The sequence below is a fragment of the Corticicoccus populi genome (assembly GCF_042686195.1).
Taxonomy (GTDB): domain Bacteria; phylum Bacillota; class Bacilli; order Staphylococcales; family Salinicoccaceae; genus Corticicoccus; species Corticicoccus populi.
Genome location: NZ_JBHUOQ010000001.1, coordinates 921685 through 1037027 on the forward strand (window position 1 = coordinate 921685; position 115343 = coordinate 1037027).

Here is a 115343-nt window from a genome sequence, read left to right on the forward strand (position 1 = left end):
CCTTCAGTCTGGTTCATCACTTCAACTTCTGACGGCGAAACATCAAAAATTTCAGTAATTCTGTACTCTTTTGTCTCCTCACGGGTAACGATGGTAATGATGTCTCCAACGCCTGCACGGTCAAGGTAGTTAAATCGGATACCCGCGCCTTCAACACGATGTCCTGCAATCGGGATATTCTGCATATTTAAATGATCATCTGCATTTACAAAAGAGACACCGTTCCTCATCTTCTCTTCAGTCACCGGCCCGTAATACACCGGCTCACTGATGCCTGCTGCCTCAATATTAATGATTCCTGCCATATCACTGCCGATATTAATACCTGCAGCCTCTGCAGAATTCCCGCCGGAATTTCCGTCAGAACTGCTGTCAGAATCTCCAGTGGCATCAATACCTGTAATAAATGATTCCAGTCTGTTGATTTCAACATGGTCATCACCATCCTGATATGCCTCAATCAGACGCTCATTCACCTGATCTGTAAAATACTCTTTAATATCCTGCCAAAAAAACAATACGACTGCCGCCATAATTAAAAGAACACCGGTTATTCTGAATAAAATCCTCATTCTTTACCTCCCGAACTTTCAAGCACATTGACAGCTTCTTCCCTTGCTGCTTCAAGCATACGGTAATCTTCGGTGATATCCGCCACTTTGAACTGCGGCAGTCCGCTTTGTCTGACACCAAAATAATCACCCGGCCCGCGCATTTCAAGGTCACGCTCACTCAGCTCAAATCCATCTGTTGTACTTGTCATGATTTCCATTCGAAGTTTGGCATTTTCAGTGTGCGCATCACTCACAAGTACACAGTAGCTCTGAAGGTCACTCCGCCCGACACGTCCTCTTAACTGATGAAGTGTTGAGAGGCCGAATCGTTCTGCATTAAAAATAACCATGAACGTTGCATTCGGAACATTGACGCCGACTTCAATGACTGTCGTTGACACCAGTACTTTTTTCTCAAGTGATTCAAACCGTGACATACCAAAAACTTTCTCATTTGGTTTCATTTTACCATGAATGAGTTCTACTGTCTCTTCTCCAAAATATTCGGCAAAAATATGATAAATTTCCTGTACATTTTTTAAATCCAGCGTTTCCGATTCCTCAATCAATGGTGCAACAATGTAGGCACTCCTACCGCTGTCCACCTCTTTTTTCACCATTTCAAGCACCTTGTCTGTCTCATCAAACCGTCTCCAGTATGTCTCGACAGGTTTACGTCCTTTAGGCATCTCGCGGATGATTGACACATCCATATCACCAAAAGTGGTGATGGACAGTGTTCTCGGTATTGGTGTTGCCGTCATATAGAGTACATTTTTCCGGTATGCTTTCCTGCTCAGTTTCGAACGCTGATTCACACCGAATCGATGCTGCTCGTCTGTAATAATTAAAGACAATTTATTAAATACGACATCATCTTCTATCAATGCATGAGTTCCAATCAGTAAATCAATGTCGCCGTTTCTCAACCGTTCAAGTATTGCCGCTTTTTCTCTGCGGCTTGTGGTTCCGGTCAATTTTTCTACTGACAGCTCATCTTTAAATGTATCTGTAAACGACTCATAATGCTGGTTTGCGAGCACCTCTGTCGGAACCATGACCGCTGTCTGTTCACCAATTGTCTTCACTGCATACGTACAGATTCCAGCAACAATGGTTTTACCGCTTCCGACATCCCCCTGGAGCAGGCGGTGCATTGATATCTTCTGTTTAAAATCCCGGCATATTTCATTCACACTGCGTTTTTGATCACCCGTTAATTCAAACGGCAGTGTTGAAATAAAAGATTTCAATCTTTCGACATCATAATCAATAATATAGTGGTCGTTATATACGCGTTCCTGTTTTCTTTTTTCCATCAGTGACAACTGAAACTCATAAAGCTCATAAAATTTTATCGTTCTGCGGGCTTCATGCAGTACTTTGTCATTCAGAGGGAAATGAATATGCCATAATGCTTCACGAATATTCATCAGGCGGTATTTCTGTTTCAAATGTTCGGGCAGATCTTTATTGAAACGGCAGTTTTCAAATACAGCCTCAACAAATTTACGAAATGTCTTTGCATGCATCTGCTGATTCAGGCTGTACCGGACCTGGTAACCGCCGTCTGTATCAAAAATCAGACGCTGTCCATTAATTTCAAGTTTGTTTTTATTAAATTTCCCAAAGACTCTGGCGAATTCACCGTTGATGAGCTTCTCTTTTAAATACGGTTGATTAAAAAACGTCACTTTTACATAGATTCCGTCAACGTCCATAAAACATGTCAATCGGCTCTTTCCGCCGCGGAAAAAAGCAATTGAAGGTTCAGTTTTCACTGTACCTTCGACTGTAACATTATCGTTATGTTCTGCATCATTTAAATTGACAACCGATTGATTGACATAGCTTGACGGCAGGTGAAAAATAACATCATCCGCCTTATAAATTCCAATGGACTGAAGCTTTTCCGCCATCTTAGGACCGACACCTTTAATACGGCTGACATCAATATTCGGTGTAATGACCTCATACATTCCTGACATCTCTATTAATCCCCGAAGATTTCCTGTTTCAATCTGCTGCCTGTTGCAGTCGCGGCAAGCCCCCCGCGTCCTGTTTCACGAAGTGATGACGGCATAGTCAGACCAATTTTGTACATTGCTTCAACGACTTCATCAGGCGGAATTCTGGATTCAATTCCTGCAAGTGCCATATCCGCAGCTGTCAGTGCATTGGATGCACCGGCGGCATTTCTTTTAACACACGGCACTTCAACAAGGCCGGCCACTGGATCACATACAAGACCAAGCATGTTTTTCAGAGCGATTGCAAATGCATGCCCGCTCATTGCAGGTGTACCGCCGGCAAGCTCTACAAGTGCTGCAGCAGCCATTGCACTGGCACTGCCCACTTCGGCCTGGCAGCCCCCGGAAGCACCTGAAATACTTGCGTTATTCGCGACTACAAAACCAAATGCACCGGATGTAAATAAAAATCTGACCATATCTTCTCTTGAGATATCTCTTTTTTCCTGCATCGCAAATAAAACACCTGGAACAACACCTGCAGAACCTGCAGTCGGTGTCGCACATATTTTACCCATTGCGGCATTCACTTCATTGGTAGAAACTGCATGGGCAATCGCATATAGATTTAATTCCCCGCTTAAACCCTTGCCGCTGTCAATATATTTTTTCATCTTTACAGCATCCATGCCCGTCAGTCCGGTCGGACTTGTCACACCGTCAAATCCTTCTGCAACAGCATTTTCCATCACATAAAGATTTCGCTCCATATCACTGTATACCTCAAGAAATGACCGTTTTGAGACAGCAGTTTCCTGTTCAATCATCACTTCTGAAATCGCTTTATTTTCATTTTCAGCAATACTGATTAACTCTGAGATACTATTGAACACATCATCACCTCTTTAACTTTCTTTCATTTCAATTACACGTTCGACACCGTCTGCAGAATAAATTTCATCAATGATTGCCTCGGTAATAGTGTCATCGAGTTCAATTGTCATCAGTGCCACTTCCCCTTTTTCTTTTCGCGACACATTCATCTGGCTCACATTAATTTGATAATTGCCAAGTATCGTGGTGACACGGGCAATCGTTCCAAAACTGTCTCTGTGAAAAACAAGCAGTGAGTGATAATTTCCTGACAATGTAATTTTATAATCATTAATACTGACGAGTTCGATTTTCCCGCCGCCGATTGAGATTCCTTCAATTGTGAGCCTTTCACTACCTTTTGAAAGGTGAAGAACAGCTGTGTTCGGGTGAGAACGCTCCTCGGACATTTCTATAAAATTCACCTGCATCCCGTTCTCATCAGCATATTTTTTTGCTTCTATTATCCTGCTGTCATCCGTATCAAACCCAAGCAGACCGCCGATTAAAGCCACATCTGTTCCATGCCCCAGGTATGTGTCTTTAAATGAACCGTACAAATAAATATCAACATGGTCCGGCTGACCGCCGAATAAACTTCTCGCGAGAAGTCCAATCCGCGCCGCGCCTGCTGTATGGGATGAAGATGGACCGACCATTACAGGTCCGATAATATCAAATACACTTTTATACTTCATAATCCCCCTCCTTAAAAAGCCACACCGACACTGTCGATGTGGCTTGGTTTTATTCTACAGAGATTAAATAACTGTATACCGGCTGTTCACCGATATGCACTTCAAACTCTACGTCTTCATATTCACTTTCCACTGCTTCAACCACTCTTGAAGTTTCCTCTTCATCACCGGAATCACCAATTAATATAGTGACTATTTCCGCTTCATCATCAAGCATGGATAAAATAAGTCCTTTTAAAGCATCTTCCCTGGAATCATTCGAACTTGTGATGTTTCCGTCGCTGATACCCATATGTTGGCCTTTTTTGATTTCTACACCATCAATCTTAGTATCTCTGACAGCATAAGTCACCTGGCCTGTTTTCACAAATTCCAGTGATGACTCCATTGCCTTTTTGTTTTCCTCGAGTGACGCATCCGGAGAGAATGAAAGCATACTTGCAAGACCTTCCGGAATCGAACGTGTCGGTACGACAACTGCCGGAATATCAAGCAGTTCCTCCGCCTGTTCTGCTGCCATAATAATATTTTTATTATTTGGCAGAATGATCACATTCTTCACATCTTCATCTTTAATCGTATTCATAATGTCTTCTGTAGACGGGTTCATCGTCTGACCGCCGTTGATGACATGAGTCACACCGATAGATTTAAAGAGTTTGTTGATACCCTTTCCGGATGAAACAGTAATAATTGCTGTCTCATATGACTTTTTTTCTGATTTCTGTTCTTTTTTCTCCTGAATAGTACGGAACTGTTCACGCATGTTTTCGATTTTCATCTTAATCAGCTCACCGTACGACGCACCGTATGTCATTGCTTCACCCGGTGTTTCTGTATGAACATGCACCTTAACTATTTCATCATCTGAAATGACGAGCAGGGAGTCACCAAAACCACTCATTTCCTGTCTGAATGTCTCTTCATCAAAGTCGCGTTTTCCTTCTTCAAAACGGACCATAAACTCTGTACAGAAACCGAATTCGATATCATCCACTGTCATGAAATCATCAAATTCATGTTCATCTTCAACAAAATTCTCAGTATCAACTGCATCCGCTTTTACTTCAATTGTTTCACCCTTTAATGCTGCAAGGAAACCTTCATACACATACACAAGCCCCTGTCCGCCGGAATCTACAACACCGACTTCTTTCAGTACAGGAAGTAAATCCGGTGTACGTTTTAAAGATTCTTTTGACTCTTTAAGAACATCTTCCATGATTCTAATAATTGAATCATTTGCCTCTCCGGATTCCTGAGCTTTTGCAGCAGCATCCTTTGCTACTGTCAGAATAGTCCCTTCAACAGGTTTCATCACTGCTTTATACGCTGTTTTAACACCTGCGTTGAATGCTTCTACAAAATCTTTACTGTCAAGCACATCAATTTCTTCACATGCTTTTGAGAAACCTCTGAATAATTGAGATAAAATCACACCTGAGTTGCCTCTTGCACCCATCAGAAGACCTCGTGAAAAATATTTACCCATTTCACCGATATGTTCTGTGTCCTTATCTTTTACTTCATTTGCACCGGATGTCATAGACAAGTTCATATTTGTCCCTGTATCACCATCCGGCACAGGGAAGACATTCAGCGAGTCTACATAATCGGCATGCTGCTTTAAATTCTCCGACCCGCTGATTATCATATTTTTAAACATCTTACCATCTAAGTTTTTCATTTCCTTTAATACGTCCTCCCTGATTATTTTTCAGAATTGATGATTCTAACACCTTGTACATGTATGTTTACGGTATTCACATTCAATCCCAGTGTTTTTTCAAGTCTGTATTTTACAGTGGATTGGACGTTAGTCGCAACTTCCGAAATCTTCACACCATAACCCACAACAATGTATAAATCCACTTCCAGATTATCTTCATTATGATCAATGACTACGCCTTTGGCATAGTTTTCTTTACCAAGCAGTTCTGCAAAACCGTCACGCACCTGATGGCGTGATGCCATTCCAACTACACCGTAGCTTTCAACGACCGCACCACCGGCAATGTTTGCGATTACATCAGTCGCAATTTCAACAGAACCTAATTCATTTTTTATTTCGAGTGCCATTATAATCTGCCTCCTAAAATACATCAGTTTATTATAATCAAAATATAACATTAAATACAAGGTATAAATGGATTCTTCCATATCCCTCCTGTATATGAAGCACTGATTTTAATTATAACATGAATCGCTTCACTGTATAATCTTCCGGCAGTTCTGCCTGTTATAAGTATTTTCATATAAATGAAATTGCAAAATATATATAAATGAACACTTGAAAATGCTGTAAAAAACAAATTTTTTATTGCTATAATTTCACTGATGATATATTATAGTAAAGGTCATACCTTTACACCTTTCCAAGGTGGACACGTCATTAAAAATCGTGTATTATACAGAAGTATGTTAATAATCGATGCAGTCAAATAATCATTTGATGCTTGAAATTTATAAAGGGAGAGAATGACATGGCTAAAGAATGCTATTTCACAGGACGTCGCTCAGTGTCTGGTAACAACCGTTCCCACGCAATGAACGCAAGTAAAAGACGCTTTGGTGCGAACCTACAAAAAGTAAGAATCATGGTTGACGGTAAACCTAAAAAAGTCTGGGTTTCTACCCGTGCTTTAAAATCCGGAAAAGTTGAACGCGTATAATCGCTGAAACTAAAAAGACAGTCACTTAATCAGTGACTGTCTTTTTTTAACGCATTTCAGGCCGGAGTGACCCGGCGCTGTTTTAAAATAAGTTCATAACATATACCATAATCATCGCCGCAAAAATAGCCGGTATCATATTTCCGACTCTCATTTTAGTAATGTTCAGCATATTCATCGCAATCGCAAGCAGTATAACACCGCCCGTTGCACTTACCTGGGAAATCATATCGTTTAAAATAGGATCCGGAATCACCATCGCAATTCCCTGAGCTGAGAATATGATTAAGGCAATATATATAAAAGTAGGAATACCTGAAATGATAACGCCTAAACCATATGCCGTTGTCATAACAACAGCAATAAAAAAGTCCATAATCGCCTTCGTATATAATACAGCATTGGATCCTCTGAGACCTGCATCAAGCCCGCCGACAATTGCCATTGCCCCGACAATGAAAACAAGTGTACCGGAAACGAAGCCCTGAGATAAATTACCTGCGTGCTTGTCCCCGAGTTTATATTCCATCCAGTGGCCGAAACGATTCAACTGCGCTTCCAGTTTAATCAGTTCCCCGATGACAACACCAATGATTAAGCTCAGAAGTGTCACAATAATATCTTCTGCCGTAACAACCATCTGAATGCCGAGCGCCATAATAATCAAAGCCTGTATCTTCATAATTGAATCTTTAATATGCTCCGGGATAAACGTGAAGATAAGTCCCAGTGCACCGCCGACAATGATGGCAAGTCCGTTTGCTAAAGCACCTGCCAGAATCATTCCATCATCCTCCCGCTGTCTTTCGATTGAATCATAATAATCGGCTGATTTACAGAAACTTCTCCTTTTGAATCATCAAATTCATTACTGATCGTCAAAGTGGAACCGATATTAAGCAGCTGACTGCTCAAAGGATATTTCATTCCTTCCAAAGTCAGTTCAGTCCCTTCATACACCGGAATAAATGATACATACTTCATACCTGGATGTTTATATACGGTATGACGGCCCTCTGGAATGACTTCAACGATATTTGCCCCGTCAATCAACCGGATATTCAAATGTTTTAATTCATCACGAACCAGCAGCTGGACATTCCCGAATAAATGATCAATACGTCCGCCCGTCGCACCATACACATCTATTGATTGATAGCGTTTGTCCTTAATATCCAACAGTGCCAGTTCTAAATCTGTCTCATCTTTTTCAGGTTTCACGGGTGTGATTTCCAGTTTGGACTGAATAAAATCACGCTCTTCATCACTTACGGAATCAAAATCACCATAAGTCAGTACAGGATGTACGGACTGCTTTAAAAGCAGATAGACACCCCGGTCGACACCCGCCCAGTCTCCCCCGTCTGTTGGGAGCACTGTATTTGTTTCTCTAACCAACACATTTACATGCATAAACTAACCTCTCAATTTTGTGATTGTTCCTTTTTTATCATCTGCTTTAAATAAATAAGACCCGCTGACCAATAGATTCGCACCTTCTGCAGTACAAAGAGCAGCAGTTTCATCATTGATGCCGCCGTCCACTTCAATATCAAATGTATATCCTTTTGAATCTTTTAATGATTTTAAATCACTGATTTTATCCAGACATTCATTGATGAATCCTTGTCCGCCGAAACCTGGATTTACTGTCATAATCAACACAAAATCGAGTGAAGACAGTAAATGTTTGACCTGCTCGACAGGAGTCTGGGGATTCAGGGCAATTCCTGCTTTCATCCCGTAACTTTGAATCAACTGAATAGTACGATGGGCATGTGCAGTGGCTTCGATATGAAACGATACCATCTCTACTCCCATTTTACTGAATGTTTCAATAAACTGATCAGGGTTGTATGTCATAAGATGAACATCAAGCGGAATCGTTGATGCCTGGCTGATTGCCTCTGTCACAGGTATGCCGTATGAGATATTCGGAACAAACTGTCCGTCCATAATATCTAAATGGAAAATATCCGCACCCGCTTCCTCCATTATCTTTATCTCTTCTCCAAGCTTTGAAAAATCACTTGCAAGTAGTGACGGGAGTACTTTATTCATAAATTAATACCTCTCTTTTCGATTTTCAATTTCTTCATAAATCTGAACGTAGCTCTGATATCGTGTTTCAGACAGTGTTCCATCTTCAACTGCTTTTTTGACACCGCATTTCGGTTCATTGATATGCAGACATTCCCTGAATTTACAGCCCGCAATATAATCATTAAAATCCCTGAAGCAGTACATTAGATTATATTTATCTATCATTTCAAAATCAATCGTACTGAAACCTGGAGTATCTGCAATATACCCGCCGCCGATTTCTATCAATTCCACATGACGGGTGGTATGCTTCCCTCTGTTTAAGGCATTTGAAATCTTGTTTGTTATCAGTTCAGTCCCCGGTACGAGTGTATTAATCAATGTTGATTTACCGACACCGGACTGTCCTGCAAGTACACTCAGTTTATCTTTAAATATATGTTCTACAGCATCATTCACTTGGTCTTTTTCAGTAAAGAACACCTCATACATTCCACCGTAAACTTCTCTAATCCGGTCCTCTAAAGCTTTATCATCCGTAAGATCAATTTTGGTAACCACAATAACAGGCTCAATGTCATGTGCCTCTGCATAGGCAATAAACCGGTCCAGCAAATAAAAACTGAAGTCCGGAGACTTCATGCTCATGGTTAACAGTACCTGATCGATATTTGCGACCGGCGGTCTCACAAGAGAGTTATCACGGTCATCAATTGCTGTAATATAGCCTTGATCCTCATTCTCAATTTGAAATGTCACAATGTCTCCGACAAGTGGTGATTCCGCTGTTTTTCTAAATCTGCCTCTTGCACGTGTTTCATAAATTTCATTATCGTATTTCACATAATAAAAGCCGCTTAACGCCTTAATAATTATTCCTTTCGGCATAACCCACCCCTGTTGTTTTCTTTCATTATAACAAGAAAGAAGTTGTGTTAAAATATAGTATAGAAAATATTAGATTGGAGTTTTTACAAATGACAAAAGAAGTTCACATAAACGATATTCAGCCTCTGTTGGGTGATGACAGCATATTAATTGATGTACGGGAAACTGATGAACTGCTTGAAACAGGCTTTGTTCCAGGTGCGGTCCATGTCCCGATGTCTACACTGACTGTTGAAGATAATGCACTCACCGATAATAAAGACAAAACAATCTATGTAATGTGCCGCAGCGGCAAACGCAGTCTTAATGTCCAGACCTTCCTGCTGGAACATGACTTTGATGCAGTCAATGTCGCCGGCGGCATTATTGAATATGAAGGCGATGTTAACCGCCTTCAATAGTAATATTTAATTAAGCATTATAAAACCCACCGGAAGGTGGGTTTTATAATTATTTTCTATTTACTTTTTCACGAACATTCTCAATAATAAATCCGCTGTTAATGTAGCCCGGAATACTGTTTAAATTAACAGTTAAATCCTGTTCAGGTACATCAAATGAGATACGTGAAGCGAAATATTTCATCGTTTCTTCCATGATGATGATTGTAATCCATTCTCCTGCACAACGGTGGTTTGTCCAGTAGTCACCGCCGCCCTGAGGAATTAAATCAAATGGAGAACCATCCCAGTTCTCAAAACGTTCCGGACGGAATTCGTTTGGATTTTCCCATGCATTTTCATCATGTAGAGTACCGTATACATCCAGTACCAGACGTGTGCCTTTTTCAATATCATGGCCTTTAAATTGAATATCCTCTTTAGCCATACCCGGCAGGAATGGAACGAACGGATAGAAACGTCTGACTTCCTGTGCAAATTTATATGCATAATCCGGTTCTGTTTTAATCTTCTCAACAGTTGTAGGGTTCTCATACATTGCAAGCATACCGAATGCAACAAAACGGTTAATTGCGATTAACGGACGGAATGTATTCATCAAATCAATGGCACATGTACGTGAATCCATTGGATTTCCTTTGTAATCTTCCCAATGGGATAATTCATACAAAGCAGTACCTTCCGGCGGATGGATTTTACCTTTACGTGTCTGGATGATTTGATCTTCCAGCCAGTCTTCCACACGGCGGCGTGCATCTTTAGAGGATTTATACCCCTTAAATGCTGTACCAATTGCCTTGAAAGAGTCAATCATAATATCCATATCAGTTGCAATTCTTTCAATCTCTTCTTCCGGTGCCTGTACTCCCGCCCAACGTGTACCGACTCTTGTTAAGAGTACTACAGATTCACGGTAAATATTCACCTGATCCATGTTTTCCATGCGCTGTGTGTTGGCAAGCCAGTAATTTCTTGTCAGTTCACGTACGTACTGAAGATTGCCTTCAGTCATTAGTGACATGAACAAAGCTTTTCTGTCGATATGTTTTTTACCGTCAATTGTGTGGATTGCGCCTTTACCGAAAAGCGTGTTGACCAAACGTTTTGGCAGCATTCCTTCACGTTGGATTCTATCATTATCGTAAAATAATTCTGCGCCTTCTTTACCATTCAATACAACGAAACGATTGCCCCCGATCGCCCGTGTTTCAAACACATCAGTATTGAGACGTTTTCTTTGATTGGATGTGTAAAGGTATCCCTGTTTTAATACTTTTAAAGTATTATCAAGACCTTTATCCTTTTTAATAGTACTCATCTATATTCCTCCATTTTACGTATTCCTTCTTCATTATATAGAAACATGTTTTCTATTGCCAATATTTTAAGAATGAAGATTTACTCATTGCTGTATGGAACAGTCTCTTCCATAATTGTTTCCCCGTCTACCTCAATCTTAAACTCGCCTTCTTCATCTTCTTCTATAATCATACGGATTGTATAAGTACTGTCTTCCGTAATTTCAATCGTATCAAATACATCTCCAATGTTGTTATCACGGTCTTCAAGGAATATTTCCACTTCAACCGGTTCGTTCTCATCTTCTTCAGCTGCTTCTGAATCCGAGTCGGAATTAGACCCAGAGCCTGAATCTGAGCTGTCCTGGCTGTCTTCATCTTCGGGGTAGGAGATTGGTACGGTCTGGACATACTGCATTTCCCTTGCCGGTTCCTCACCGAGGGAAGAAATCAGATTGATTGTAGATCCCGGGAGAAAATCTCCATAGCTTGGGTCCTGACTGACTACGTTACCTTCTCCGATTGAGTCGTGATAAACTTCCTGTATCACAGAAACATTAAAACCGTCTGCCTCGAGCTCACTGACTGCAGTATCTACTGATTCTCCGGTAAAGTTTCTGATTTCCACCGGTTCAACACCCTGTGAAATTTCAAGTGTCAGGTTTTCATCTTCCGGATGAATCTCTGTGCCCGCATCAATCGACTGGGATAAAATTGTTCCAGGCTCACTCTCATCATACCGCTCTTCAACATTTACCGCATTAAAGCCGAAACTATTCACTTGATTTTGCACAGCATCATACATTTCACCAACATAATCCTGCATTTCTTCAGGTTCAATCCCCTGACTGACAAGAACATCAACAGTAGACTGAAATTCCAGTTCAGTACCGGAAGCTGGAGTTGTTTCAATAATCTGTCCCTCCGGGAAGGTATCATTATACTCTTCTGTAACTTCACCGAGTACAAGCTGATGCTCAGTCAGTGCAGCCTCTGCCTCATCGAGCGTCATTTCCTCTAAATCAGGCAGTACAGATGTTGTGATTTCTTCTTCTGTAAAGTAGAGCAGATAAATAATAATTCCGGCACCGGCAAGCAGCAGAATCAGCGGCAGCAGGAAAAGCATACCGCGTTTTTTCTTCTTTTCTTCTTTTTTAGGTGATTCCTGAGCATTGGGATTTTCTTTTATTTTATTTTCTTCGGAAGCCTTAACGGGCACAGGTGTCACGACTGTTGCTGATTCACCGGCCACATTATTCTTTGAAACATAAGGCGTATTGTTTTCTTTATATTCATCAATAGCAAGCACCACGTCGTCCACATGCCTGAAACGGTCCAGAGGGTTTTTCTCAGTACATTTCATCACGATGTTTTTAAGCCCCTGCGGTACATCTCTGTATTGATTAATATCCGGCATACTTTCTGAAATATGCTTCAAAGCTACAGAAACCGGTGTCTCACCTTCAAAAGGAAGCTTTCCGGTCAACAGTTCAAATAATAAAATTCCAAAAGAATAAATATCCGTTCTTTCATCTGTTGACTGCCCTTTCGCCTGTTCCGGGGAAATATACTGGACCGATCCCATCACCTGGTTTGTTTCTGTCATACGTGTTTCACTCAATGCTTTAGCAATACCGAAATCCGTAATCTTCACCTGATTTTTCTCATCAAGCAAAATATTCTGAGGTTTAATATCACGATGAATAATACCTGCACTGTGTGCGTGTTTCATACCGCTCAGCACCTGCACTGACAAGCGTATAATCTCATCAATATCAATGGGATGATTGTCCCGGATATACTCTTTTAACGTCGGTCCATTCACCACTTCGGTCACGAGGAGATGATACTCATATGTCTCATCAACATCAAGAACATTAACAATATTTGGATGCGATAATTGTATTGTACTCTGTACTTCCCGCTGAAAACGGAGCTTGGATCTGTCCAGATCGTGCTGGTCCACCTTAATCATTTTAACAACGACATTACGGCTCAGGATGATATCCTCTGCCAGATAGACAGAACTCATTCCCCCGCCAAGGTATTTCAGTATTTTGTATCGTTCTGAAACTATTTTTCCTATCACATCGCTTCACTCGCTTTCAGGGCCGCAATACACACACTGATATTATCTGTTGACCCGTTCTTTTGTGCACGTTCGATTAATTGTCCGGCCCTGACCTCGAGTGAATTACTTGTATTCAGCATAATACTATGAATCTCATTATTTCTTACTTCATCTGTTAAACCATCCGATGCAAGCAGAATATAATCATACTGCTTATTACGCAGTCTGAATATATCCGGCTGAATCAGTTTCTCAGTCCCCATCGCTTTTGTAATTACATTTCTTCTCGGATGTCGGACAGCTTCTTCTTCCGTAATTTCTCCTGCTTCCACCAGCAGATTTACAAATGAGTGATCTTTAGTTACCTGTTCGATGGAACGTCTGTTGACAGCATAACCTCTTGAGTCACCGACATTCAGCATGATGATGGTATCATCAAGAACTGCAGCCAGAACTAAAGTGGTCCCCATGCCTTGATATTTCGTGTGCGCTTCTTGATAATCGTATAATCTGCGGTTTGTCTTAATCACCAGCTGGCGTAAAAATCCTTCAGCCTCACCTGAAGCGAGAAAATTTTCTTTCTCCCAGGCTTCCTGAACCATTTCAACAGCCATGTTGGATGCCACATCCCCGTAATTATGACCACCCATACCATCAGCCATAACAAGAAGCAGCTGATCTGTCTGATTATAAAATACGCCGGTTTTATCTTCATTGGTGTCTCTGAATTCACCACAGATACTCTTATCAATAATCTCCAAATTTAACCCCTCGTTTCTTCTTTGGATTCTTTCGCTCTTAATTGTCCGCAGGCAGCATCTATATCTGTTCCCTGCTCGCGTCTGATTGTTGCATTGATTCCATTCTCATTCAACGTTTCCAAAAACTCGAAAATATCATCTTTCTTTGTTCTCACATAATTCCGTTCCGGTACATGGTTGACGGGTATCAGATTGACGTGACATTTAAGGTCTTTTATCAGTTCAGCAAGTGCCGTTGCATGTTCAGTCTGGTCATTAACCCCGCCGAATAGTCCATATTCAAAACTGATACGGCGGTTCGTAACCTGCTGATAATACTTTAAAGAATCCATCAGTTTATCAATGTCATATGCTCTGTTTACAGGCATTAACTGGCTTCTGATTTCATTGAACGGTGCGTGCAGGCTGACAGCAAAATTAATTTGAATGTCTTCCTCTGCGAAATCATAAATTCGCGGTACAATGCCGCTTGTTGAAACTGTAATATGTCTTGCACCGATATTCAAACCGTCATCATGATTAACAATACGGATGAATTTCATCATATGGTTGTAGTTCTCAAACGGTTCACCGATTCCCATGATGACAATACTTGACACACGCTCATCTGTCTCATCCAGTGCTTTTTGAATCTGCACGATTTGTGAAACAATTTCACCTGCTTCAAGGTTACGTTTCAAGCCGCCGAGTGTTGAAGCACAGAAGCTGCAGCCGATTCTGCAGCCGACCTGGGTCGTCACACATACAGAGTTGCCGTAATCATGGCGCATTAATACAGTTTCTATTGTGTACCCGTCCCGTAAACGGAATAAAAACTTCATCGTCCCGTCAACACTTTCCTGCTTAACCACTGTTTCAAGCGGTTCAATGCTGTAGTTCCGGGCAAGTTTTTCCCTTAAATTTTTGGATAAATTCATCATCTCATCAAAGGAGTCAACTCTGTGGATATACAGCCATTCAAAAATCTGTCTGCCCCGGTACTCATCTTCACCCCACTCTGTCATTAACGATGTCAGTTCTTCCTGTGACAGCGTATAAATTGACGGTGTGTCAAATTCCGGCTGGAACAAATCTTTTACTGGTTTTTTTTCTGGTCTTTTAATCATTTCTAAACTTCCTTTTTCTTAAATCTGGCAATGAAAAATCCGTCTGTGTCCATCTCAAACGGTAAAATCTGCCGATACGGTCCTGTAAAATCCAACGCAGGAATATGGAAATCATCAAATTCAAAATCCGCATTGTTTTTTTTGAATGTATAGGCAACATTCTCATTTTCCATCTGATGAATCGTACATGTAGAATAAATCAGTACGCCGCCAGGTTTTAAATATTTTTTTACGTGATTCAATATACTTAACTGCAGATCGACTAGAGTGTTTATGTCTTTTTCATGGCGTTCATAACGTATTTCCGGTTTTCTTCTCATTACGCCAAGTCCTGAACACGGCGCATCTACAATGATTTTATCGTACATTTCCGAATAATGATACTCTGTTGCATCTGCCTGATACGCTTTGAAATTCTCAAGCTGCAGCCTTTTTGCCTGCTGCTTCAATATTCCAATCTTATGATTATGCACATCAGCTAAATCTACAGACCCCCCCGGTGTTTTTTCAAGAGCATGAAGTCCTTTTCCTCCGGGCGCACTGCAGGCATCGAGTATTTTATCTTCTTTACCAGGAACAAGCGCATCGACTACAAACATCGAGCTGACGTCCTGTATACTGAAAAGTCCGTTTTGATATGCATTTGTATTTAGAATATCAGCACCCGTCGTTACAATTAAAGCATCCGGATGGACAGTAGATATCTCCACCTTGTGACCTTCCTCATTCAACACGGCAGTAAGCTCTTCTCTTGTGATACGGCGCGTATTCACACGGAGATACATATTTGGACGGCTTGTGAGACTCCGGGCAATTCTTTCTGCCCCGTCCATACCGTGATGCGTCTTCCACTGCTTTAAAATCCATAACGGAATACTGGTTTCAACTGACAGCCGCTTTAAATCATCTTTAATTTCATTAAGCGGACGGACATCTTCTTTAACAAAACTGCGAAGAATTGCATTGACTGTATTTGCAGTCTGTCTGCCGCCTTTTTCTTTGGCAATATTCACCGCATCATTAATCACGGCATAATCCGGAACACGTTCCAGATAAATAATTTGATAGATAGAAATAAACAACAGACGGCGCTGCCAGCGTTTTAGTCTCGTTTTAATAAAAGGATTCAAATAATAATCAATCGTCAGCTGATGACTGATGGTTCCATAGACGATTTCTGTAAACAGTCCTTTGTCCGCCTGAGATAAATGGTTCTCTTTCAAAAGGTCGTTTATGACAATGTTTGAATAGCCTTTATCGTCGACAATTCTTACGTATGCATCTAAAGCGAGAGCTCTGACATTCATACTATTCAGCCCCCAGCTGCGTGCCGTCGATATCCTGCCTGCTGCCTGCAAACTGATGGGCAGGCATCCGTTTTTTTCCTGAAGGCTGAACTTCTGTAATCCGCAGGACACCGGTACCGCAGGCGACATAAAAACCGTCACCGTCTTTTTTTATGATTGTTCCCGGCTGCTCTGTTGACTGTTCATCTGTGAGGTCGGCCGCATAAATTTTCAACCGTCTGCCGTCTAGGACTGTATATGCCCCCGGAAACGGTGAAAGACCACGGATGTGATTAAAAACATCTCTTTGAGAACGCGTGAAATCAAGCCGTTCATCTTCTTTTGAAATGTTCGGGCTGATTGTTTTTTCTTCATGATTTTGAGGTATTCTTTCGTTTGTGCCGTTAAAAATATCAGGCAGTGTCTTCATTAATAAATCACCGCCGAGAATACTCAGTCTGTCATGAAGCGTTCCAGTATTATCTTCATCAGTGATCTTTGTAGTCACCTGTGAAATGATATCTCCGGAATCGAGCCCTTCAGCCATATACATAATCGTCACGCCGCTCTCACTGTCACCGTTTAAAACAGCACGGTGAATCGGTGCACCCCCGCGGTGTTTTGGAAGCAGCGATGCATGGACGTTCACTGCACCGAACTTCGGCAGATCCAGTACCTGCTTCGGTAAAATCTGTCCGTATGCTGCCGTAATAATCAGGTCCGGTTGATAGGACTGTATTTTTTTAAACGCTTCTTCCGCTTTAATACGCTCCGGCTGATATAAATCAATTCCGAGTTCTTTTGCTTTTTCAGCGACCGGCGGTGCCGTATATACACGCTTCCTGCCGACCGGTTTATCAGGCTGTGTAACAACAAGTGACACACCATATTCTGAATGTACTTTTTCTAATATGGACACTGAAAAATCAGGTGTCCCCATAAATACTATTTTCGGCATGACAGCCTCCTACATTATATATTGAGGGTCAACATCAATTCTTAAACTGAGCCCCTCTTTTTTATATCTTTCATAATAAAATTCATCAAGTTCATGAAGCACAGCACTTAAGTCCGGTTCCCGTTTATATTTCAACAATATCTGGAAACGGTGCTGATTGTTAATTCTCTCTATAGGACTCGGTGAAGGTCCGACAATAATAGCTGTATCACTGACGGCTGCTGTCAGCTTCTCATGAACATGTGCAGCCGCCTCAAGACACTTCCTCACATCTTCTGAAGATACTGTAAACAGCACATGAAAATAAAATGGTGAATACCTTGCAAAACGTCTGAATTCCATTTCTTTTTCATAAAATGCCTGATAGTCATTGGACTCACTTAACGTAATCGCATAATGTTCACTGTTATATGTCTGAAAGATGACTTCACCCGACAATTCATGGCGGCCGGCACGCCCTGCCACCTGCGTCAACAGTTGAAATGTCTTTTCATTCGCCCGGAAATCCGGAAGATTGAGCATTGTATCTGCATTCAGCACACCAACTAAAGTTACTTTAGGGTAATCAAGCCCCTTGGCTATCATTTGTGTTCCGAGAAGAATCGGCACTTCCTCCTTCTCAAATCTGTTGAGAAGCTTTTCGTGCATGCCTTTTCTCCGGGTCGTATCATTATCCATTCTGACCACATCCACCTGAAACATATCACGCAGGATTTCCTCGATTTTCTCTGTCCCTGTCCCTCGGAATGTAACATCATCACTGCCGCACGCCGCACATTCACGCTTCACTTCTTCTTCATATCCGCAGTAATGACAGAGCAGCGTATGATTGCTTTTATGGTAAGTTAACGAAATATCACAATTTGGGCAGTTCGGTACATCGCCGCATGACTGGCATATTTGAAAATTGGCATATCCCCGCCTGTTCAAAAGAAGCACTGTCTGTTCCCCTCTGTCAATACGGTCCTGAATTGCTTCCTTTAATGCTGAGGATATTACGGACGTATTCCCTGTACGGTGTTCTTTCGCCATATCAACAATACGTGTGTCGGGGAGCGTATTTGAGGCTGCTCTCATATTAAGTTCCAGCCGCTCGTATACCGACTTGTCACTTCTTGCATAGGTTTCAAGAGAGGGGGTTGCTGTTCCGAGAATAAGCGGACATTTGTGAAAACTGCTGCGGTATTTTGCTACTTCAACTGCGTGATACATCGGTCTGTCTGTCTGTTTATAAGTGGTTTCATGCTCCTCATCCACAATAATGATACCGACATTTTCAAAGGGTGCAAAAATACTGCTCCTTGCACCGACAGACACTCTGGCACGACCTTCTTTTATCTTTCTCCATTCATCGTACTTTTCACCGTGGGAAAGACCGGAGTGAAGTACTGCAACCTCATCACCAAAACGTGATTTAAAACGATTGACCATCTGGGGTGTCAATGCGATTTCAGGAACCAGCATAATGGCTTCCTGCCCTTTATCGAGCACTGCTTTAATCGCCTGTAAATACACTTCTGTTTTACCGCTCCCGGTAATCCCGTGAAGGAGAAATGTCTTCGGGTCACTGCGGTCCATTGCATCCTGAATACGCCCGAACGCATAATCCTGATCCTGGTTTAAAATTTTCGGTTTGTCTTCAAAGAAAACTCTGTTCTCATAAGGATCACGTTCAATGACCACATCAATTTTTTCAGCATAGCCCTTTTTCACAAGTTCATTAATTGTGTGGCTGCTGTAGCCGTCTTCATGCAGGCGGCTGAGTTCAATATATTCATGGTTCTCGAGGTAATCAAGAAGTTCAAGCTGTTTGACTGCGCGGCCGAAATCTCTTCCCGGCTGAAACGTCGGCTTCAGCGCTCTCGCATATTTTTTATTTGTATGCTGCTTCAGCTCTGTTTCTTCTATAATATCCCCGCTGTCAATAAACGGCTTAATACCTTTTAATGCTTCTGCATCCAGTTTTTTTGTCAGCACTTTCCCGCCGGAATGACTGGCTTTAAAAAAGTCCGCCGCTTCTTTCGATGCATCGCTGTGAAGTGTTAAAACCTTCTCACTCTGTGACTTCAATGCTGCAGGGAGAATCGTTTCAATGACTGAAATATACGGGTCAATATAATAATCTGCGAGATGTTTCGCAAGCATAATCAATTCCCTGGTGAGTACCGGCTCTATATCAAGGGCCCTATTAATCGGTCTGATTTTTGATGCATCAAAATCAACGGAATCTTTAATATTGACCACATACCCCTGAATATTACGCGGACCGAAAGGGACCAGCACTCTGTGTCCGATTTTGATAATTCCAATAAGGGGATCCGGAATTTTATACTCAAAAATACGGTTCACTTCTTTTGAAGATACACTGACAATTACAGATGCAAACTTCACTTCTGCCACCTGCTTATGATCACTTCTGCAATATCAGCAGCAAGTTTTTCTTTATCATTCTTTTCAAAATGAACATCTTCACCCGATTTGAAAATCATCGTCACTTCATTTTCGTCACTGTTCATACCAATCGACGAATCCGACACATCATTCATAATGATACAGTCGGCATTTTTCTTTTTAAGTTTTTCTGATGCATACTGATGTACATCTCTCGTTTCTGCAGCAAAACCAACCACATACATTCCTTTATGGTTATGGCCGGCATATTTTAATATATCCGTCGTTTTGGACAATTTAATATTTAAATCATCAACATCATCTGTCTTTTTCATCTTATGATCACTGTATGTCTCAGGTTTATAATCACTGACCGCTGCAGTAAAAATACCGATATCATAATCCATGAATTCACTGACTGTTTCAAACATTTCATCCGCCGACTCAACATCAATACGATGTACACCGTGCGGTGTGTTCAAGTCAACAGGGCCGCTCACAAGTGTGACTTCCGCCCCTCTCTGCTTAAAGGCACGTGCAATACTGTAACCCATTTTACCGCTTGAATGATTGGTGATATAGCGCACTGGATCAAGAGCTTCTCTTGTCGGCCCCGCTGTAATCAATACACGTTTTCCTGTGAGATCATTTCTTTTATTCAGAAAGGTTTCAATATAATCTACAATATCAGGAACATTTGCCATACGCCCTTTTGCATTATATCCGCATGCTAAAAATCCACTTTCTGCATCAAGAAAGTGATAACCTTCACTAATCAGCTGCTTAATGTTCCGCTGAACGGCAGGCTGTTCATACATATGCACATTCATGGCGGGTGCCATAATCACCGGCTTTGTATTTGCAGCGAGTGTATTCAAAAGCATATTGTCATATATACCGTTCGCAAGTTTTCCTATAGTATTGGCTGTTACAGGTGCCACCACAATTAAATCCGCCCACTCCCCTATATTAATATGGGAAATTACATTCGGATCTTCTTCTTTGAATGTATTTGTGTAAACATGGTTTCTTCCAATTGCCTGGAACGCAAGCGGTGTAATAAACTGAAGCGCATTATCTGTAAGCACGACTTTAACCTGGTACCCTCTTTGAATGAGCTTGCTGGTTAAATCAACCGCCTTATAAGCAGCAATACCGCCAGTAACACCGATAACAATATTCGTCATACTTTTCACCTCTTATCTTAAAAAAAGCTGACAATCTCTTGTCAGCTACATTTCTACTTTAACTTTTTTCTCAGCAATTTCTTCCAGTGCCATTCCCACTGTTTTATATGAATGGTAACTATCCAGTACAGTATCATCAGGGTGATTTTGTAATTCTCTTGCGCGCTTTGCCGCAAGTGTAACCACTAAATATTTTGAGTCAACATTTTTCTTTAATTCATGGATTGGTGGATATAACATTAATTATTGACCTCCAGTAAAGTTTTTCTTAATTTTGATTCTACACGCGCACGCTTCATATGTGAAGCTTCAACAATACATTGTACACGATTTTTTGCTGCTCTGACATCATCATTAATGACAACATAGTCATATAAATTCATCAATTTCAATTCTCTTTTTGCTTCAGAAATACGCTTCTTTATTACCTCTGGTGAATCTGTCCCGCGGCCGACCAGCCTTTCTTCAAGCTGTGTTAAGTTCGGCGGCGCCAAAAAGATAAACAGTGCTTCCGGGAACTTTTCTCTCACCTGTTTTGCACCTTCAACTTCAATTTCAAGAAATACATCATAGCCTTTTTCCATCGTTTCAACAACGTAATCTACCGGTGTGCCGTAATAATTTCCCACGTAGTTGGCATGTTCGATGAATTTATCCTCTTCAATCAAGCGTTCAAATTCTTCTTTTGATTTGAAAAAGTAGTCGACACCATCAACTTCACCTTCACGTCTGTCTCTGGTTGTCATAGAAATTGAATACTCAAAAGTAGTGGCCGGATCATCGAAAATCTCTTTTCTGACCGTTCCTTTTCCCACTCCGGAAGGTCCTGAAAGTACAATTAATAGTCCCTTATCTGATGTCATATGTTATATACCTTTCTTTTCGTTCTATTTCGTTTTCGTTTAGTTCTTAAATGATTAATTTCTAATGTACCACAAACCAGATAAAATTTCATCATAAAATCAAGTACGGACTATTTGAATCTGATTCATGTTAAAATAAAGAACAGCCTAGAATAGGAGTGAGAACAATGGCATTTGACGGAAATTTTATACATGCACTCATTGATGAATTAAAACCGCTCTCCCGCGGAAAAATAAATAAGATCCAGCAGATGGATCAGGCGTCCATGATTTTCAAAATCCGGTCAAACGGAAAGAACCATCAGCTGTTAATCAGTGCACACCCTGTGTACTCAAGATTCCATTTAACCAATCAAAAATATGAATTTCCTTTTGATCCGCCGATGTTTCTGCGTGTCGCGAGAAAGCATATCGAAGGCGGAATTATTCAGGATATTAAACAAATCGGCAATGACAGACAGGTTCATTTCCATATTACGTCAAGAAACGAAATCGGCGATGAGACCAAACGTATTCTCATTTTGGAAATTATGGGTAAACACTCAAATATTATTATCACCGATGAGAATTATAAAATTATTGACGGTATTAAACACCTCACGCCGAATAATAATGCAAGAACCATTATGCCCGGCTTCCAGTATGAAGCACCGCCGACAGATAAAAAACTAAATCCAAGAACAGATGAGCTGAAAGAACTGCCGAAATTCATTGATTTTAACAACGGTAAAATCAACCGCCAGATTCTTTCAGCAGTCGAGGGGTTCAGTCCGCTCTTTATAAAGGAAATTGAATTCAATACCCGTCATTTTACAAATGAAACTTTAGTACCTGCTGTTCAGGACACCTTAAAAAAAGCAGAGAACATTAAACCGGTATTATACCCGGCGAAAAAAGACATTTTTTATTTTACAGAACTCGCACATCTTGAACAGACACCCGTCACTTTCGATACTTTAAGTGAACTGCTTGATGATTATTATCACAACCGCTACCAGCTCAGTCTGATCCGGCAGAAAGCAAATGACTACCTTCAAGTGATTGAACGCGAACATGATAAGACCAGAAGAAAAATTAAAAAACTTGAACTGGAAATTTCAGAATCCGATAAAAAAGAAGTCTACCAGAAATACGGAGAACTGATTACAGCGTACATGCATCAGATTAAGCAGTATGACAAAGAGGCGGAAGTATTTGATTATTATACAAATGAAAATATTGTCATCCCTCTCGATGTACAGCTGACACCAAGCGACAATGCTCAAAAATATTACCGTTTATACAATAAACTTAAAAACCGTGAACAAAGTGCTGCTGTCCAGCTTGAAAAAGCACAGCAGGATTTAGAATACTACAACAATCTTCTTCACCAGATGGATACTATCACAACAGAAGATGAGGTTGAACAGATTCGTGAAGAATTAGTAGAAGAAGGCATTATCAAGTTCAGAAAAGGAAAGTCTAAAAAGAAAAAATCCAATATTGAACTTCATAAGTTTCAAACGACACGCGGCTTAAATATTCTGGTCGGTAAAAATAATAAACAAAATGATTATTTAACTACTAAAAAGGCACAAAACAACCATCTCTGGTTCCACACAAAAGATATTCCCGGCTCCCACGTCGTTATTACACACAGTATGGGTGAAATTGAGGATGAGGATATTATAGAAGCGGCGGGACTCGCTGCATTTTATTCCAAAGCAGGACTGTCGGAATCCGTTCCTGTTGACTACACAGAAATTAAACATGTCCATAAAGTGAGCGGTGCAAAGCCGGGCTTTGTCAACTATTTTTCCCAGAAGACAGTCTATGTCACTCCGGATAAAAAGAAAGTTGAAAACATGAAAACTTCCAACTGATTCTTTATATCAATATAATAAAAGACAGGAAACCATGCAGGTGAACATGATTTCCTGTCTTTTTATTGAGCCCGCAGGTTTTAACTAACACTTACAAGCCATTTCTGAAGTCAACGACTTTCTGCAGGGATTCTTTTGTCAAATCACCGCGCTCGACACTGACTTCAAGTAAAGCATCGATGTTTGATAATGTTTTAAAATCGAGTGATTTAGCATTAAAATTGTCTCTTGCTTTCGGGATATTATAAGTAAATATCGCAAGTACACATACCACTTCTGCACCATATTCAAGAAGTGCTTCAGCCGCTTCAATACTGGAACCGCCTGTTGATATTAAATCCTCAATCAATACCACTTTTTTACCTTTAACATCTGCACCTTCGATCTGCTCTCCGGTACCGTGTTTTTTCTTGCTGCCTCTCACATAGCTCATCGGCAGACCCAGCGCTTCACTGACGAATGCAGCATGCGGAATTCCCGCAGTGGAAGTTCCTGCAACAATATCTACATCCGTATCCAGATTATTGACCGCTTCTTTAAAGTAAGCTGCAATTGTTCTTCTTGCATCGACTTCACCGATAATTTTGCGGTTGTCACAGTAAATCGGTGATACAATGCCGCTCGCCCATGTAAATGGATTTTCAGGCTGTACTTTTACTGCGCCGATATCCAGTAAAATTTCTGCTACTTTCTGTTCTCTCATTATTCCTTGCCCTCCCATAAAGCTTTAACCGTTTTGTATTTCTCAGCTGGATTTTCCGCCTGTGTAATGGAACGGCCGACCACTATATAGTCCGTACCCATTTTATATGCATCGAGCGGTGAAACCACACGAATCTGATCATCTTTTGAATCTTCCGGCAGACGAATTCCCGGTGTGATTGTCAGAAAATCTTTTCCAAGCGCATCATGAATCATTTCAGATTCAAGCGGAGATGACACGATTCCGTCAAGACCTGATTTTTTCGCAAGTTCCGCATAATGAAGAACGCTCTCATTAAGGCTGAGTGCTGATCTCTGTTCAAGTTCAATCATCTCTTCACTCATTGAAGTCAGCTGTGTCACAGCAATCAGTCTGCCGTCAGGGTTGCCGTCTTTAAACGATTCAACCGCCCGTTTCATCATTGCACTGCCGCCTTGTGCGTGAACGTTTGTCATCTGCACATCAAGTCTTCCTAAACCTTCCATCGCCTTACCTACAGTATTTGGAATATCATACAGTTTTAAATCTAAAAATATATCGTGGCCGAGCGCTCTGATTTCCTCGATTACTCTCGGACCATTCAATAAGTATAATTCCATACCTACTTTCACGTATAACTGTTCATCAAATTGTTTTAAGAATGAGCGTACTTCATCCAAGTGACTAAAGTCTAAAGCAATTATTGGTTTATGCATCGTTTCATCTCCTGTTCTTTTTTATAAGTATGCGCGTCCTTTTAAATCATGTAAATGAGAAATTCCCATTTCCTCAACACGTTCACTCAATCCTGCAGCAAGCGATGGACATATATAAGGATCAGTGAAGTTCATTGTTCCGACCGCAACCGCGTCTGCACCGACTGATATAAAGTCCAGTACATCGTCGACAGTCGCAATACCGCCCATGCCGATAATCGGAATATCCGGCATATGCTGGCGTACTTGGTAAATCATGTTCAAAGCAACCGGTTTTACAGCGGGGCCGCTTAAACCGCCTGTAATGTTTGCGATAATCGGACGGCCGTTCTTATCAAGACGCATTCCGACAAGTGTATTAATCATTGTGATACCGTCTGCTTCAGCCCCGACTGCCTGAGCCATTTCAACAATATTGGTCACATTCGGGGATAATTTAACATAGACCGGCACACTGGATGCATTTTTAACGGACTCTGTCAGGCGTCTTGCAGTATCCGGATCAGTACCAAACTGAATGCCGCCCTCCTTAACATTCGGACATGAAATATTTAACTCAAGCGCTTTAACATTCGGCGCTTTTGAAATTCTCTTTGCTACTTCAGTATAATCTTCAATCTGTGTACCTGCGACATTCGCAATTACCGGCACATCAAATTGTTCGAGATACTTCAGTTCATGTTCAATAATATGATCGACACCCGGGTTCTGCAGACCGATTGCATTTAACATCCCGCTCGACGTTTCAGCCACCCGCGGTGTTTTATTCCCTGCACGTGCTTCAAGCGTTGCTGCTTTAATCATGACAGCACCTAATTCCGACAGATCATAAAGTTTTGAATACTCTTCACCGAAACTGAAACAGCCTGATGCCGGCATTACAGGATTTTTTAATTCCAGTCCGGGCAGTGAGATGTTTAACTTTTTATTGTTCGTCATAAAATAATCTCACCTTTCTTAAAGACCGGGCCTTCAGTACATAATTTAATCTGACTGCCGTCTGATTTCTCACAGACACATGCATAACACACACCAAAGCCGCAGCCCATTCTCTCCTCGAGCGAAATGTATCCGTCAATCGGAAGGGTTTCTGATAATACTTTCAGCATCACTTTCGGACCGCAGGAATAAAATTTATCAAATTCTGTTCCGATTTCCCGGATGACATCTGTCACAAATCCTTCAGTTCCGTAAGTACCGTCGGCAGTCGCAATATGTGTATCGCCGAGTGCTTTGAATTTTTCTTCATAGAACACATCTTTTTTAGAATTAAATCCCAGTACATGTGTCGTTTTCACACCGATTTGATTTAAACGCTTGGAAAGTTCATAAAGCGGCGGTACCCCGATGCCTCCGCCGACAATCAGAACGCTGTCATTTTTCTCAATCGGGTAGCCGTTGCCAAGGGGCGTCAGCACATCGACAAGGTCACCGCTTTGATATTTGGACAGTTTCTTCGTTCCTTCACCGTCTGCACGGTAAATAATTGTCATTTCCGAATCATTATGATTAATACTTGAAATGGATATCGGCCGTCTGAGTACATTGGATACAGAATCTGTCACGCGGACATGGACAAACTGTCCTGCTGTATCAATCTCTTTAACGACATCCCCTGTGAGCACCATTTCATAAATCTTGTCTGCAATCAGTTCCTGTGAAACTACTTTCATCAAATTTTTCATATTCACACCTACATTTGTTCCATATTAAAGGTCATGCTTTCAATCACTTCAATTAATGTTCTTGCAGTGTCTAAAGATGTCAGACACGGTACACCATTCTCAACAGATTCACGTCTGATTTTAAAGCCGTCACGTGCAACTTCCTTACCTTTAGTCATTGTATTAATAACAATTTGAACTTTCCCCTGTTGAATTTCAGTAATGATGTCGCTGCCGCCCTCACCGATTTTATCGATATTGACGACCGGTATGCCCGCTTCTGCAAGCACACTTGCTGTACCTGATGTTGCAAGGAGACGGTATCCGCAGTGCGACAAGCGCTTCGCAAGTGCCGTTGCTTCTTCCTTATCTTTATCTGCAACAGTAAACAATGCAGTACCGTGATCTTTCACTTCAAGACCGCTGGCAACAAGCCCTTTATACAAAGCCTTGTTCAATGATAAATCTTTACCCATGACCTCGCCTGTGGATTTCATTTCAGGGCCAAGCGTCACATCAACATTTTTCAGTTTTGAGAAGCTGAAAACAGGTGCTTTCACATAATGTCCGTCCTGTACCGGCTGCAGTCCGAGGTCATACCCGGATTCAGTGAGAGGCTGTCCAAGAATAGAATGCATCGCAAGACGAGCCATCGGTATTTCAGTAATTTTACTCAGGAACGGTACTGTACGGCTTGAGCGCGGGTTCACTTCAAGTACAAAGATATCACCTTTTGAAAGTACGAACTGGATGTTGATTAAGCCGATGATGTTTAAACCTTTTGCCAGACGTTCTGTATAGTCGACCAGTGTTTCAATTTCACTTTCAGAAAGTGTCGCAGGCGGGTACACAGCCATGGAGTCCCCGGAATGCACTCCGGCGCGTTCAATGTGTTCCATAATACCTGGGATAATCACATTCTCACCATCACAGATGGCATCCACTTCAATTTCTTTTCCTGTTAAATAACGATCGACAAGTACAGGATGTTCGGGTGACGCTTTAACAGCATCTCTCATGTAGTTCTTAAGTTCACTTTCATTATACACGATTTCCATCGCACGGCCGCCGAGAACATAACTCGGTCTGACAAGTACAGGGAAGCCGATATATCTTGCATTCTCAAGTGCTTCTTCTTCGTTTGTTGCTGTTTTACCAAGCGGCTGTGGAATGTTAATATCCTGAAGCAGTGCCTCGAATTTCTTTCTGTCCTCAGCACGGTCAATATCCTCAAGTGATGTTCCGATAATATTAACACCTTCACGTTCGAGACCGTCCGCAAGATTTATCGCAGTCTGACCGCCGAACTGAACGACAACACCTTTCGGCTGCTCCTGTTCGATAATGTTCATCACATCTTCATGTGTCAGAGGTTCAAAGTATAATTTGTCTGAAATTGAAAAATCAGTCGATACTGTCTCAGGATTGTTATTGACGATAATTGCCTCATATCCTGCTTCCTGAATCGCCCATACTGCATGAACAGTCGCATAATCAAACTCAACACCCTGGCCGATTCTGATTGGTCCGCTGCCGAGTACCAGAATTTTTTCGCGGTCACTTCTGACTGACTCGTTATCTTCTTCATATGTGCCGTAGAAATATGGTGTATTGGATTCAAATTCTGCCGCACATGTATCCACCATCTTATAAACCGGCATAATCCCCTCGGCTTTACGGATTTCAAAGATTTTTTCCTCGGTCGTTTCCCATCTGTGGGCGATGACTCTGTCACTGAAGCCGAATGTTTTCGCCCATTTTAAATGTTTCAGAGAATTGATGTTCATTTTCAGCTCATGTTCGATATTGATAATATGATTGAACTTATTCAGGAAGAACATGTCAATTTCTGTCCACTCGTGAATATCCTGCATCTTAATGCCGCGGCGGAGTGCTTCACCGATAAAGAATAAACGTTCATCACTCTGGCGCTTAATCATTTCAACAATATAGCTGAGCTCAAAATCTTCACCGTTCGGCAGGCCGAGATGATGCACACCGTACTCCAGTGAGCGGATTGCCTTTAATAAAGATTCTTCATAGGTACGGCCGATTGCCATCACTTCACCGGTTGCTTTCATCTGTGTACCCAGTTTACGTTCCCCGCGTTCAAATTTATCAAACGGGAAGCGCGGTATTTTCGATACCACATAATCCAGTGCCGGTTCAAATGCCGCATAGCTTGTATTCGTAACCGGGTTAATCATTTCATCCAGTGTCATTCCCACCGCAATTTTCGCTGCAAGTTTTGCGATTGGATAACCTGTCGCTTTTGATGCAAGTGCACTCGAACGTGATACACGCGGGTTCACTTCGATAATATAGTAATCAAATGAATGAGGATCAAGTGCCAGCTGAACGTTACATCCGCCCTCTATGCCGAGTTCACGGATAATTGACAGTGACACATCACGGAGCATTTGATTTTCTTTATCTGTTAAAGTCTGTGTCGGTGCAACAACGATGGAGTCACCGGTGTGAATGCCGACAGGGTCAATGTTTTCCATATTACATACAACAATCGCATTATCATTGGAGTCACGCATGACTTCATATTCAATTTCCTTGAAGCCTGCGATTGATTTTTCAACCAGACACTGACTGACAGGAGAATATTTCAAACCATTCGCAACAATCTCTTTCAAATCAGCTTCATTGTAGCAGATACCGCCGCCGGTACCGCCCATTGTAAAAGCCGGACGGACAATAAACGGATAGCCGACTTTATCTTTAAAGTCATATGCACCTTCAATCGTATTGATGATATCAGACTCAGGAACAGGTTCCCCCATCTCGTTCATTAACCGGCGGAATAAATCTCTGTCTTCAGCCTGTTTAATGGAAGATAATTTAGTACCGAGAAGCTCTACATCATTTTCTTCCAATACACCGAGACGGTCAAGTTCAACAGCCATGTTTAAACCGACTTGTCCGCCGAGTGTCGGAAGCAGTGCATCCGGCTGCTCTTTACGGATAATTCTGCTGACAAAATCGGTTGTAATCGGTTCGATGTATACGACATCGGCAATTTCTTTATCCGTCATAATTGTTGCAGGATTTGAATTTACGAGAATGACTCTGTATCCTTCTTCTTTAAGTGCCAGACAGGCTTGAGTCCCTGCATAGTCAAATTCCGCTGCCTGACCGATAATAATCGGCCCGCTTCCTATTACTAATATCGTCTTAATATCCGTACGTTTAGGCATTCTGTTTACCTCCAAATTCTGTCATTGCATCTATAAATTCATTGAATAAGTATGATGAGTCATGCGGTCCTGCTGCTGCTTCCGGATGGTACTGGACTGAAAATACCGGGTGCTCTTTATGTCTGATACCTTCAACGGTATTATCATTCAGTGCCACATGTGTCACTTCTAAATCCGTGTCTTTCAGTGATTCTGCATCGATGGCATAACCATGGTTCTGTGAAGTGATTTCTATTTTTCCTGTAGCAAGGTTCTTAACCGGCTGATTACTTCCGCGGTGTCCGAATTTCATTTTGTAACTTTTGGCACCGCCGGCAAGTGCAATCAGCTGATGACCGAGGCAGATACCGAACACCGGCACTCTGCCGATTAAATCCTGAATGGTTTTTACCGCAACTTCTACATCATCCGGGTCCCCGGGGCCGTTTGAAAGCATCACACCGTCAGGGTTCAAACTCAAAATTTCTTCAGCAGTTGTATCATACGGCACCACTGTTACATCGACATTTCTCTGATTCAATGAACGGACGATATTTTCTTTTTTACCAAAATCGAGAAGCACCACCCTATAGCCGGTACCTGTCGACACATAAGGAGATTTCGTTGAAACACGTTCAATCTGGTCGGTTCTTCTCTCATATGATTTAAGTTCTTTGACTGTTTTTTCATGGTTGTCACTAGAAGTGATTACACCGCGCATCACACCGAAGTCACGAATTTTACGTGTAATACTTCTTGTATCTACACCGCTGATGCCGACAATATTATGGCGCTTTAGAAAGCTGTCTAGATTTTCCCTGTTTCTGAAATTTGACGGATATTCACATGCCTCCCGTACAATCACACCTTTTGTAGTCGGTTTCAGTGATTCATTGTCTTCAATATTAAACCCGGCATTTCCAACCAGCGGATAGCTGAATGTAATAATCTGATCTGTATAGGAGTTGTCCGTAATAATTTCCTGGACACCTGTCATTGAAGTGTTGAATACGACCTCACCGCTTGTTTCTTTATCCGCACCCAGTCTGTATCCCTCGTATACAGAACCGTCTTCCAATACTAGAAATCTGTCTTTAGTCAGCATTATTTTTGGTCTCCTTCTCTATACTTTACTTCACCGTCAACAATCGTCATGTAAATATCAGATACCAGTTTCTCACCGTTAAACGGTGTATTTTTTGCTTTGGAGAAAAACGCCTCTTTATCAAGAGTATATTCTTTATTCAAATCAATCACTGTAATATCTGCAGCGGCACCTTCTTTTAACTCACCCATTTCAAGACCGAATACCCGGCTCGGCTTCACTGTCATCCAGTCGAGAAGCTGCTGCAGTGTGAATACACCTGTCTTAACAAGCTTTGTATAAACAAGCTGGAATGCATTTTCAATGCCGACAATACCGAACGGTGCTTTTGTGATTTCCGCTGCTTTTTCATCTTCTGCATGCGGTGCATGGTCTGTCGCAATAAAATCAAGCGTCCCGTCCAAAAGACCTTCTATTAATGCTTCTCTGTCATCAGAACCACGAAGCGGCGGGTTCATCTTAAAGTTTGTATCCACTTCTTTAATGTCCGTTTCATCAAGTACTAAGTGATGCGGCGTCACTTCACCGGTCACTCTGATTCCTGCACGTTTAGCATCGCGGATTACTCTGACACTCTCTTTTGTTGACACATGGCAGACATGATAATGACAGTCTGCTGCTTCTGCCAGAAGTACATCACGCGCAATCTGTACAGCTTCTGTTACAGACGGGATGCCGGGGACACCGAGCTTTCTGCTGGTTTCACCGTCATGAAGCGCTCCGCCGCGGATCAGTGTGTTTTCTTCTGTATGTGCAACAATCGGCATATCAATCGCTGCCGCTTCTTCCATCGCACGAAGCATCATATCCGCACTCTGTACACCGACACCGTCATCTGTGAACGCAAATGCACCTGCTTTTTTCAATCCTTTAAAATCGACCAGCTGGTCTCCCTTCAGTCCCGATGTGATGGATGCGTACGGCAGGACTTTCACATGAGCTGTATCCTTAATAATTTGGTTTACTTTTTCAAGGAGCTCCACATTATCCATAATTGGTTTTGTGTTCGGCATCGGTGATACTGCTGTAAAACCGCCTCTTGCTGCAGCACGTGTACCGGATTCAATCGTTTCCTTATGTTCAAAGCCCGGCTCTCTCAGATGGACGTGTACATCAACAAGTCCTGCAGAGATTAGTTTTCCTTCAAGGTCGATTGTTTCAGTATCTGCATCAATATTCTCTGAAATTTCTTTGATGCGGCCGTCTTCCACCAATACATCAACCTTGATTTCTTCATTATCCTTTAACATTACACCGTTCTTTAATAACATACTTTACACGTCCTTTTTTAATATTTTTTCAAGAATGCTCATACGCATAAACACACCATTTTCCATCTGCTTGAATATCACACTTTTTTCTGATTCAACAAGGTGGTCTTCAATTTCAACCCCTCTGTTTACTGGCGCCGGATGCATAATAACAGCACCCTGTTTCATTTTCTTCACCCGGCTGTCATTCATGCCGTACTCTTTGTTATAACCTTCTTTACTGAATTCTTTTGAAACCATATGCCGCTCATGCTGCACACGAAGAAGCATGATGACATCACACGTTTCAACTGCCGTATCAAAGTCCAGATACCGGCTGTCGGAACTCTCATCCTGCCATTCTCTCGGACCGGAGTAGAACACTTCTGCACCGAGTGCCGTCAGAGCCTCTCCATTTGAATGTGCCACACGTGAGTGGGAAATATCACCTGCAATCGCAACTTTCAGCCCTTTAAACGTTTCAAACTGTTCGTATATCGTCATCAGGTCAAGAAGCGACTGTGTCGGGTGGGATCCGCTGCCGTCACCGCCGTTTATGACAGGGATATTAATGTCTTCCAGTTCATTGTAATATTCATTGTCTTCATGACGGATAACGAGCGCATCACACCCGAGCGCTTCCATCGTCTTACAAGTGTCATAAAGCGTTTCTCCCTTTATTACTGAACTTTTAGATGCGTCAAATGGGATAGAATGGATTCCGAGTTTAAATTCAGCCATTTCAAAACTTGTTTTTGTACGTGTTGAATTCTCAAAAAATAAATTTGCAATCGACAGTTCTCCGTGGAGTTTACTGTAGTCACCCTTCTTCATTTCAATTGCCCGGTGAATTAATGATAAAATTTCAGATTCACTTAAATGTGTCATAGACAGCAGATGATTCATTAAAATAGAGCCTCCTCAAAAATTTTTAATTCACTTTAATCTTCACTGATTGTAACGATGCTCTCACCGTCAACCTCGTAAAGCTTGACCTCAATGCTCTCTTCTTTTGATGTTGGTATATTTTTTCCGACATAATCCGCACGGATCGGCAGTTCCCTGTGTCCCCGGTCAATCAGAACGGCAAGCGATATTTTTGCCGGCCGGACTGTGTTCAAAATCGCATCCATTGCCGCACGGATTGTACGTCCCGTGTAAAGGACATCGTCGACAAGTACTACGTGCCGGTTATTTAAATCACAGTCTGTCTCAACGGCACCTTTTGTATCACCGGCTTCTTTTTTATCATCCCGGTAATTTGAAATATCAATCGTCCCGGACGGAACAGTGACACCTTCAATTTGATTAATTTTCTTCTGAATTCTTTCTGCGAGGAATTCTCCACGGGTTTTAATCCCGAGCAGTACAATATCATCCGTTCCTTTATTTCTCTCAAGAATCTCATGAGACATACGCGTTAACGAACGGCCGATCTGCGCATCATCCAAAATCAGTCTGTGCTTCATCATTAACCTCCTCGTAAAGCTAAAATTATACAAAAAATACTCATGCCTCTTAGACATGAGTATAGACGTATCCGTATGGATACACCGGTGGTGTCATAGATAATAATCGAGACTCCGCCGTTACCGTTTATATCATGTCTTTTCAGCCTCACGGGACCGATTTTAAAGACATTCATCTTCTTTATTCAAATGTTCTTACTAAGAATATCGCTATTGAAAATTAAAGTCAAGACAGAACTCCGTTAAAAATATGTAATATGAAAACTCCCTGAAGCGGGCAAATGTCCAGTTCAGGGAGTCATTTTATTTATCAGACTGTCTTTCCAGAGTATCAAGAACTTCCTCAAAATCTTCCGGAAGCGGTGCATCAAATTCCAGGTACTCCCCTGAAATCGGATGAACAAAACCGATTAATCCTGCATGGAGCAGCTGTCCGCCGACGTCCATTGTACGACGCGGACCGTATTTCGGATCACCTGCGATTGGATGACCGATATACTTCATGTGCACACGTATCTGGTGTGTACGTCCGGTTTCTAAAATACATTCAACGAGCGTATACGAATCGAAACGTTCGATCACATTAAAATGTGTGACAGCTTCCTTCCCGTCATCAATGACTGCCATCTCCTGACGCTCTTTCGGGTTTCTGCCGATCGGTGCTTCAATGGTTCCTTTATTATGCGGAATCACACCATGGACCAGTGCCGTATATTTTCGGGTCACACTTTTATCGACCAGCTGTTCTACAAGTCCTCTGTGCGCCACATCATTTTTCGCCACCATCAACAAACCGCTGGTGTCTTTATCAATACGGTGTACAATTCCCGGACGGAGCTCACCGTTAATTCCCGATAAATTATCGAGTGCATACATCAGTCCATTGACAAGTGTCCCGGACCGGTGCCCTGCAGCCGGATGAACCACCATGCCTTTCGGCTTATAAACAACCGCAACATCCGCATCTTCATATACGATTTCAAGAGATAAATCTTCAGGCTCTATATCCGCCTCCACAAGCTCTCTCTCTTCTACAATAATGTCATCATTTTCTTTTACTTTATAGTTCGCTTTAACAGCATGACCGTTCACTTTGATCAAGCCTTCCTTAATGCGGCCCTGGATATCACTTCTTGATGTATCCGGGACCTCTTCAGAAAGCAGTTTATCAATCCGGCTGCCGCCCTGTTCAGCTGTGACTTTTATGTTTTGCATCTTTATCACCTTTCCCTGTGATGAAAACTTCGATAATCATTAATATTACTCCAATGGTCAATGCACTGTCGGCAACGTTAAAGATTGGAAAGTCATAATTTATGATTAACACATCGATAAAGTCAACAACCTCCTGGAATAATACTCTGTCTATAAAATTCCCGAGCGCCCCTGCAAACAAGAATGTAATCGCAAGCTGTGCCGTGAAATTATTTCTGGCTTCTTTTTTATAAATAAAAACCAAAAGTGCCAGAACAACCACAGTTACCAGATAGAAAAATATCATCTGCCCCTGAAACATCCCCCACGCCGCACCCTGGTTGCGGTGTGAGGTAATTTCAAGATATTTGCCGAATACGGGAATGGACTGTCCAATTTCCATGTATCTGACAACGAGAAATTTTGTAATCTGGTCAAGCGCGAGAATACCGGCTGCTGTTATCAGCATCTGCACTATTCTATATTCTTTCAGCATCGCCCGTTATCCTTCCAATGCGTCAACGACTGCGCGGCATCTCGGACAGATATCGTCTTCACCGTTTACAATCGCATCGGCAGTTGAATAATTCCAGCAGCGCTCACAGCGCACACCTTCCGCATGCTCAACCTTCACTGAAACATGATCATATTCCGTGCCGTCTGAAAGTGTATCCACCACTTCCACCTGCGAAACGATAAAGAACTGCTCAAGATTTCCTTTAATATCATTGAAGCTCATATTTTCAGGCTCTGTAATAAATACTTTCGCCTCAAGAGACTTACCAATTACTTTTTCATTACGGGCCGTTTCAAGTGCCTTATAGACATCATCACGGACTTTCATAAACTGCTTCCATTTACCGACAAGTTCAGTATCGACTTCTGCTTTTTCAGGCATTGATTCCAAGTGGATACTTTCTTTTGATTCGTGCGGTGTAAACTGATAGATTTCTTCAGCTGTGTGCACTAAAACCGGTGCAAGCAGACGATTTAACTGCGTCAGTATTTTATAGAGTACAGTCTGCATACTGCGTCTGATCGGCGCATCCTGCTGCTCGATATAAAGAATATCCTTACCGTAATCAAGGTAGAAGTTCGATAACTCAACATTGATGAAATTCTGCAGAGACTGGTACATAGATACATAATCATATCTGTCATAGCAGTCGAGCATTAAATTCGTCATTTCGTTAAAACGCTGGTACATGAACTGGTCAACCTCATATAAGTCATCATAGCTGACAGTATCTGTTTTCGGATCAAAGTCGTCTACATTTCCAAGAAGGAAACGGAACGTATTTCTGATTTTACGGTATACTTCTGATACCTGTTTTAAAATATCATCGGACACACGTACATCTTCTTCAAAATCGGATGACATCACCCACAGACGTACAATATCCGCACCCATCTGCTTCATCACTTTTTCAGGCAGAATCACATTGCCAAGTGATTTCGACATTTTCTTGCCTTTCCCGTCCATCGCAAAACCGTGGGACAGTAATTCTTTGTACGGTGCATGCCCGCGCGTTGCGACACTCGTGATGATAGAAGAGTTAAACCATCCACGGTACTGGTCGGAACCTTCGAAATATAAATCTGCAGGATACGTTAAATAATCACGGCGGTCAAGTACACCTCTGTGCGTCGACCCTGAATCAAACCACACATCCATAATATCCATTTCTTTAGTAAAGACACCGTTTGGAGAGCCTTCATGTGTATAGCCTTCCGGAAGCAGCTTTTCTGCATCCCACTCAAACCAGATGTTTGAACCGTGTGTTTCAAACAATGATGCGACATGCTCAATCACGGCAACATCGACAATTTCCTGTCCGTCCTCAGCGTAGAAAAACGGCAGCGGCACACCCCATACACGCTGACGGGAAATCACCCAGTCACCACGGTTTTTAATCATATTGTACATACGCTTCTTACTCCACTCCACCTGGAATGTTGTATCATCAATAGCATTTAAAATATCTTCACGTACATTATTGATCGATGCAAACCATTGCGGTGTCGCACGGAAAATCACAGGTGTTTTTGTTCTCCAGTCATGTGGATATGAGTGCGTGTAGAAATCCAGTTTAACAAGTGCGCCTGCCGCATCAAGGTCCTCAGTAATTACTTTATTCGCATCATCATAGTATAAGCCTGCATACTTGCCCGCTTCGTCAGTAAACACACCTTTACCGTCAACAGGACTGACCACTTCAAGGCCGTACTTCTGTCCGACAATAAAGTCATCATCCCCGTGGCCGGGTGCAGTATGCACAAGTCCTGTACCTGCTTCTGTCGTTACATGGTCACCAAGAATAACCAGGCTCTCACGGTCGAACAATGGATGCTGTGCTGTCACATATTCAAGGTCAGAACCTTTCACTTCTTTTGTACGTGTCACTTTTTCTTTGTCAAAACCTGCTGCATCACAGAATGTATCAAGAAGATCTTCAGCAATCACATACTCTTTCTCTTCATAATTAAACTGTACATAGTTCAGTTCCGGATGTACCGCAACCGCCATGTTGGAAGGAATGGTCCATGGAGTTGTTGTCCAGATAACGAGTGATGTGTCTGTATCGAGAACATCTTTACCGTCTTTTACTTTAAACGCTACATAGATAGACGGTGAACGTTTATCCTGATACTCAAGCTCTGCTTCCGCGAGAGAAGATTCACTTTTCGGAGACCAGTAAATAGGCTTTTTACCGCGGTAGATTAGACCTTTCGCAACCATATCTTTCAGTACACGCACCTGGGATGCTTCAAATTCAGGTTTGTAAGTCAGATACGGGTCATCCCAGTGTCCGTCAACACCCATACGCTTGAATCCTTCACGCTGTAAGTCAATTTGTGAATTCGCAAATTCAATACACTTATTGCGGAATTCTTCTGTTGTCATACTTTTACGGTCAACACCCTTATTTGTCAGGGCCTGTTCAATCGGCAGACCGTGAGTATCCCAGCCGGGTACATACGGAGCATAAAAACCTCTCATCTGTTTGTTTCTGATGATGAAGTCCTTGATGATTTTATTTAAAGCATGTCCCATATGAAGCGCGCCGTTCGCATACGGCGGTCCATCATGAAGAATGAATGGTGTATTCCCCTCATTCTGCTTTAATTTCTTTTCGTAAATTTTATTCTCCCGCCATTCTCCCTGCATCTTAGGCTCTTTATTCGCAAGGCCGCCGCGCATTTTGAATTTTGTTTTCGGCATGAGTAAAGTATCTTTGTAATCCATATCCTGTCTCCCTTTCAATATAAATAAAAAACTCCAGGCTGAAATCAACAGGGGCGAATGAACCGCGGTACCACCCTTATTGACTCCGGCCGGGAGTCCACTTTATAATTATTTGTTTTAAATTATTAGTGATATCAAGCGTGTTTATATCTGCCGGGGCTCTCACCATCCCCCGTTCGCTTTATCCAAAACGCACTGTCAGTCTAACAATATATCTATTATGCTAAAATTATTGCCGTTCGTCAACATCTGCGGTTGTTTTTAAGATGATAATTTCAGATGTGCCGAACGCCTTATCTCTTTATCTTTTAAAGATAAAGTTCTTTTGAATAAAATAACTGACCAAAAATAGAATACCGTCTACACAAATTTTAATAATCACGGTACTGATAAAAGGCAGCACCAGATGAAACAAGTAAACGAGTGTCCCGGAAGCTGTAATCTGGGCAATGACCAGACCGAAATATTTAAAGAAGCTGTGCTTTGACCTGCCTTTAAACACAAGCTCTCTGTTCACAAAATAATTAAACAATGAAGAAATCACACGCGCAAGCACCGACGATACCATTATAGATGACAGACTGGTATTCGCCAAAAGGCGGATAAATACAGCATATGCTGTCACATCTAAAAGGAAAGAAGAAACCGATGACAGAACATACTTCACGAATACCCAGTATATTGTAATAGAATCCCTGATTACCCGGAAGTTCGACGAGGCGTTGTCTTCAATGTAAACTGTTTGAATCGGTACTGAATGAATATTCCAGCGCCGGTTCTTTGTTTCCATCAGCATATTCATCTCATAATCGAAGCGGTTCCCGTCCACCTGTAAAAACGGTTCAAGAAAACTTCTCGGCATGGCTCTGAGTCCTGTCTGTGTATCACTCAGCTTTTCACCAGTGGTCAGTCTGAATATATTACGTGTCAGAACATTACCGAACTGGCTTCTCTTCGGGACATTCTCATCGAAATGTCTCGCCCCGAGAATTAATGTATCCGAATGCTGTCTCGATGCTTCAATACACTTAATCATATCAGCACATTGGTGCTGGCCGTCAGAGTCAATCGTCACAATATACTCCGCTTCAGGCATGCTTTTTACTATATATTCAAAAGCTGTTTTTAAAGCTGCCCCTTTCCCTCTGTTCTTCTCATGAATTAAAACCTGACTGTTATAATCACTTTCAGCCTGATGAAAGGTTTCATCACAGGAAGGAGTACTGCCATCATTGACAATGATAATACCTGCCTCAGGCACCTCGGTCCTGACTGCCCTCAATAGTTCAAGTAAATGATATGTGGGATTTAATGATGGTATCACGATTGCTACATCTCTCATAGGCCTTCCTCCGTTGATCAGACATACATGCTTTAGTCTAAGTTTAATACCATACCCTGTCACATCAATAATCATTCATACATCATTTCATCAAGTATACCGTATTTTATTTACTCCGGTATACTTTCACCTGCAGCCTGTACTTTCCTTTTCTGGTTTCTGCAATGATAGAATTAATTTTAAAGCGACCGAAATGACGGACAGAAACCACATCGTCCACTTCGATAATGAACGCCGGGGAATTGGTAATCGTGTGGTTCACCTTTACCTTCCCTTTTGATACCCGTTCTTTTGACTTTGCACGCCCCTCATTTAAAACATCACTGATCACCGTGTCCAGTCTGAAACTTGATGACAACACGGTAATCGTTTCACCGTCATCCACCGGGGAAATAAATGCGTCATGTTCAATTTCTTTAAGTTTTACCGGTGCATTCTTAATATGTGTCAGCTGTTCTGTGAACATCTGGACATAGGGTGATGCAACTGCGAGCTGTATTTTATCTCCAATAACGATATCCCCGATGACATAACGGTCGAGACCGACATTCATTATTGCCCCCAATACATTCCGGTGTGATAATGTGATGAATTTTTCAGGGTATATAATCTCAAGCACAGTAATTTCAAAATCACTTTCACTGACTTCAAGCATCTCAGGTACAAGTATTGCCCGGAGACGTTCTCTGTCGCCCTTTCCGCCGTAAAAACAAACTGTAATATCCGGGTAATACCCTGACACACTGTCTACTATTTTCTGCTCTCTCGGGTCAAGAAAATCCAGCAGAACAGGATAATAGTCACGGGATGCAATTTCAAATTTACTGTTAATCTTTACAATACTGTCCTTCTCTTCTTCTCTGAAATGTTGATAAATTTCTTTAACCATGAAATCCTCCATCGGTTTGATATTTTCATGCAACAAAGTAATCCCGTCCTTCAAGTAAGGACGGGATTACTTTTAACTTATACAATCATACGTATTAATGCATTGAATATTGAATCCAGCCCTGCAACAAACAAACGCAGAACTAAAAATAAAATAATCGGTGATAAATCAAGCATTCCTCCAAGAGGCGGAATTAAGTTTCTGATTGGTTCCAGCACCGGTTCATATACTTTTCCGAGAGTCTGTCCAAAAGATGACTCACGTAAACCCGGAATCCACGAACTCAAAATGTAGATGATTAAACCCCAGCTGAATAAAGTTAATAAAATACTTACAATATCCGAAACAGTAACAATAATTTGCAGCAGCAGACCTTTATCCAAAATAATTCTCCTTACATATCATCATTTAACTCTTTATCTCCTGTAATTTCGCCTTCGACTCTGACACTGTTCGGTGTGCATAAAAATATATCACTGCCGACCTTCTGAATATCACCGTCAAGGGCATATACAGTACCGCTTAAAAAGTCAACGATGCGTTTTTTAGGACCACTGTCAATTTTAGATAAATTCACTAAAGTCGCACGTTCATTTTTAAGCTCATCTGCGATATCCTGTGTTTCTGAAAATACTCTCGGTTCAAATAAATGTACTTTTGCATTTGTTTCATGGCTATCCATCAAAGTTGTCTCCTTTTTCGGCTGTGCCTTTTTATTTTGAGAGGGCTTCTCTTTATCTTTTTTAAAGAAAGGTTCTTTGGGTGCTTCATCTTTTTTATCCGTAACATTCTCATTTTTCGCTTTAGACTGTGTCGGACGGATGACTTTATCCTCTCTGTGTCTTCTGGTTTCTTCCAGTTGAGTCACATTACTGTTTTTTGCCGCAGCATTATTTTTGTCCGGAGACACTTCTTCTTCTACTTCAACAGAAAACATATCTTTGATAAATTTCTTAATCGCCATATCACTCACCTGCTTCCCATGATTTTACTTCCAATACGAACATAAGTTGCACCTTCTTTTACAGCATGAAGATAGTCATTACTCATTCCCATACTGAGCTCCGTAATGGATGGATAATTAATATTTAACTGATCCCGCAATTCTTTAAGCTTCCTGAATGTTTGATCAAGTACTTCTTCATCCTCAGTGTAAGGTGCCATAGTCATTAAACCAATGATATTAATTTTATCATATTCAGAGATTTTTTCCACAAATGCCTCTAACGCTTCCGGTTCAACACCATGCTTCGTCTCTTCATGAGAAATATTCACCTGCACAAAACATTTTACATCATGTTCTGCGTACTTATCAATTTTTTTAGCCACACTCTCTCTTTCCAGTGAATGCAGGTAAGTTAAATAAGGTGCAACATCTTTCACTTTTCTGGACTGAAGTGTACCGATATAATGAATTTCTGCATCTTCCGGCAGTGCGGACAATTTTTCAAGAAAACCTTCCACCCTGTTTTCCCCGAAATGTCTGATTCCGGCATCGTAAGCCTGCAGTGTTTCTTCCACAGTATGGTACTTTGTCACAGCAATTACAGTGACATCACTGCCGACCTCTTTTTTTATCTGCTCGTAGTTTTCTTTAATCATGAACTGTCCTCCCGATAAATGCGAGTGCTCTGCCGGTTTTTCCAGACTCTGTCCGGTATGAGAAAAAAGTACTTGTATCTTCTGTACCAAGTTCAGTTACGTATATATTATCCTCTCGAATACCACATTCAAGTGCCTGGTTTTTATTCACAGTCTTTAAATCCAGCTGGTATTCTTCACCGTCCGCTTCCACTGCATGATTCAAATATTTTTCATCGATTGAATGAATGACTTTATCATCTACATTAAAAGAGGAACCGTTAATACTTACGCCGATGATTACAGTTAAATCCTCCGGGTTCTCATCATACGCCTGGATCAGGTTCCTGGTAATATTTTCACTGGTACCTCTCCATCCCGCATGTGCAAGCCCTGTGAATGTGTTCTCACGGCTGAAAATATATACCGGAACACAATCAGCAAAATTCATCGTCAACAGTACATCATCATATGTATACAGCCCATCAACACCATACCACTGATCTGTTAACTCTTTTACATTGGTGCCGCACTCTTTTGAAGTGACCTGACATACTTTACTGCCGTGCTTTTGAATCGGAAGCACCCAATTCGAAGACGGAATATTGATTTCTTCTGAAAGAAGTTCCTGATGTCTGTGAACATTCTTACTGTCATCATCAATATAAAGTGCCATATTAAAACTGTTTTCAGGGTAACTGCTCACACCATTCGTACGTTTCGTATAACCGAAAACGAGATCCGTGAGTATGTCCCCCACAAAATATTTATGTGTTTTAAATTCCATCAGTTCACCCCATAAAATAAGCCAGAAAGGCATGCCTTCCTGACTATTTTTTCAAGATATAATTATCGTCTGCGTCTGTTTCTGTTTCTCAAAAATGTTGGTACTTCATGATCTTCATCTTGAGAACCGGAATTTGCATCTTCTCTTTCAAATGATCGAGTTGAACGACGATCTTCATCAGGCGCATTATTTGTAAATGTTGCAGGCTCTGTTTTCTCTTCACGTTCCGGTGTGCGGTTCACACCTTTTTCATTAAAGCCTGTTGCGATTACAGTAACAACGATTTCATCCTCAAGTTCAGGATTAATCACTGTACCGAAAATCATGTTTACATCTTCATCAGCTGCATCCTGTACAACATCAGCGGCTTCCTGTGCTTCGAATAAAGACAGTGACTCACCGCCGGTAATATTCATCAGGACACCCTGTGCACCAACGATTGATGTTTCAAGTAATGGACTTGAGATTGCTTTTTTAGCCGCTTCAACTGCACGGTTTTCTCCTGAGGATACGCCGATACCCATTAAAGCAGATCCCTGATTCTGCATAATTGTCTTAACGTCTGCAAAGTCAAGGTTCACTTCACCGCTCACTGCGATTAAGTCTGATATACCCTGAACACCCTGACGGAGTACGTTATCTGCTTCTTTGAATGCTTCCATCATTGGAGTTGATTTATCAACGATATCAAGAAGGCGGTCATTTGGAATGACAATCAGTGTATCAACAGCTGCTTTCATTGCATCTACACCTGCTGCTGCCTGTGTCTGACGTTTTCTTCCTTCAAATGAGAAAGGACGAGTAACAACACCAACAGTCAATGCACCCATCTCTTTAGCGATTTTAGCAACTACCGGTGCTGCGCCGGTACCAGTTCCGCCGCCCATACCGGCTGTAACGAATACCATGTCTGCACCCTGAATCGCATCTTCAATCTGTTCACGTGATTCCTCTGCTGCTTTTTTACCAATCTCAGGATTGGCACCTGCACCAAGTCCGCGTGTTAATTTTTCACCAATCTGGATTTTAGACTCCGCCTTAGACAAGTTAAGCGCTTGTCCGTCTGTATTGATTGCGATAAATTCAACATTCTGCATTCCGTCATCAATCATGCGGTTCACAGCATTGTTACCGCCGCCGCCGACACCCACGACTTTAAGTGTTGCCATATGGTTAAAACCTTGTTCAAATTCCAACATTTTGTATATCCTCCCAAATTATCATCTTACGCTGATCATTCAAATAAATTTTTAAATATTTTTTTCATCTTAGTACCAAAATCCTGCGGTTCTTTCTGTCTTGCAGATTCACGGTTTTCATCCGTTACTTTTGCGTCATCATCATAAGTATATTCCTGATAATCCACATCCTGCACGACTTCCTCTGTTTCAGAAGGCTCCTCTTTTACAGGCTCTTCTTCAACAAAAGTTTCCTCCCTCTGCAGTTCACTCTCATTTTTTTCTTTTCTTTGAGTAAATAATCCGGAGAAGAAATTGGAATCTTTATTATCTGAAGATTCTGAAGCATATTGTTCAGGTGCTGCTCCATAATTATCAATTGTAACATACTCGAGGAGTTCATCAAACATAATTCCACTTGCAACAGTAGAAATTGCACTTGAGAATTCCGGTTTTCTCGCACCCATTTGATTAGGGATGTGAACACGGACTTTTTCAGTCACAATATCTTGCAGCAGTTCTTTAATTCCGAGGATATTTGCAGTACCGCCGGTGATGACAAAACCACCGCTTACTTTGGCAATACCACTTTGATACAGGCGTTCAAACACACTGTTAAAAATTTCTTCAATACGCAGTTCAATGATATCTGCAAGGTCTTTAGGCGTCACTTCAATATCCTCGCCACTGTCATTTTGCGGCAGACGGATAATATCAGTGTCATTGGCATGTTCATAAAAAGCATGCCCGTACTGTGTTTTAGCTTTTTCAGCCGCTTCATGCGACGTATTAAATGCCTGTGCCAGGTCATTTGTAACATTCTTCCCGCCGACAGGAATACTTGAAGCATATTTCAGAGAACCTCTTTCATAGTATGCGAACTGCGTCAGTTCAGCCCCTATGTCAATCACAACACTGCCAAGTTCTATCTCTGATTCACTCAGTACATGTGAATAATTCACTGCATCAGAATAAACATCGAGAACTGTAAGGCCGGTATCTTCCACACATTTTACAGTATTAATTAAAACTGTACGGTTTGTGAGAAGTGTTCCCGCTTCAACTGATAATGACTGAGTCGCAATCATTTCTTTCGGGTCCACAACTTCATGAAGCTCATCCACGACAAAATGTCTCGGATAAACAGTTACAACTTCTCTCTCATCAGCCATTTCACGATTTCTTATATTTTCAAGTAATTCTTCGATGTGTTCTCCGTTAATTTCTGTTGATTCACCGCCGAAACGAAGTGACTCCTCACTGAAGCGGAGGGCTGTATCTGTTACCGGCATTTTTAAGAATACTTCATCAATTTCAACACCTGATGAAATACTCGCTTTTTTTATCGTATCATTAATTGCACTTCTTGCCAGATCATAATCTCTGATCATCCCTTTTGATATACCATCTGTAAAAGTTTGTCCCGTTCCAATAATGTTGACACCTTCATGGAACTTCTCACCAACAATAGCTTTTACACTAGATGAACCGATATCAAGGGCTACATAATAATGTTCCTTCAACTCGACTGCCTCCTAGCAAGCAATTTGCGATTTTACTAATTTATAGTTTACATTATAGCTTTACAATTGTGAACTGTTTACAAGCAATCCTGTAAATTTATTCTGATGAATTTGAATTTTCACCCTCATTTTCATTCTCCGATGAACTTTCACTATCCTGTCCCATTTGATTCAATGTATCTTTCACACCCACAAGTGATGAATTAATACTGTCAATATACTCTGCCTGAACAGGTTCTTCATAAATTCCCCGTTTCACATCTTCTGCCTCACTGGAACCATAGGGCAGGAAGCTGCTTCCGATTTCAATATCGATAATACCGGTATTGTCCTCACCTATTTCTTCCTTCATACCGATGTAATGATTCATTTTCTCACCAAAATCGCGGTAGTCAGCGACAACTTCCTGACCGTCATTCATAAATATATGAATCCGGGTATTTGAGTTCTCTGAAGGACTGTAGTGAATTTCAGATATTCTTGCTAAAATGTCCGTATTGATATTCTCCATCTCGTCAATGACATTTTCAAATTCCTCTCCCTCAAATTGATACAGAATCGGACCATTTGAAGGGGATACAGGATACCCTCTCAGCACACGTGCATTATTCATCACCGGATTAAACGTACCTTCGTTTTCAATATAAGCAATAATATTATACTCATTTACAGATACATGGACCGAATTCCACCATTCCCGCTCCACAGTGACATCAACAATAACAGGGAGCAGCGCAATATTCTCTTCCGCCCTTGTTGTATTAATGCTGAACATTTTGTCACCTTCTTCAAACTGAAGCCGTCCTGAAAGTTCTTCATCAGTAATCACATGGTTGCCGGAGAAAGTAATCTGTTTCACATTACTCGCACTTGAAGCCGTGTACCAGATTAACACACCGAGTATAATAATAAACACTACTGCTGATGCCGTAATAATTTTTGCAGGCGTAATTTTTATTTTAGGCATTTTGAACGGTTGTTTTTCTTTCACCGGCGTTTTGTTTGACTCTGCTTCAGTGTTTTTATCATAGTCATAATGGTTTTCAATGATTACTGAATCATCTGAAAGTGCCTCCGGTGATTCCTGTTCCGATGTTTTCCCGGAACCTTCCCCGCTGTTCTCTTCAGGCAGTTCTGTCTGATTATCTTTTTCGTCTGCCTCACTTTTTTCAGAGCCTAAAAGACGTGATTCAAGCGACTGATTTTTTTCTTTTTTCTGGCGCCGCAGTTTTTCTCTCATATCATTGATATCCGGTTCTTTCGGCATCTTTTAGGCTCCTTTCCTTAATGACCCAGTGTGAAAAAACCTTCTTTAAAGTGATTTCCTCTGGCTTCAAAGTCTTTATATTGATCCCAACTGGCACATGCAGGTGAAAATAATACAACATCACCGGCTTCAGAGTGCTGACCTGCCAACCCGGCAGCAGTGTTTGGATCATCTGTTTCAATCACTTTAATTCCGGCCTGTTCACCAAGCTGTTTAAATTTATCCTTTGTCTCACCAAATGTGATAATAATTTTCACAAACTCAAGATACGGCGTTAAATCATCCAGCGACTGACCACGGTCCAGTCCCCCTGCAATCCAAATCACAGGTTTTGTAAAACTTCTTAACGCAAATGAAGTAGCCAGACTGTTCGTGGCTTTAGAGTCGTTATAATAATCCGTACCGTTAAACTCACCCAGGTATTCCATTCTGTGAGGAATACCGCCGAAGTTTTTCAGTGTGCTTAAAATACTTTCTTCAGACACATTGAAGTGACTGACTGCGAGAATTGCCGCCATAATATTCTCATGATTATGAGCACCCTTCAAAAGAATATCATCCGTATGAATTAATGCTTTTCCGTTAATCATCAACTCATGGTTTTTAATATATGCATCAGCTGTATCCGTTGAGGAGAAATACTTCACAGGACTCGGCACATTTACTTTTTCAAGAAGTGCTTTTTGAATGCCGTTAAAAACGATACTGTCTTTTTCCGTCATATGTTTTAACAGGTTCAATTTCGCTTCTACATACTCTTCTTTTGATGAATGATAATCCAGGTGCGCCTCATATATATTTGTAAATACCGCAACGTCAGGTCTGAATTCACGGACACCCATCAGCTGAAAAGATGACAGTTCCATCACCAGAATACTGTCATCAGCTGCTTCCAGTACTGCCTCTGATGCCGGGAAACCAATGTTGCCGCATAAAATCGGTTTTTTACCTGAACGCTCAAGCATTTCACCGATTAAGTGAGTAACCGTTGTTTTGCCGTTGGTACCCGTGATACCGATAATCGGTACTTTGGACATATGGTAAGCAAGTTCCACCTCAGTAATAATCGGAATCTCTCTTTCCAGAGCCTCCTGAAGGAAATCAATCCGGTAAGGAATTCCCGGGTTTTTGACAATTAAATCTGCATCATTCAATAAACTCGTCGGGTGGTGTCCGTCAACAATCTCGACACCCCAGCCGGTCAAAAGACGTCTGACTGATTCATCTGCAATAATTTCATTTGTCGTCAAAATAATATCGGCACCAAGATCAGCAAGAAGATTTACAGCGCTTTTACCGCTTCTGCCGTATCCAAGTACAATGACTGTTTTATTCTCCAAAACTCTCTTTTCCACTTACATCACTCCCAGAATAACACCAATAATTCCTGCAACAGCACCCGTTAACCAGAACACTGTGACAATTTTCCACTCACTCCATCCAAGCAGTTCAAAATGATGGTGAATCGGTGTCATTTTAAAGATTCGTTTTCCTGTCAGCTTAAATGATACAACTTGAATCATGACAGACAATGTTTCAACTACAAATACGATCCCGATAATCAACAGCAGAAGGCTGTTATTAATCATTATGGAAACTGTTGCGATGATGCCGCCCAACGCAAGACTTCCGGTATCTCCCATAAATAATTTCGCAGGATATTTATTGTGTATAAGAAAGCCGATAAGACTTCCGATAATAATGCACAAAAATGTAGACACAGTGCTTTCCGACAATGCGGTTGTCACGGCCAGAAATGAAGAAAATGCAATCACTGAAAGCCCTGTCGCAAGGCCGTCAAGACCGTCCGTCAGATTCACTGCATTAGAGAAACCGACCTGCCAGAATACGATCCACACTACAAACAGAAAGCCGAGCGGAATATCAAATTCTGTTCCGGGAATGTGCACACTGTTTGAAATTCCAGGTATAAAGTTCAGCATAATAATATAAATAATAACCGATACAATGACCTGTGCGAGAAATTTCTGTCTGGATGTCAGTCCTGTATTATGCTTTTTGACAACAATGATGTAATCGTCAAGAAAACCGATTAAACCGAAACCGATAGTCACAATTAAAAGAACCACCATCTTGGATACATCATCTACAAAAAACAGTGCAGCAATTGTTAAGATAATAATCGGAATTAAAAATGTCAGCCCGCCCATTGTCGGCGTTCCTGTTTTCACCTGATGGCTCTTTGGTCCTTCCTCACGTATAGACTGACCGAACTTCAAGCGCTTCAGCAGTGGAATTGTTGCAGGCACTAAAAAGAAAGTGGCAGCAAAAGCTAAAATTAAAAATAAAATATTCATGTTATCCTCCTAGTCATCAGGGTCGTTTGAAGAAAGTGTGAGTTCAACTTCCTCATCTTCTCCTACAGGCGCCCCTTCTTCTGTTGATTGTGTTGTTACATATCCTTCGCCCTCTAAAGTGATATGAATACCTGCAAGCTCTGATGCAATAATCGCCTCACGCTTAGATAATCCTGTCATATCAGGCATAGTTATTTCACCGTCAGTTTTAACAACCAATGTTTCGTCAGGAAGCATTGAGCTGTCTTTCGGATAGTGGTCGACAATTTCATCACCGTCTCCAATCACCCGTACATTAAATTGGTCGGTAATGCCGCTCTCAGTCAATGACTCTCCTGTATGATTTCCAATATCAGTCATTTGACCTGTTTCCTCGGAACTCTCTCCTACCTCAAGGTATTTAAGTGATCTTTCAACCAATGGATTCAAACCGTGCATTACACCGTAATCCCACGTATCCGAAGCATTTTTGCCGGCAAGTTTCACACCATAGTATACTATAATTTCAGGGTCATCCGCCGGTGCATAGCCTATAAATGAGGTTAAAAATTGATACGGTTCATCAATATAACCGCCGCCGTCAGGATCAATCACCTGGGCAGTCCCCGTTTTACCGGCCATATCATAGTCATCAAGAACATACTGCGGGTTACGCTCCATCGTACCATCTATCAGGGAATTGATTTCTGCCTGCGTTTCATCAGCTGCCTCTTCTGAAATCACTTGTCTGACAGTCTCTTCTTTGCCTTCCTGAAGCACCTCTCCTGTGTTTGGATCAGTAATAGATTCTACCACATACGGCTTCTTCATCTGACCGCCGTTTAATATCGCAGTCATCCCCTGAATCATCTGAATCGGGGTGACTGTTGAAGTCTGACCGAAAGATGTTGTTTTTCTCTGAAGCTCATTATCCCAGCCGATCACTCCCGGCACTTCTCCAATAAATTCAGATTCAGTAGACTGACCGAAACCGAAATCTTGATAATACTCAAGCATTCTGTCCTCACCGACTCTGTCCTGAAGGAGCATCATCAGAGCATTAGATGAGTACTGCATGCCTTCATTATAGGTAATGTTACCCCATCCTTCACGCTCCCAGTCATAGATAGTATGTCCGTCCACATCAAAAGAACCTGATTCATAAACTGCATTCGGATCATATTCCCCTGCATCGATGGCTGCAGCAAGACCAAACACTTTAAACGTTGAGCCCGGTTCAAAGGAATACTGGTACAGCATATTCAACCAGCTGTTCCCAAAGCCTTCTCTTGTTCTCGGGTTAAATGAAGGACGCTGTCCTGTGCCTAAAATTTCTCCGGTTTCTGCATCTGCCACAACCGCAAATAACTCTTCAGGTTCAAAATGCTCATCCATAATATCGAGGGATTCCTCAACATAGAGCTGGATATTTGAGTCAATTGTAAGCTGTACATCCGCACCATCCTCCGGTGCAGATACTTCCGTATCTGTACTTGGAACAATATTCCCCCACAAATCTTTTATGAAGTCTGTAGAACCATCTGTTCCGGTCAAAAGCTCGTTGTAAGTACGTTCAATACCCATTTGACCCGAGATAACACCGCTCTCTTCATTTCTCTCTGCAAAACCGAGAAGGTGGGATGCGAAATTACCATTCGGATAAAAGCGCTTCGTTTCAGTCGTGAAAGTCACACCGCCGAGCTTCTGATCCTGTTTTAATTCTTCCATCTCAAGTTTTTGATTGTAAGTAATGTCCTGACCTTCACGGCCGAGTTCAACCTGCATACGGTCCTGTTCCTGACCGTCTTCAATCCGCTCCATGATATCATCTGCATCCATGCCGATAATGTCACTTAAAATTTCTGCAGTTTCTTCAGGATTGTTCACATGGTCCGGGTAATCTTCATCCAGTATCAGTGCAATACGATAAGACTCCATATCACTTGCCAGAACATTTCCTTCTCTGTCTAATATATTCCCTCTATCTGCATCATTAATCTGACTTCTTGCAAATTTAGCATTTCCGTGCGCTGTCAAATCTTCATCGTCCACTGTTTTCCCAATCATCAAATACGCAAACTGCCATATTAACAAAAGAAAAAGCACTCCTATACCTACGTTAATAAGGAGCGCATGAACAGATACTGTTCTTTTATACTTACCAATTCTCAGTTTAATTCTGGTCATAATTCTCAACAACCTTTACATTGCTATTATCTAAATCGAGTCCCAGGTCATTGGCTTTTTCATAAATTCTGTCATAGCTCCGAAGATCAGTCACCTCTGTATTCAGTTCGTGAATTTCACTCTCTGTTGTCGCTATGTCACTTTCAAGACTTACAATTTCTGATTGTAACTGATAGGCCTCCATCTTTAATGACAACACATAAAATGCACATAATGCTATCATAAATAACAGAATTAAATATACACCCATTTCAAAACGTTTTATACCGACAACTTTTCGTGTCTTCCTGGTCTCTTCGGTATATGTATCCGGATGATTCCTGTCTGCTGTTTTTGTATTTGGAAGAACTCTGTACTTCTCTACCGCCATAATAACACACCCTATTTTTGTTTCTCTGCTATTCTCAGTTTTGCACTTCTCGCTCTTCTATTTTCTTCAATAGATGCTTCACTTGCGATAATCGGTTTTCTATTCACTCTTTTTAACAACGGCTGGTATTCTTCAGGAATCACCGGCATATTTCTTGGAAGTTCCGGTCCTTTTTCATATTCTACAAACATCTGCTTGCAGATTCGATCCTCCAGAGAATGGAACGTAATAACAGAAACTCTGCCGCCTTTTTTCAACAGGCCGATTGCCTGTTCCAAAGAACGCTCAAATACACCAAGTTCATCATTCACTGCAATTCTTAACGCCTGAAAAACCCTTTTAGCGGGATGACCGCCGGTACGGCGGAATTTATGCGGAATTTGACTTTTAATGAGTTCTGTCAACTCAGTCGTTGTAGTTATCGGCTGGTCATTTCTTTTACGTTCAATCTCACGGGCAATCTTTTTTGAAAATTTCTCTTCCCCGTAGCGGTAAAATATACTGACAAGTTCCGCATAAGGGTATTCATTTACAATTTTGTAAGCATCAAGCTCCTGGGTCTGATCCATACGCATATCAAGTCGTGCTTCCTTGGAATGACTGAATCCTCTTTCAGTGATATCCAGCTGCGGGCTTGAGACACCGAGATCATATAAAATACCGTCTATTTCTGTAACGCCGACGTTATTTAATTCATTTTTTAAATGTTCAAAATTCGAATGGATAAATGTAATATTGTCATACTCTTTAAATTTTTCTTTTGCATGTTCCAATGCATATTGATCCTGATCAAATACAATCACACGACCTGTATCGAGCTTGGAAAGTAAATATTCCGTATGCCCGCCGCCTCCAAGCGTTGCATCAACATACACGCCATCCGGCTTTACATTGAGACCGTCTACAGTCTCATTCAGCAGTACTGTGTCGTGCTTAAACATGTCTTCACATCCTATAAATCAAAGTCAATTAAATCTTCAGCAATATCTTCAAAATTTTCTTCTGAATCCTGATAAAATGTATTCCATTCCTCAGTATTCCATATTTCAATACGGCTTGAGACACCGATTACTGTACACTCTTTATCAAGCCCGGCATATTGACACAGATTTTGAGGAATATTGATTCTCCCCTGTTTATCTACATCCACCGTTACTGCACCTGAGAAAAACATTCTCATAAATTTACGTGCATCTCTTTTTGTTAAGGGCAGGCTCTTCATTTTTTCTTCAATACGACTCCACTCATCAAGAGTATAGCCGAACAGACATTTATCAAGACCGCGTGTAATAACAAACTGATCCGTCAAAGATTCACGGAGTTTACTCGGCACAATCATTCTGCCTTTTGTATCCAGTTTATTGTTATATTCACCCATGAACATAAATGTCACCCGCCTTATTTGTAATTTACCACATTCCCCCACTTTTCACCACATATTATATGTAATTCATTGATTTTATTTTCTGCACACAAAAAAAACATCCTCCAATTGTTTGGAAGATGTCAAAAATACTTTATTTTTATTTTTTTAACAAAATTAAATCCGGTGTATAAGATAAAGAAGTCAGGCCGTTAAAATAATCCGTATACTGCCATGGATGATACTTTCTTTCCTGCAGTGCACCGTCCGGAAACAGGCATTCTGTGATTTCGTCAATGTCATTTAAATGTGTACGGTGCTTTCTTCTCGCTTCCACCTGATAACGTCTTTCCAAATAGTCCATCTGTTTGCGCTGAACTTCAAGATTTGCGTTTATCAGTGCCTCCATATATGGTTTATCATTCACCTCACGGAGCTGATGATACATTTTTTCTGTTTCTTTTTTCATATTTTCAACTGTCTGGATAAATGATTCAGAAATTTCATCATCCACCATCTTTTCTTTAAGTAAAGCAGCGTCTTCTATCAACCTGTTTGAAAATGATAAACCGTGACTGTCCATCAATTTTTGAATACGCTCGGAAATATGAACAAATTCCATCCGCTTCATGACAATCGGCATTGGAACATCCATCACTTCAAATACACGATGGATTTCACCCCAGTACTTGACCTCAGCGCCGCCGCCGAGAAACACCAGTGTATTAAACATCATTTCCTGCATCAGAGGTCTTGTCACCACATTATTACTGAATTCAGAAGGATTTTCATCAATTTTATTTAGAAGTTCAGACTCTGTCGCTTCTTCATTAAGAAGTTGATACACGCCGTCTTTTTCAGTCATCAAATGACGTTCCGCCGATGAATCGGAAAATAGATGAACATTCGTTTCAGTCTGAATTGTCGGAGGAATATTAAGTTTGTCACAAAATACTCTCTGCCCCTCCCTGAACGCCTGATCCACCTGTCCGTGATTAATGAGCAGCTTTTTAAACAACGGCTGTTCAAGTTTTCTCACTGCCGGCAGATGTGCATTAAATATTAACAGGCCGTCATCTTTGAATTCATCATGAACCAATGCATGAAACAGTTCTGTCCAATATGTATGCGCATCAATTAATTCTGCGACACGTTGTTTGAGTTCTTTTAAATACACACTGTCGCCGAGTTCCGTCACCACTTTTTCAAGCGTTCCATGCATTGCTTTTTTATCATACTCGTAAAAACCGATACTCATGGGTACATTGAGGTTCGGCTTATAGGAAATTTTTCTTCTGCGCCGGTGATTTTTACTGTATATGAATGTGTGGTTAATTTCCTCGAAATCGTGGTCTTCTCCGGCAGACCAGAACACCGGCACCGCGTCATAATTAAATTTTTCTTTAATATTCTTAGTCACCGACAGAATAGAAATAATTTTATGCATGATATAGCTCGGACTCATAAAAAGTCCGGCCTGCTGACCGGCAATAACTACTCTGTTTCCGGATTTTAATTTCGAGAGGTTTTCCGTCTGTGCATCCGAAAGGCCGTATCTGGACATATCTTCTGAAATAATGTCGGCGAGCGCCTCAGTATGACTGTGCGGCTTTCTTTTTATCACTTTATCTATACTTTCTTTATCAAAGTCGAGTCCTTGATAAAAACGCATGAGTTCTTTATCTTTATTTTGAAATTTCCTGGAAAATTCATCCTTAGAAAAATCCATACATTCGATTTCCATATAGAAACTCCTTCTCTTTATTTATTTAACTAAAATTATAAATACTATTCATATATAAAACAATTGAATCGTTTCAAAATAAAATCTATAATGATTTTAAAGGAGAGATTGATTATGCCAGAAATTAAAAAATTAGCAATCAACTATAAGACTGCTGAAGATTTTAAAAAATTCCGCGAATACGGAAATCAAGAGCTTCAAATGATTGAAGAGCTTGAAGGTAACATGATTGATTCAGATATTGATTCACCTTTTTACGGCATTTATGTCGGCGAAACACTTGCTGCACGTATGTGCCTGTACAAAAAAGAAGATGAACAGAAGCCTATCTTCGACCCGCCCCATGACTATATGGTTATCTGGAAGCTGGAAGTTCTTGAAAAATATCAGGGCAAAGGCTACGGTCAGGCTTTAATTAACTATGCTAAAGAAATGGATATGCCTATTAAAGCAGTGACACGTCAGAACTCAAGAGATTTCTTCATCAAGCAGGGCTTTGAAGGTTTGAAATATGATGTTGAACGCGATCTTGCAGATAATGCTTTAATCTGGTATCCGGAAGGATATAGTTTAAACTAATAAAAAGGATGAGTCCGGGACTCATCCTTTTTATTATCTATCGTTAAAAATTATTTTGCTACAACTTCTTCGCCTTTGTAGCTTCCACACTCTTTACATACGCGGTGAGATAATTTCATTTCTCCGCAGTTAGAGCATTCTACCATACCAGGTACTGCAAGTTTGATATGCGTACGGCGCTTATTTTTACGAGTTTTGGATGTTCTTCTCTTAGGTACTGCCATTGTTTACTCCTCCTTCTCTTCATCACTGTTTAGTAATGCTTTTAATTTCTCGAGTCTCGGATCTACTTTGTCATCTTCTTCACTGTTAAACTCTGAAGCATCGATGACTTCCCAGTTCTTACCATTCTTCGGCGGCTCATCACTTTCAGAATACACTTGAGGTATGTTGACAATGATTAATTCCCTGACCACCGGCTCTATGTCCAATGTATGATCCAGCGGATGTACATTTTCATCCACATCATCATCTTCCTCAACTGTTTCATCAAAGATTTCATATGAGTCAATTTGAAGCGGGAACTGAATATTTTCCGAAGTTCTGCTATCAAGCATATTGACGGCTGTTGAAATATTCAAGTTCACATCCATACGGAATGGATGAACAGATATTTGACCTGTAACTCTCACTTCATCAATAGACAAGATATCTTTTCTGTCTGTAAGATCTGGAAGTATTACCGTCTCATCAATATTGAGAGATTGATTTTTAAATTTCTTAAGTTGTGATATCGACCATCTCATATAGCTTCACCTCTTATGAGCACAAAGAATATTCTACATTTTTACGGTTCTCATGTCAAGTTAATTTCTTAACAGATTATCTGTTACAATATCTTTAAAGAAAGGTGTGACATGATGAAAGTTATCGGCTTAATTACAGAATACAATCCATTCCATAACGGCCATATTTATCATATCAGAGAAGCGCAGAAAATGACACAGGCAGACCTTACAATCGCAATAATGAGCGGAAACTTTACCCAGCGCGGTGAAGCCAGTCTGATTGATAAATTCGTACGTGCAAAAGAAGCTGTAAAATATGTGGATTTAGTGGTTGAACTGCCGCTTTTAAATGCAGTCAGCTACGCAGATGATTTTGCACTCGGCGGTGTACATACTGCCGGGCTTTTGAATGTCGATGAAATTGTCTTCGGCAGTGAGTCAGGAGATATTTCATCACTCCAGGCATTATACAGGCAAAACCAATCCTTACAGTCTGCACCGGAATTCCAGCAATTAATCAGAAAAGGCTACAGTCACCCGAGAGCACTCGCAGAATTGACACAGTCTGATATTATTTCGGGGTCTAATAACATTCTCGGCCTTTCATATATCAAAGCAATTGACCGGCTGAAGTTGAATATTAAACCGTCCACCATTAAAAGAATCGGCAACGACTACAATGACACCACATTATCCGGCACATTGTTTTCAAGTGCGACAAGTCTCCGCGAAAGTCTGTTAAAACACGATTTTACATCACCCAGAAAATATATGCCCGGAGCATTTGTCGACATCCTGAGCCGTTCAGTTCTCATTACCAACGAAAATTTCTTCGATTCCCTAAAACTGCTGATTACCCATAAAAGCGAAACAGAGCTGAGACAGATTTACATGATGACTGAGGGCATCGAGAACCGTTTAAAGACATATATCAGACAGTCAAAGACATATAGAGAATTTCTTCAGAATATAAAAACAAAGCGTTATACATGGACCAGGCTGAACCGCCTGATGATATATATTCTCATAAATATCACAAAAGAAAAAATGCATTTGTACAAGACAGAAGAAAATCAACATGTCAGAGTACTTGCTATGAACGGCAGGGGCCGCAAATATTTAAAAACACTTCCTGAAACAACCAGCGTCATCACAAATGTAAATAAAGAAAACCGCGAATTCGTCTATGACGAAATCACGGCCGCAGATCTTTATAATATCGCATCACACTCAGAAAGAAATGATTTTAATACACCGGTCATTATTGATCCTTAAACTTTTCTTTAAGTGCATCTTCTACAAGCGGCGGAACAACATCCTCAATTTTTCCGCCGTATTTCGCCACTTCCTTTACTATCGATGAAGATATGAAAGAATAATGGTTATTGGTCATCATGTAGATAGTCTCAATATTACTGTCGAGTTTCCGGTTCATACTCGTGAGCTGCATTTCATACTCAAAATCGCTTACCGCACGCAGACCTCTTACAATCGCATCCGCCTGTACTTCCTGGCAAAACTCTATTAATAAGCCGTTAAAATCTCTGACCTCTACATTCCCAAACTCTTCTGTTACTTTTTTAATCAGTTCAACACGCTCCTCCGGTGTGAACAGACCTTTCTTTGATGAGTTTTTTAACACAGAAACATAAACTGTATCAAACAGTTTGCTTGCGCGCTCAATAATATCCAGATGACCGTATGTGATTGGATCAAAGCTACCTGGACAAACAGCTGTTTTCCCCATATATTTTTACTCCCCGAATTTCAAAATATTAATCTTTATCGTACCATATACCGTTTCCTTAATACTGGTAAACCCATGTGTATTATAATGTTCATCTTTATGGGTTTCAACTACTATGCGTCCGTTTTCTTTTAAAATATGTAATGACTCTATTAATTTCAGTGCTTCAGGCACTATTTTTTTATGATACGGCGGGTCAATAAATATTAAGTCAAATGACTTATTTCGTTTTGACATTGCCTTTAACGCCCGTCTGTAATCATTACGGAACACTTCAACCGGCTCTTCAATATTACTCACATTTTTTTTAACCTGTTCTGCCGAATCCTTCGCACCGTCAATAAACATCGCGTATTCTGCCCCGCGGCTCACCGCCTCTATGCCAAGCGCACCGCTTCCCGCAAATAAATCCAGCACATCACCCTCAATTTCGTTAAGGATATTAAATATATTTTCCCGTACCTGATCTGTAGTCGGCCGGGTATCCTGTGACTTCAGTGTATTTATTTTTTGTGACTTATACTTACCGCTGATTACTCTCACTGACTTCCATTCCTTTCATGATTAAGCTAAAATTAATATAGGAGTTGATTATATGCAGAAATTTATCACCTTGGGAGAGGGCTATGGAGATATATTCGAAATCGAGGCACTCATAGAATATAACCATGCACGTATTGACCGTGCACTGTTCCTCCATACAGAAAACGCACCGTCAACCTTTCTTCTCATCATGAAACCTGTCAGAGGCAATTTCCAGGCTGTCTACACTATATTTAAAGGAATTCATGTAGATGAGACCGGGAAAGGACAGAAATATCAATTATTAAATAACTGGTGCACAGAAAAAGAAATTAAAGTGATTGAATTTACTACCAGAAATCCGGATGATTTTCATGAGCGTGAACAGTTTTATCAATACATCACCGGTGTACTGCGGCTGAACCACCTGCTTCCGCCCCTGACTTAAACTAAATCACCCGGTAATCTCTTGCTTCAAAATTCTCTGTACCATATTCACGACGTATGTTTTGATATTCCGAAACCACTACATCCGTGACATATTTTAAATTATTCAGCTCTTTTATTGTTTGAGAAACGTCGGAATCGTATATATATAATAATAAGTACTTCTTATCTTTATTCACATATATTAGATGCCCGTAACGTTTCAATTGTCGAATGAATTTATTTTGTTTAAAATAAATATATACACCTATTCGTCTTTTGAGCATAATAGAACCACCCATCTTCTTTGTATAAAGATATAATAACACGTAAAGTTTAAGTTTCAAAAACGAATTGAAATTGGAGGCATTTTGACATGAAAAATTGTATTAAAAAAGTACTTACAGCAGCAGGTGTGGCAGGTGCAGTGTTTGGAGGATTATGGATTGGGACAAAACTCACTTCTGAAACACAGGTACGCAGCATCAAACCATTCTTCAGACGCCGCTCTCCATACATTTTAGCGCACCGCGGCGGAATGGGAATTCGTCCCGAGCACACTAAACTTTCATTTGATAAGGCGTCCGACTTCAATGTCGACGGATTTGAAATTGATATCCGCATGACAAAAGATGAAGAAATTGTTGTATTCCACGATGCTTATGTGGACCGCACATCAAACGGCGCAGGACGCGTCAGCAATATGACACTTGATGAGTTGAAAAAACTGGATTTCGGTTATCACTTTAGAGATGTTGAAGGAAATCATCCGTACCGCGGAGATAAGGATGCAAAAATCGTCACTCTTCGTGAACTCATCGAATCGTATCCGGATAAGCTGATTAATATCGATATCAAGGATAAGCCTGAAACGTATGAAGGAAGCTTAATACCAAGCGCACTTTACAGATTAATTACCGAACTCGGTGCAGAAGACCGCGTACTTGTTACGAGCTTCTTCGATGATCAAATCAGCCGCTTCAAGCTGTATTCAGGAGACACTATCGCACTCGGTGCAGGTGAAAATCAAGTTAAAAATGCAGTGCTTTCCTATTCCACAGGCTTTAAGCATATGTATAAACCGAATGCGGATACTTTCCAGCTGCCGCTTAAGCCGGGTACACCGACACTCTACTCACAAGGATTTATCAACTTCCTGCAGAGTTTAAACATTGCAGCAGGATACTGGGTAGTGAACGAAATGGATCAGATGGATGAACTCATTCAAAAAGGTGCACATACTATTGTGACTGATTATCCTGATATCAGTTACTACCTGATGAATGAAAGATACTAATCAAAAAGAGCTTTCCTTTAAACAGGAAGGCTCTTTTTTCGATTATATTAAATAACAGCAGTTCAGTTTACTCATACTTCTCCAGAAGACTTTGCATTTCTACATAGTTCAATTGTTTCGCATAATCCATGGCAGTATTTCCGTAATTATCTGTTAAACCAGGGTCTGCTCCATTCTGAAGGAGTATCCCGGCAATATCCTGATAGACTTCTGATCCGTCAGTAAGCGCAACCGCTTCAATTAATGCGGTATACCCAAAATTATTTTGATGATTAATATCGCTGTCGCTGTGTTCAATGAGATATATTACGTTCTTTAAATGACCTTTCTCAGCTGCCGGAATCAATGCATTGCCGCCAAATCGATTAAAGACTTTTTCATCCGGCTGTGAATGTTCCAGCATATACTTCAATATTTCTGATTTTCCTTCGGCACCTGCATATAAATACGGGCTGTCTGATATATTATCCTGCTGATTGATATCCGCATTAAAATCAATCAATATTTCACTGATTTCAATGAAATTATTATGAACTGCGACAAGTAACGGGGTTTCACCGTCTTCATTCACTTCATTTATATCGTAATCAGTGTCCTCCATAATCAAACGTACAAGTGCATCATCATTCGCTTCCACAGCCTTTAATAAACTGCCTGCTTCAAAAGTCTGTATAGAATTCACCCCGCCGTCATCCCCCTCTCTCTGGCTTTTTTCTTCTCTATCTGCAATCATCTGCTTCTCATAATGGATTTTGATTTCTTCAATGTTTTCTCCAATTCTGCCGGCGCCGTCATTGTCCTGGTTTTGACATGATATTAAAAACAGGACCAAATTTAACAGGGTACAAAATTTACCGGTCGTTTCAATGTTCATTTCTGTAAAATCCTTTCCCGGCTTTTAGTTATTAAAGCGATATCCGGATCCCCATATTGTCTCTAACATTAAAGGCTGTTTAGGATTGAATTCGATTTTTTCACGCAGCCGCTTGATATGGACAACAACTGTAGATGTATCCCCCAACGAATCAAATCCCCAGACACGTTCAAATAAATCATTTTTACTAAACACCTGATTCGGATTAATCATAAAAAACTTCAACAGTTCAAATTCTTTTGTAGTAAAAATAACTTCTCTGCCGGCAGAAAAAACTTTATGTGATTTGATATACAGCTGAATGTCATTCACTTCCAGAATTTCATCTAATTCAGGAGCTGTTCCTTTTGTTAAGCGTTCAAAGCGGTTTAAATGTGATTTCACGCGGGCAACCAATTCATTCGGACTGAAGGGTTTCGTGATATAATCATCTGCACCAAAACCAAGTGCACGTATTTTATCAATATCTTCTTTTTTAGCAGACACAATCAATATTGGAGTGTTTATTTTATCACGCAGAAGCTGACAGATTTCGAGCCCCGACATAGAAGGAATCATAATATCCAGTATAATTAAGTCATACTTTCCAGTAAGACCTTCATTTAGACCTTCAACACCATCAGAAACAATGGTGACCGTCATATCATTTAATTTCAGATAGTCTCTTTGTAATTCGGCAATATGCTGATCATCTTCTACTAATAAAATTTCTTTCATGATTGTCTGTTCTCCTTTAAAGGTAATGTAAATGTAATACTCGTTCCTTCCCCGCGGACACTCTCTGCTCTTATGCTGCCGTCGTGCTCCAGAATAATCTGTCTGGCAATTGCCAGACCTAGACCGCTGCCGCCATAATCACTGTTTCTGGAGCTTTCCACACGGTAAAACCGGTCAAAGATTACGTCTATATTTTCTAAATCCATTCCTGCACCGTTATCATGAACAGTCACACTGATTTCATTAATTTTCTTCTCTGTCTCAATAATAATACGCTTTTCTGATTTATTCATGTGCTTTACACTGTTTTGTATAATGTTATCCAATACCCGGCGTATCTGCTGAATATCTATATATACATCCGCCTCTTTTACACGTATATTTTTAAAATCCAGACTAACATTCTGCTGCTCAAGGTCCAGCTGGTATTCTTCCACAAAGTGGCTGAGAAACTTTACTAAATCAATTTTTTTAAATTCAAAAGGGATTTTATGTAAATCCAATTTGGAGAATACAAATAAATCATCTATTAAAAAATTTAAATTCCTTGCTTTATTATAGACAATATTCAAATATTGCTGCTGTTTAACCGGTGTGTCTGCGACACCGTCTTTTAATCCTTCCACATAGCCGATGATTGAAGTGACCGGTGTTTTTAAATCATGCGAAATATTAGACAACAGTTCTTTTCTATTTTCTTCATAAGCTTTATTTTCTTTACTGACTCTATTCAATGCACCGCGTAACTTTTCAAATTCCCGTGCAAGTTCGTTAACTTCCCCTTTTTTACCCGAGACAATTTCTATCTTTCCTTCCAGTTCCCCATCTTTTAACTGCTGAACTTTTTTATTCAACTCACGTAACGGAAGAATAATCGATTGATTTAACGAACGGTTAAACAGAATAATAATCAGAACTGCCACTGTTAAAATCAATGCCGTAATAATCAATGCCCATCTCTGCACAAAGTCTGAAAAGCTGTTTTCTTTTTTTAGAATCATTACACTGCCATTATCATTATCAGAGAAATTAAAATCAAACTTCAAATAACGATATAAACTCCCCTTATTATCAATTGTCCCCTGTGTATAAATATTTTCAGTATCAAATTCCGGGGCATGCGCAATTAATGATTCCACAACGAGGTTTGGAGAATGATATAAAATATCATTCTCTTTTCTAATAACTATATCAACCTCTCTTTCCTCAAAGTCATTAACCTGGTCCTTTAAATCAGGATTCATCAAATCATCCGGATTCTCTTTTGCAATATTACGAAAAGTGACTAATGCCTCCTGTTCGGCATAAGTCACTTGTTTTTGCTGAGTTACCGATTTATAGAGTTGAACCGGTGATGAAATCTGTCCGTTTATTGAAAATAAAAGGAACCATATGATGACAAGTATAGAACAAATGATAACCAATAAACTCCCAATAAATGTGATTAAAAATCGTGTTCTTATACTCATTACCATCTTCTCCCCGTACTATAAATTCAAGTTTTAAAATCCAAATGACGGATTGTACTCACCGGTATACGGCTCATGTTCGACAAAAATTTCTATCTCATTACCTTCAGCATCTTCACCCATCCGTTTATAAGTAAAACGTTCATTATTTAATTCAGTCACTTCAAGAACCGCACCATAACTGTTTTCTCCGACAGAAACATGTGCTCGGATTTTATTATCGTTAATCACATCAAAGTATCCGAAATCTCTTCGGCTGTCACCGCTCTCTATATCAAAGAATTCATACTTATTGGTTTCCTTATCAAACTTGGCAATACTGATAAAATTGCTGTTGTATTCAGTAACATCATTACCGTCACTGTCTTTCACTGATGTTCCATTCCACAAAGTACCGTCCAAAATCTCCACTCCGGAAACATTCTGCATGATTTCACCTGTTTCACTGACCATTTCCGGACTCTCATTTGTAAATTCAAGTTCAGACTCATTATACGGTATATGCTCCACATAAATCTCTACTTCGTTTCCATCAGCATCTTTACCCATCCGCTTATAAGTGAATATCTCATCATTCAGCTCGGTTAGATCCACAACTGCCTGATAATCCATAGTTTCAGAAATTAAAATTCGTTTAGTGCCGTCATTACTGACAAAAAACACACCTTCATCTCCACGGGTCTCACCTGTTTCCTTATCAAAAAACTCATATCTGTTTGTCTGTTCATCGTACTTGGCAAGTCCAATAAAGTTGCTGTTCTCTTCTGTTAAATCATTGCCATCCTCATCGTAAACTTTAGTACCCTGCCAGTTTACAGACGTCAAAGTATCAGTATACTCCTCACCTTTTGACACTTCATTTTGCTCAGTATCTTCATTTTGAACGGATTCCTGATTTTCTTCAACCTCATTCTCAAGCGTACCGCAGGCGGCCATCATAAATGTGCCGGTTAAAGCCAATGTGATTAAATTTCTTTTCGTGTTCATATGTTCTACATCTCCTCTATATGTTATAAATTTATAATAAAGGATGATTATAAAACCGGTATAAACAATAAATAAAACTAAAATGAACAAAAAATAAAATTTTTATGAACTCATACAAAAAAACTTGGATTGTATTCACAATCCAAGAACTTATAAACCGTTTTTTCTATTTTAAATCTATATTTCTAGCCGACCTTGCAGCCGCAGCTTCCGCCTGTTGAACATCCTAAAGAATCACCGCTTGCAAAGAACGGGTTATTGCTGACCACATTCACATGCTCACTGACGACTTGGGATATGTGGTACAGTACTTCATCCAGCATCTCCTGAAGTTTATATTCTGCACGTCTAAACTCCATGATTACAGGATTCATATCCATTTCTTTTTTAAATTGATTAATTTCACGGCGCTTTGTACTAAAATCGGGATGATACTTACCAAAACGCTGCACCTCTTCAAAGTCTATTTTCAGCTTCGAAAATTTATCAATCAGATTTTTCACTTCCGTATCACTATCAAGAAGTAATCTATAATGGCAGTATTGCTTATATTCTTCAGTCTGAGTTATTTTTTCGTTTAAGGCATCCAGCTGATCCAGTATTTCAATTTCTTTATCAATTGTCATAAAAACACCTCTGAATCTAGTCTATCACAATTCATTCTTCCCTTCTAGACGACAATTTCCATTTGCAACTCTTGTAGGAATAGATTAAAATTATAGTAATGCTAATAAAAGCTTAGGGAGGAAATTTCATGGTTTTTGAAAACTCTGGTCTTGAAACGATGGTCGTACCTCAAGATATCTTACAGAATGTAATGAATAAAAATGGCTGGGTCCTCGGCGGCTCATGGGACTATGAACGAATGACTTTTGATTTTAAATATGAAGTACCGGAAGGAATTTATTATCTGCGTCTGCCGGGATATGCGGTTGATGGTGATGTCGGTGCAAATAATGCAACGCTTCAATTAATGGATCCTTACATGGGTAAACATTATTATCCAACAGGTATCGAGTACGGCAGTGACGAACACTTCCCTGACCGTATTGTTGATCATGCTGTAAATAAAATCCGCAAAGTGACACAGGACTTGACTGCCCTCGTATAAATCACCCGCCCGTTTATCCTTGATAAACGGGTTTTATTATACAAAAAAACCGGAGCACTCTGTGCTCCGGCTGTATTTATCAATGAAAGATTGCATCAAATAATCCAGTCGTTTCTCCGCCCGGATAAAGGACGTATAACAAAACATATACCATCACACCTGTAATCGCCGTCAGGAACCAGACAGGCACTGCAATTCTGCCGATTTTACGGTGGCGGGATCTTTTACCTTTAGTCCCCGTATAAAGCTGTACTCCCCCAAGTATGCCGCCTGTCGTAGACAGCATAATATGACCAATCAGGAAAACAACATAGTAAATTTCAAGAGACTCAGGTCCGCCGAACTGAGTATTCCCGAGGAATATCGTTTTCGACAAATAAATAATGAAAAAGATAAGTGCCGCAACCGCTGCGTATTTCATCCATTTTTCATGTTCAACTTCTTTTCGCTGTCTTATTTTCACAATACCGACTACCATAAATATTGCACTGAGTACAATGAATGAAGTACTTATTGTTGGTAAAATAAAATGTAAATCCACTTAAATAACCCCTATCTACTTTTATCTAAACTGCTTATGCAGTTCCTGCTGCATACGTGCTTTTTCCAAAGAACGTCTTGTTGTCTCTTCTTCATCCTCACGCTCATCTCTATACCATCTGTAAAAGATAAAGCCAAGCATGAATCCGAAAAATACTTCCTGAAGTACTTTCATTATGATACCGCCGGTCTGCTGATCATGAATCGGTGAGGTATTTGTAAAATACTCCGGACCGGATATAATCCCCTGGCCCTTCAACCCTTCAAGTACACCTGACGGCACACAGAGTTCCATTGCAGAAAGCCATGCATCACCTTCTGTAAATGTTGCATACAGCGGACTTGAAGAGAATATAATTAATGCACACGCCGGTGTAAGCAGCATGCCTATACCGAATATATAGAGCAGTTTGAATAATCCACCCATATGGTTTTCTCTCGGCTCCACTTTATTAAAAATTGGGTAGAACATAATAACGGACAGGAGAAACAGAGTCACTAATGCCAGTGTATGTAATGTTGCATTCATTTTTAAAGTATCCATAATCACAGGCAGATGATAAATAGAAAACGCACCATTAAACAAAATCAAAGCAACCAAAGGTTTCTTTGCAATATAAAACAACTGCTTAATGACAGGCAGATTTACTAAATATCTCCATAAATATTCCGGGACACATGCATAAAACAAAGGTGCTACAAGTAAAAGTCCTACAGCCATTTGAAGCATATGAAAACTGAACAGTATATGACTCAATAAATCTACAGGTGATCCATAAGTAATATAAAGCAGAATCATATTGACTACAAAAATACTGCCTTCTTTTCTTGTTAACGGACGTCCGCCTTCAAATTCATCATACCATCTCGTAGTAATCAAAAAGAAGACAACTGTACAAATTGCGATGAATGTGAAAAAGAACGGGCTCCAATTTGCCATAAAGCCGAATATTGATATCGATGAAAGATTTTCCATAATAATCATCCTTTAAAATTTCGCTTATCCCTAGTATAAATTTTATCACAGTACAGCTCAAGCCAGTGTGGTGACAATATATTGACAAAAGACAAAGGACCGGCACTTATTGTGCCGGCCCTTTATGTTTGATCATTAAATTGGTTTACCAATCCAGACGATATAGATGAACACTACAATGAATGTTAACGCAAAGAAAAATCCAGAGAGCATCATCAATTTCATATAGTCATGTCCTTTGTCTTTCACGTGCATGAAATAATAGAACTGCAGTATTACCTGCATAAATGCAAGAATAATAACGATTGGTATAATGAATGAACTTGAGAAACCGTAAGCTGCCAGACCAAATGCAATAAATGTCATGAAAATCATTAAGCCGAATGAAACCAGCTGCTGACGCATTTCTCTGGTGCGTTCACGACGAACGTAGTCCAGTTTCTCTTTTGAGAGTGCTTCAACTTTTACATCTGCCATATTATAACACCCCTAACAAGTAAACGATTGTAAAGATAAATACCCATACAACATCGATAAAGTGCCAGTACAGTGCTGCTGTATTCACTTTAGCCGCTGTATACACCGATAATCCCCGTTTTGCATTACGGATTATCAGCAGTGTAATCCAGACTAAACCGAGAACAACGTGAAAACCATGTGTTCCAATCAGGAAGTAGAAAGAACTTCCGAATGCACTTGATCTAAATGTATGACCTAAATGAACATACTCAATGAACTCATAAATTTCAAGAGCAAGGAATCCTAAGCCGAGAAGCACTGTGATTCCAAGCCATAACTGCATTTTATTAAAGTTATTATTTCTCATGTGGTAAATCGCGTACACACTTGTCAATGATGATGTTAAAAGTAACATCGTCATGACAAATGCAAGTTCCAGGTGGTACAAATCTGCAGCATGCAGATGCCCGCTTGGTGTTGAATCTTTTAATGCAAGATAAGTTGCAAAGAGAGATGCGAAAAGTACTGTTTCACCAGCTAAGAACGTCCAGAAGCCGATAAATTTATTTTTACCTTCCAATGTTGCTCTCTCAGGGTGAGCCGGCCATCTTTCACTTGGTACATTGTATTCCATGTTAGCCATTATTTCGCACCCCTTTCTAATTCTTCTAAATCTTTTTGTACTTCTTCTTTTTTAACATAATACCCTAAATCATCTTTCCATGAACGGACAATCATTGAACCTGCAGTAATCACAAGACCTATAATCAATACATAAACTGCCCATGGCTTTTCAGGTAGATTTGATACAGCATCAATTGCCCAGTCTTTACCTGCAGCAAAGTACAGTGCGCCGAATGCTGCAACAAACAAGCCGAATGACATTACAAATGGGATAAATGAATTATTAGGCATATGGAAATCATCAAGCGGTTCTGCCGGAATCATTTTTCCGTTGCCATCTTTCTTCTCAACCCAGTATGCATCTAAACCGCGGACAAGCGGTGTTTGTGCAAAGTTGTAATATGGAACAGGCAGCGGCAGTGACCACTCAAGTGTACGTCCGTCACCCCAAGGATCCATTCCGACTTTTTCATTTTTCGCAACTGTAATCACAATGTTAATAACAAGGAATATTACTGCTACAGCCATAAACATTGCTCCGATTGTAGAGATTAAGTTGGCTGTTTCGTAACCTTGTCCATCGAGATATGTGAATACACGTCTCGGCATACCCCATAATCCTAAGAAATGCTGTATTAAGAATGTGAGGTGGAATCCGATAAAGAATAATACGAATGTAACTTTACCTAGTTTCTCACTCAGCTTAGTTGCAAACATTAACGGCCAGTAATAGTGAAGTCCTGCAAGTAGTGCAAATACTACACCGCCGACAATTACATAGTGGAAATGGGCAACGATAAAGTATGAGTCATGGTACTGATAGTCAGCCGGTGCTGCAGCCTGCATAACACCTGTGACACCACCCATAACAAATGACGGAATAAATGCAACCGCATATAGCATAGGTGTCGTAAACTCTATACTTCCGCCCCATATAGTTGCAATCCAGTTAAATATTTTAATACCTGTCGGTACTGCAATCGCCATTGTTGCTACAGCAAATATCGCATTTGCTGTCGGTCCAAGACCAACTGTAAACATGTGGTGAGCCCAAACCATGAATCCGAAGAAACCAATGAGTACTGTTGCAAATACCATTGCTGAGTATCCAAACAGACGTTTTCTTGAGAAGGTTGTGAATATCTCAGAGAAAATACCGAACGCTGGAAGTATCAGAATGTATACTTCCGGGTGACCGAAGATCCAGAACAAGTGCTCCCAGATAATCGTGTTCCCTCCAGCTTCGACGATAAAGAAACCGGAACCGAACATACGGTCAAATAACATTAAGAATAAACCAATAGTAAGCGGCGGGAATGCAAATACGATTAAGATTGAAGCAACTAAAGTTGTCCAAGTCATTAACGGCATTCTCATGTACGTCATACCAGGTGCTCTCATGTTAATAATTGTTGTTACGAAGTTGATACCGGAAATTAATGTACCGGCACCAGAAACCTGTAACCCTAGTACATAGAAGTCAATACCATGTCCAGGTGAGTTAATTGAAAGTGATGCATAACTTGTCCAGCCTGCATCCGGGGCACCGCCTAAAAACCATGAAAGGTTTAGAAAGATACCACCGAAGATAAACAGCCAAACACCCAGTGCATTTAAGAATGGAAAAGCAACATCCCGTGCACCAATCTGGAGCGGTACTGTTGCGTTCATAAACGCGAACAAAAGGGGCATAGCAGCAAGGAAAATCATCGTTGTACCATGCATAGTAATTACTTCATTAAACAGTCCTGCTGACAGGAAGTCATTGTTTGGTACTGCAAGCTGAATTCTGATCAGCATTGCTTCTATACCACCGACAACAAAGAAGAAACCACCAGCAATCAGGTAAAGTATCGCAATTTTCTTATGGTCTACTGTAGTTAAGTAATCCCATATTACTGATCCGACACTACGTTTTTTCGCAGTCTGTGCCATATACTAGTTCTCCTCCCCATCATCTTCTGAACTTTCATCTGATGCTTCTTCATCAGCAGACTCATCTGCCTCTTCATCAGAACCGTCAGAATTTCTTGATTCTCTAAGCGCTTCAGCATCTCCTGAACCCTCTTCAACAGTAAGGTCCATTACATAAGATGCCACGGCTTCAATTTCTTCATCCGTTAAATCATACTGTCCTGTCATATGGTTCCCAGGCTTATGACTCTCTGGATCTCTAATCCAATCTTCTAAGTTTTCTTGATTATGCTCCATAAAGCCGGCAATTAAATCACGGTCTCCAAAGTTTGTTAAGTTTGGTCCGACTGCTCCGGCACCTGTAGGTGTTACCGCATGACAACCGATACATGAATTATTGAAGATTTCCTGACCCTGGTCCGCATCAGCAGTTGAAGATTCTTCTGCTTCCTCGCCCGCTTCTTCATCAGCACTTTCGTCTGAGACATTTTTCATGTCTGCAAGCCACTGATCATATTCATCTTCCGGCAGAGCTTTAACTTTAAAGTCCATCAATGCATGGGACGGTCCGCAAAGTTCAGCACACTTACCATAGAACAGACGATTTGAATCTTCCGCCTTATCATCATCAAAGATTAAGTAGAAGCTGTTGATACCGTCAATATTCGTATCCAGCTTACCACCGGCCGCTGGAACCCAGAATGAGTGTTTTACATCTGCACCCTGTAAGTTAAAGTAAACTCTTCTGTCTGTTGGTACAACGAGCTCCTGGGAAGTAACTACTTCTTCATTAGGATACTCAAATTCCCACCAGTACTGGTATGCTCTTACATTTACTGTTGTTACATTCGGGTTTACCGCGCCTTCATCATTTTCCATAGCACTTGTATCCGCCTGCTTAAATGTTAAGTATACAGTAGGTACTGCCAAAATAAGTAATAAGATAATTGGAATGGATGTCCATATAATCTCTAATGTGTGATTCGAAGCAACGTCTTTAGGCTGAAAATGTTCACCCTTCACACTTCTGCGGCTTTTAGCAACCGCGATAACAAATATAAAAGTTACTACTACTACTACGACCAGCATAATTACGATAGACAAAAGCATTAAGTTAAACTGCTCTTGACCGACTTCACCAGCTGGTTTCAATGTGCTCAGGTGATTCTTGCCGCACCCGGAAAGAAAAACCATGAGGAAGGAAATTAAACCGACCCATTTAGCACTCATCCAACGATTTTTCATACTTTTCAGACCCCTCTTTCATTCTTTACTTTATATATTCACTAATAAGCCGGCAATGATAATCATTACAAAGAAAATAATAATGTAATTAAGTGAAAAGACAAATACCCGACCGGCATAGCGGTTATAGTCTTTAACTGGTTTGAACTGGTTCAATCCGATAAACAGCCATGCTGCATTCAGTATCACTGCTAAAGCAACAAACCAAGTTCCAAGTTCAACCATTAATACTGGTGTGAACAAAAGAAGTGTCAACCAGAGAACAATTGATTTTTTAGTTCTCAAATTTCCTTTGACTGACGGCAGCATTGGTATACCTGCTGTTTTATACTCTTCGCTTCTTTTAATCGCAAGACCATAAAAATGAGGCATCTGCCAAATGAACATTACGATAAACATCGCCCATGCAATTGAATGTAAGTTCGGGTCTATTACTGCCCAGCCGATTAACGGCGGCATTGCACCCGGGATTGCACCAATCACTGTGTTCGAAACTAAATGTCTTTTGGCAAAAATTGAATATACTACTGCATATCCAAATGCTGCAATCAAACCAAGCGTTCCAGCTGTCGAATTAATTAAGAATAATAGTATCTCACCAATAATCAGCATGCTGAATCCGATGAACAATATGTCTCTGCCTTTAAAAGTGCCATCGATACTCGGTCTGTTTTGTTTGGATTCCATCAGTTTGTCAATGTCTCTGTCGTAAAAGTTATTAAGCGCACCTACACCGCCGATAACCAAGGCAGTGCCTGCAGTCATCAGTAACAGAACCGGTACATTTTGAAAAAATGACAACTGGTAATACATTACCGCCAAAAATCCTGCTGCAAATGCCGGAATAAGATTTGATTTTATAATTCCATCTTTAACAAGCGTCTTTACAGCCTTGAAAGTAACAGCTCTTTTTTCAATATGTACCTGTTCAGTATATAAGTCTCTTTGCATCCATACGCCCCCTTTCATACACAAAAACAATTACTTCTTATAATAAATTAAAAAAGACACATTTACTATAATTTTCTGCAACAAAATTGTTACATTTTATATTGTTCAAGAATTGTTCAAGAATATGTCACTTAGACATCAGCAGACACCGACAAACTGCTCTATACTTTGGATATAGTTGTTTCACATCTTGATTTTACCATATTTTTCAGAATTGTTAAGGGTATTTCAGAAGAATCAACATTGCATTCAGTATTCGTTTCGGATATATTATGAAAATAAAGATTCATGAATGAAAAGACTTTTTTTGGGGTGTTACGGTTGTATAAAAATTTAAAAATTGTGGCCCTCTTGACCACAATCGCTATGGTCTTTGTCCAAATTGGGGGGGCATTGGTCACAAAAACAGGCTCTGCTGACGGATGCGGTGATTCCTGGCCGTTATGCCATGGGCAGTTAATCCCTGCCGACTGGCCTATCGAAACAATCATTGAACTCGCCCACAGAGGCGTTTCAGGTATTGCTATCATTCTGCTTGCTTTACTCTGCATCATGGCACTAAAGCAGATTCCCCATATTAGAGAAACAAAATTTTTAGTTGCAGTATCTTTTGGTTTTATCATCATTCAAAGTCTTATCGGAGCTGCAGCAGTCATCGGCATATGGGAAGGTGACTTTGTACTCGCCGCCCACTTCGGCATCTCGCTCATTTGTTTTGCCGCTGTATTTCTTTTGACACTGCTGATTTTTGAAGTTGATAAAAAATATGATGCAACCATTTTAATGATCGGCCCATTTTTAAGATATAATACGATCTTTCTAACTATATATATTTACTTTGTTGTATATTCCGGAGCACTCGTAAGACATACAGATTCATCACTTGCCTGTATGAGCTGGCCGCACTGCGGACCGGAAAGTATATGGGCTGTTAATTTCTATCAATGGGTACAGATGAGCCACCGTCTGGCTGCATTTATTGCTATTGTCTGGGTATTTCTCATTATGATTCATGCCATCAGAAAGTACAGCCACTACAGAGTCATTAAGTACGGCTGGATTATTGCATTCACTCTTATAGCAATGCAGGCAGTTACAGGCATGCTGAGTATATTTACTATGGTGAATATATTTATTGCGCTGCTGCATGCACTGTTTATCACACTTCTGTTCGGTTTATTATGTTATTTCATTATGCTCCTCTCAAGAAGTAAGAATAATACTAAATAAACAGTGTCAGAAACTTAAATCATTGCAACAATCAGGAAGACCCATACAGTGATGTGGAAATATCATTGTATGGGTCTTCTTATTGTATATCATTTCTTTTTTAGTATTAATCAGGTCTGCCTTTTTAATCATTACTCATATTGTTTATGATTTACGTTATAATATAAATATTAGATTGATAAAGATACTAATCCAGTGAAGGACTGATGATTTATGAAGTCACCTGAAACCAGAATCCCTTTCCTCCGGTTTTTACTCAATATATTTATAAAACCTTATACGAATATACAATCAAACTATTTCATATCCTGGGCATATAATATACTCTTATTATGTATACTGCCGGTTCTCCTGGCTGCCGGTTTTACTCTTAGAATAATATTCTTAATCAACCAGCCCGGTTCGGGCAGTAATGAAGCGACTGGAATAGAACTGTTGATTTATTTGATGCTTTTCTTTGTTACTTTCTGGTTTCTCCCCTTTTTCATCATTAATTTATTCGGTATATTTATCATAAACAGATATTCAGACTCTCCGCCAAGTTTCCAGAAACTATTCAGTGATCATACCAATATTTTTACTCATGTTTTTGTTTTATACTACATTGCATGTATCCTGCTCATTGCTGGTAATGTTACGCAGAATGAATTCCTGTTTTCTCTTTTAAATTTTGTTATTTTCATAATGGCTGCCGGATACTTTGCCGGCACGTTTGTAATGCTGCGCTTTTATTTTAATAAAAACGAGAAGCCCTTAAAAATACCGTTAATCTATCTGGGTTCATTAATATTGTTTTCCCTGATATACGGATTCTCAGTTTTTTGGATATTTATTATTTAACATCATCTTTTTAAAAAAGTTGACGTGTATTATGTGTCATTAAGATACGGCACTTAAAATACTGATCAAGTAACGTTCTTTCTATACGATTTAATGCAAAAAGAAACACGCCGTTCGGCGCGTTTCTTTTTATTCTGACTTTTCGATTTCAATCATCAAATCGTTTGAGGCAACACTGTCTCCTGCTTCAACATAAACATCTGATACAGTACCGTCAAATGGTGCTTTAACAGAGCTCTCCATCTTCATCGCTTCAGTAATAATAATTACTTCACCTTTTTTAAATGAATCGCCTTTACCGAACTTAACAGCACTGACAGTTCCCGGCATTTGTGCACCAATATGATTTGTATTGGTTGGATCTGCTTTTTTTAGTCTCGCGACTTTGGATTCAACATTTTCATCCTGAATCTTCACTTTACGAGGGAATCCATTGAGTTCGAAGTACATCCATCTCATACCGTCATCATTCACATGACCCACTGACAGGAGATTTACAATCAATGTTTTTCCTTTATCAATCTCAATCTCAAGGATTTCATTTTTTCGCATTCCAAACAAGAATGTCGGTGTATCTAATACTTCAACATTGCCGAAGCGTTCTTTTGTTGCCACAAAGTCTTTATATACTTTTGGATATAATGCATAGCTGAGCACATCTTTATCCGTGACTTTGCCTTCCTGGAAAGTTTCAACTTCTTCTTTAAGCGCATCGAAATCAACAGGCTCCAGAACTTCTCCTGCGCGAACTTCAAGTGGTGCAGTACCTTTAAGTACAATATTCTGGAGTTCTTCATTGAACCCTGTTACCGGTCTGCCAATCTCGCCTTTAAAGAAGCTGACGACTGAATCCGGGAAGTCGAGCTGTTCTCCTCTTTCAAATAATGTCTTCTCATTTAAATCATTCTGAACCATGAATAATGCCATGTCGCCGACAACTTTAGAAGACGGAGTTACTTTCACAATATCACCAAACAGCATGTTGACCTTCTGGTACATCCGTTTTACTTCACCGTACCGTTCGCCTAAGCCGAGAGATTTCGCCTGGCTGAGAAGGTTCGAATACTGACCGCCCGGCATTTCATGCTCATAAATTTCAGTGTGCGGGCTCTTAATATCACTTTCAAAATCAACATAATATTTACGGACATCTTCCCAGTACTGACTGAGTCGTTCAAGTCCTTTAATATCTGCACGGATATTGCCGTCAACACCGTCAAGCGCGTAATACAAGCTGTTTGCGCTCGGCTGGGAAGTCAGGCCGCTCAGTGCCCCGAGCGCTGTATCCACAACATCTACGCCCGCTTCAATCGCTTTAGCATAAGTCATGATACCATTACCGCTTGTATCATGCGTATGCAGGTGAATTGGAATGTCGACAGTTGATTTTAATTCTCCAATCAGTTCATATGCTGCCTGCGGCTTTAACAGACCGGCCATATCTTTAATCGCAAGAATATGTGCCCCTTCTGCTTCAAGTGCCTGTGCCATCTTCTTATAATACTCAAGCGTGTAGACGTCTGAACGGTCCGGATTTAAGAAGTCCCCAGTGTAACAGATAGCCGCTTCCGCCACTTTCCCTGTTTTAAGTACTGCCTCAATCGGCTTCTTCATCGCTTCAAGCCAGTTCAGAGAATCGAAAATTCTAAAGACATCAATGCCTGCCTCCGCACTTTCCTGCACAAACTTCTCTACAACATTATCTGCATAGTTTTTATACCCGACTGCATTCGATGCGCGGAGCAGCATCTGGAATAGTACATTCGGAATTTCTTTACGCAGTGTTTCAAGTCGTTTCCATGGATCTTCTTTCAGGAAATTATAAGCCACATCAAATGTCGCACCGCCCCACATCTCAAGTGAGAACGCATCTTTTAAATCGTGTGCTGTATACGGCGCAATCTTTTTCATATCATATGTCCGCACACGTGTTGTCAAAAGTGATTGATGGGCATCACGCATTGTTGTATCAGTGATCAGCGTCTCTTTCTGATCTTTCAGCCACTGACTTAAACCTTGAGCCCCTTTTTCATCCAGAATCTGTTTGGTTCCGCTGACAATTTCAGGCTTATACTTTGGCACTCTTGCTTTATCAAACTGCGGTTTATCGCGTTTATCGACACCCGGAAAACCGTTAACAGTAATCGTTGAAATGTACTCAAGCGTTTTTGTTCCCCGGTCTTTCGGTTTTTCAAAGTCAAATAAAGACGGTGTTGAATCAATAAATTTAGTGGAATAATCACCTTTTCTGAAGTCTTCATTCTCAATCACATTGAGTAAAAACTGCAGGTTGGTTTTAATTCCCCGGATACGCATTTCTTTTAAACTCCGGGACATTTTATCATTCGCATCTGTATAAGACAGACCGTGTGTAGACAGTTTAACGAGAAGTGAATCATAGTAAGGTGAAATCACTGCACCCTGGAAACCATCTCCGGCATCTGTTCTGACACCAAACCCGCCGCTTGAACGGTATGCCATAATTTCACCTGTATCCGGCATAAAGTCATTCAATGGATCTTCTGTAGTAATACGGCACTGTACCGCATACCCCATCAACTGGACATCTTCCTGCTTCGGCATATGAATTTTTTCATCAAATAATGCTTCACCGTCTGCGATTAATATCTGTGTTTTGACAATGTCTACACCCGTCACCATTTCGGTAATCGTATGTTCGACCTGTACACGCGGATTGACTTCGATGAAATAAAATTCACCGTCCGCCACTAAAAATTCAACTGTCCCTGCGTTTAAGTAACCGACCTGCTCACCCATACTTTTCGCCGCTTCACAAATTTCCAGGCGCAGCTCATCTTTCAGACCGACAGAAGGCGCCACTTCCACGAGCTTCTGGTGGCGTCTTTGTACAGAACAGTCACGTTCATACAAGTGAACAATATTACCGTATTTGTCACCGATAATCTGTACTTCAATGTGCTTCGGCTCATTAATATATTTTTCGAGGTATACATTATCATTTCCGAATGAACGCTTTGCCTCACTTTTCGCGCGGTCATAAGCATCTCTTAAGTCATCGCCTTCGTCGACGATACGCATTCCTTTACCGCCGCCGCCTGAGATAGCTTTAATAATGATCGGATAACCGTGCTTATCAATAAACTCCTGCACCTCATCAAACGATTCGACCGCACCGTCACTGCCCGGAATAATCGGCAGATTTGTTTTAATCGCAGTGTCACGCGCACGGACTTTATCACCGAACATTTCCAGGTGACGAATTTCAGGGCCGACAAAAATAATGCCCTCTTCCTGACACCGTGTTGCGAATTCTTTATTTTCACTTAAAAAGCCGTAGCCCGGATGAATGGCATCAACATCCGCATCTTTTGCCACTTTTATGATTGCTTCAATATTCAAATAGCTGTCAGTCGGCGAAAGATCTTCACCCACAAGGTACGCTTCATCGGCTTTATATCTATGTAGTGCACCTTTATCTTCATTACTGTAAATCGCCACTGTAGTGATATCGAGTTCCGTACACGCACGGAAAATTCGAATCGCAATCTCACCACGGTTGGCTACCATTAATTTATTGATTTGTTTCATAATCATCCCCCTAGTCTTTAAAACTGTAATGAGTGTATTATAATAAATATTCATTGCATGTACAATATATTCATCTCATTATTTTTTAAATATTCTAACAATGAAAACGCTTACTCTGCTTTTCATCATGAAAACCCTTGATACATAAGGGTTTTCAACTTTTTGTTTTTACAAAAAAATCAGCAGTTATCTTATTGATAACTGCTGATTTTAAGCTATTTTACTTTTTTATGTCCTTCTTTAACATGTTTTGCTGCAATCGACAAAAGACCTACTGCTATTGAAATACTTAAAAATGCCGAGCCGCCCTGGCTGAGAAGCGGCAGTGGAACACCTGTTAAAGGAATCAATTTTGATATACCGCCGATATTTACAAATACCTGTATGCTGATGTACATCGCAATCCCGATACAGACCAGACTGTAAAATTTATCTGAAGAAATACTCGCATAATGCAGTGCTTTAAACACCAGTATAATATACAGTGCCAGTATAAATAATACCCCGATTAATCCAAGTTCTTCAGCGATTACCGCAAATATAAAATCTGTGTGCGGTTCCGGCAGATAACCAAGCTTCATTACACCATTCCCAAGACCTGTCCCTGTCAATCCGCCGTGGGAAATCGAAATCAGTGAATTTGTTAATTGATATCCTGACCCCGTAGGATCAAGGAACGGATTCATAAAGGTTTCAATTCTTGCACGCTGATAGCCGGAAACCACTTCTCCTGAAATTAAAAATCTCCCTGCAAGGATTACTGAGATGACCAGTCCGACAAAACCGCCGACAACAAGAACAATTTTCATAGGCAGACCGGAATATACAAACATGCCGACAATAATCGCGAATATAACAAGCCATGTTCCAAAGTCATTAAACAATACGAGTAAAGAAATAACACCAATTAATAACAGAGGAAAGAAATTTTCTTTTCTGAGTGTACCGACCACTTCACGTTTTTTATCATAAATATATGCAAGATACAGTATGACAATAATCTTAAAAAACTCCGACGGCTGGAGCTCCTGGTTAATGATTGGAATCTGCAGCCAGTTTCTCTCACCATTTCTTTCTATACCGAAGAAATGTGTGATTAATAAAACAATAAAAATGACTGCTATTAAAATAACATGCAGCCTTTTATTTTTAAAAAATTCTCCCGACATAAAATAAGTCATAAAAAATACGAGCAGAAAACCGAGAATAACAAATCTAAACTGGCCGTTAAATAAAGCCATAGGATTACCTGAGTTTGGATTTTGATATAGATTCACCATACTTGCCGAATAAATCATTATCAAACCAATTAAGCTCAGCAGTACATATGTAATAATAATCGTGAAATCTACATACTTTGAATAGTCTTTAACATATTTTAGAAAATCTTTAACATACTGCATAATTAAGCCCCTCTATATAAAAAAAGTCTAAAGATTAATTTTCTTTAGACTCAACTTTTTCTTCTTGCATATATGCTTCGTGAACTCTTGAAACTTCAATTTCAAGTTTTTCAAGAAGGTCACGTCCATCATTCGGATCGATAAGACCAAGCCTTACAGCAAAGTTTACTTCTTTAGAAAGACCAAACATCTGCGTGTCCAACACTTCTTCATAAACCGGGCACTGGGGCATCGTTAAGTTGTCCATTTGCACCTTTATGAGTTGCACAATTCGATCTGCATCTTTCTCAAGCTGTAAGTATGCTTGGCTGCGTAATTCTTCGTTAGTGGACACAGCACTACCCCCTCGACTTACTCTCATTAAAATATTATATCACAAGCCCTAAAAAAGCAAGCAAATAACTGGTTTCTTTAGTTCCAAATATTTAAAACTCGTACTATTGTCTGATATAATAAGTGGCATAAGGAGAGAATACATATGATTATACAAATTCAAGGCAGTGTTCAGTACCAAATCACTTTAGATCCCTCTACATGGATATTTGATGATCGGAAAGTGACTCTGGAAGAAGCACTGAATAACACAAATAATAACGAAGAAATTCTGTTCTCGGATGACAAAGAATGGAATCGCCAAATTATAGAAGGGACGACGAAACCGCCCACTCTTAAATCAGAAAAAAAATTCAAGAAAAAAGAACTTCTTGAAAAGACATTTATCATGAACTTGAGTCCGTTCCTCGAATATACAGAACCGGAACGCGGTGAAGATGCCATGATTACATTCACACATGATAACGGCACTACTATACTGCCCTTCAGTGAAAGAAAATACTATTTCGCCCAGTTTTCGAAAGATGGTAAACGGTTATATGATGATAATATGATTGACCTTCACATCATTAAGAATGGAAATCTTAAAGAAACACTTGAACATGTTACAGAAATTAGATTCAGCTGATACTTAGGAATGCCTGAAGCAGACTCTCATCTGTCTCAGGCATTTTTATGTTAAATCACTGTATCGTGGATACCATAAAGTTGTGTCTGAAGTGCCTGTCAGTCTGTTCCTATACAAAAAGCAGCCCGCATCAGCGGACTGCTTTTTAATATCGATATTTCATCAACTACTCTTCATTATTACCTATATTGCCTGCTTTACGTTCCTGATGCAGTCTCACACGATACAGACCAAGAACAATAGCTGCTACAATTAAACTTTCCGCTACCGGTAAAAAAGCACCGAAAAAAGTAAGAACGATACAGCCGATAAACATCACAATGTAAATAATTAAATTCTGCCACACTTTTACTTTACGGGCAAAACCGAAATTATAAACAATAATACTCAAAATATAAATCGTGATAAATAAATACCACATACCAGTTTCGGGATTGGTTTCCAGATTGTACAGCCGGCCGAAGAATGTGAGTCGTTCTCCAACTAATGCTGTCATTAAAACATTAGGCAGAAACAATGGTTATCACTCCGATTCAAGTCTGATCTTTTCTCGCTTCTGAGCACGTTCTCTTTCACTTTTATCAAGAATTTTCTTTCTAAGACGTACAGATTCAGGCGTCACTTCAACAAGTTCATCATCATTAATAAACTCAAGCGCTTCTTCGAGCGTTAACGTACGCGGTTTTTTCATAGTGGATGTCTGCTCTTTAGTTGCAGAACGAATGTTGTTTGCTGCTTTCACTTTTGTAATGTTGACTGTTAAGTCATTATCACGTGAATTCTCACCGACAATCATTCCTTCATAAACATGAGTACCAGGCTCCATGAAGTTAACACCGCGCCCTTCAAGCTGCAGAATCGCATATGTGGATGCTGCACCCTTATCAAGTGATACAAGCACACCATTATGTCTGCCGCCGATACGTCCTTTAATTAATGGGCGGTACTCTTCAAATGTGTGATTCAGTATACCATAACCGCGAGTCATAGACATGAACTCTGTTCTGTAACCGATCAAGCCACGTGCAGGGACATTAAATATAATTCTTGTCTGTCCGTTACCTGTTGAAATCATATCCACCATTTCACCTTTACGGCTACCGAGTGATTCAATGATGCTTCCTGTGTTTTCCTCAGGAACATCAATTTGAACGCGCTCATAAGGCTCTGATTTCACACCGTCAACTTCTTTAACAATGACCTCAGGCTTTGAAACCTGCAGCTCAAATCCTTCACGGCGTAAATTTTCAATCAGGATGGACAAATGAAGTTCACCGCGCCCTGAAACTCTCCATGCATCCGGCTGATCCGTTGGATCTACTCTTAAAGATACATCTGTCTCAAGCTGCTGGTCTAAACGCTCTTCGATTTTACGTGCAGTAACATGCTTACCTTCTTGGCCTGCGAATGGTGAATTGTTCACTGAAAATGTCATCTGGAGTGTCGGCTCATCAATTCTCAGCACCGGAAGAGCTTCCTGATGGTCTATCGGTGTTACTGTCTCACCAACGTTAATATCTTCCATACCGCTGACTGCGATCAAATCGCCGGCTTTGGCACTTTCAATTTCAACTCTTTTCAATCCGAAGAAACCAAATAGTTTTGTTACACGGAAGTTTTTAACCGTTCCATCGATTTTCATTAATGATACCTGATCCCCGACATTAATTTCTCCGCGGAATACACGACCGATACCAATACGGCCGACATAATCATTGTAGTCAAGCAGTGCAACCTGGAATTGAAGGGGTTCATCTGAGTTATCAACCGGTGCAGGTACACTTTCAATAATTGCATCATAAATGGACTGCATGTTCTCATCCTGTACTTCAGGATCAAGACTTGCTGTTCCGTTAATTGCTGAAGCATAAGCAACAGGGAATTCAAGCTGCTCATCATTTGCATCGAGCTCTATAAATAATTCCAATACTTCATCAATTACTTCTTCCGGACGGGCAGCATCTTTATCGATTTTGTTTACAACGACTAAAGGCTTCAAGTCCTGTTCCAAAGCTTTTTTAAGAACAAAACGCGTCTGAGGCATTGTCCCCTCGTATGCATCCACCACAAGGATAACACCATCAACCATTTTCATAATACGTTCTACTTCACCGCCGAAGTCAGCGTGACCCGGAGTGTCGAGTATATTAATTCTTGTGCCTTTATAATCAATCGCTGTGTTTTTAGCCAGTATTGTAATTCCACGTTCACGTTCAATATCATTACTGTCCATCGCACGCTCTTCAACATGTTCATTTTCTCTAAAAATACCAGACTGTTTTAATAATTCATCAACCAGTGTTGTTTTACCGTGGTCGACGTGAGCTATAATTGCGATATTACGAATATCTTCTCTTAAGTTCATCAAGACTTTCCCTTCATATTTAGAATTACGAGTTTTCAACTGAACCATTATATCATAAATGAAGATATAATGTTACACCCTGTTAAAAAAATTAATGCTGTGATATACTACTTAAAAATAATCCTTGGAGGCTTGACGGCATGGAAAAACCAAAGTCAAAAGCCATATTCTTTATCCTCGCTGTAGTTGCTGTAGCAATGATGATTTTATTCTCAGTTTCTATCGCCGAGGGGATGGTTCTGTTATCTGCACTTGCAGTTGTTTTATTTGTTGCTGTATTTGGTGTAGGCTTTACGTTAAAAAGAAAATATCGCGAGAACGGCTGGCTTTAATTTTTACAGACTTTTTAAAACAGTCCTTTTCAAAAATGGAAAATCCGGTTTCTGCTTATTGCGGGAGCCGGATTTTTTATGATTTCAAGAACTTTTCAAATTTCTGTTTTTTGACGAATATTTACGCCGGGATAATAATTCATTTATCAACTAATGATACGGAGTGATTATTATGCGTCAAAAAAATGAAAAGCTAAAAGTATATGAATTTCTTTATAACAGACTGCCCTTTTCAAATACCGAACAGGAAGAATATAATGCTATGCAGCGTGCAGAGGCACTTGAGGCTGAATTTGAGAAATACCTGTCCGGTATTGATATGACCAATATCAGTGTGCACTGGCATTGTGAAGTGATTCTTGATGAAGCACATGAATTTGTTAATGTACTGATGGTTACAGATTACTGCTATTATTTATTCGTACTTCATGACTTGAAGGGTGTACACTACATTAACCCTTTCAACATTCTATGTAACGAACAGCATGAGGCTGTACTTGATTTAAACCGCAGCAGAAACCTGTACGAAACATTTAAGCACGAACTCATTGATGAGGGAAAATTCCAGCGTCCGATTATTATTAAATATGTCATGATGAACGCTGAATTCAAAACAAAAACCAGAAAGTCGGAACTGTTTTTATCGAAGGAAAACCTGCCTTACTATTTACGGGCGATCGAACATTCAGCTGTAATCAGAAAAAAGTACCGTCCCAATGTCCTGCCCACATGAAACCTGTATATCATTTTAAATTCACTCATATCAATCATTTTAAAGAAGGTCTGAAATGTTCTAAGTGCAGAACGTTTTCTCTCGAAAAAATCAGGCACAGCAGGATTCAGTGCAGCACCTGCATGCATTCATTTGATTTGTTTGAACTGAGCCGTGAATATTTTTATCATTACTTAAAATTATTTCCTTATGAGGAATTTACAAAGAAGAAAATTCTGTTTCATCTTCAATATGATTTATCCAGATATACGTATGAACAGCTGATCAGCAGTCAATTTGTTAAAAAGAATGAAGAAAGCAAAACATATTTGTTTAATCCAGGCCGTGAAAGCGCGCATGATTTTCAATAAATTCATCATCATCTTTAAAATACTGTACCAGTTCCGAGTGAATTTTCTTATTTCCCGTAAGAATACTGTTCGTTTCAAGTATTCTCATTTCTTCTCCAAGCAGTGTTGTTGTCAGTCCGCCGAGTTCACTCACAATAATCATTCCTCCGGCAAAATCCCAGGAATGGAGTCTGTAAAACAACGCTGCACTGGATGTGCCTTTTGCAACATTGGCGATTTCAAGTGCGGCAGAGCCGTACGAGCGTACACTTCGCGCATCTTTTACAATTTGAATGAAAGGTTTCTTAATACCGTCTTTAACAAGCCAGTTCGAATTCGTTGAAACTAAAGACGATTTTAACTCTGTATCCTTAATATCAGTCAGCTGCGTGTCATTAATATATGCACCTTCGCCGTGACGTGCGTGGTACAGGTCACCTTTCATTACATCCAGTATCAGCCCGGCATAAGGTTCACCGTCAATAAAAATACCAATTGAGATGGCAAAATTCTCATGCTGATGCACGAAGTTCAGTGTACCGTCAATCGGATCTACAACCCAGGTCACACCTTTCATGTCGTCAATATCAAAACCGTGGCCTTCCTCGCCGATAATCTGATGGTCCTTAAACTTCTCACCAATTCTATTATATATAAAAGTTTCCGTTTCGCGGTCCACATCAGTGACCAGGTCATTCCTGTTGGATTTACTGTCTATATTATAATTTTCAGTCATTCTTTCTCTGATGAACGCACCCGCGTCCTGTATTAAATTTTTTGCAAACAAATAAATTTCCATGTTGTCACATCCCAATATATTGATTGACGTTCATTAATATCTTATCATAAATACTATAGATTAATGAAAGGATGAAGTTCATGCTGAAATACAGCTTTACAGAAAAAGACTTTGATGTTTTTGAAATAGACGGACTTGAGCCGCGCATGTCCGCCCTCATTGAGACCACCCGTCCAAAACTTGAAAACCTCGGTGAACATTTCAGTGAATATTTAACAGAATTAACAGGAGACGAACAATTTGCGCATGTTGCAAAGCATGCCAGAAGAAAAGTAAATCCGCCTGATGATACATGGGTCAGCTTTTCAACAAATCCAAGAGGATATAAAATGATGCCGCACTTCCAAATCGGTCTGTACAACAGTCACGCTTTTTGTATGTACGGCGTAATTTACGAAGCGCCCGGCAAAAAAGAAACTGCTTCTAAATGGCTCGGTGATATCGATAAATTCCGGGCACTTCCGGAAGAATATCATGTATCTTTAGATCATATGAAACCTAAAAAAACGAAGCTTGATGATATGACTGATGAGGATATAAAAGCAGGTCTCGTAAGATTAAGAGACGTTAAAAAAGGAGAGTTTCTTGTCGGAAAAGTATATCCTCCCGATGATAAAGCACTCAAAAATGACGAAACATTCATTAAGGATTTAGAAAATGTGATGGATAAACTCGTAAAATTTTATTAAAACAAACAGCCCTGCTCTCTGATATCAGAAAGCAGGGCTCTGTTTATTTTGCAGGTACATGTGATTTCTTCAATTGACTTTCCTGCTCAATTTCCGATCTCAAATCTGATGCAAGTTTTGAAATATCCGGCATCCTGGAGATGTCAATATTACCGCCACTTACTATCACACCTGTATGTTTCGAATCAATCTTTTCATTATTTGCCAGTAGACATGCGAGTGCAGCAGCACCGGCACCTTCAACCAATGTTTTACTGCGTTCCAGGAAATAAATCATCGCATCTGCAATTTCTTCCTCTGAAACACATATTACATCATCTATATAATCCTCAATCACGGGTAATGTAAGAAGTCCCGGTTCCTTAACTGCAATTCCTTCTGCAATCGTTGAAACATTCTCAAGACGTTTTACAGTACCCGTATGAAATGCATTAAACATGGACGGCGCACGTTCTGACTGTACTCCAATGATTTTAATATCAGGCTTAATTGATTTAGCAGCAACTGCCACACCGCTTGCCAGTCCCCCGCCGCCGATCGGCACGAGGATTGTGTCAAGGTCGGGACACTGCTCCATCATTTCAATCCCGACAGTCCCCTGTCCGGCCATAATATCATAATCATCAAACGGATGGACATAAGTCGCACCTGTTTTACGCTGGTGAATCAGTGATGCTTCATAGGCTTCCTGGAAACTTTCCCCGACAAGGACGACTTCCGCCCCGTAACCTCGTGTTGCATTCACTTTATTCTGAGGGGTGGGTTCCGCCATAAATATTGTCGCTTTAACACCCATTCTGCTTGCAGCAAGTGCAACACCCTGCGCATGATTGCCTGCTGAGGCGGTAATCACGCCACGCTCAAGCTCGGCAGGCGTCAGCTTCATCAGTTTGTAGCTCGCACCTCTGAATTTAAATGCACCTGTTTTCTGCTGATTCTCCATTTTAAAATAAACATTCTTGCCTGTTCGTTGATTCGTTGTCTGCGATGTGATTAACGGCGTTTTGTGAGTTTGATCTTTCAGATGCTCCCAGGCATCCATGATATCCTCACCAGTTAAGAAATCCCCATGGAACCACGCTCCTCAAATGCTTTAATTTTATCTTCAAGCTGCAGTGTAAGTGAGATGTCATCCCATCCGTTAATCAGTTTTTCTTTGTGATAGGATGGAATATCAAATGATATTTCCTGACCGGAGTCGTCTTTAATCGTTTGATTCTCTAAATTCACGTGCAGATTAAAATCACCATTCTCTGCTTTTTCCTGCCATGCTTTAACATCTTCTTCATCCGCTGCAATTAATATAATTCCATTCTTAAATGCATTGGAATAAAAAATATCTGCAAAACTCGGTGCAATAATCACCCTGAAGCCGTAATCGAGTAATGCCCACGGTGCATGTTCGCGGGATGAACCGCAGCCAAAGTTTTCTCCTGCGATAAGAACAGATGCACCATCAAATTTCGCATCATCCATATCAAAGTCACTGCGACGGGTACCATCATCATGAAAACGCCAATTATAAAAGACGAATTCACCAAACCCGGTCCGTTCAATTCTCTTTAAAAATTGCTTCGGTATAATCTGGTCTGTATCAACATTTTCACGATTCAATGGATACACTTTTCCTGTATGCTGCTGAATTGCTTCCATTTTCGCCCTCCTTAATAATTAGCTGGGTATGCCCATTTCATAATGTCTGACATCCACAAAATGACCTTCAATCGCTGCTGCTGCTGCCATTTCCGGACTTACAAGGTGCGTTCTTGCACCTGAACCCTGTCTGCCTTCAAAGTTTCTGTTGGATGTGGATGCACATCTGCCTTTGGAAGGAATGATATCATCATTCATACCTAAGCATGCACTGCATCCTGAATCACGCCATTCAAAACCGGCTTCGATGAATATTTGATCAAGTCCCAGTTCCTCAGCCTCCTGTTTAACAAGAAATGAACCCGGAACAACAATTGCATTCACACCCGGTTTTACTTTCCGGCCTTTAATAATTTCTGACGCCCGCTTCAAATCACGTACACGGGAGTTTGTACAGGAGCCGATGAACACATGATCAATTGCAATGGATTCAATCGGCTGTCCTTCTTCAAGCCCCATGTACTCAAGCGCACGGCGGATTTCATCCTTATTCGTCACTTCATCAATTATTGGAGTTGTACCGCTGATTGGTACGACCATGCCCGGGTTTGTACCCCAGGAGACCTGAGGTTCAATCTTAGTTGCATCAATTTCAAGAGTCTGATCATATTCAGCACCTTCATCCGTTGCAAGGCTGAGCCATGACTCTGAAAGTGCTTCAAATTCCGCTTCATCTTTAGGGACAAATCTCCGTCCTCTCAGAAAGTCCACTGTCGTCTGGTCGGGACTGATTAAACCGGCACGTGCACCGCCTTCAATAGACATATTGCAGACCGTCATACGTCCTTCCATCGTTAAGTCCCTTACCGCTTCACCAGTGTACTCGACAACATGACCCGTACCGAATTTAACACCGAATTTTGCAATAATAGCAAGAATTAAATCTTTTGCCGTCACACCGGGACCAAGCGGTCCATTTACTTTAACATTCATTGTCTTAGGCTTTGACTGATACAAAGACTGTGTTGCAAAAACATGTTCTACTTCACTTGTACCAATACCAAATGCCAATGCGCCGAATGCACCATGTGTTGACGTATGGGAATCACCGCAGACAATCGTTTTACCCGGCTGTGTCAATCCAAGCTGCGGACCGATTACGTGAACGATTCCCTGATCCGGATGGAACATATCCGCAAGTGTCACACCAAATTCTTCACAGTTTTTCTTCAGTGCTTCCATCTGCTTCAAAGAAATTTCATCTTTTACCGTCTCTCTGTCTTTTGTTGGAACATTGTGATCCATTGTTGCAAACGTCAAATCCGGACGTCTTAACTTCCGTCCGTTTAATCTCAAACCTTCAAATGCCTGAGGTGACGTTACTTCATGGATTAAATGTTGATCAATGTATATTAAATCCGGTTGATTTTCCTCACTGTGAACAACATGTTTTTCCCAAATTTTTTCAATAATCGTTTTCTTCACCATTTAATCACCCCTCCAAATTATTTGATATATAACATTACCTTCTCAATCATTTCAGATGTTGAAAGCAGCTCTCCTTCAATGTCCAGATCTTTCGAATGAAAACCATCTGCCAGAAGTGCTTCTACCGCCTGCTCTACTGCTCTTGACTCTTTATCCATTCCAAATGAATATTTCAGCATCATGCCTGCTGATAAAATCATTGCCAGCGGATTGACTACATTCTGACCCGCAATATCAGGGGCAGAACCATGTACCGGCTCATATAAACCGAATGAATCATCTCTCAGACTTGCAGACGGCAGCAGGCCGAGTGAACCGGTAACAACTGAAGCCTCATCACTCAGGATATCCCCAAATAAGTTTTCAGTCACTACAACATCAAAGTCATTCGGTGCTGTAATCAATTTCATTGCTGTAGAATCGACTAAAGCATGCTCCACTGTAACTTCAGGATAGTCTTTACTTTTTTGATCAACAATTTCACGCCACATACGGCTTGACTCTAAAACATTTGCCTTATCCACTGAAGTCAGCTTTTTACCTCTGACCTGTGCAGTTTGAAAACCAACTTCTACAATACGTTCGATTTCTTCTCTTGTATAAAGAAGCGTGTCCACTACTGTGTTGCCGCCGTCGCGACGTTCTCTCGGCATACCGAAGTATAAACCTCCCGTTAGTTCACGAATGATCATTATATCCGTTCCGCTGACACGTGATTCTTTAAGCGGCGATGAATGTACTAAAGCATCAAATACTTTAATTGGTCTCAAATTTGCATATAAATTTAATTCTTTACGGATTTTTAATAATCCCTGCTCAGGTCTTAACGTTTTATCTACTGAATCCCATTTTGGACCGCCGACAGCGCCGAGTAAAATGGCATCTGCATTTCCTGCACTTTTTAAAGTTGCATCCGGAAGCGGTGTACCAAATTCATCATAAGCAGCACCGCCGATTAAATGTTCTTCAAAAGAAAATTCATGCCCGTATACCTCGGCCACTTTCTTTAATACGCTGACTGCACCCTTCATCACTTCAGGACCGACACCGTCACCCGGAAGTGCTGCAATTGTCTTCTTCATGTTGATTCCTCCATCATTACACTGAAACTTTCAGCCTTTTCACTCTTTATACATTATCTGTTTAAACGAGCTGAGCCGTGATTGAAACATCATCTCAACCAAGGCTCATCCCGAAAACAAATTATTTGTTTACTGATTCTCCAACGAATGGCATTAATGCACGTAAATCTTTACCTACCTGCGTAATTGGATGTTTATATTCTGCCGCATTAATTGCATTGAACTGTGGACGGTTTGCCTGGTTTTCCAAAATCCATCCTTTAGCAAACGTACCATCCTGAATATCTGTCAGCACTTCTTTCATACGAGCTTTTGTTTCATCGTTAACAACACGCGGTCCGCTTACAAAGTCGCCCCACTGTGCTGTATCCGAGATAGAATAACGCATATTTTCAAGGCCGCCTTCATACATTAAGTCAACAATCAGCTTTAACTCGTGAAGACACTCAAAATATGCCACTTCCGGCTGATATCCAGCTTCAGTTAAAGTTTCAAATCCTGATTTTACAAGTGAAGTCACTCCGCCGCATAATACTGCCTGCTCACCGAAAAGATCTGTTTCAGTTTCTTCCTGGAATGATGTTTCAAGTACACCTGCACGTGCAGCACCGACACCAGCCGCATATGCTTTCGCGATATCCGCCGCTTTACCAGTTACATCCTGGTATACACCGAATAATGCCGGTACTCCCGCTTCTTCTTCATAAGTACGGCGTACTAAGTGACCCGGACCTTTAGGTGCAACTAAGAATACATCCACATCTTCACGCGGTACGACCTGGCTGAAGTGAATATTAAAACCATGTGCGAATGCAAGTGCACTGTTAGGTTTCATATTTTCTTTAATACTTTCAACATATACTTGAGGCTGATTTTCATCCGGAAGCAGTACCATTGTCACGTCTGCATCTTTAACTGCCTCAGCAACTGCCTTCACTTCAAAACCGTCTTCTTTGGCACGCTCTGCAGATTTACCTTCACGTAAACCAATAACGACTTCATATCCTGAATCTCTCAAGTTTTGAGCGTGTGCATGCCCTTGTGAACCGTATCCCACGATTGTCACTTTCTTGCCTTGTAAAACCTCGCTGTTGATGTCCTGATCGTAATAAACTTTAACCATAATTAATTATCTCCTTTTAGCTTTTAAAATTTGTATTGTTTTTATATTTTCAAATCATTAAAGATTGAAATTCCTGAACTTGTTTCTTTTGTTTCCCTCTGGCAAATGCCGTCACGCCTGTACGGGTAAGATCTTTTATGCCGTAAGGTGTCAGCAGGTCAATTAATGCGTCAACTTTATCTGAGTTGCCTGTCACTTCAATGATTAACGAGTTTTTAGATACATCCAGCACTCGTGCTCTGAACGGATCTACAATACCGTATATTTCAGAGCGCAGCTGACCGGTTGCACCGACTTTAATCAAAGCAAGTTCTCTCGCTACAATTTTTTTATCGGTAATATCATTAACCTTAAGCACATCAATCTGCTTATGCAGCTGTTTAGTCAGCTGTTCGGTTTTAGACTCATCTTCCACATCCACAACAAATGTCATCTTCGATACATTCTCAATTTCAGAATGACCGACAGTAATACTCTCGATGTTGAATCCTCTTCTGGATAACATTCCTGTGATACGGTTTAATACACCGCTCGAATTTTGTACTGTTGCTGTAATTATTCTTCGCATGGTGTCACTCCAATCATTTCATGATTTCCTTTACCTGACGGCACCATCGGCAGTACCAGATCCAGTTTCTCAACTCTGGCATCAATCAGCACCGGACCGTCATGATCAAATGCGTCTTTCAACACTGAAGGTACATCTTTTTCATCAGATACACGGATTCCTTTAATACCAAAACCGTCTGCCAGTTTAACAAAGTCCGGGTTTTCGCTCAGAAGAGATTCCGAATAACGTTCTTCATAGAACTTCTCCTGCCACTGTCTAACCATTCCGAGAGCCTCGTTATTAACGATAACTATTTTTACAGGAAGGTGATACTGTTTCAGTACTGCAAGCTCCTGCATTGTCATCTGGAAACCACCATCACCGACAATCGTCACTACTGTTTCATCCGGACGACCGAGCTGTGCACCGAGTGCTGCAGGGACACCGAAGCCCATCGTTCCAAGTCCGCCGCTCGTTACAAAATTATTGGCTTTATCAAACTGGTAGAACTGTGCAGCCCACATTTGATGCTGCCCGACATCAGTCGTTACAATGGCTTTTCCGTCAGTCTGTTTATAAACCTCTTCAATCAGCCACTGCGGTGAAATTAACTCCTTGCCCTGTTCGTACCAGAACGGTGCATCCTTCTTATCTTTCATGACACCTTCATACCATGCAGTGGTACTCTGGTTTTCATTGTCATACTGCAGAAGCTGTAACAGCGCTTCTTTCGCATCACTTACGACCGGTATCTGCGTTTTGATGTTCTTGCCGATTTCGGCAGGGTCGATATCAATATGTGCCACTTTCGCATTTGGTGCGAAGTGCCTGATTGCCCCGGTTAATCTGTCATCAAAGCGTGCACCGATGTTGATCAGTAAATCTGCATCATGAATCGCCATATTCGCAGCATATGAACCGTGCATACCTGCCATACCGAGTGACTGTTCATGCGTACCCGGGAATGTTCCCAGACCGAGCAGTGTTGTCGCAACCGGAAGTTTAAACTTCTCAGCGAATGCTCTGAGTTCTTCTGAAGCATTTGCAAACTGTACACCGGCACCGGATAAAAGAACTGGTTTTTTAGCCTGCTTCAATGCTTCCGCTACACGTTTAATCTGAAGCGGATTCGGTTTTGTTGTCGGCTGATAACCCGGCAGATAAAAATCTGTATCGAATTCCGCCTTTGCGATTTCCTCAGCAATATTTTTAGGGATATCGACAACCACCGGCCCCGGGCGTCCTGTTGAAGCAATATGAAATGCTTCTTTAACAATACGCGGCAGATCCTTTAAATCTGTGATCTGATAATTATGCTTAGTGACCGGTGTTGTTAAGCCGATAACATCCGCCTCCTGGAAGGCGTCTGTTCCAATCACTGCTGTTGATACCTGACCGGTAAAACAAACGACAGGAAGTGAATCCATCATTGCATCCGTGATTCCTGTAATCAAGTTTGTCGCTCCCGGTCCGCTCGTTGCAATAACAACACCCGGCTTCCCTGTCACCCGCGCATATCCTTCTGCTGCATGGATTAATCCCTGCTCATGCTTACATAAGATGTGATTGAAAGGAGTACCCGCTCGATGAAGGGCATCATAGATTGGTAAGACGGCACCACCCGGATAACCAAATACTGTGTCAACACCTTCATTGACTAACGATTGAATAAACACATCTGCTCCAGTAATTACCTTCTCTTCTGCTCTTTCATTTAACTTAGCTTCATTAAGTTTTGTTTCTGCCTTCATTGATAATGAACCTCCTTAGTATTCCAATCACATTTAATCCTCATTTTTAACATAAAAAGACTCTTCTCTCCCCACCTATCGTTATAGGCCTTGGGGAGAAAAGAGTCGCTTCACGGTACCACCCAAATTCGCTGTTACTTCTCAGTAGCAGCCTCTGGAACTCTTCCAACACAGTCATTAACCGCTTAGTTGAGTTCTAAAATTTATATAACGAGTGCACTGCACCCGGTATTACTTAATCGGGGTGTCCTTTCAGCAATACACTCAGGGATGAGAATAAAGTTAATGATTATCTAGGTTTCCACCAGTCCCTAGTCTCTGAAAAATAATCACTTTAACTTTATGTTCCCTTCAAAGTTTTAATATATTCAAATTTGGATAGTTAAGATTAATCAGATATTTCTGATTTGTGATGTTGAAAGTTATAATACATCCTTTTTCGTGATAGGTCAACAGGTTTTGCTTAATTTTTTTGTAATTATCTAAATTTTTAGTATTTGAAATCGTTTACAATACCACTGCAGTAATGGTTAAAGGATTTTTAAATAATAATGTAATTTTATGACTTTCATGTTTAAGATATAAAAAGACGGCACCGAATCACGGCGCCGTCCTTTCCATAAATTAATTCAGTTTATTTATCTCTTTTATAAAAATCAGTTACTGCACCAAGTGATGAGCTTCTAACGATATGTGCATATTTACCTAAAGCACCTCTTGAATACAACGGAGGCAGCTCAAGCGCATCTGCACGCTTTTTCAGTTCCTCATCATCGACTTTCATTGTGAGCTCCTTAGTGTCCTGATCAATTATTACAGTATCCCCTGTTTTAACAAGTGCCACTGCACCACCTTCTTGTGCTTCCGGCGCAATGTGACCGACTACAAGGCCGTGTGTACCGCCTGAAAAACGTCCATCAGTCAATAATGCTACTTTTTCCCCGAGTCCTTTACCGACAATCAGGCTGGATAATGACAGCATTTCAGGCATTCCAGGACCGCCCTTAGGACCAACATAACGGACAATCACAACATCGCCTTCTACAATATCATTATTCATTACTGATTCAATTGCTTCTTCCTCAGTATCAAATACTTTGGCAGGGCCTTCATGACGTCTTACTTTAACGCCCGATACTTTTGCCACTGCACCAAGTGGTGCAAGGTTTCCTTTCAGAACAATCAGAGGGCCGTCGGCACGCTTAGGATTTTCAAGCGGCATGATAACATCCTGGCCTTCTTTTAAGTGGTCTACTTCCTCCAGGTTTTCAGCAACTGTTTTACCGGTAACTGTCAGGCAGTCTCCATGAATCATACCTTTTTCATATAAGTATTTCATCACGCCCTGTACACCACCGACATTGTAAAGATCCTGGAATACGTAACGTCCGCTTGGTTTTAAATCAGCAAGATGCGGTACTTTTTCCTGGAAAGTATTGAAATCATCAATAGTTAAGTCCACATCTGCAGCATGTGCAATCGCAAGCAGATGAAGAATAGCGTTTGTTGAACCGCCGAGCGCATAAATTACAGTGATTGCATTTTCAAATGCCTCACGTGTTAAAATATCTTTCGGATAAATATCTTTTTCAAGAAGGTTCAAAATAGCCTTACCCGCCTCGTAAACATCCTGTTCCTTCTCTTTAGTCTCTGCAGGGTTAGACGCTGAGCCCGGCAGACTCATACCCATTGCTTCAAGCGCTGCTGCCATTGTGTTCGCAGTATACATACCTCCGCATGCGCCGGGTCCCGGGCAGGCACTGCACTCAATTTTGTTTAACTGCTTATCATCAATATCTCCATTATTCCACTTGCCGACCCCTTCAAACACACTTACAAGGTCAATATCTTTGCCGTCAATATTACCCGGCGCAATTGTGCCGCCGTAAACAAAAATACATGGAACATCTAAATTAGCCATAGCAATTGCACAACCCGGCATGTTTTTATCACAGCCGCCGATAGCAACAAGTGCATCCAAGTTCTGACCTTTTACCATTGTTTCAATTGAATCCGCTATGATATCCCGGGAAGGTAATGAGAAACGCATTCCTGGTGTTCCCATTGCGATTCCGTCCGCAACAGTAATTGTGTTGAACTGAATCGGCAGTCCGTCCGCTTCACTGACACCGGACTTTGCAAACTGTGCAAGATCATTCAAATGAATATTACACGGTGTTGTTTCTGCCCAGTTACTTGCAACGCCGACCTGCGGCAGCTCAAACTTTTCATCGGTAAAACCGACTGCACGGAGCATCGCTCTGTTCGGTGCTTTAACATTACTTTCAGAATATACTTTACTTTTAATTCTCAAATCTTTTTTCTCTGACATTTGATAACCCCCATAATTAATATAACTACTGATCTGATTCTTTAGTGTCCTTCATACGTTTCATCCAATTCGCTGCGAGAGACCCTGAAATATTGTGCCATACCGAAAACAACGCTGCCGGAACTGCGGCAATCGGTGCAAAATGTGCAGTTGCAAGTGCTGCAGCAAGTCCAGAGTTCTGCATGCCGACCTCAATAGACATTGCCTTTTGGTCGGATAAGTCAAAACGCAGTACTTTTGCCAGTATAAAACCAAGCACATATCCAAGTATATTATGCAGAATTACAACACCGAAAATAAGCAGTCCTGACTGCAGAATATTTTCAACATTATTTGATACAACAGCTGACAGTACCCCTATAATACCAATAACTGATACTAAAGGTAAAACACCTTCCACTTTTTCAACATGTGTCCCAAGAAAAGAACTGACGATAAAACCAAGTACAATCGGCAGTAAAACGATACTCAGGATAGACATAAACATATCCTGAAATGACACTGGAAGAAGTGCGCTCGCAAGGAACAGTGTCAACAGCGGCGTAACAATTGGTGCCAGCAGTGTTGAAATTGCTGTTGCTGAAATTGATAACGCCACATTCCCTTTTGCAAGAAAAGTCATTACATTTGAGGATGTTCCCCCAGGGCAGCAGCCGACTAAAATAACTCCTATAGCAATTTCCGGCGGAAGGCTGAATACGAAAACTAAGCCTACAGCAAGAAGAGGCATGATTATATACTGTGCAAGAACGACAGCAAGAACCTTTACAGGTGCTTTTGCTACATTCTTAAAATCTCTGGCTTTTAATGTTAAACCCATACCAAACATAATAATACCTAGAAGCGTATTAATGTATGGTGTAATCCATGTAAATCCATCCGGTATCATAAAAGCTAATACTGCAAAGACAATACACCATACCGCAAATGTATTACCTACAAACTGACTGAATCTGATTAGTGCATTCACATTTAACCCACTCCAATATTATGTAATTAAAAAAAGATAATATAGGTATATTATCAAAGATTCTCATAATGTCTATACTTATAGTTTAAATTTTTTGAATCTTTTACAATATGGATTGACGGATACTCTGATATTACAAGGTTGTTCGCGTTTTCATAAGCACAAAATTTTATTTGAAATTGTACACTAAATAAATTCAGAGCATAAAAAAAGTCCTTCAGGTCTCAACCCGAAAGACTTTTACTAAACTTTTTATATTAATAATCACTGTTACGACGGTCTACATTACTCCGTCTTTCGCTTGTTGCATCGCTGTTATTATCTTTACGATTATATTCATAATCAGTGTCTGACTTCGATGATTCATAATTATTAATCTCATCTTCATCAATTCTCGTAAATTTACGTGTACTTTCGATATCAGATGCTTTCTCGTCGTTTAAATCATCTTCCCACTCATCATCCGCTTTAGACTGAGTGCTGTTCTGTTCGAATTCACGTTCACGCTCAAGCTGTCTTGCTCTTTCAAACTCACGCTCACGCTCTTTTTCAATTTTATCATTTTCTTTTCTCATCTTCTTCACTTCTTTCGAATCCAGATCATCACCTCTGACAATCATATCTTTTCTAACGAAAAGAAGAATCGCTGCAATAATGAAGAATAAAGGAATTAAACCTGTCAGGACACCAAATACTAACGGTGCAGATAAAACACCGGCAAACAGCAGTAAAAAGCCTGCCAATATACGTCTTCTCATTGTCAGTAAGCCGAATAAACCTAATATAAACGGCAGAACCAGATACAAGGCTGCCATCCAGAGTTGATTTATTACAGTCAGCATCGCATTTGTAAATTCTTCCGGTGTTATATTTTCAAGACCTTCACTTTGAATCATCTGCTCCGCTGTTGATTCAATGGTTTGAACAACTTCCGGATTGTCTGAAGCCGTAAAAGATATAAATAATATAAATACTGCTACTGCAAGTAAACTAATTAATGCCAGCCAGCCAAAAATCTTTTCAGCTATTCTGCTTACCGGTTTAACTGTTTGTGTATACTCTCTTTTAGCCATATTAACCTCCACTTAATTTCTTTTTATATTATTACCCGCTGTGACAATTTTTAATCCACAGCAAAATAAGATAATAAAGATTTTCTCACAATTTTTTTTATTTTACTACTGATTATATGCTCAGCCAGTTATTTTTTCAGTTTGAGAATCATCTTTAAGCTGTTTAATCAATTTATAGGGTGCATAGCCGCTCGATTTTTCAAATTCTTTAAACTGAGTCTTTTCTTCTGATTTGGAAGGCACCACTTTCTTATACTGCTGATATTTATCTGAAAGTTCCTGACGTGCCACACCTTCATCGAATCCTTTTTCCACTGCTTCATAAAATTGAACAACATCAATTACCTCTTCAGTAGACCAGTCCGCTTCAATAGGATAGCTGTATTCTTTATCCATAAAACATACTCCTTTATTTACTAAAAAAGCGCCCAAAAATGGACGCCGTTTTAGTACTTTAATTACATTGAATGAATTGGTTTTCCAAGTGCAACTTCAGCTGCTTCCATTGGAATCTCACCTAATGTCGGGTGAGCATGAATTGTCAGTGCAATGTCTTCCAATGTCATGCCTGTTTCAACAGCAAGTCCGAGTTCAGAAATAATATCTGAAGCACCGTTACCTGCAACCTGTGCTCCAAGCACAAGACCGTCTTCTTTACGTGCAACTACTTTAACGAAACCATCTGTTTCATTAAGACCGAGCGCACGGCCGTTTGCAGCAAACGGGAATTTACCTGATGTGATTTCAAAACCTTCATCTTTAGCATCAGCTTCAGTTAGACCGACTGTTGCAAGCTCAGGCTCAGTGAAACATACAGCCGGGATTGAAAGATAATCCACTTCTGATTTTTCACCAGAGATTGCTTCTGCTGCTACTTTCGCTTCATAGCTTGCTTTATGTGCAAGCGGTAAACCTGGAACGATATCGCCGATAGCATAGATGTTATCGATAGAAGATCTTGACTGCTTATCAACTTCCACTAAACCGCGGTCTGTTAATTTAACACCAAGCTCTTCAAGGCCAAGTTCGTCCGTATTCGGTTTACGTCCTACAGTAACAAGAACATAGTCCGCTTCAACTTCGTGCGTCTCACCTTTTGCTTCATAAGTGACTTTAACACCGTTTTCAGTCTCTTCAGCAGATTTAGCCATTGCTTCAGTGACGATATTGGCACCTTTTTTCTTAAGGTTCTTCTTAACAAGCTGTGTCATTGGTTTTTCAAAACCGCCGAGAATGTCTTTCATACCTTCTAAAATAGTTACTTCAGTACCGAAATTAGCATAAGCAGTACCAAGCTCTGTACCAATATAACCGCCGCCGATAACGATTAATTTTTCAGGTTTTTCTTCTAATGCAAGTGCACCTGTAGAATCAAGAACGCGTTTACCGAATTTGAAACCAGGGATTTCAATCGGACGTGAACCTGTTGCGATAATTGCATTTTTAAATTCATAAGTCTGGGACTGTTTGTCATCCATGACTTTCATGCTGTTTTTATCAACAAAGTAAGCTTCACCTTTAACGATTTCAACTTTGTTGCCTTTTAATAATCCTTCAACACCGCCTGTTAATTTCTTAACAACACTGTCTTTAAAAGATTGTACTTTAGAGAAATCAAGGCTCACACCTTCAGTAGTTACACCCATATCATCGGAATGAAGTGCATGCTGATAACGGTGGGATGAAGCGATTAAAGCTTTGGACGGAATACACCCGACATTTAAGCAGACACCGCCGAGAGTCCCTTTCTCAACGATTGTAACTTTCTGTCCCAGTTGTGCTGCACGAATTGCTGCAACATAACCGCCGGGACCTGCACCAACGACAACTGTATCAGTTTCAATAGGAAAATCTCCAACTACCATACTCTTATCCCTCCATTAATAATAATTCTGGATTATTCAATAAACGCTTAACATGATTTAAAGCATTTTGAGCTGTCATACCGTCAATTTGTCTGTGGTCAAAGCTGAATGATAATGACAGGCTGAATGCCGGTACAATTTCACCGTCTCTGACAACAGCTTTCTGCTCGATACGGCCGATACCTAAAATAGCGACTTCCGGCTGGTTGATAACCGGTGTGAACCATTTTCCGCCTGCTGAACCAAGGTTGGAAATAGTAACAGATCCGCCCTTCATTTCATCGCCGGAAAGTTTACCGTCACGTGCTTTTACAGCCAGGTTGTTAATTTCATCGGAAATTTCGAACATTGATTTTTTATCAGCATTCTTCACAACCGGAACAACAAGACCTTTTTCAGTATCTGCTGCAATACCTACATTGTAGTAATGTTTCTGGATAACTTCAAACGTATCGTTATCAATAGAAGTATTGATTTCAGGATATTTCTTAAGTGCTGCAACAAGTGCTTTTACTACATACGGAAGGAATGTCAGTTTAACACCCTGCTCTGCTGCAACGTCTTTGAACTTTTTACGGTGATCCCATAAAGCATCAACTTCAACTTCATCAATTAAAGTCACGTGTGGAGAAGTGTGCTTAGAGTTAACCATTGCATTCGCAATCGCTTTTCTCATTCCGCTCATTTTCTCACGACTTTCAGGGAAGTCGCCTTCGGACTTAGCCGGTGCAGATTTCGCTGATTTAGTTTCTTCTTTTTCTGAAGATTCTTCAGAAGCTGTTTCTTTAGCCGGTGCATCACCGTTTACAAACGCGTCAATGTCTTCTTTTAACACGCGTCCATTTTTACCGCTGCCTGTCACTTCACTGATATTCACATCGTTTTCACGTGCAAATTTACGTACTGACGGCATCGCAATGACACGTTCACCGGAAACTTCTTTTTTAGGCTCTTCTTTACCTTCATCTTTAGAATCAGATTTTTCCTCTGATTTCTCTTCAGATTTTTCTTCCTTGGATTCTTCTTTATCATCACTGGATGAACCTGAATCTTCAGAACCGTCATCAATTGTTACGATTGTTGTTCCAACAGTCGTAACCTCACCTTCTTCAACATGAATTGTCTTTACAGTACCGTCTACAGGAGAAGGTATCTCTACAACTGCTTTATCGTTCTGTACTTCAGCTAATACATCATCTTCTGCAACTGTATCGCCTTCCTGCACTAACCATTTAGCAATCTCACCTTCGTGGATTCCTTCACCAATATCCGGCAATTTAAATTCGTACGCCACAATTACTCCTCCTTCTGGGTAATACTATTATTTAAAAATTAACGACTTCTTTTGCACGTTCAATAATATCATCTTTATTCGGCAGCCATACACCTTCAGCTTGTGTAAACGCGTAAACAGTATCCGGTGCAGCAACACGTAGAATCGGTGCTTCAAGACTTAAAATTGTACGTTCTGTTAATTCAGAAATAACACTTCCAGCCACACCAGCCTGGCGCTGTGCTTCCTGAACAAATACTGCACGGTTTGTTTTTTCAACTGATTCTACAAGTGTATCGTAGTCTACAGGTGAAACAGTTCTTAGGTCAATCACTTCAGCAGAGATACCTTCTTCTTCAAGCGCCTCGGCTGCTTTTAAAGATTCCTGAACCATTGCACCGTATGCAATAAGTGTAACATCAGTACCTTCTTTTTTAACTGAAGCTTTACCAATTTCAACAGTGTAGTCTTCATCCGGTACATCTTCACGGAATGAGCGGTACAATTTCATATGCTCTAAGAAAACAACCGGATCATTGGAACGGATTGCTTCAATCAAAAGACCTTTGGCATCTACAGGGTTTGACGGGATAACCACTTTCAGACCAGGAGTCTGTGCCATTAAACCTTCAAGTGAATCAGCGTGAAGTTCCGGCGTATGCACACCGCCGCCAAATGGTGCACGAATAACAAGCGGCATTGATTTTGAACCGCCTGAACGGTATCTGTGACGGGCAATCTGTCCGGCAATGCCGTCCATTGCTTCAAATAAAAATCCAAAGAACTGAATTTCAACCACAGGACGGTACCCTTCAAGAGTTAAACCTAAACCTAATGAGGCAATTCCGCTTTCAGCAAGTGGTGTATCAAATACACGTTCCTCGCCAAACTCTTTCTGCAGACCTTCAGTAGCACGGAAAACACCGCCGTTAACACCAACGTCTTCACCGAAGACCAGGACATTTTCATCGTTTTTTAATTCTGCAGCCATAGCATTGTTGATGGCTTGAATCATCGTCATTTGTGCCATGTGTTATTTCGACTCCTTCTCTTTGTAGACTTCATACTGCTCTTTCAAATTTTGAGGCATGTCTTCATACATGTTATCCATTAATTGAGTCACAGACTGCTTCTCAGTTGCATCTGCTTCCTTAATCGCTTTTTTAACATCTTCTTTTGCCTGTTCCATTACTTCATTTTCTTTTTCTTCATTCCAAAGGTCTTTAGACTCGAGGAATTTACGGAAACGAACTAACGGATCTTTTTTCTCCCAATCAGAATCTTCATCAGAAGTTCTGTAACGTGTCGGATCATCACCGGCCATTGTATGCGGTCCGTAACGGTAGCATAAAGTTTCAATCAATGTCGGTCCGTCACCTGCAACTGCGCGGTCACGTGCATCTTTAGTGACTTTATAAACTGCAAGCGGGTCCATTCCGTCTACAAGCACTCCCGGAATACCTACTGATACTGCTTTTTGAGCAAGTGTTTTTGCATTTGTCTGCAGTTCACGAGGTGTGGAGATAGCATAATTGTTGTTTTGCACAACAAAAATTGCAGGTGCTTTGTATGCAGAAGCAAAGTTGATCCCTTCATAGAAATCACCTTGTGATGTTCCACCGTCACCTGTATATGTTACAGCAACTGCAGATTTACCACGCTTTTTAATACCTACTGCAACACCGGCATTTTGTACATACTGTGCACCGATAATAATCTGCGGGCTCAGTGCATTAACACCTTCCGGGAACTGATTCCCTTTGAAGTGACCGCGTGAAAATAAAAATGCCTGCGTTAACGGCAGACCCTGCCAGATTAACTGCGGTACGTCACGGTAGCCTGGAAGAATGTAGTCTTCCTGTTCAAGTGCATACTGACTTGCAAGCTGTGAAGCTTCCTGTCCTGCAGTCGGTGCATAGAATCCCAGACGTCCCTGTCTGTTTAATGAAATTGAACGCTGATCCAGTACGCGTGTCCAAACCATACGTCTCATTAATTCAACAAGTTCATCATCTGATAAGTCAGGCATTGCGTCTTCGTTAACGATTTCGCCTTCCTCATTTAAAATTTGAAACATTTCAAACTTTTTCTCGACCTCAGCCAATACTTTTACCGGGTCAAAGCTTTTTTTAGGTGCCATAGAATGTTCACCATGCCTTTCAAATAGTTTATATACCACTAATAATAATATCATAACCTGTTACAATCGTAAATTAATGCTCGTTGAAACAGATGTTTCAAAATACCTTTAAATCAACGAAATAATGACTAACACAGAAAGAACTGTTATAAAACAACATCAACTTTCATCAATTAAGGTACGAATTTCACCTTTTAGTTCATTTACACGTTCCGTTGAAGTATTCAAATCATTCTGCAGCGTTTCCAATCTGCCGTATTCTTCATTCAATGCATTGATTTCTTCATCAATACCGTCCTGGGTCACTTCTTCCTCATTTAAAAACTCAAATACTGATTTTTCAGCATTGAGAGTGACCCTCAGCTGGTCAATCAATTCTGCGTGCGCATCATATCTATCATCTGCTGCCGAGATCAGAGATTCTGCATGAATGATGTATGATTCATTTGAAATCATTTCAAATGCGTCATTCGCATTTTCAGCTGTTTCCTTTGACTCCTGCATAATTTCTTCTTCTTCATCAATCAGTTCAAGTCGCTTATCAGCATTCTCAATCAGCGCTGTACTGATTTCGTTGATTTCGCCCATATCCGCAGCGGCAAGATCATCCTGCAGATCTGAACGTTCTTCTTCCAGAGTATTGAATTTATCTGTAACATCACTTAAACCATTCTCTGTTCTTACTGTTTCCTGAAACTCATTATAAAACTCTTTCAGTTCTTCCGTATCATTGGAACAACCGATTAAAACAATCACCATCATTGACAGAGTGATGAATATTTTTTTCATGACAAATATACCTCCAAGCGTATATTATATAATAATGCACAACATAAACTTTTAAGTCATGACTATAGTATACTATAATTATTGATTGAAAAAACAGGAGGGCTTTATTTTGTTAACTATGAAAGATATCGTTCGCGACCCTGCACCAATTCTTCATAAAAAGGCTGCAGCAGTTGACGAAATTGATGAAGAAACAATCAACCAGCTTAAATTAATGAGGGAGTATCTCATTAATTCACAAGACCCCGAACTCTCTGAAAAATACGGTCTCAGACCCGGTGTTGGAATTGCAGCACCACAGGTCGGCATTGATAAACGGATGTTTGTGGTTTATACAGAAGATGAAGATGGAAATATTGAGCATGACTATATGCTGATTAATCCAAAAATTAAAAGCCACTCTGTTACTGAAACCTATTTGCCCGGTGGAGAAGGATGCTTAAGTGTGGATGAAGATATAGAGGGACTCGTTCACCGTTACAGCCGGATCAAAATGCAGGCGACAACACCGGATGGTGAAAAAATTGAAATCAAAGCAAAAGGCCACCTTGCGATTGTGCTTCAGCACGAATTTGATCACTTGAACGGTGTCATGTTCTACGAACATATCGATAAAGAAATGCCTTTGGAACCGAAAATCGGAGCAAAGGCACTCGAATTATAATATAAAAATAGAGCCGGACGCATTTGAGGTGCGTCCGGCTCTATTCTTCAATATTCATCAAAGTGCTCATGAATGCAGTCGTAAATGTCCTGAGGAAGACTACATAAATTCATCCCGCCGTGCCTGATACGGAATTTTCTTTTCATTTAACAGCTGCTTCAAATTTTCAAAAGTATCTGCATCCATTAATTCAGGATCTGCATCGTGGCGGTTCATATGGATATCGTCATTATATTCATCTTCATAAACATAGCGCATGACAACCTGACTTTCGCGGACATTGAACTCCAACTTCACAAATTGTCTGTCCGACCTTTCTTTTTCTAAAATAATACGATTTAAAAGTACTTTTGTATCCATATCACTCAACCTCCTTACTTTAATTATAAAGTCTTTGCATGTATACCGTCTATATTGTAAAATAATAACTAAGTAGATATAGGGATGTGGTCTATATGCTCAGACGCTTGCGAAAGAAAGTGAAGCAGAAACTACGACGCATTCTCGGCAGTAAAGGTTTATTAGGCAGTGAATAACATAAAGGAATCACAGTTCATTCCTAAATTTGTGCTTAAAAATATTTTAGGCACACTTTTTTTTGAATAAAGAATAATAATATTGATATAAATTAAGGAGATTTTAACATGGCAGTATTTAAAGCATTTTTCCAGGAAGCGAATGGTAACCGCATTATTCGCGAGGATACACACACACGCTACTTTGAAGCAGCGTCAGAATCAGAAGTCAGAATCGCATTGAAAGATTCCGGCTATAATATCGAATTTGTAACAGAACTAAGTCCCGAACATCTTGAGTATGAAAAAGAAAACAATGTTGATTTTAAGGTGGAAAAAGTCTGATGTCACTTGAAAAGAACGAAGTTGGCGTATTCGCCCTCGGGGGACTTGGGGAAATTGGTAAGAACACCTATTGTGTCGAATACAAAGATGAAATCATCATCATCGATGCCGGAATTAAATTCCCGGACGATGAACATTTAGGGATTGACTACGTCATTCCAGACTACACTTATTTAAAAGAAAACGTTAATAAGATTAAAGCACTGGTTGTAACACACGGCCACGAAGACCATATCGGCGGCATCCCGTTTTTGCTGAAAGAAATTAATGTACCGATATATTCCGGTCCGCTTGCTTTGGGACTGATTCGCAACAAACTGGAAGAGCATCATCTGCTCCGTTCCACTGAACTGATTCCAATTGAAGAAGACAGCGTTCTTAAATTTGATCACATGAGTGTTGAATTTTATTTAACTACACACTCTATACCTGAAGCATATGGTGTTGTTATCAGAACACCGGAAGGAAATATTGTTCATACGGGTGATTTTAAATTTGATTTTACGCCTGTAGGTGAGCCTGCGAATATCGCAAAAATGGCACAGCTCGGTGAAGAAGGTGTACTCTGCCTGCTTTCCGACTCCACCAATGCAACTGTACCGAATTTCACAATCAGTGAAAAAGAAGTCGGCCAGAATGTGGAAGATATATTCAGAAAATGTTCAGGTCGGATTATATTCGCAACATTCGCCTCCAACATTTACCGTGTCCAGCAGGCAATCGAAGCTGCAGTGAAATTCGATCGTAAAATATGTATCTTCGGCAGAAGCATGGAGAATAATATTAAAATCGGTACAGAACTCGGTTATATTAAAGCACCGCCTGAGACATTTATTGAACCTAAAATGATTAATAAGATTGAAAAGCATAAAGTCATGATACTCTGCACCGGCTCTCAAGGAGAACCGATGGCAGCATTATCACGTATCGCAAATGGAACACATAAACAAATCAGCATCATTCCTGATGATACTGTCGTTTTCAGTTCCTCACCAATCCCTGGGAACACATTGAGTGTAAACCGTACGATTAATGCTCTTTATAAAGCGGGTGCTGATGTGATTCATGGAAAACTTTCCAATATCCACACATCCGGGCATGGTTCACAGGAAGAGCAGAAATTAATGCTCCGTTTAATCAAGCCTAAATATTTCATGCCGATTCATGGTGAGTACCGTATGCTTAAACTGCATAAGGAACTCGGAATATCAACAGGTATTGAACCTGATAATGTCTTCCTGATGAAAATCGGCGAGGTACTTGCTCTGACAAAAGACAGTGCAAAAGTCAGCCACCGGGTACAGGCAGGTACGGTATTCGTTGACGGTATTGGAATTGGTGATATTGGAAACATTGTACTCCGTGACCGTAAAGAACTCAGTGAAGAAGGTCTCGCTATTGTCGTTGTTTCCATTGACTTTAAAAACCGTGAACTGTTAAGCGGTCCGGATATCATTTCCCGCGGCTTTGTCTATATGAGAGAATCATACGGATTGATTCGTCATTCCGAGAAGAAGATACGTGAACATATTCAGGAACTTCTTAATAATAAAGACAATGTCGAATGGTTCCATGTTAAGCAGTTGATTATTGAAGAATTGAGCAAACACTTATATCAGAAGACAAAACGCCGTCCGATGATTCTTCCAATGATTATGAGAGTAAATGATGATAAAAAGAAATAAGAAAATCCTCTGCCGGCGGCAGAGGATTTTTCTATAGCATTACTTTTTTTTCAAACTGATTTAAATCATCATCTTCCCCTATAATAATCAAAATATCATCTTTTCTGATTTTAATTTTAGGATCCGGGTTAATTAATATGTCATCCGATCTTTTAATCGCAATAACACTTAAGCCGAATTTCTGGCGGAAGTTTAAATCAAGCAGTGAATGACCTTCTATTTTACTGCCTGCAATATACTCGGCAATAGAGTGATGATCACTCAACTCCAAATAATCAATGACTGAAGATGATGTTAATTTATGCGCCACTCTGCGTCCCATGTCCCGCTCCGGATGAACAACAAGGTCTGCGCCGATCTTTTCAAGAACCCTTGCATGATAATTGTTCTTTGCCTTTACCGTTACACGTTTTACACCAATGTCTTTAAGCAGCAGTGTTGTCAAAATACTTTCCTGTATATTATCCCCTATTGCCACAATTACATTATCAAAATTTCTAAGGCCGAGATCCTTTAAAACCTGTTCCTCAGTTGTATTTGCCACTACAGAACGTGTCGCAATATCCTGATACTCATTGACAAGTTCCTCATCAATATCTATTGCCAGTACATCACAGTCAAGTTCTACCAGCTCACGAACAATACTGCCGCCGAAACGACCGAGTCCTATGACCGCAAATTCTTTATTCATATTCCCCACCAACTGTTATTAATATTTGTCATTCTTCCCCTGCACATAATCTTTATCAAATATAAAGAGTCTCATTACTAATATTAAACTTGGAATAAGCATTAATAAACCAAGTATAAATACAATAGTCAGGCTGAAAGCCATTGTTTCATTTACTACAGACGTTTCAATATCAATATAAGGATACAATATATACGGCAGTTTACTTAGACCGTATCCAAAAAATGCAAAGGCAAACTGAAGCATAATTAAAATAAATGCGAGACCAAAATTTCTTTTTTTCCATATAAGAAGAATGGCAACCGCCATTGCTGCAAGACTAAGGCCGAAAAGATACCAGTAGTTCTGTGCATTAATAAAATGCTCATAGTTATGATCTCTTAAACCGAGAAAAGTAAACTGTGATATCACAAGCATCGGAAGTGTCCAGATTAAAAACCAGCTGCGTGTAACTTCCATCGCACCTTTATTATTTGCTTTCGCTGCATAATAAGTCAAGAATCCGCTTGATATATATAAAACAGATATGATTGCTAAAAAGACAACTGACCATGCATAAGTTGAGAAAAACAGTTCTGTCAGGTCAAGTTGAAGTCCGCTTTGATCTTCTATAATATATCCGCCTTCTGATATTACCAGAACAACAGAAAGTGATGCAGGAATCAGAAGTCCCGTCACACCGTATAAAAATGCCCATGACATTTTAGGTGTGACATTATACGAATTAAACGCATAATAACTGCCGCGTATAGAAAGCAGAATCAATGCAATACTTCCGGGTATTAGAAGTGTCGTCCCTAAATAATAAGCTGTATCAGGATAAAAACCGACAATTCCAACGAAGAAAAACACAAAGAACACGTTGGTAATTTCCCAGACAGGGCTTAAATACCTTTGAATAATACCACTGATGAGCTGATGCTTCCCTGTTTTCATCGCATAGTAATTAAAGAAGCCGGCACCAAAGTCAATTGATGCGACAATGACATACCCGTATAAGAAAGTCCATAAGACCGTGATTCCAATCAATTCATAATTTAAATCCGGCATTATTCATCACCTCTCTTACCGTAATATTCCAGTCTCGATGCTTCAGCCGACTGATCTTTATACATTTTGAGCAGCACATATACGCATGTAAACCCAAGTACTGCATACAGGCCGACAAACGCAAGCAGGGTTACACCAAGACCATCTGCATTCGTCACAGCTTCGGACACTTTCATATAACCACGCAGTATCCATGGCTGACGACCCATTTCGGCTAAGAACCAGCCGGCTTCAATCGCAAGCATTGATAACGGTCCAGCCAGAACATAGGCATATAATAGTGATGGATGATGTTCATTTAAACCTTTAGTGAATTTAGCAATGAAGTAAAGCACCGATATACCGAATGCATACATTCCAAATACCACCATCAAATCAAAGAAATAATGAATAATCAGAGGCGGATGTTCATCCTCAGGTATATCATTCAGTCCTGTCACCTCTGTATCAAAAGAGTTTCCTGACAGGAAGCTTAACATCCATGGTATTCTGATTTCATAATTCACTTCCTGATTTTCTTCATCAAGAACTCCGAACAATATTAAATCCGCGTGGCTTTCAGTCTCAAAATGCCATTCCATCGCAGCTAATTTCTCAGGCTGTTCCTCATGTAAAAATTTAGCTGAAAAATCTCCTGCAAGCATTGTTAAAAGTCCAAAAACAACACCCATGGACATCATTACTTTAAGCCCTTTTTTATGATACTCCCGGTCCTCTTTAAACTTGCTTCTAATTAATTTAAAAGCAGCAATGGAACCAAGGATAAATATCGCAGTCATATACGCAGTTGCGACGACATGGAATACCCTCACCCATGTAGACGGATTGAACATGGCTGCGATTGGATCAATATTTACAAAAGTATCTGCTGTCAATTCAAATCCTGCCGGTGTATTCATGAAAGAATTCACCGTCGTAATGAAAAATGCAGAAAGTGTTGAACCTATGACAACCGGTATTGTTAATATCCAGTGATGCCATGGATTTTTGAAACGATCCCACGTATAAAGATAAATACCTAAAAATATTGCTTCAAAAAAGAATGCAAAAGTTTCCATGAATAACGGCAGTGCGATAATCTGCCCGCCGAGTCTCATGAACTCAGGCCAGATTAATGATAACTGCAGACCAATAATCGTACCCGTCACTACGCCTACTGCGACAGTGACTGTAAATCCTTTGGCAATCCTGCGTGCCATTGTTAAATAGTGTGAATCATTCTTTTTTATACCTAAAAATTCAAGAACCATGATTGCAACCGGTATACCTACACCCAGGGTTGCGAATATAATATGAAAACCAAGAGTAGCCGCTGTGATGACTCTTCCCAGAATAACGTCTTCCATTTAGTAACACCCCTCATTCTTACGTCTTATCATTATACCTCCTATCACCATAAAATGATTGCCATAACTATAAAAATCTAATGACATTTTTGTGAATTAATTATCATACTTTAAAATTAAATAAAAACCGGAGCAGAATACTCTGCCCCGATTTTAAAATATTAACGTTCTGTAAACTCTTTAACAAGTTTAAGAACATCTTCAGTATTTTTAGCTTTTAATGCTGCTGATGCAAGCTGTTCCATATCCGCTTTATTCAGTTCGGAAATCTGGCGTCTTGCTTTCAATATGCTTGTGCCGCTCATAGAGAATTCATCCAAACCGAGTCCTAGCAGAAGCGGTACCGCATGAGTGTCGCCGGCCATTTCTCCGCACATGCCTGTCCATTTACCTTCATTATGAGATGCCTGAATAACATTTTGAATTAAACGCAGTAATGCAGGGTGGTAAGGCTGATACAAATAGCTGACTTTTTCATTCATTCTGTCTGCTGCCATTGTATATTGGATTAAATCATTTGTACCGATACTGAAGAAGTCTACTTCTTTAGCAAATTGATCTGCAAGAACTGCAGTTGATGGAATCTCAACCATAATTCCGACTTCAATATCATCTTTAACTTCGATACCTTCTGATTTCAAATTCTCTTTCTCTTCCAGTAACAATGCTTTTGCCTCATTAAATTCTTCAAGTGTCGCAATCATTGGGAACATGATTTTCAAGTTTCCGTGTACACTTGAACGCAATAACGCACGAAGCTGTGTTCTGAATAAATCCTGATTTTCAAGAGCCATACGAATCGCACGGTATCCGAGAAACGGATTCATTTCTTTTGGAAGATCCAAATACGGCAGTTCTTTATCTCCACCGATATCGATGGTTCGGACAACAACTGGTTTCCCGTCCATGCCTTCTAAAACGGCTTTATATGATTCATACTGCTCATCCTCAGTCGGAAGTTCATTACGCCCCATATATAGGAATTCTGTACGGAAAAGTCCAACACCTTCTGCACCATGACGTACAGCACCTTCAACATCTTCAGGTGTACCGATATTCGCAGCCAGTTCAACATGAACACCATCATTGGTTTCAGTTTTACTGTCCACAAGTTTAAGAAGTTCTTCTTTTTCAGCAAGTACTTCTTTTTCTTTCTCTCTGTATGCCAGGATTTCATCTTCAGACGGATGTATAATTACATCACCTGTCGTACCGTCAACAATGATTGTTTCACCAATCACAGCTTCTTCAGTCACATTTTTCGTACCTACTACTGCAGGTATTTCAAGTGACCGTGACATGATTGCAGAGTGTGAAGTACGTCCGCCGATATTTGTTACAAAGCCTTTAACAAATTTCTTGTCGAGCTGTGCTGTATCGGACGGCGTTAAGTCTTCAGCAACTATGACAACAGGTTCTGAGATATTTGCAGGGTTTGGAAGTTCTTTACCCAGCATATGCGCAAGTACGCGCTTAGATACATCTTTAATATCAGCAGCACGTTCCTGCATGTACTCATTATCCATTGATTCAAAAATAGTTACAAACTGATCACGTGTTTCAACGAGCGCCTGAGGTGCACTTTTCAGACCGTTAATCGCTGTTTCAATCGGTCCCAAAAATTCAGGGTCGTCAAGGACTAATAAATGCGCATCAAAGATAGCAGCATGTTCAGGCCCGACAACTTCCTCAGCATGATTACGTATCTTAGTTACTTCTACTTTGGATTGGTTAAAGCTGTTTTTGAAGTTTTCAAGCTCGCTGCCCAGCTCTCCTTCTTCAATTGTTTTTTTCTTAAAACTGAGGTCCGGTTCTTCAAGGGAATACACTTTTTCAATTGCAATCCCGTCACTTGCACCGATACCCTTAAGAATGTTTGACATTATGAAGTCAATCCTTCTTTAGAAAGAGTTTCTGTAATTGCAGCAAGTGCATCTGTTTCATCATCACCTTCAGCATATACAGTAACTTCTGAATCTTTACCAACTCCAAGTGACATAACACCCATAATTGATTTTAAGTTTACTTTTTTACTGTTATATTCAAGCTGAATATCTGAATCAAATTTAGAAGCAGTTTGTACCAAGATTGTTGCCGGTCTAGCGTGAATTCCTGTTTCGTCTGTAATAAAAAATGATTTTTGTTCCATGTGTGTAAACTCCTTTTATAGTTCAAATTTAAATTATGTTTTGTCATGATACATCATGATTACTATACATTGTAGCATGGATACAGCTTTTTTATCCACTAGATGTGCAATTTTATGAAAAGGGTTTTATAATGATTCTTTTTCCTTTAAATACTGCACACATTTATCAACATGATTGTCTCCTAATTTCTTCATCAGTACGTAACTGATAACTGCACCGACAACGAGACTAATGATGTTTACAATATTAAAGCGTTTGAACTTTACGCCCTTTATCACTTTACTGAAAATGTAAGGTGTCACTCGTTTTGCGATAAACTCACTGCCCATACTTGTCGCAGTTACAGCAGCTCTTACAGCAAAGTCGTCGCTTGTACTGACAACATCAGCGTGGTCAATACCAAAAACGTCTTCAATCTCATCAGTGATATCATTCATCAGCTTCATATCAGTTCCAATATCCAGAAACGGGATTGGAAGTGCTGCAGCTAAACTTGAAATCCTTGCTTTTTTCTTAACAAGTTCTCTTGCTGTCTGTTCTTTCTGATTAATATCATCCTGTGTTACTAAGTTCTGAGCCATATTATTCCCTCCTAAATAAGAATCCTGGTATTATAATGCCCTGTTTCCATTATTTTAAAACTTAAACCAGTTTAATTGTTACAATGTTTAAATATTTACCGTTCTTATATCCTTTTGATGTCGGAAAATCTTTAGGGAGTCCTTTTACATCAACCAGTTCATATTTTTGATTATTCTTTTTTAAAGTCTGATCAATATCCTTTTTAAATTGATTCAGAGTATAGGTTTCAAGATTCTGGCTTAAAATCAATGTCCCTTGGCTGCTTAATACCTCAAGTGCACCTTCAATTAGCTTCGGATAATCTCTTGCCACTTTAAACACTTTTTTCTTATTGCGGGAAAAGCTCGGAGGGTCAATGAGTATCACATCAAAACGATGATTATGTCTCTTCGCATATTTTAAATAATCAAATGTATCCATGATATGAATATCATGTGCGTCCATAGGAAGGTTGTTAATATTAAAATTATCAGTTACCAGTTCTTTTGTACGCCCTGCAAGGTCAACGCTTGTAGTGCTCATACCATTCATAGCAGCAGCAACTGAAAATGAACCGCTGTAGCTGAATAAATTTAAGAATCGCTGTGGAGATCCGCCGTTCATTTTCAGGAGCATTTTCCTTGTTTCACGCTGGTCCAAAAAGAGGCCTGTCATCGGTCCTGAAGATAAATCAACATTATATGAAACACCTGATTCCTGTACCGCAAGAGGGAAAGAAACATTCCCCGTAATATGATTATTTTCAATCACCATCCGGCTGTCTACACTGAATCTTTTCTGCTCTGTAATAGATGCCGGATTCATGGTTTTAATCAAAATCTTAAAAATCTGCTCCCTGATTTTATAAATCCCGGTCGAATAAAAAGTCACCAGCAAATGTCCGTTGAAATACTCAATAGAAAGTCCGCCGATACCGTCACCAATTTCATTAAACAGACGGAACACATTGGTCCCTTCCTCATTAAACAACGGCGTACGGCGTTCAACCGCTTCCGTTATTTTCTTTTCTATAAAGTACTGGTCAACTGTTTCATTCTCATCCTTTGTCAATATCCATCCTTCAGCTTTCTGTTCAAAGCTCATCATTGCAGTTCCGATATATTTACCGAAATGGTCTGTTACACGCAGAATTTCACCATCCCGGAGAAATAAATCTTCGCTTAAATCTCCTTTTTCAATCGCAAGTTTTCCCTGGTAAAATTGCTTTTCGTTTCCTTTTGTCAGTTGAATTGTATTCATCTAATACTCCTTACTTGTTAAAAAACTATGAAAAATACTCGCCGCAAGCCGGCTTGTTCTATCGTTAATATCCAATTTCGGATTAACTTCTGAAATATCAAAACTCACAAGGTTCTTTATACCTGAGAGTTTTTTTGTCAGACTGTGTATCTCTTGTGAAGTAAAACCGTTGGCACTCGGTGCGCTGACTCCGGGTGCTGTACTCTCCTGCACGGAATCCATACATAATGTTGCAAAAACAATATCATACTCTTTAGTGATTTCTTCTAAGCGTTCTTCAAATACATTCGTTTCCCTGACTTCATCCATCACTGCATATTTAACGTTGAAGCGGTCTGCAGTATCAAATAAAGTCTTCGTATTCCCACTTTTTTGAATACCGAACACATAATAGTCAATGTTATTATCAGATTCTAAAATCTGATGAAACATTGTTCCGGATGAGGGTCTTTCATTTCTTAAATCAAAATGAGCATCAAAATTCACTACTGCCGCCTTCGCATTTGGAAACGCCTGGCGGATCCCCAGATAGTGACCGTACAGTGTCTCATGTCCGCCGCCGATAATCAACGGGAAGTTGCCGGATTCAAGCACCCCGGAAACAGCTTCTCCAAGAAATGCCTGTGACGCCTCAAGATTTTCATCTCCAATGATCGTTCCATAATCATACACACTTTCAGTATAAGGCATTGAAGAAAGAAACTCTCTGACTTTGAAAGGTCCTTCTTTTGCGCCTGTCCGGCCCTTATTACGACGCACGCCTTCATCAGAACTGAATCCGATGAAGACGGGGCGTTTAATTTCTTTATTATTATTCTTTTCATGAAAACTGCCTATGACCTGATGAATCCGTTCTTTTATGTCGGGCTGATCGATACGTCCTGTATAATCATAATGTTTCAGCTTCATCATCAACAGTCTCCTTTTCAAAACTTTTAAAAATACTAATCAACAGCAGCGGTGTACATAATAAAACAAGAAGTATATTAAAAGGCAGTATGAAGAGCGACAGCTCAACATCTTTGAATATTGTAATATACAAGCTGACCGTCACCTTCAGCCACAACGCTGTAATAATCACCATCTGACGGTGGTAAAATTTATCCTTCCATGTATTGAAAACTGTAAATACCAGATACAATACTGCAAGAATTAAGGCGATAAATAAATTCACCCATTCATAAATGTACTGCATTTGCGACAAACGGAACAGACCTTCAGTAAAGACACCTTGACGGTTATTGAATTCCACCAGTATAAAGAATAAAACCAATACACCGAGAATCAATTCAATATAATTAACTCTGAGCCATTTTGGAAAATCAATTTCGATAAAATCTTTTACCGCCTGCATCACCCGGTTTCTGAAGTCATAGAGTGCTTTTGAGAAGCCCAGGTATTCATTCGGATTTAGTTTGTTCGTACTGCGTTTTGATTTTCTTGACAGATTTTTACCGGCTTCTGTCTTCGGCTTCTTCAGAAGATTATTTGATTTCGATAAAAAGACACTGACCCATAGAGACAGCAGGGAAAGCACCCATATGATCGCAAAGAACATGTCTATGGATAAAACATCTGTAGGTGTTAAAGTTGATTCAATATTTGAATATACGGCATTCTGGGTAAAGAAATACGCAATACCGTAGAAAAACAGTATAATCATGTAATGTTCTTTCCTGTGTCTCGGATCCAAATACTCATTAAAAAA

113 protein-coding genes and 1 pseudogene (2 of these 114 only partly in view) are annotated in these 115343 nt (G+C 40.3%); 17 read left to right on the forward strand and 97 right to left on the reverse strand.

Features of this window, described 5'->3' with window-relative positions; translation table 11 throughout:
- The 6 genes in view from ACFSX4_RS04795 to ACFSX4_RS04820 are tightly spaced (at most 49 nt apart) and all read right to left on the reverse strand, a layout consistent with a single transcriptional unit that may run on beyond the window.
- Window positions 1-572: the 5' portion of a class A sortase gene (locus tag ACFSX4_RS04795; protein ID WP_377772085.1), read on the reverse strand. The gene continues 100 nt to the left of window position 1, outside the view; only the first 572 of its 672 coding nucleotides appear in the window; its start codon is at window positions 570-572; the stop codon falls past the left edge of the window.
- On the reverse strand, window positions 569-2542 hold the full coding sequence (gene recG, locus ACFSX4_RS04800) for an ATP-dependent DNA helicase RecG (protein ID WP_377772087.1): 1974 nt from the start codon (window positions 2540-2542) through the stop codon (window positions 569-571). The genes ACFSX4_RS04795 and recG overlap by 4 nt, the downstream gene beginning before the upstream one ends.
- A gap of 5 nt (window positions 2543-2547) precedes the next feature.
- Window positions 2548-3417, reverse strand: coding sequence for an L-serine ammonia-lyase, iron-sulfur-dependent, subunit alpha (gene sdaAA / locus ACFSX4_RS04805; RefSeq protein ID WP_377772089.1), 870 nt, complete (start codon window positions 3415-3417; stop codon window positions 2548-2550).
- Between the two features lie 12 nt (window positions 3418-3429).
- On the reverse strand, window positions 3430-4095 hold the full coding sequence (sdaAB, locus tag ACFSX4_RS04810; RefSeq protein ID WP_377772091.1) for an L-serine ammonia-lyase, iron-sulfur-dependent subunit beta: 666 nt from the start codon (window positions 4093-4095) through the stop codon (window positions 3430-3432).
- Window positions 4096-4144: 49 nt separating this feature from the next.
- Window positions 4145-5782: a DAK2 domain-containing protein gene (locus ACFSX4_RS04815; protein WP_377772093.1), complete on the reverse strand. Its 1638-nt coding sequence runs from the start codon at window positions 5780-5782 to the stop codon at window positions 4145-4147.
- Window positions 5783-5805: 23 nt separating this feature from the next.
- Entirely contained in the window at window positions 5806-6174 is a 369-nt protein-coding gene (locus tag ACFSX4_RS04820) for an Asp23/Gls24 family envelope stress response protein (protein ID WP_377772094.1), read from the reverse strand.
- Between the two features lie 404 nt (window positions 6175-6578).
- Between ACFSX4_RS04820 and rpmB the strand changes: the two genes are divergently transcribed.
- Complete coding sequence (rpmB, locus tag ACFSX4_RS04825) at window positions 6579-6767, forward strand: 50S ribosomal protein L28 (RefSeq protein ID WP_377772096.1); 189 nt, start codon at window positions 6579-6581, stop codon at window positions 6765-6767.
- Window positions 6768-6849: 82 nt separating this feature from the next.
- Here rpmB and ACFSX4_RS04830 read toward each other — a convergent pair whose 3' ends face one another.
- Genes ACFSX4_RS04830 through rsgA form a run of 4 tightly spaced genes read right to left on the reverse strand, consistent with a single transcriptional unit; the run spans window position 6850 to window position 9698 of the window.
- Complete coding sequence (locus ACFSX4_RS04830) at window positions 6850-7551, reverse strand: DUF554 domain-containing protein (RefSeq protein WP_377772098.1); 702 nt, start codon at window positions 7549-7551, stop codon at window positions 6850-6852.
- Entirely contained in the window at window positions 7548-8180 is a 633-nt protein-coding gene (locus ACFSX4_RS04835; protein ID WP_377772100.1) for a thiamine diphosphokinase, read from the reverse strand. The genes ACFSX4_RS04830 and ACFSX4_RS04835 overlap by 4 nt, the downstream gene beginning before the upstream one ends.
- 3 nt (window positions 8181-8183) lie before the next feature.
- Entirely contained in the window at window positions 8184-8828 is a 645-nt protein-coding gene (gene rpe, locus ACFSX4_RS04840) for a ribulose-phosphate 3-epimerase (protein WP_377772102.1), read from the reverse strand.
- Window positions 8829-8831: 3 nt separating this feature from the next.
- Entirely contained in the window at window positions 8832-9698 is an 867-nt protein-coding gene (gene rsgA, locus ACFSX4_RS04845; RefSeq protein ID WP_377772104.1) for a ribosome small subunit-dependent GTPase A, read from the reverse strand.
- Between the two features lie 89 nt (window positions 9699-9787).
- Here rsgA and ACFSX4_RS04850 point away from each other — a divergent pair, with 89 nt between their 5' ends.
- Entirely contained in the window at window positions 9788-10099 is a 312-nt protein-coding gene (locus tag ACFSX4_RS04850; RefSeq protein WP_377772106.1) for a rhodanese-like domain-containing protein, read from the forward strand.
- 49 nt (window positions 10100-10148) lie between these two features.
- Here the strand turns inward: ACFSX4_RS04850 and ACFSX4_RS04855 are convergent, their stop codons facing one another.
- The 10 genes from ACFSX4_RS04855 to gmk all read right to left on the reverse strand — a co-directional run bounded on the left by ACFSX4_RS04855 (window position 10149) and on the right by gmk (window position 22020).
- A complete protein-coding gene (locus tag ACFSX4_RS04855) occupies window positions 10149-11417 on the reverse strand; it encodes a cytochrome P450 (protein ID WP_377772108.1) in 1269 nt (422 codons plus the stop codon).
- Window positions 11418-11497: 80 nt separating this feature from the next.
- Window positions 11498-13486: a Stk1 family PASTA domain-containing Ser/Thr kinase gene (gene pknB, locus ACFSX4_RS04860; RefSeq protein ID WP_377772110.1), complete on the reverse strand. Its 1989-nt coding sequence runs from the start codon at window positions 13484-13486 to the stop codon at window positions 11498-11500.
- On the reverse strand, window positions 13483-14229 hold the full coding sequence (locus tag ACFSX4_RS04865) for a Stp1/IreP family PP2C-type Ser/Thr phosphatase (protein WP_377772112.1): 747 nt from the start codon (window positions 14227-14229) through the stop codon (window positions 13483-13485). Before ACFSX4_RS04865 ends, pknB begins: the two co-directional genes overlap by 4 nt.
- A 2-nt stretch (window positions 14230-14231) precedes the next feature.
- Entirely contained in the window at window positions 14232-15335 is a 1104-nt protein-coding gene (rlmN, locus tag ACFSX4_RS04870) for a 23S rRNA (adenine(2503)-C(2))-methyltransferase RlmN (RefSeq protein WP_377772114.1), read from the reverse strand.
- A gap of 2 nt (window positions 15336-15337) precedes the next feature.
- On the reverse strand, window positions 15338-16642 hold the full coding sequence (gene rsmB, locus ACFSX4_RS04875) for a 16S rRNA (cytosine(967)-C(5))-methyltransferase RsmB (protein WP_377772116.1): 1305 nt from the start codon (window positions 16640-16642) through the stop codon (window positions 15338-15340).
- A gap of 1 nt (window position 16643) precedes the next feature.
- On the reverse strand, window positions 16644-17579 hold the full coding sequence (fmt, locus tag ACFSX4_RS04880; protein ID WP_377772118.1) for a methionyl-tRNA formyltransferase: 936 nt from the start codon (window positions 17577-17579) through the stop codon (window positions 16644-16646).
- 9 nt (window positions 17580-17588) lie between these two features.
- On the reverse strand, window positions 17589-19970 hold the full coding sequence (gene priA, locus ACFSX4_RS04885) for a primosomal protein N' (protein ID WP_377772120.1): 2382 nt from the start codon (window positions 19968-19970) through the stop codon (window positions 17589-17591).
- Complete coding sequence (gene coaBC, locus ACFSX4_RS04890; protein WP_377772122.1) at window positions 19967-21157, reverse strand: bifunctional phosphopantothenoylcysteine decarboxylase/phosphopantothenate--cysteine ligase CoaBC; 1191 nt, start codon at window positions 21155-21157, stop codon at window positions 19967-19969. The genes priA and coaBC overlap by 4 nt, the downstream gene beginning before the upstream one ends.
- A gap of 45 nt (window positions 21158-21202) precedes the next feature.
- Entirely contained in the window at window positions 21203-21397 is a 195-nt protein-coding gene (gene rpoZ, locus ACFSX4_RS04895; RefSeq protein WP_377772124.1) for a DNA-directed RNA polymerase subunit omega, read from the reverse strand.
- Complete coding sequence (gene gmk, locus ACFSX4_RS04900) at window positions 21397-22020, reverse strand: guanylate kinase (protein ID WP_377772126.1); 624 nt, start codon at window positions 22018-22020, stop codon at window positions 21397-21399. The genes rpoZ and gmk overlap by 1 nt, the downstream gene beginning before the upstream one ends.
- A gap of 167 nt (window positions 22021-22187) precedes the next feature.
- Here gmk and ACFSX4_RS04905 point away from each other — a divergent pair, with 167 nt between their 5' ends.
- Complete coding sequence (locus ACFSX4_RS04905; RefSeq protein ID WP_377772128.1) at window positions 22188-23882, forward strand: Rqc2 family fibronectin-binding protein; 1695 nt, start codon at window positions 22188-22190, stop codon at window positions 23880-23882.
- Window positions 23883-23973: 91 nt separating this feature from the next.
- Here the strand turns inward: ACFSX4_RS04905 and pyrE are convergent, their stop codons facing one another.
- The 28 genes and pseudogenes from pyrE to bshC form a co-directional block, all read right to left on the reverse strand.
- Window positions 23974-24585, reverse strand: a complete 612-nt coding sequence (gene pyrE / locus ACFSX4_RS04910; protein ID WP_377772130.1) for an orotate phosphoribosyltransferase — start codon at window positions 24583-24585, stop codon at window positions 23974-23976.
- On the reverse strand, window positions 24585-25280 hold the full coding sequence (gene pyrF / locus ACFSX4_RS04915; RefSeq protein ID WP_377772132.1) for an orotidine-5'-phosphate decarboxylase: 696 nt from the start codon (window positions 25278-25280) through the stop codon (window positions 24585-24587). The genes pyrE and pyrF overlap by 1 nt, the downstream gene beginning before the upstream one ends.
- 21 nt (window positions 25281-25301) lie before the next feature.
- A complete protein-coding gene (locus tag ACFSX4_RS04920) occupies window positions 25302-26219 on the reverse strand; it encodes a dihydroorotate dehydrogenase (RefSeq protein WP_377772134.1) in 918 nt (305 codons plus the stop codon).
- On the reverse strand, window positions 26216-26965 hold the full coding sequence (locus ACFSX4_RS04925; protein ID WP_377772136.1) for a dihydroorotate dehydrogenase electron transfer subunit: 750 nt from the start codon (window positions 26963-26965) through the stop codon (window positions 26216-26218). The genes ACFSX4_RS04920 and ACFSX4_RS04925 overlap by 4 nt, the downstream gene beginning before the upstream one ends.
- A gap of 8 nt (window positions 26966-26973) precedes the next feature.
- Window positions 26974-30150, reverse strand: a complete 3177-nt coding sequence (carB, locus tag ACFSX4_RS04930; protein ID WP_377772138.1) for a carbamoyl-phosphate synthase large subunit — start codon at window positions 30148-30150, stop codon at window positions 26974-26976.
- Window positions 30143-31231 carry a glutamine-hydrolyzing carbamoyl-phosphate synthase small subunit gene (gene carA, locus ACFSX4_RS04935; protein WP_377773443.1) on the reverse strand — a complete coding sequence of 363 codons (1089 nt, stop codon included), beginning with the start codon at window positions 31229-31231 and terminating at the stop codon, window positions 30143-30145. The genes carB and carA overlap by 8 nt, the downstream gene beginning before the upstream one ends.
- 2 nt (window positions 31232-31233) lie before the next feature.
- Window positions 31234-32505 (reverse strand): dihydroorotase, encoded by a 1272-nt coding sequence (locus tag ACFSX4_RS04940; protein ID WP_377772140.1) that lies wholly within the window; start codon window positions 32503-32505, stop codon window positions 31234-31236.
- Window positions 32506-32508: 3 nt separating this feature from the next.
- Complete coding sequence (locus tag ACFSX4_RS04945; RefSeq protein WP_377772142.1) at window positions 32509-33390, reverse strand: aspartate carbamoyltransferase catalytic subunit; 882 nt, start codon at window positions 33388-33390, stop codon at window positions 32509-32511.
- Window positions 33391-33425: 35 nt separating this feature from the next.
- Window positions 33426-33953 carry a bifunctional pyr operon transcriptional regulator/uracil phosphoribosyltransferase PyrR gene (gene pyrR, locus ACFSX4_RS04950; protein ID WP_377772144.1) on the reverse strand — a complete coding sequence of 176 codons (528 nt, stop codon included), beginning with the start codon at window positions 33951-33953 and terminating at the stop codon, window positions 33426-33428.
- Between the two features lie 303 nt (window positions 33954-34256).
- Window positions 34257-35168, reverse strand: coding sequence for an RluA family pseudouridine synthase (locus ACFSX4_RS04955; RefSeq protein ID WP_377772146.1), 912 nt, complete (start codon window positions 35166-35168; stop codon window positions 34257-34259).
- A complete protein-coding gene (lspA, locus tag ACFSX4_RS04960) occupies window positions 35143-35643 on the reverse strand; it encodes a signal peptidase II (RefSeq protein WP_377772148.1) in 501 nt (166 codons plus the stop codon). Before lspA ends, ACFSX4_RS04955 begins: the two co-directional genes overlap by 26 nt.
- A gap of 6 nt (window positions 35644-35649) precedes the next feature.
- Entirely contained in the window at window positions 35650-38394 is a 2745-nt protein-coding gene (gene ileS, locus ACFSX4_RS04965; RefSeq protein WP_377772150.1) for an isoleucine--tRNA ligase, read from the reverse strand.
- A 301-nt stretch (window positions 38395-38695) separates the two neighbouring features.
- Entirely contained in the window at window positions 38696-39736 is a 1041-nt protein-coding gene (locus ACFSX4_RS04970) for a glycosyltransferase (protein WP_377772152.1), read from the reverse strand.
- 106 nt (window positions 39737-39842) lie between these two features.
- Entirely contained in the window at window positions 39843-40625 is a 783-nt protein-coding gene (locus ACFSX4_RS04975) for a YlmH family RNA-binding protein (RefSeq protein ID WP_377772154.1), read from the reverse strand.
- 77 nt (window positions 40626-40702) lie between these two features.
- On the reverse strand, window positions 40703-41008 hold the full coding sequence (locus tag ACFSX4_RS04980; protein ID WP_377772156.1) for a YggT family protein: 306 nt from the start codon (window positions 41006-41008) through the stop codon (window positions 40703-40705).
- 11 nt (window positions 41009-41019) lie between these two features.
- Window positions 41020-41589, reverse strand: a complete 570-nt coding sequence (locus ACFSX4_RS04985) for a cell division protein SepF (protein ID WP_377772158.1) — start codon at window positions 41587-41589, stop codon at window positions 41020-41022.
- Window positions 41590-41594: 5 nt separating this feature from the next.
- On the reverse strand, window positions 41595-42227 hold the full coding sequence (locus tag ACFSX4_RS04990; RefSeq protein WP_377772160.1) for a YggS family pyridoxal phosphate-dependent enzyme: 633 nt from the start codon (window positions 42225-42227) through the stop codon (window positions 41595-41597).
- Window positions 42220-42993: a peptidoglycan editing factor PgeF gene (gene pgeF / locus ACFSX4_RS04995; protein ID WP_377772162.1), complete on the reverse strand. Its 774-nt coding sequence runs from the start codon at window positions 42991-42993 to the stop codon at window positions 42220-42222. Before pgeF ends, ACFSX4_RS04990 begins: the two co-directional genes overlap by 8 nt.
- Before the next feature lie 244 nt (window positions 42994-43237).
- Window positions 43238-44192: pseudogene (ftsZ, locus tag ACFSX4_RS05000) on the reverse strand (cell division protein FtsZ); the annotation flags it as partial.
- 35 nt (window positions 44193-44227) lie between these two features.
- Window positions 44228-45694, reverse strand: a complete 1467-nt coding sequence (ftsA, locus tag ACFSX4_RS05005) for a cell division protein FtsA (protein ID WP_377772164.1) — start codon at window positions 45692-45694, stop codon at window positions 44228-44230.
- 97 nt (window positions 45695-45791) lie between these two features.
- Window positions 45792-46961: a cell division protein FtsQ/DivIB gene (locus tag ACFSX4_RS05010; RefSeq protein WP_377772166.1), complete on the reverse strand. Its 1170-nt coding sequence runs from the start codon at window positions 46959-46961 to the stop codon at window positions 45792-45794.
- A gap of 17 nt (window positions 46962-46978) precedes the next feature.
- Complete coding sequence (gene murD, locus ACFSX4_RS05015) at window positions 46979-48316, reverse strand: UDP-N-acetylmuramoyl-L-alanine--D-glutamate ligase (protein ID WP_377772168.1); 1338 nt, start codon at window positions 48314-48316, stop codon at window positions 46979-46981.
- Entirely contained in the window at window positions 48317-49279 is a 963-nt protein-coding gene (mraY, locus tag ACFSX4_RS05020; RefSeq protein WP_377772170.1) for a phospho-N-acetylmuramoyl-pentapeptide-transferase, read from the reverse strand.
- Window positions 49280-49288: 9 nt separating this feature from the next.
- Window positions 49289-51445 (reverse strand): penicillin-binding transpeptidase domain-containing protein, encoded by a 2157-nt coding sequence (locus tag ACFSX4_RS05025; RefSeq protein WP_377772172.1) that lies wholly within the window; start codon window positions 51443-51445, stop codon window positions 49289-49291.
- The gene (ftsL, locus tag ACFSX4_RS05030) at window positions 51432-51815 is read right to left on the reverse strand and encodes a cell division protein FtsL (RefSeq protein ID WP_377772174.1); all 384 of its coding nucleotides are present in this window, start codon (window positions 51813-51815) and stop codon (window positions 51432-51434) included. The genes ACFSX4_RS05025 and ftsL overlap by 14 nt, the downstream gene beginning before the upstream one ends.
- 11 nt (window positions 51816-51826) lie before the next feature.
- Window positions 51827-52756 carry a 16S rRNA (cytosine(1402)-N(4))-methyltransferase RsmH gene (gene rsmH / locus ACFSX4_RS05035; protein WP_377772176.1) on the reverse strand — a complete coding sequence of 310 codons (930 nt, stop codon included), beginning with the start codon at window positions 52754-52756 and terminating at the stop codon, window positions 51827-51829.
- A gap of 11 nt (window positions 52757-52767) precedes the next feature.
- Entirely contained in the window at window positions 52768-53199 is a 432-nt protein-coding gene (gene mraZ / locus ACFSX4_RS05040; RefSeq protein WP_377772178.1) for a division/cell wall cluster transcriptional repressor MraZ, read from the reverse strand.
- Window positions 53200-53338: 139 nt separating this feature from the next.
- On the reverse strand, window positions 53339-54922 hold the full coding sequence (bshC, locus tag ACFSX4_RS05045; RefSeq protein ID WP_377772180.1) for a bacillithiol biosynthesis cysteine-adding enzyme BshC: 1584 nt from the start codon (window positions 54920-54922) through the stop codon (window positions 53339-53341).
- A 114-nt stretch (window positions 54923-55036) separates the two neighbouring features.
- Between bshC and ACFSX4_RS05050 the strand changes: the two genes are divergently transcribed.
- Window positions 55037-55501, forward strand: a complete 465-nt coding sequence (locus ACFSX4_RS05050; protein ID WP_377772182.1) for an N-acetyltransferase — start codon at window positions 55037-55039, stop codon at window positions 55499-55501.
- 50 nt (window positions 55502-55551) lie between these two features.
- Here the strand turns inward: ACFSX4_RS05050 and rpmF are convergent, their stop codons facing one another.
- Together rpmF and ACFSX4_RS05060 are read right to left on the reverse strand one after the other, a co-directional pair.
- Window positions 55552-55725 carry a 50S ribosomal protein L32 gene (gene rpmF, locus ACFSX4_RS05055; protein ID WP_377772184.1) on the reverse strand — a complete coding sequence of 58 codons (174 nt, stop codon included), beginning with the start codon at window positions 55723-55725 and terminating at the stop codon, window positions 55552-55554.
- Between the two features lie 3 nt (window positions 55726-55728).
- Window positions 55729-56247: a YceD family protein gene (locus ACFSX4_RS05060; protein WP_377772186.1), complete on the reverse strand. Its 519-nt coding sequence runs from the start codon at window positions 56245-56247 to the stop codon at window positions 55729-55731.
- Between the two features lie 114 nt (window positions 56248-56361).
- On the opposite strand from ACFSX4_RS05060, the gene ACFSX4_RS05065 reads away from it, so the two are divergent.
- Entirely contained in the window at window positions 56362-57504 is a 1143-nt protein-coding gene (locus tag ACFSX4_RS05065; protein WP_377772188.1) for a nucleotidyltransferase, read from the forward strand.
- On the opposite strand, the gene coaD is transcribed toward ACFSX4_RS05065, so the two are convergent.
- Together coaD and rsmD are read right to left on the reverse strand one after the other, a co-directional pair.
- Entirely contained in the window at window positions 57491-57976 is a 486-nt protein-coding gene (gene coaD / locus ACFSX4_RS05070) for a pantetheine-phosphate adenylyltransferase (protein WP_377772190.1), read from the reverse strand. The genes ACFSX4_RS05065 and coaD overlap by 14 nt on opposite strands.
- Window positions 57977-57982: 6 nt before the next feature.
- Window positions 57983-58519 (reverse strand): 16S rRNA (guanine(966)-N(2))-methyltransferase RsmD, encoded by a 537-nt coding sequence (gene rsmD, locus ACFSX4_RS05075; protein WP_377772192.1) that lies wholly within the window; start codon window positions 58517-58519, stop codon window positions 57983-57985.
- Between the two features lie 52 nt (window positions 58520-58571).
- Between rsmD and ACFSX4_RS05080 the strand changes: the two genes are divergently transcribed.
- Entirely contained in the window at window positions 58572-58946 is a 375-nt protein-coding gene (locus tag ACFSX4_RS05080) for a DUF7147 family protein (RefSeq protein ID WP_377772194.1), read from the forward strand.
- Window position 58947: 1 nt separating this feature from the next.
- Here the strand turns inward: ACFSX4_RS05080 and ACFSX4_RS05085 are convergent, their stop codons facing one another.
- Window positions 58948-59211 carry a DUF2129 domain-containing protein gene (locus ACFSX4_RS05085; protein ID WP_377772196.1) on the reverse strand — a complete coding sequence of 88 codons (264 nt, stop codon included), beginning with the start codon at window positions 59209-59211 and terminating at the stop codon, window positions 58948-58950.
- Between the two features lie 89 nt (window positions 59212-59300).
- On the opposite strand from ACFSX4_RS05085, the gene ACFSX4_RS05090 reads away from it, so the two are divergent.
- Entirely contained in the window at window positions 59301-60221 is a 921-nt protein-coding gene (locus tag ACFSX4_RS05090) for a glycerophosphodiester phosphodiesterase (RefSeq protein ID WP_377772198.1), read from the forward strand.
- Window positions 60222-60288: 67 nt separating this feature from the next.
- Here ACFSX4_RS05090 and ACFSX4_RS05095 read toward each other — a convergent pair whose 3' ends face one another.
- The 5 genes from ACFSX4_RS05095 to ACFSX4_RS05115 form a co-directional block, all read right to left on the reverse strand.
- Entirely contained in the window at window positions 60289-61095 is an 807-nt protein-coding gene (locus ACFSX4_RS05095; RefSeq protein WP_377772200.1) for an ankyrin repeat domain-containing protein, read from the reverse strand.
- A 24-nt stretch (window positions 61096-61119) separates the two neighbouring features.
- Window positions 61120-61812: a response regulator transcription factor gene (locus ACFSX4_RS05100; protein WP_377772202.1), complete on the reverse strand. Its 693-nt coding sequence runs from the start codon at window positions 61810-61812 to the stop codon at window positions 61120-61122.
- The gene (locus ACFSX4_RS05105) at window positions 61809-63281 is read right to left on the reverse strand and encodes a sensor histidine kinase (RefSeq protein ID WP_377772204.1); all 1473 of its coding nucleotides are present in this window, start codon (window positions 63279-63281) and stop codon (window positions 61809-61811) included. The genes ACFSX4_RS05100 and ACFSX4_RS05105 overlap by 4 nt, the downstream gene beginning before the upstream one ends.
- 33 nt (window positions 63282-63314) lie before the next feature.
- Window positions 63315-64268: a DUF4822 domain-containing protein gene (locus tag ACFSX4_RS05110; protein ID WP_377772206.1), complete on the reverse strand. Its 954-nt coding sequence runs from the start codon at window positions 64266-64268 to the stop codon at window positions 63315-63317.
- 185 nt (window positions 64269-64453) lie between these two features.
- Complete coding sequence (locus ACFSX4_RS05115; protein ID WP_377772208.1) at window positions 64454-64894, reverse strand: YlbF family regulator; 441 nt, start codon at window positions 64892-64894, stop codon at window positions 64454-64456.
- Window positions 64895-65022: 128 nt separating this feature from the next.
- Between ACFSX4_RS05115 and ACFSX4_RS05120 the strand changes: the two genes are divergently transcribed.
- Window positions 65023-65379: a YugN family protein gene (locus tag ACFSX4_RS05120; protein WP_377772210.1), complete on the forward strand. Its 357-nt coding sequence runs from the start codon at window positions 65023-65025 to the stop codon at window positions 65377-65379.
- Between the two features lie 79 nt (window positions 65380-65458).
- Here ACFSX4_RS05120 and ACFSX4_RS05125 read toward each other — a convergent pair whose 3' ends face one another.
- The 7 genes from ACFSX4_RS05125 to cyoE form a co-directional block, all read right to left on the reverse strand.
- Window positions 65459-65920, reverse strand: coding sequence for a DUF420 domain-containing protein (locus tag ACFSX4_RS05125; protein ID WP_377772212.1), 462 nt, complete (start codon window positions 65918-65920; stop codon window positions 65459-65461).
- Between the two features lie 21 nt (window positions 65921-65941).
- Entirely contained in the window at window positions 65942-66895 is a 954-nt protein-coding gene (gene ctaG, locus ACFSX4_RS05130; RefSeq protein WP_377772214.1) for a cytochrome c oxidase assembly factor CtaG, read from the reverse strand.
- A 135-nt stretch (window positions 66896-67030) separates the two neighbouring features.
- Window positions 67031-67372 carry a cytochrome C oxidase subunit IV family protein gene (locus ACFSX4_RS05135; protein WP_377772216.1) on the reverse strand — a complete coding sequence of 114 codons (342 nt, stop codon included), beginning with the start codon at window positions 67370-67372 and terminating at the stop codon, window positions 67031-67033.
- A gap of 1 nt (window position 67373) precedes the next feature.
- On the reverse strand, window positions 67374-67997 hold the full coding sequence (locus ACFSX4_RS05140; RefSeq protein ID WP_377772218.1) for a cytochrome (ubi)quinol oxidase subunit III: 624 nt from the start codon (window positions 67995-67997) through the stop codon (window positions 67374-67376).
- Window positions 67997-69913, reverse strand: coding sequence for a cytochrome c oxidase subunit I (locus tag ACFSX4_RS05145; protein WP_377772220.1), 1917 nt, complete (start codon window positions 69911-69913; stop codon window positions 67997-67999). Before ACFSX4_RS05145 ends, ACFSX4_RS05140 begins: the two co-directional genes overlap by 1 nt.
- A gap of 3 nt (window positions 69914-69916) precedes the next feature.
- Window positions 69917-71137: a cytochrome c oxidase subunit II gene (coxB, locus tag ACFSX4_RS05150; protein WP_377772222.1), complete on the reverse strand. Its 1221-nt coding sequence runs from the start codon at window positions 71135-71137 to the stop codon at window positions 69917-69919.
- A gap of 30 nt (window positions 71138-71167) precedes the next feature.
- Window positions 71168-72088 carry a heme o synthase gene (gene cyoE / locus ACFSX4_RS05155; protein WP_377772225.1) on the reverse strand — a complete coding sequence of 307 codons (921 nt, stop codon included), beginning with the start codon at window positions 72086-72088 and terminating at the stop codon, window positions 71168-71170.
- 288 nt (window positions 72089-72376) lie between these two features.
- Between cyoE and ACFSX4_RS05160 the strand changes: the two genes are divergently transcribed.
- Window positions 72377-73318, forward strand: coding sequence for a COX15/CtaA family protein (locus ACFSX4_RS05160; protein WP_377772227.1), 942 nt, complete (start codon window positions 72377-72379; stop codon window positions 73316-73318).
- 969 nt (window positions 73319-74287) lie between these two features.
- On the opposite strand, the gene ACFSX4_RS05165 is transcribed toward ACFSX4_RS05160, so the two are convergent.
- The 3 genes from ACFSX4_RS05165 to ACFSX4_RS05175 all read right to left on the reverse strand — a co-directional run bounded on the left by ACFSX4_RS05165 (window position 74288) and on the right by ACFSX4_RS05175 (window position 79492).
- Window positions 74288-77728 (reverse strand): pyruvate carboxylase, encoded by a 3441-nt coding sequence (locus ACFSX4_RS05165; RefSeq protein WP_377772229.1) that lies wholly within the window; start codon window positions 77726-77728, stop codon window positions 74288-74290.
- 215 nt (window positions 77729-77943) lie between these two features.
- Window positions 77944-79131 (reverse strand): FtsW/RodA/SpoVE family cell cycle protein, encoded by a 1188-nt coding sequence (locus ACFSX4_RS05170; RefSeq protein WP_377772231.1) that lies wholly within the window; start codon window positions 79129-79131, stop codon window positions 77944-77946.
- 34 nt (window positions 79132-79165) lie between these two features.
- The gene (locus tag ACFSX4_RS05175) at window positions 79166-79492 is read right to left on the reverse strand and encodes a DUF1507 family protein (RefSeq protein ID WP_377772233.1); all 327 of its coding nucleotides are present in this window, start codon (window positions 79490-79492) and stop codon (window positions 79166-79168) included.
- Between the two features lie 117 nt (window positions 79493-79609).
- Between ACFSX4_RS05175 and ACFSX4_RS05180 the strand changes: the two genes are divergently transcribed.
- Complete coding sequence (locus ACFSX4_RS05180) at window positions 79610-80092, forward strand: hypothetical protein (RefSeq protein ID WP_377772235.1); 483 nt, start codon at window positions 79610-79612, stop codon at window positions 80090-80092.
- 166 nt (window positions 80093-80258) lie between these two features.
- Here the strand turns inward: ACFSX4_RS05180 and ACFSX4_RS05185 are convergent, their stop codons facing one another.
- Window positions 80259-80588 (reverse strand): YlaH-like family protein, encoded by a 330-nt coding sequence (locus tag ACFSX4_RS05185; protein WP_377773445.1) that lies wholly within the window; start codon window positions 80586-80588, stop codon window positions 80259-80261.
- Between the two features lie 27 nt (window positions 80589-80615).
- Complete coding sequence (typA, locus tag ACFSX4_RS05190; RefSeq protein ID WP_377772237.1) at window positions 80616-82460, reverse strand: translational GTPase TypA; 1845 nt, start codon at window positions 82458-82460, stop codon at window positions 80616-80618.
- A 137-nt stretch (window positions 82461-82597) separates the two neighbouring features.
- Between typA and ACFSX4_RS05195 the strand changes: the two genes are divergently transcribed.
- The 3 genes from ACFSX4_RS05195 (at window position 82598) to ACFSX4_RS05205 (ending at window position 83872) form a co-directional block, all read left to right on the forward strand.
- Entirely contained in the window at window positions 82598-82789 is a 192-nt protein-coding gene (locus ACFSX4_RS05195) for a DUF5325 family protein (RefSeq protein WP_377772239.1), read from the forward strand.
- Between the two features lie 172 nt (window positions 82790-82961).
- On the forward strand, window positions 82962-83522 hold the full coding sequence (locus tag ACFSX4_RS05200) for a hypothetical protein (RefSeq protein WP_377772241.1): 561 nt from the start codon (window positions 82962-82964) through the stop codon (window positions 83520-83522).
- Between the two features lie 122 nt (window positions 83523-83644).
- Window positions 83645-83872: a hypothetical protein gene (locus ACFSX4_RS05205; protein ID WP_377772243.1), complete on the forward strand. Its 228-nt coding sequence runs from the start codon at window positions 83645-83647 to the stop codon at window positions 83870-83872.
- Here ACFSX4_RS05205 and ACFSX4_RS05210 read toward each other — a convergent pair.
- Window positions 83835-84650, reverse strand: coding sequence for an inositol monophosphatase family protein (locus tag ACFSX4_RS05210; protein ID WP_377772245.1), 816 nt, complete (start codon window positions 84648-84650; stop codon window positions 83835-83837). The two genes, ACFSX4_RS05205 and ACFSX4_RS05210, sit on opposite strands and share 38 nt — an antisense overlap.
- Before the next feature lie 80 nt (window positions 84651-84730).
- Here ACFSX4_RS05210 and ACFSX4_RS05215 point away from each other — a divergent pair, with 80 nt between their 5' ends.
- Entirely contained in the window at window positions 84731-85339 is a 609-nt protein-coding gene (locus tag ACFSX4_RS05215; protein ID WP_377772247.1) for a YktB family protein, read from the forward strand.
- A 43-nt stretch (window positions 85340-85382) separates the two neighbouring features.
- Here ACFSX4_RS05215 and ilvA read toward each other — a convergent pair whose 3' ends face one another.
- The 16 genes from ilvA to ACFSX4_RS05295 all read right to left on the reverse strand — a co-directional run bounded on the left by ilvA (window position 85383) and on the right by ACFSX4_RS05295 (window position 103368).
- The gene (ilvA, locus tag ACFSX4_RS05220; RefSeq protein WP_377772249.1) at window positions 85383-86381 is read right to left on the reverse strand and encodes a threonine ammonia-lyase; all 999 of its coding nucleotides are present in this window, start codon (window positions 86379-86381) and stop codon (window positions 85383-85385) included.
- 14 nt (window positions 86382-86395) lie between these two features.
- Complete coding sequence (gene leuD, locus ACFSX4_RS05225) at window positions 86396-86992, reverse strand: 3-isopropylmalate dehydratase small subunit (RefSeq protein ID WP_377772251.1); 597 nt, start codon at window positions 86990-86992, stop codon at window positions 86396-86398.
- Window positions 86993-87010: 18 nt separating this feature from the next.
- On the reverse strand, window positions 87011-88420 hold the full coding sequence (leuC, locus tag ACFSX4_RS05230; RefSeq protein ID WP_377772253.1) for a 3-isopropylmalate dehydratase large subunit: 1410 nt from the start codon (window positions 88418-88420) through the stop codon (window positions 87011-87013).
- A gap of 17 nt (window positions 88421-88437) precedes the next feature.
- Window positions 88438-89502 (reverse strand): 3-isopropylmalate dehydrogenase, encoded by a 1065-nt coding sequence (gene leuB, locus ACFSX4_RS05235; protein ID WP_377772255.1) that lies wholly within the window; start codon window positions 89500-89502, stop codon window positions 88438-88440.
- Between the two features lie 121 nt (window positions 89503-89623).
- Entirely contained in the window at window positions 89624-90625 is a 1002-nt protein-coding gene (gene ilvC, locus ACFSX4_RS05240; protein WP_377772257.1) for a ketol-acid reductoisomerase, read from the reverse strand.
- Window positions 90626-90674: 49 nt separating this feature from the next.
- Entirely contained in the window at window positions 90675-91193 is a 519-nt protein-coding gene (gene ilvN, locus ACFSX4_RS05245; protein WP_377772259.1) for an acetolactate synthase small subunit, read from the reverse strand.
- Window positions 91181-92926, reverse strand: coding sequence for a biosynthetic-type acetolactate synthase large subunit (gene ilvB / locus ACFSX4_RS05250; RefSeq protein ID WP_377772261.1), 1746 nt, complete (start codon window positions 92924-92926; stop codon window positions 91181-91183). Before ilvB ends, ilvN begins: the two co-directional genes overlap by 13 nt.
- A 634-nt stretch (window positions 92927-93560) precedes the next feature.
- Window positions 93561-95258 carry a dihydroxy-acid dehydratase gene (ilvD, locus tag ACFSX4_RS05255; RefSeq protein ID WP_377772263.1) on the reverse strand — a complete coding sequence of 566 codons (1698 nt, stop codon included), beginning with the start codon at window positions 95256-95258 and terminating at the stop codon, window positions 93561-93563.
- 25 nt (window positions 95259-95283) lie between these two features.
- The gene (locus tag ACFSX4_RS05260; protein ID WP_377772265.1) at window positions 95284-96228 is read right to left on the reverse strand and encodes a bile acid:sodium symporter family protein; all 945 of its coding nucleotides are present in this window, start codon (window positions 96226-96228) and stop codon (window positions 95284-95286) included.
- Between the two features lie 257 nt (window positions 96229-96485).
- Complete coding sequence (locus ACFSX4_RS05265; RefSeq protein ID WP_377772267.1) at window positions 96486-97301, reverse strand: DUF4064 domain-containing protein; 816 nt, start codon at window positions 97299-97301, stop codon at window positions 96486-96488.
- A 120-nt stretch (window positions 97302-97421) separates the two neighbouring features.
- Window positions 97422-97697, reverse strand: coding sequence for a UPF0223 family protein (locus ACFSX4_RS05270; RefSeq protein WP_377772269.1), 276 nt, complete (start codon window positions 97695-97697; stop codon window positions 97422-97424).
- Between the two features lie 62 nt (window positions 97698-97759).
- Window positions 97760-99166, reverse strand: coding sequence for a dihydrolipoyl dehydrogenase (gene lpdA / locus ACFSX4_RS05275; protein WP_377772271.1), 1407 nt, complete (start codon window positions 99164-99166; stop codon window positions 97760-97762).
- Between the two features lie 4 nt (window positions 99167-99170).
- Window positions 99171-100460, reverse strand: a complete 1290-nt coding sequence (locus ACFSX4_RS05280) for a dihydrolipoamide acetyltransferase family protein (RefSeq protein WP_377772273.1) — start codon at window positions 100458-100460, stop codon at window positions 99171-99173.
- Window positions 100461-100491: 31 nt separating this feature from the next.
- Window positions 100492-101469: an alpha-ketoacid dehydrogenase subunit beta gene (locus ACFSX4_RS05285; protein WP_377772275.1), complete on the reverse strand. Its 978-nt coding sequence runs from the start codon at window positions 101467-101469 to the stop codon at window positions 100492-100494.
- Window positions 101470-101472: 3 nt separating this feature from the next.
- Window positions 101473-102579, reverse strand: coding sequence for a pyruvate dehydrogenase (acetyl-transferring) E1 component subunit alpha (gene pdhA, locus ACFSX4_RS05290; protein ID WP_377772277.1), 1107 nt, complete (start codon window positions 102577-102579; stop codon window positions 101473-101475).
- Between the two features lie 159 nt (window positions 102580-102738).
- On the reverse strand, window positions 102739-103368 hold the full coding sequence (locus tag ACFSX4_RS05295) for a YkyA family protein (RefSeq protein ID WP_377772279.1): 630 nt from the start codon (window positions 103366-103368) through the stop codon (window positions 102739-102741).
- 109 nt (window positions 103369-103477) lie between these two features.
- Here ACFSX4_RS05295 and def point away from each other — a divergent pair, with 109 nt between their 5' ends.
- Complete coding sequence (gene def, locus ACFSX4_RS05300; protein ID WP_377772281.1) at window positions 103478-104032, forward strand: peptide deformylase; 555 nt, start codon at window positions 103478-103480, stop codon at window positions 104030-104032.
- Window positions 104033-104131: 99 nt separating this feature from the next.
- Here the strand turns inward: def and ACFSX4_RS05305 are convergent, their stop codons facing one another.
- On the reverse strand, window positions 104132-104392 hold the full coding sequence (locus tag ACFSX4_RS05305) for a hypothetical protein (RefSeq protein ID WP_377772283.1): 261 nt from the start codon (window positions 104390-104392) through the stop codon (window positions 104132-104134).
- A gap of 284 nt (window positions 104393-104676) precedes the next feature.
- On the opposite strand from ACFSX4_RS05305, the gene ACFSX4_RS05310 reads away from it, so the two are divergent.
- A complete protein-coding gene (locus ACFSX4_RS05310) occupies window positions 104677-104892 on the forward strand; it encodes an RNA polymerase epsilon subunit (RefSeq protein ID WP_377772285.1) in 216 nt (71 codons plus the stop codon).
- Complete coding sequence (gene rnjA / locus ACFSX4_RS05315) at window positions 104892-106577, forward strand: ribonuclease J1 (RefSeq protein ID WP_377772287.1); 1686 nt, start codon at window positions 104892-104894, stop codon at window positions 106575-106577. The genes ACFSX4_RS05310 and rnjA overlap by 1 nt, the downstream gene beginning before the upstream one ends.
- Before the next feature lie 31 nt (window positions 106578-106608).
- Here the strand turns inward: rnjA and ACFSX4_RS05320 are convergent, their stop codons facing one another.
- The 9 genes from ACFSX4_RS05320 to auxA all read right to left on the reverse strand — a co-directional run.
- Complete coding sequence (locus ACFSX4_RS05320; protein WP_377772289.1) at window positions 106609-107268, reverse strand: potassium channel family protein; 660 nt, start codon at window positions 107266-107268, stop codon at window positions 106609-106611.
- A gap of 18 nt (window positions 107269-107286) precedes the next feature.
- On the reverse strand, window positions 107287-108318 hold the full coding sequence (locus tag ACFSX4_RS05325; RefSeq protein ID WP_377772291.1) for a cytochrome d ubiquinol oxidase subunit II: 1032 nt from the start codon (window positions 108316-108318) through the stop codon (window positions 107287-107289).
- On the reverse strand, window positions 108318-109664 hold the full coding sequence (locus ACFSX4_RS05330; RefSeq protein WP_377772293.1) for a cytochrome ubiquinol oxidase subunit I: 1347 nt from the start codon (window positions 109662-109664) through the stop codon (window positions 108318-108320). Before ACFSX4_RS05330 ends, ACFSX4_RS05325 begins: the two co-directional genes overlap by 1 nt.
- Window positions 109665-109825: 161 nt before the next feature.
- Window positions 109826-111547 (reverse strand): phosphoenolpyruvate--protein phosphotransferase, encoded by a 1722-nt coding sequence (gene ptsP / locus ACFSX4_RS05335; RefSeq protein ID WP_377772295.1) that lies wholly within the window; start codon window positions 111545-111547, stop codon window positions 109826-109828.
- Window positions 111547-111813, reverse strand: coding sequence for a phosphocarrier protein HPr (locus tag ACFSX4_RS05340; protein WP_377772297.1), 267 nt, complete (start codon window positions 111811-111813; stop codon window positions 111547-111549). The genes ptsP and ACFSX4_RS05340 overlap by 1 nt, the downstream gene beginning before the upstream one ends.
- Before the next feature lie 126 nt (window positions 111814-111939).
- Window positions 111940-112395 (reverse strand): hypothetical protein, encoded by a 456-nt coding sequence (locus tag ACFSX4_RS05345; RefSeq protein WP_377772299.1) that lies wholly within the window; start codon window positions 112393-112395, stop codon window positions 111940-111942.
- A gap of 61 nt (window positions 112396-112456) precedes the next feature.
- Entirely contained in the window at window positions 112457-113635 is a 1179-nt protein-coding gene (locus ACFSX4_RS05350; protein ID WP_377772301.1) for a class I SAM-dependent rRNA methyltransferase, read from the reverse strand.
- The gene (gene hutG / locus ACFSX4_RS05355; RefSeq protein WP_377772303.1) at window positions 113636-114547 is read right to left on the reverse strand and encodes a formimidoylglutamase; all 912 of its coding nucleotides are present in this window, start codon (window positions 114545-114547) and stop codon (window positions 113636-113638) included. It abuts the gene before it with no gap.
- On the reverse strand, window positions 114525-115343 hold the 3' portion of the coding sequence (auxA, locus tag ACFSX4_RS05360) for a lipoteichoic acid stability factor AuxA (RefSeq protein ID WP_377772305.1). Its footprint extends 435 nt past the window's final position; only the last 819 of its 1254 coding nucleotides appear in the window; its start codon lies off the right edge, out of view; the stop codon is at window positions 114525-114527. Before auxA ends, hutG begins: the two co-directional genes overlap by 23 nt.

Excerpts from the sequence above, each read along its gene's own strand:
- lpdA (WP_377772271.1), bottom strand. The coding sequence starts at position 99,166 with ATGGTAGTTGGAGATTTTCCTATTGAAACTGATACAGTTGTCGTTGGT.
- ACFSX4_RS05210 (WP_377772245.1), bottom strand. The coding sequence starts at position 84,650 with ATGGAAATTTATTTGTTTGCAAAAAATTTAATACAGGACGCGGGTGCG.
- ilvA (WP_377772249.1), bottom strand. The coding sequence starts at position 86,381 with ATGGATGCCTGGGAGCATCTGAAAGATCAAACTCACAAAACGCCGTTA.
- ACFSX4_RS05345 (WP_377772299.1), bottom strand. The coding sequence starts at position 112,395 with ATGGCTCAGAACTTAGTAACACAGGATGATATTAATCAGAAAGAACAG.
- ACFSX4_RS05330 (WP_377772293.1), bottom strand. The coding sequence starts at position 109,664 with ATGGAAGACGTTATTCTGGGAAGAGTCATCACAGCGGCTACTCTTGGT.
- recG (WP_377772087.1), bottom strand. The coding sequence starts at position 2,542 with ATGTCAGGAATGTATGAGGTCATTACACCGAATATTGATGTCAGCCGT.
- ACFSX4_RS04855 (WP_377772108.1), bottom strand. The coding sequence starts at position 11,417 with ATGAGTACTATTAAAAAGGATAAAGGTCTTGATAATACTTTAAAAGTA.
- ACFSX4_RS05305 (WP_377772283.1), bottom strand. The coding sequence starts at position 104,392 with ATGGATACAAAAGTACTTTTAAATCGTATTATTTTAGAAAAAGAAAGG.
- pyrF (WP_377772132.1), bottom strand. The coding sequence starts at position 25,280 with ATGCATAAACCAATAATTGCTTTAGACTTTAGTCACTTGGATGAAGTA.
- ACFSX4_RS05095 (WP_377772200.1), bottom strand. The coding sequence starts at position 61,095 with ATGAACATTGAAACGACCGGTAAATTTTGTACCCTGTTAAATTTGGTC.
- ACFSX4_RS05170 (WP_377772231.1), bottom strand. The coding sequence starts at position 79,131 with ATGCAGTATGTTAAAGATTTTCTAAAATATGTTAAAGACTATTCAAAG.
- pyrR (WP_377772144.1), bottom strand. The coding sequence starts at position 33,953 with ATGAAGCACAGACTGATTTTGGATGATGCGCAGATCGGCCGTTCGTTA.
- ACFSX4_RS05285 (WP_377772275.1), bottom strand. The coding sequence starts at position 101,469 with ATGGCACAAATGACGATGATTCAAGCCATCAACAATGCTATGGCTGCA.
- ACFSX4_RS04990 (WP_377772160.1), bottom strand. The coding sequence starts at position 42,227 with ATGATTAAAGAAAACTACGAGCAGATAAAAAAAGAGGTCGGCAGTGAT.
- ACFSX4_RS04970 (WP_377772152.1), bottom strand. The coding sequence starts at position 39,736 with ATGAGAGATGTAGCAATCGTGATACCATCATTAAATCCCACATATCAT.
- sdaAB (WP_377772091.1), bottom strand. The coding sequence starts at position 4,095 with ATGAAGTATAAAAGTGTATTTGATATTATCGGACCTGTAATGGTCGGT.
- mraZ (WP_377772178.1), bottom strand. The coding sequence starts at position 53,199 with ATGTTCATGGGTGAATATAACAATAAACTGGATACAAAAGGCAGAATG.
- ACFSX4_RS05025 (WP_377772172.1), bottom strand. The coding sequence starts at position 51,445 with ATGACCAGAATTAAACTGAGAATTGGTAAGTATAAAAGAACAGTATCT.
- ACFSX4_RS05320 (WP_377772289.1), bottom strand. The coding sequence starts at position 107,268 with ATGAATAAAGAATTTGCGGTCATAGGACTCGGTCGTTTCGGCGGCAGT.
- rsmH (WP_377772176.1), bottom strand. The coding sequence starts at position 52,756 with ATGTTTAAGCACGACACAGTACTGCTGAATGAGACTGTAGACGGTCTC.
- ACFSX4_RS05295 (WP_377772279.1), bottom strand. The coding sequence starts at position 103,368 with ATGAAAAAAATATTCATCACTCTGTCAATGATGGTGATTGTTTTAATC.
- ACFSX4_RS05050 (WP_377772182.1), top strand. The coding sequence starts at position 55,037 with ATGCCAGAAATTAAAAAATTAGCAATCAACTATAAGACTGCTGAAGAT.
- ACFSX4_RS04920 (WP_377772134.1), bottom strand. The coding sequence starts at position 26,219 with ATGACGAACAATAAAAAGTTAAACATCTCACTGCCCGGACTGGAATTA.
- ACFSX4_RS04945 (WP_377772142.1), bottom strand. The coding sequence starts at position 33,390 with ATGAATCATCTGCTGTCTATGACACATTTAAGTGAATCTGAAATTTTA.
- ACFSX4_RS04925 (WP_377772136.1), bottom strand. The coding sequence starts at position 26,965 with ATGAAAAATTTGATGAAAGTAGTTTCACAGGAACTGATTGCAGACAAG.
- ACFSX4_RS05120 (WP_377772210.1), top strand. The coding sequence starts at position 65,023 with ATGGTTTTTGAAAACTCTGGTCTTGAAACGATGGTCGTACCTCAAGAT.
- pgeF (WP_377772162.1), bottom strand. The coding sequence starts at position 42,993 with ATGGAATTTAAAACACATAAATATTTTGTGGGGGACATACTCACGGAT.
- leuD (WP_377772251.1), bottom strand. The coding sequence starts at position 86,992 with ATGGAAGCAATTCAGCAGCATACAGGAAAAGTGTATCCATTGAATCGT.
- ilvN (WP_377772259.1), bottom strand. The coding sequence starts at position 91,193 with ATGCGAAGAATAATTACAGCAACAGTACAAAATTCGAGCGGTGTATTA.
- ACFSX4_RS04975 (WP_377772154.1), bottom strand. The coding sequence starts at position 40,625 with ATGGTTAAAGAAATTTATCAACATTTCAGAGAAGAAGAGAAGGACAGT.
- ACFSX4_RS04835 (WP_377772100.1), bottom strand. The coding sequence starts at position 8,180 with ATGCATGTAAATGTGTTGGTTAGAGAAACAAATACAGTGCTCCCAACA.
- ACFSX4_RS04940 (WP_377772140.1), bottom strand. The coding sequence starts at position 32,505 with ATGTTATTAAAGAACGGTGTAATGTTAAAGGATAATGAAGAAATCAAG.
- ACFSX4_RS04850 (WP_377772106.1), top strand. The coding sequence starts at position 9,788 with ATGACAAAAGAAGTTCACATAAACGATATTCAGCCTCTGTTGGGTGAT.
- ACFSX4_RS05135 (WP_377772216.1), bottom strand. The coding sequence starts at position 67,372 with ATGGCAGATGTAAAAGTTGAAGCACTCTCAAAAGAGAAACTGGACTAC.
- ACFSX4_RS04905 (WP_377772128.1), top strand. The coding sequence starts at position 22,188 with ATGGCATTTGACGGAAATTTTATACATGCACTCATTGATGAATTAAAA.
- ilvC (WP_377772257.1), bottom strand. The coding sequence starts at position 90,625 with ATGGTTAAAGTTTATTACGATCAGGACATCAACAGCGAGGTTTTACAA.
- ACFSX4_RS05310 (WP_377772285.1), top strand. The coding sequence starts at position 104,677 with ATGGCAGTATTTAAAGCATTTTTCCAGGAAGCGAATGGTAACCGCATT.
- rpmF (WP_377772184.1), bottom strand. The coding sequence starts at position 55,725 with ATGGCAGTACCTAAGAGAAGAACATCCAAAACTCGTAAAAATAAGCGC.
- mraY (WP_377772170.1), bottom strand. The coding sequence starts at position 49,279 with ATGAATATTTTATTTTTAATTTTAGCTTTTGCTGCCACTTTCTTTTTA.
- ACFSX4_RS05105 (WP_377772204.1), bottom strand. The coding sequence starts at position 63,281 with ATGAGTATAAGAACACGATTTTTAATCACATTTATTGGGAGTTTATTG.
- ctaG (WP_377772214.1), bottom strand. The coding sequence starts at position 66,895 with ATGGAAAATCTTTCATCGATATCAATATTCGGCTTTATGGCAAATTGG.
- ACFSX4_RS05110 (WP_377772206.1), bottom strand. The coding sequence starts at position 64,268 with ATGAACACGAAAAGAAATTTAATCACATTGGCTTTAACCGGCACATTT.
- ptsP (WP_377772295.1), bottom strand. The coding sequence starts at position 111,547 with ATGTCAAACATTCTTAAGGGTATCGGTGCAAGTGACGGGATTGCAATT.
- ACFSX4_RS05175 (WP_377772233.1), bottom strand. The coding sequence starts at position 79,492 with ATGAGAGTAAGTCGAGGGGGTAGTGCTGTGTCCACTAACGAAGAATTA.
- ACFSX4_RS05100 (WP_377772202.1), bottom strand. The coding sequence starts at position 61,812 with ATGAAAGAAATTTTATTAGTAGAAGATGATCAGCATATTGCCGAATTA.
- ACFSX4_RS05090 (WP_377772198.1), top strand. The coding sequence starts at position 59,301 with ATGAAAAATTGTATTAAAAAAGTACTTACAGCAGCAGGTGTGGCAGGT.
- rpe (WP_377772102.1), bottom strand. The coding sequence starts at position 8,828 with ATGAATAAAGTACTCCCGTCACTACTTGCAAGTGATTTTTCAAAGCTT.
- hutG (WP_377772303.1), bottom strand. The coding sequence starts at position 114,547 with ATGATGAAGCTGAAACATTATGATTATACAGGACGTATCGATCAGCCC.
- ACFSX4_RS05145 (WP_377772220.1), bottom strand. The coding sequence starts at position 69,913 with ATGGCACAGACTGCGAAAAAACGTAGTGTCGGATCAGTAATATGGGAT.
- leuB (WP_377772255.1), bottom strand. The coding sequence starts at position 89,502 with ATGAAGAAGACAATTGCAGCACTTCCGGGTGACGGTGTCGGTCCTGAA.
- rpmB (WP_377772096.1), top strand. The coding sequence starts at position 6,579 with ATGGCTAAAGAATGCTATTTCACAGGACGTCGCTCAGTGTCTGGTAAC.
- ACFSX4_RS05265 (WP_377772267.1), bottom strand. The coding sequence starts at position 97,301 with ATGGCTAAAAGAGAGTATACACAAACAGTTAAACCGGTAAGCAGAATA.
- bshC (WP_377772180.1), bottom strand. The coding sequence starts at position 54,922 with ATGGAAATCGAATGTATGGATTTTTCTAAGGATGAATTTTCCAGGAAA.
- leuC (WP_377772253.1), bottom strand. The coding sequence starts at position 88,420 with ATGGTGAAGAAAACGATTATTGAAAAAATTTGGGAAAAACATGTTGTT.
- coaD (WP_377772190.1), bottom strand. The coding sequence starts at position 57,976 with ATGGGGAAAACAGCTGTTTGTCCAGGTAGCTTTGATCCAATCACATAC.
- ilvB (WP_377772261.1), bottom strand. The coding sequence starts at position 92,926 with ATGAAGGCAGAAACAAAACTTAATGAAGCTAAGTTAAATGAAAGAGCA.
- ACFSX4_RS05060 (WP_377772186.1), bottom strand. The coding sequence starts at position 56,247 with ATGAGATGGTCGATATCACAACTTAAGAAATTTAAAAATCAATCTCTC.
- ACFSX4_RS05140 (WP_377772218.1), bottom strand. The coding sequence starts at position 67,997 with ATGGCTAACATGGAATACAATGTACCAAGTGAAAGATGGCCGGCTCAC.
- ACFSX4_RS05115 (WP_377772208.1), bottom strand. The coding sequence starts at position 64,894 with ATGACAATTGATAAAGAAATTGAAATACTGGATCAGCTGGATGCCTTA.
- ACFSX4_RS05350 (WP_377772301.1), bottom strand. The coding sequence starts at position 113,635 with ATGAATACAATTCAACTGACAAAAGGAAACGAAAAGCAATTTTACCAG.
- ACFSX4_RS04985 (WP_377772158.1), bottom strand. The coding sequence starts at position 41,589 with ATGGCGATTAAGAAATTTATCAAAGATATGTTTTCTGTTGAAGTAGAA.
- ACFSX4_RS04830 (WP_377772098.1), bottom strand. The coding sequence starts at position 7,551 with ATGATTCTGGCAGGTGCTTTAGCAAACGGACTTGCCATCATTGTCGGC.
- pyrE (WP_377772130.1), bottom strand. The coding sequence starts at position 24,585 with ATGAGAGAACAGAAAGTAGCAGAAATTTTACTGGATATCGGCGCAGTA.
- ACFSX4_RS05270 (WP_377772269.1), bottom strand. The coding sequence starts at position 97,697 with ATGGATAAAGAATACAGCTATCCTATTGAAGCGGACTGGTCTACTGAA.
- rsgA (WP_377772104.1), bottom strand. The coding sequence starts at position 9,698 with ATGCCGAAAGGAATAATTATTAAGGCGTTAAGCGGCTTTTATTATGTG.
- rnjA (WP_377772287.1), top strand. The coding sequence starts at position 104,892 with ATGTCACTTGAAAAGAACGAAGTTGGCGTATTCGCCCTCGGGGGACTT.
- ileS (WP_377772150.1), bottom strand. The coding sequence starts at position 38,394 with ATGGATTACAAAGATACTTTACTCATGCCGAAAACAAAATTCAAAATG.
- carB (WP_377772138.1), bottom strand. The coding sequence starts at position 30,150 with ATGCCTAAACGTACGGATATTAAGACGATATTAGTAATAGGAAGCGGG.
- ACFSX4_RS05010 (WP_377772166.1), bottom strand. The coding sequence starts at position 46,961 with ATGCCGAAAGAACCGGATATCAATGATATGAGAGAAAAACTGCGGCGC.
- ACFSX4_RS04820 (WP_377772094.1), bottom strand. The coding sequence starts at position 6,174 with ATGGCACTCGAAATAAAAAATGAATTAGGTTCTGTTGAAATTGCGACT.
- rsmB (WP_377772116.1), bottom strand. The coding sequence starts at position 16,642 with ATGAATGTCAGAGCTCTCGCTTTAGATGCATACGTAAGAATTGTCGAC.
- ACFSX4_RS05085 (WP_377772196.1), bottom strand. The coding sequence starts at position 59,211 with ATGCTCAAAAGACGAATAGGTGTATATATTTATTTTAAACAAAATAAA.
- ftsL (WP_377772174.1), bottom strand. The coding sequence starts at position 51,815 with ATGGCGGTAGAGAAGTACAGAGTTCTTCCAAATACAAAAACAGCAGAC.
- rpoZ (WP_377772124.1), bottom strand. The coding sequence starts at position 21,397 with ATGTTATATCCACCAATCCATGAATTAAAGAAAAATGTTGACTCAAAA.
- ACFSX4_RS05080 (WP_377772194.1), top strand. The coding sequence starts at position 58,572 with ATGCAGAAATTTATCACCTTGGGAGAGGGCTATGGAGATATATTCGAA.
- ACFSX4_RS05325 (WP_377772291.1), bottom strand. The coding sequence starts at position 108,318 with ATGCCGGATTTAAATTATGAATTGATTGGAATCACGGTCTTATGGACT.
- pdhA (WP_377772277.1), bottom strand. The coding sequence starts at position 102,579 with ATGGCACCTAAAAAAAGCTTTGACCCGGTAAAAGTATTGGCTGAGGTC.
- ACFSX4_RS05195 (WP_377772239.1), top strand. The coding sequence starts at position 82,598 with ATGGAAAAACCAAAGTCAAAAGCCATATTCTTTATCCTCGCTGTAGTT.
- ACFSX4_RS05180 (WP_377772235.1), top strand. The coding sequence starts at position 79,610 with ATGATTATACAAATTCAAGGCAGTGTTCAGTACCAAATCACTTTAGAT.
- ACFSX4_RS04955 (WP_377772146.1), bottom strand. The coding sequence starts at position 35,168 with ATGCAAAACATAAAAGTCACAGCTGAACAGGGCGGCAGCCGGATTGAT.
- coaBC (WP_377772122.1), bottom strand. The coding sequence starts at position 21,157 with ATGACGAATATTGTTATCGGTGTTACTGGCGGTATTGCTGCTTATAAG.
- cyoE (WP_377772225.1), bottom strand. The coding sequence starts at position 72,088 with ATGCAAAGAGACTTATATACTGAACAGGTACATATTGAAAAAAGAGCT.
- fmt (WP_377772118.1), bottom strand. The coding sequence starts at position 17,579 with ATGCCGAAAATAGTATTTATGGGGACACCTGATTTTTCAGTGTCCATA.
- gmk (WP_377772126.1), bottom strand. The coding sequence starts at position 22,020 with ATGACATCAGATAAGGGACTATTAATTGTACTTTCAGGACCTTCCGGA.
- lspA (WP_377772148.1), bottom strand. The coding sequence starts at position 35,643 with ATGCTGAAAGAATATAGAATAGTGCAGATGCTGATAACAGCAGCCGGT.
- ACFSX4_RS05340 (WP_377772297.1), bottom strand. The coding sequence starts at position 111,813 with ATGGAACAAAAATCATTTTTTATTACAGACGAAACAGGAATTCACGCT.
- ACFSX4_RS05200 (WP_377772241.1), top strand. The coding sequence starts at position 82,962 with ATGCGTCAAAAAAATGAAAAGCTAAAAGTATATGAATTTCTTTATAAC.
- ACFSX4_RS05160 (WP_377772227.1), top strand. The coding sequence starts at position 72,377 with ATGAATGAAAAGACTTTTTTTGGGGTGTTACGGTTGTATAAAAATTTA.
- ACFSX4_RS05065 (WP_377772188.1), top strand. The coding sequence starts at position 56,362 with ATGAAAGTTATCGGCTTAATTACAGAATACAATCCATTCCATAACGGC.
- ACFSX4_RS04815 (WP_377772093.1), bottom strand. The coding sequence starts at position 5,782 with ATGAAAAACTTAGATGGTAAGATGTTTAAAAATATGATAATCAGCGGG.
- coxB (WP_377772222.1), bottom strand. The coding sequence starts at position 71,137 with ATGAAAAATCGTTGGATGAGTGCTAAATGGGTCGGTTTAATTTCCTTC.
- ACFSX4_RS05165 (WP_377772229.1), bottom strand. The coding sequence starts at position 77,728 with ATGAAACAAATCAATAAATTAATGGTAGCCAACCGTGGTGAGATTGCG.
- rlmN (WP_377772114.1), bottom strand. The coding sequence starts at position 15,335 with ATGATTAAAAGACCAGAAAAAAAACCAGTAAAAGATTTGTTCCAGCCG.
- ACFSX4_RS05205 (WP_377772243.1), top strand. The coding sequence starts at position 83,645 with ATGCATTCATTTGATTTGTTTGAACTGAGCCGTGAATATTTTTATCAT.
- ACFSX4_RS05215 (WP_377772247.1), top strand. The coding sequence starts at position 84,731 with ATGCTGAAATACAGCTTTACAGAAAAAGACTTTGATGTTTTTGAAATA.
- ilvD (WP_377772263.1), bottom strand. The coding sequence starts at position 95,258 with ATGTCAGAGAAAAAAGATTTGAGAATTAAAAGTAAAGTATATTCTGAA.
- ACFSX4_RS05185 (WP_377773445.1), bottom strand. The coding sequence starts at position 80,588 with ATGACAGCATTAGTTGGAGAACGACTCACATTCTTCGGCCGGCTGTAC.